The organism is Glycomyces rhizosphaerae (assembly GCF_042647865.1).
GTDB classification, from domain to species: domain Bacteria; phylum Actinomycetota; class Actinomycetes; order Mycobacteriales; family Micromonosporaceae; genus Glycomyces; species Glycomyces rhizosphaerae.
In genome coordinates this window covers 478,783-588,537 of sequence record NZ_JBHRWO010000010.1, presented here as the reverse complement: position 1 = coordinate 588,537, position 109,755 = coordinate 478,783, and the positions used below count along the sequence as shown (strand labels likewise).

Below are 109,755 nucleotides of genomic sequence, written 5' to 3'. Positions count from 1 at the left end.
CACGCCGTCGATCGGGACGAGCGGCTCACCACCCGCCACGATCACGTCGAGAGCCTGAGCTTCCTCAAGGCCGCGAAGATGTTTGAACTTCCGGCGGATGGCGTCGAGCCGGTCGGGTCGTTCCCTGCTCATCACACCACCCTGATGATCACCGGTGTGTCAAGACATCAACTGGTTGAAGACCATGGGCCACCAGGCATCCTCGTCAAACGCGTTGGGGTCAATCGAGCGGAGCGCCTCCCTCAGTTCCGCGCCTTTCTCAGTACGACCAGGCTTGCCTTGGTCCACCTCGACGAACTGAGCGAAGCGATAGAGGAACTCCACGAAGAGCCGGTAATTGGTATTCACGCCCTGGATGTCGTAGTCCACCATGTCGAAGAGAATGACGTCGCCGGTGTTCGGATCCATCGCGTACATCAAGTCAGGGTCTGTGGCGACCACCCCGAGCGCGATGAGCCGTGCATCGAGCTTGCCGTTCTCTGTGGAGAGTTGAATCGTGTCGAACAAGCGGATCTGACCGCTCATGTCCGCGGTGTAGACCACGGCGACATCTGTCGGCACCTCGTCTCCAGGCGGAAGGCTACCGGTCGGCATTCCGTTCGAGATCCACTGGTCGCGAGGGTAGGGCACCATCTCCCCCTCGTCCCAGAATGAGCGGAAGCGCTGATCAGCGGTCATACTGCGCCTTTCTTACCGACGAAACAGGTGCACTCTGCAGGTGGGCCGAGTATTCCAGAGCTGCCGGGGAGACCATGTTTAGGAAATTCTCGAAAGCAGTTCACGCCACCCGTCCCGCTCTTCGGGATCAGGTGAGACAGCGAGGATGTCGTCGATCAGCTCGGGATATCCGGCGCCGAAAATGTAGCGATCGAAGAATCGCGTCGGTCCCTGGACCGTGAAGACAGGTTCCGGCTCGTCGTCTTCATCCCACATCTCCGGCGTTTCGAGATCGGTCGCGTCCCAGATCGAGACCTCCAGCGATTTCACCTCGACAGAAACGATGTAGCTGAAGGCGATGAGGCCGAGACTGACCTCGGTGGGTGGATCCACCTCACGGCGGCCCTTGACGACTTGCCTGTCGTAGGAATAGAACTCGAGAAGGTCGGTCTTGAGTCCGTCGAACAGGCCGCCCAACGACTTGAGTTCGCTGGGATACCAGGGCAAGGTGTCCCCCTCACGCGGGTCACCCACTTCGTGTCCCCAGCTCAGTCGATCCTGCGGGTCCAGATGGTCGCGGCACCATCGGATACGTTCTGCCAGTTCCAAATCAATCCACCACCCTGATGATTACCGGCGTCCCGTAATCAACGCCGGCATCGTCCATGGCTCGCTTCAAATCGAGTCCGATCTTCCGCTGAGTATAGGAGTCTTCCCAGCGGAGGTTCGAACGGTCATCCGCGCCTCCCAGCTGGAGTTCATGGATATGGTCGGGATCCTGCATCTGACCTTTGCGGGTGACCTGGCCGTCGTTCTTGGTATCCCATGTCTCGTAAGGCCGCTTCGCCGCCTTTTGAGCAGCACTATCGCCTTCATGCTGGGACGTCACTTCTTTGATCTTCTTATGCCGTACGTCTCTGGTGATACTTCCATCGCGGTTTCTCACCCACTCGCCCTCGGAATGCTTCTTCGGCACCTTGTGGCGGACCAGCTTGCCTTCTTGGCCGAGCTTCTCGAGCGCCCTGGCCTTCCTGTCGAAGGTCCGCTTTGACATTCCTCGCGTGCGGCGCAGTTCAATGACGACTGGTGCCTGGCCGTTGTTCGGAGCGCCTCCCTTGGCGGTCCGAAACGCCTTGACATCGTCGAGAGTCGCTGCGACGACGCGGGCGCAGCGCTGGTTGTAAGCAGCGCGGTTGCGAGCTCTTCTCCCCCTAGCCATTCAGCACCATGTCAATCGCCATGCCGATCAGTTGATCGACGATGATGCCGGTGATGATCTTGAAAATCGGGATCTGGGCGAGCGAGGCGCCGAAGGTGACCGCCGCCGTCGCGATCGCCTGGGCGATCTGGAAGGCGAGCATCACCAGTTGGACGATCACCTGGACCTTAAGGGCCAGAACCACGCCAGCAGCGATGGTCAGGCCGATGTTGATGAGGTTGGTCGGGTCGGCTGCGTCCGCGATGTTCCGCACTGCGGACTCGGCGTCGTCCCACTCGTCCTTGAAGGCGTCGATCTCCTTGCCGAGGTTGTTCTCGAGGAGCGTAGATGCGGCCGAGTTCAGAGACTCGACCCTTCCGGAGATCTGGTCGGCCATGCCGGTCCATTCTCCCGCAAGGTTGAAGATCGATTCCTCGTCCGATTCAGGAAAGTCGTAGCCGAGCATGCTCAGCAGGCCGGTGAGTTCGGAGGGCAGCTGCAAGCCCATGGGGTGGTATCTCCTCGAGGGTGGGAGTACAGGTCAGGTGCCGAGTTCGCCGAGAAGCTCGTTGAAGATCTGCGCGGTCTCATCGTCCGTGGCCTGGTGGTTGTCGGCCATCTCTCTCAAGCACTGCGCATAGTCAGTCAGCTCCTCGATGTTGGTGGAGAAGCACTCGTTCACGGCATCGGTGCAGGCTTGGTGAGCCATGCCGACCAGCATGCCGATCTCGTCGCCACCGAAGGCGTCGGCGAACTGCTCTAGGGCGCCGGTGAACTGGTCGAGGAGGCCTTGGACTTCATCTTTGGCGGCGTCGAGTTGGTCGGCCGCTTGGCGCATGGAGTCGGGGTCGATGTCGAAGCTCGGCACGGCTACTTGCCTCCGTGGATCTTTGCCATGACCTCGCTGATCGAGGCGCTCATGGCCTGGAACTGGCGGAGGGAGCGGTCTTGGATCTCGGCGACCGACTCGTTGATGGCTTCGAGATCCGGGACGGGTTCGTCGGTGCCCAAGGCCTCGGCGCGTTCGTCCAAGGCGGCGTTGACCATGCGTTTGATCTCGTCAAAGAGGACTTCAGAGCCGATGCGCATGATGCGGGGATCGAACTCGAACTTGTCCACGCGGCCCTCGACGCTGAGTGTGAGGCGGAGGAGGCCCTCGACGCCTTCCACAATCACCGGTTCGACCTGGTTGGCCTCAGGGGACTTGACTGCCGTGCTCAATGTCGCGCGGGCGTCGGCAAGTTGCTGAGCGATCGCGTCCTCTCCGAACATCTGATCTCCAGTCGCTTTGGGCCATCTGAGGATCACTCATCATATACCGGCACGGCAAATGTCAGGGTTCGGCGATACCTTCAGCCCCAAGGGGACTCATCGGCACCGCACGGCACCCTGGACTGCGGATGCATCAGGCGTAGAGGTCGTCGCCTTGGGCGAGGCGGTTCATGTCGGTGGCGACTTGCTGGTCGACGATGCCGCCGTTGTCGATGGCCGCTTGGAGGCCGGACATCATGCCGTGGAGGGTGCCGCGGAGGTATTGGAGGTTGCGCCAGGTGGTGGCGTGGAAATCGGCGTATTCAGCGGCGGCGTTCTCGGCCGCGCCGGGGGCGGTGCCGAAGGCGGGGGCCTTCTTCAGGTCGCCCTCGCTGAGGGACGGGATGATGTCGTTCTCCAGCTCAGCAAGCAGATCGCCGAGGAACTGCTTGTAGCGCTCGAGTGCAGTCGGGTCGAATGCGCGCGTGGCCATGCTGGGGTTCCTTCTCTACGCGTAGGGGTCGTCGTCCTCGTTGACGAAGCCCCACATGTTCTCGTCCTCGACCAGGTCGACATCGGCTTCGCGTTCCTTGTCGTCCATGCCCATGCCTCGCCCGCCGCCGGCTCCGCCGCCGCTCATCATGGACGTCGAGCCGCGGGAGCCTTGTGCGGCAGCCGCACCGGCTGCGGCGGCGCCGGTGGCCGCGGCTCCCATGCCGCTCCCCATGCTCGGTGCCGAGGCCGAAGCGGTGGTCGCCGGGGCGGCGCCGAAGCTGCTGCCGCCGATTCCCGTGTCGCCCATGCCGGATCCGCCGCTGGCGAGGCCGCCGCTGGGCGCGTCCTCGTCGTCCTCTTGGGCGGGGTCGGCGGGCTTGTCGGGTTCGGGATTCTCGCTGACGGGCGGTTCGAGGGAAGGGTCTTCGCTGGCCATCGGCTGCGCAGTCCCGGTGGGCTGCTCCATCGCCGGGGATTCCAGGCTCATGTACGCGGGATCGGCGGAGGCCGGGTACTCCTTGTCGCTGCGCACGGTGCGCACCGAGCGCTCCTCGCCGTCGGTGTCGGCGCTGCGCTGTTCGATGTCCTCATTGGTCTCCGCCTGCCGGGCATCGTAAGCGCCCCAGCTTGAGTCGACGAGGGTCCCGTAGTGCTCCATCGCGTCGGCGACGGCGAGTTCCTTGGCCTCCACGACAGTGAGGCCCTTCGCGGGGTCGAGGCCGTCGCGTTCGATGTTGACGGGGCTGGCGTAGTAGTCGATGTAGTGGAGGATCCGCTCGTCGATGTAGTCGATGATCTCGGTGGCGAGTTCGGGTTCGGCCCCGCTCAGGGCGAGCACGTGTTCGGCGTCCTGGCAGGTGTACTCGATGCAGTCGCCGTGCCACCAGGCGGGCCTGATGTGGACGGACACCCAGCTGTGCCAGTCGCCGTCGATCCAGAACTGCGGTGCGGGGTAAGGGATCTCGCCCGAGGTGCCGCCTTGGATCGAGTAGAGGGCCTCTTCGGTGGCCTGCAGGTTCGCGACGGTGGCGTCGACGTCGTCGATGATGTCGTCGACGAGTTCGCGCGTCTGCGCGCAGGTCGCTTCGAAGGCTTCGAAGTCGGTGCCGGACCAGCCTTCGGCCAGCTCGTTCAGGTTCGACTTGATCTGCTCGGACCAGTCGGCGAGGCGGCCGGACACGTCCTCGGTCCAGGCGTTGCGCAGCCGCTCGATGGAGTGCGCGTCCGCCTGCTCGGGCCGGACGGCCGCGACGGCGGTCCGGAAGTCGGCCTCGGTCGGGAACGCCATGCCGGATGCTTTGGGGCGCAAGCGGAAGAGCTGGCGCTCGACGGGGACGGCGGAGACGAGCTGCTGCCAGCCGGCCTCGGCGGGGTGCTCGGTCGGGTTGGCGCAGTTGGCGTTCGAGCAGGCCGGGCGACCGACCGGGACGAAGACCTCCGCGGGCGGCGGGGGCGCGATAGGCACGTCGCCGGCGGGGGGAGGCGGCGCTGCGGGGGAGCCGAACGCGGGTGCTGAGAGTGCAGGGTCGGCGGGGTCGAGACCCTGGTAATCGCTCATCGATACGCACCTCGGGGACGAGAGGGTGGCCGGTTCCGTTCACGGTAGCAACAGGACGCCATTGACGGAACCCTCGAACTCCCGAAGCGTCGACCTCGCCGCTGGCGTCTACTCGTCGGCGGGGCGGTGGGACGAGGGTCGGATCGTCTGCTTGAGCTTCTGCCACAGGGGCTTCCGGACGAACCAGAAGCCCACCCAGACGGGCACGACGAAGATGACCGTCACGATCACCGGGGCGAGGTGCTCCCCGGTGCCGGTTCCGGCCGTCCAGGCCGTCGGCCGCCCCCACCAGTCGGGATGGAATGCAGCGGGTTCGACGAGGATCGCTTGAAGTCGCAGGCCCTCCTCACAGCGGCCCTTGACCGCGATGTCGACCTCGATGGACGGGCCACCGCCGTCGGGAAGGAATGCGCCCATGCAGGTCTCGTCCCCGCTGCCGGACACGAAGGCGCGCTCGACGACGGCGACGCCGGGAGTCCCGCCCCCGTCCATTGCGGCGCGGAACTCCAGGAACCGCATGAGGTTCACGCCCAATACCAGGAGGGGCAGCAGTGCCAGCGCCGCCAGGACCAAACCGGGCGGTATCCTTCGCCGCGCGGGCGGCCGGGAACCGCCGCGGCTCACTTCCATTGGATCTCTTCGGGGTTGGTGAGTTCCTCGGGCGCGTGGTCCTGCCACAGGTTGGAGAGGCTGTCGGCGATGCCGAGGCCTGCGCCGCCGCCTTGGAAGCCGCTCTTCCATTCGCCGTCGCCCTGGTATGTCGGGAAGATGCCGGACACCGCCTGGATGGTGTTCTCCGGGTTGATGCCCGAGGCGTACTTTCCGGCGGGCATGGTGACCTTGCGGATCCAGTAGGTGGCGAAGCCTTCCAGCATGTTCGCGACGGAGGCCCCGGCGATCTCGAGCGGGTTCGCCTTGTTGCCGGCGCCGGCCTGGAATCCCCAGGTGAAGGCGGTCAGGGTTCCGGTCAGCGCCGTGCACGCGATCATGATCGGTTTCAATGCCGCTTCGAAGGTCTCCGCGGTGGCGAGGAGCCCTGCGGCCGTTGCCAGCGCGGCGGCCCGGGCGGCGGGTTCGCCGACTCCGGTCCAGCAGGTGGCCAGGTAGGAGGCAAGGCAGCAGGCCATGATCACGGTGCAGTAGACAAGGAATCCCCAGTAGACGGTCAAGGCGATGCCCAGAAGGATGAGCTGCGCGCCGATGAGGAACGCGGTCACGGCCAACTCCTTCAGCTGCGCGTTGACACCGCTGGCGGAGGACTTGAACGCCTCGGAGTCGTCGCCCGACCAGTTCTCGTCGGTGATGGTGTCGACCTCGGCGGTCAGGTTCTCGGACGCCTCCCAGTTCTTCTCTCCCAGTCGGATCCAAGCGCCTGCCGCCTTGAACATGTCGCCTGGGTTGCACTGGTTCATGTAGATCTTGACGGCGAGCATCTGCGCCGACAGGCCGAATACCAATGCAGGGGGCGCGATCGCGATCGCGCAGGACTTGATGACGCCGTTGTAATACGGCGACATGGCCGCGCCGGTGCTGTAGACGGATTCCCCCATGGACATGGCGACCTCTTCTTCCTTTAGTTTCCGCCGAACTCGGACGCGCAGGCCTCATCGGCGGCCTGCATGTCCTGGACGCAGCCGTCCAGCGCGGTGCGCATCTCCCGGAAGCATTCGGCGGCACCGGACATGCACTCGGTGACCGTCGCGGTCGCCACGGTGTAGGCGGCGGCCATCGGGAGCATCACGGTGGTGTAGAGGCTGCGGTCGATCGAGCTGAGGTCGGGGAGGACCTCGTTGGTGCTCTCCAGGACGGGGAGCACGTTCGCGTCGATGTTCGCGGCCATCTGCGAGACGAACTCGCAGTCGAAGTTCCGGGTCATGCCCTGCCAGCCTTTCGTTTCATCGCTTCGGTCATCTGCGTCGCCTCGCCGATAACGCTCATGCCGCGCTGTTCAGCCGTCTTCGCCTGCTCGGGCGCGTCGTCCACGGCCCGCGTGATCGCTTCGGGGAGCGCTTCGCGGGTCTTCGCCTGGGCGAGTTTCTCCAGGGCGGCACGGGCTTCTGCCACGAGACTAGTAAGGCGCTGCCCGAGTCCCTCTACTCCGCGATTGCGGGCCTCGGGCCCGATCCAGACGCCGGCGACGATCCGGTCGGAGCTCGCGGTGACGCTGATGTCGCCTTCGTCGGTGTAGATCTCGGCTGTGAGTACTTCTCGCGTGGCCTCGGAGCGCCTGGTACTGGAGTCGCGCATCGACTTGAGGATGCCTTCGAGGCCCACGGCGATGGTCCGGTCGAATTCGGGATCGCGGCTCAGGGTCGGCGCGGCGCCTTGGATGCCGAGCCGTGCCCGCATGCTGGCGGCGAACGCCTCGTAGCCGCCGGAGGCGGCCGCCTGCTGGAGCTGGCCGATCGCGGCGATGCCCCCCGCGAGGGCATCGTCTGCGTCCGCCCCGGGGCGGGGCAGTCTCCCCACGAGTTCGGTGACCAGGTTGCCGATCACGCTCATGGGCTGGCGGAACCCGACCGGCGATACCTCGACGACCACCTGTTCGCCTTCGAGCCGAACCGTCACATAGTCGTCGAGGTCGGAGACGGTCAGGTCGGCGTCGTTCATGGGTGCGGCTCACTTCGACGGGGTCGGTCGGCGATGGCGGGTCGTCGTACAAACAGTAGCGTCACCGGCCTTTTCGGGCCACTGCGCAGCTGGTCAACCCAACCGGGCGTGGTGGACGGCGCTGATCTCGCCTACGACTGCAGAAGCGGCGGCTCGGGCGGCGGTCGCGGCGGCGGTGAGCTGTTCGGCGAGGGTGTGCCGGTCGGTGAGGTTGGGGACGTTGTTCTGCAGGAACACGACCTCGGTGAGCCTGCCGCGCAGGTTGACGGCGAGGTCGTGGTTGCCGAGGCGGACGGTGTCGACGCTGAACGTCGGCCGGCGAGTGCTGTTTCGGGGAAGTCGCGGGAGCGGTTCCTGCTTGGGAGTGGTCATCACCGGTGGCGGCCTCCGTTCCGGAAACGTTGCGGGCCGAGGCTGCTGGGAACGCATCGTAAGGACTGATCAGCCCTGTCGGATGGCGGACACGCCGAGAAGGCACGGTCCTACGGTCGCTTGCTCGCTGACGCATTCAGGCGAGAAGCTGCGGGATCGTCTCCTTCGGCACAAGGCTGATGCCGTCGGTGACTTTGCGACCGGTCTCGTCGTCCCGGGTGGCGCCGAATCGGATGCCGAGGTCAGGTATCGAGTAGACACCGACATAGGGGCCGACGACCTGGTGCCCGCGCTCGGTCATCAGGGCGATGATCTCCTCGATCGGGCGCTTCACGAACTGGACGTCCTCGACGTACACGACCGCTTCATCGTTGATGATCTCGATGAATTCCAGGCGGTCTTCCTCGTCATAGTCGAGGCTCATGTACGGGTCGAGATACAGGTCGGTCATGCTGGGCGAGTCGGGGTTGCGCTGGAACGACTGGAACTCGCCGAGGCTTTCGCGATGCTGCGAGCGCGGCTCGCCGAATCGGGCGAACTCGAACCCGACCAGAGGCTGGACTGTGTACGGGTAGTCGACCATGGTCTCACTCTCGCATTTCGCCCGCCGCTGAATCACATGGTAACGACAACATGCAATATCGCAGCCCGGCTTCGACCCGATGCCCGGCGCGCTCGGCAGCGTGTTCGAGCGCCTGAATCGGGGGAGGGCGCTCGCGGCGCGCTAGGAGTCCGCTTCGGCTCCGGTCTCTGCTTTCCCGTTGTCGCCGTTCTCGAGCGGCCAGACCGTGGCTTCCACGGAGCCGACGAGTTCGAGGGGGCCGACGAGCGAGGCAGTGCGGGCGACAGTGAAGTCGTCGAGGGCGAGGAGGCTGATGCCGCCGCGGCTCTGGGCGACGGCGGCGTAGTAGGCGCCGGTGCCGCGGTCCTGGAAGACCCAGCCGGGGCGGGTGTCCGTGGGGATGGTCGGGACCTTGGAGCGGGCCGCGGGGAGGCTGCCTGTGGCGGCGGTGTCGGGCGCGAACGGCGACCCCGATGTGGGGTAGGCCTGCGGGTGCCGCGGCTCGGGTGCGGCGGGCGGCGGGTAGTCCTGCGACTCGGGTTCCATGGGGGTCTCCGTGTAGTCCGGCATCTGGTAGCGGGTCGGGTCGCCCGACACCGGGATCGGCGGCGGGTTCACCGGGTGGTCGGGCACGCTGATGAGCGTGCGCATTTCGACCTTCCCCGCAACGTAGCTCACCAACCACAGTCCGACGGCGAGGGCGACCAGGTCGATGCCGACGGCGAGGAGCACGCGGAGGTTCGCGTTGAGTCCGGTTCCGAACTGCGCCAAGGAGAACAGGCCGGCGGCGAGGGCGAAGATGACGAGGCCGATGAGGGCCCCGGTCATGACGGCGGGGCGGCCGAGGCGCGGGAGGGGGGCCGAGGGCCACTTCTCGGAGGCACGGACGCCGCCGAGGGCGGCGGCCGCGAGCGCGGCGACGGCGAGACCGGCGACGGCGAAGGCGATCGCGGCGGCGGTGAGCCGCCCCGCGATGTCGTCGATGTAGTCCATGTTGGTCTCCGCGAGGTCGGTGCTCGGCCTGTTGGCCGGCGGTGTGGGCTGGATTCGGTTGTGCCGTATGGCGCTCTGCCGTGCGGCTCTATTGTGCGGTGCCGGGGCGCCTCCGAGCGTAGGACACCGACCTCCCCGAGTTTAGTGTCGGATTGCCGACACGGAGTGATCGCGTGCATCGGATTGCCTTTCGCCCGCGAATCGGTTTCACTGTCTCGTGGCGGTCCTAACGGTCGCTCTTCGGCCCGACGAAGGTGCGTTCTGTCAGGGCTGCGGCATATGATGAGGGCAGACCCCGTGAAGGGTTGGGAGACAAGAAACATGAGTGAAGATTGCGTTACGTGAGACAGGAGTTACTCCTGTGACGGAAGGATGGGACTGACGATGATGAGAGAGACACTCTGGACGGTGGCCGCGCACGCCCAGGCCGGCGCCGAGATCAACACGCAGGGGATCATCGGGTTCTTCCTCTCGAAGATCGCCCCGATCCTCCTGGCAATCCTCGGACTCATCTTCATCGCCCGAGCCAACAAGGGCGAGGTCAGCCGCGTGCTCACCTCGTCCACCATCGCCATCCTCGGCATCGCCTTCATCGCCGGCGCCGTGGTCCTGGTGGCCGTCGGCAACGGCCTTGTCGACGTCCTCTTCAGCTCCGAGGACTAACCCCCCACATCGCCCCTGAAGTAAGGCCGGACGGAGGACGCCATGCGCTTGCGCACCGACGACGACATCTACCGTGCGCGCCTGCTGTACCTCGGCCCTCCCGGGTACACCCTCCCCGTCCACCTTCCGTACGGGCAGTATGGGGCCTTCGCCGCGATGCTGGCCCTGTTCATGCTGCTGCACTGGGCCTTCACCGGCGACGTCGACCTCTTCCCCGCCATCGAGATCTCCCTCGCTCTCGTCTCCACATCGCTGATCTTCCGCTACGTCGACGCCGACCGCCCTGCGACCACGGTCGTCCGCACACTGCTCACCGACTGGAAGCACACGCGCGACGCCGGCCACGAGAAGCGGATCCCGGCGTTCACGACCCGTTCGATCCGCCTGCGGCCCACGCTCGTGGAGCCCGTCCGAACTGAGGAGCGCCTATGAGCGGCGAGGATCGCCGACAGCCCGTCGCCAAGTTCTCCGCCCCCCGACCGCCCGCGCCCGTGCGCGATCGGGAGCGGCAGTCCGGCGATCTCGGCGACGACGCCACCGCGCTGGCCGACGCGGTCTTCCGCGGCGAGCCCGCCCGGAAACCAGGCAACACCGAGCCGGCCAGGCCCCACCAGTCGGCGAGCCCACCGGCGCCCACCCCGACGCAGCCCAGCCCCGCCGCCACGCCCTCTCCTGTAGACCCCCTACGACACGCGTCGCCACCTGCGTCGATGACACCGCCGTCAGCGAGTCGTCCACAGGCTTATCCCCAGGGTTATCCACAGAATCCGCAGAGTTATCCACAGGGATATCAACAGCGGTATTCACAGGCGCCTACCAGCGGAAATCCACAGGGTTATCCACAACGCAACGGTAGTTATCCACAGGCCAAGCAGAGTTATCCACAGGCTGTTGACCAGCGACGCGGGAATGTTTCCACAGGTCGAACAACGTCTGAACAAAAGGGTGCACAAAGGGTGCCCGGCCAGGATCTCGTCCCGCTCAAGCAGGCCCGCGCCGAGGCCGCGCAGCTGGAGACGACGAGCCCGAAGCCGACCCGCGTCAAGCCGCTGCCCAGGGACAAGGAGAAGCAGCCGCTCCGCGAGCTGAGCCTCACCGAGATCGCCGGGCACGCCACGTTCACGCCCGCCTCGGTCACCGCCTGGTACAAGCTGCCCGGCGTGCGCTGGTCCTTCCGGCCCGACCTCGAGCGCGAGGCGCTCATCGTCGCGATCGCCGAGCAGTTCGCCGGCCTCGCGGGCATGCGCGTCCACCTGCGCCGCACCACCCGGCCGTTCCCGGCCGACCAGTGGGCCCGCACCGTGGACAAGCACACCGCACGCCCGCTGCGCACCGTCCCCGGCGGCACCAGCTGGGCCGACCACCTCGTGGCTGCCCAGCGCCACCTGCAATCGCTGTCGCACGCCGAGGGCGAGACGTTCCTCGGCATCACCTTCAGCCGCCGCGGCGCGTTCGACCAGCTCGGCGAGAAGGTCGGCCGCATGTTCGGCCGCGGCACCAAGCTCTCCGAGCGCGAGAAGATCGAGAAGCGCAGCCTCCAGTTCGACGAGGTCCTCGGCTCCTTCGGCGTGCGCGCCCGCCGCGCCACCACCGCCGAGCTCGAATGGCTCGTCTACCGGTCCGTCGCCCTCGGCATGGAACCGCCACGCCTGCTCTCGGGCTCGAACAGCGAGTGGGAGGCCGGCGACGTCCTCGGCCTCACCGAGTCGATCGAGCGCTACCGGAGTCCTTACGGCTCAACGGTGAAGCTCGTCAACCGCCTCACCGGCGAGGAGAAGCACACCGCGGTCCTCACCGTCGGCCGCATGGAGGAGCTCGAGATCCCCCAGCGCCACGAGCCGTGGCTGCACTTCCACGAGCGCTGCCCGTGGCCCGTCGAGATCTCCAGCCGCATCGACATCCTCGGCCCCGGCGAGGCCTTCCGCGACCTCGACCACCGCCTGCGCCTCATCAGAAGCCAGCAGCGCGACTACGACGAGCACGCGATGGACGCCCCGCCGGAGCTCCAGCGCCTCGCCGAACGCGCCCTGGGCGTCGGCGACGAGATGACCACCGGCCTGCCGATCGACGCCGCTCGCGCCCACGGCTGGCACCGCATCGCCGTCACCGCGGATACCAAGGAAGAGTGCCTGGAGCGCGCCCGCACGCTGATGCAGATGTACCAGCGGGACATGCGCATCAGCCTCCAGCACCCGAAGAATCAGGACTGGCTGGCCCGCGAGTTCATCCCGGGCGAGCCGGTCGCGCAGACCGGGTACGTGCGCCGCATGCCGGTCAAGCTCTTCGCCGCGGCCCTGCCGCAGGCGGCCTCCACTGTGGGCGACCAACGGGGCGACCTCATCGGCCGCACCGCCGGCACCTGCCGCCGCCCGGTCTTCCTCGACATGCACTTCGCCACGGAGGTCCGCGAAAAGTCGGGCCTCTCGGTCTTCGTCGCCGAACCCGGCGGCGGCAAGTCCACGCTCATGGGCGCGATCGGCTACCTCGCCGCCAAGCGCGGCGTCCAGGTCACGCTGCTCGACCCTTCGGGCCCGCTCGCGCGGCTGTGCGAGATGCCCGAGCTCAAGCCGTTCTCGCGCGTCCTCAACCTCACCGGCTCCGAGCACGGGACGCTGGCGCCGTACGCGCTCATCCCGTCCCCGAGGCGCGAGCACTACGACGACAGCCCCGACGGCCAGCGCGACTACGACATCGCGGTCTCCAACGCCCGCAGCGAAAGGCGCATGCTCGTGCAGGACATCTGCGCGATGCTCCTGCCGCCGCAGATCCAGCGCGAGGCGAGCACCGCGAGGCTCCTGCGCCACGCCGCCCGGCACGTCCCGGCCGAGGAGGGCTCGACCCTCGAGGACATCGTCGAGTCCCTTCAAGACGCCGAGGACCACTCCACCGGCGACGGTGCCGAACTCGCCGCGCTCCTGCTCGACACCGCCGAAATGCCGCTCGCGAAGCTGTTCTTCGGCACCCCGGACAAGGGCGTACTGGAGGACGACACCGCGCTGACCGTGATCACCATGTCCGGCTTGCGCCTGCCCGACCTCGGCATCGAACGCGAGTATTGGAGCGCGGAAGAGGCCCTGGCCCTGCCGATGCTCCACACCGCGCACCGCCTCGCCGTCCGCCGCGCCTACGGCGGAGACATGCACCGCCGCAAGCTGGTCGGCCTCGACGAGGCGCACTTCATGGAGGGCTGGAAGTCCGGCCGCTCGTTCCTGGTGCGCCTGGCCCGCGACTCCCGTAAATGGAATCTCGCGGCGCTGGTGGCGAGCCAGAACCCCAAGGACATCCTCGGGCTCGACGTGCAGAACCTCGTCTCCACGGTCTTCGTCGGCCGCATCGCCGAGGACCGCGAGGTCGCCGAGGAGGCGCTCAAGCTGCTCCGGGTGCCCACCGGAGTCGGCTACGAGAGCGTCCTCGCCTCGTTGTCCGAACAGGACGCTTCCGAGACGACCAAACTCCCCTACCGCGAGTTCGTCATGCGCGACGTCGACGGCCGCGTGCAGCGCATCCGCGCCGACTTCAGCTGGGTCCGCGGCCTGCTCGACTACCTGAACACCACGCCCGGGGAGGAAAAGTGACCGACCCCTCCGCCGATCATGACCTTGCCCCTCCCGCAACGGAACACCGACGACCCGGCCTCGCAAAACGCGCGGCCGGACGGCTCGGGCGCGTGCTGCTGGCTTTGGCTGCAGCGGCCGGCGCTTTGGTCTTCACGCCGGGAATGGCTGGGGCACAGGACGACGCGGAGGGCTGCTCGGACTACGAGTGGCACACCGAGTGGCAGGGATGCCTCGACGAGTTGCCCGAAGGCCAAGAGAGCCAGTGCGAGGCCGCACCCCAACCGGCCTCGCCCGACTCCGGCATGGCGGGCTGGTTCGCCGAGCCGAGCAAGCTCGACAAGAGCGAAGGCATCGGCACTTACAGCGCCTATGGCTACGCCGGTTATCAGCTTCCGATGTACGGCTCGCAGGAGATGTCGATCGGCGGCGGCTGCGCCGACTCGGTCTCGATCCCCAACGGGGCGGACACCGCGAACGCCTTGGCGAACATGGAGTTCAACCTTTCACTCGCCACGGTCGGCGCCTCGAACTCGATGCGCCAGGCTGCGTGGGAGCCCGACAACATGTGGGGCTGGTCGAACGACTTCATGGAGCAGGGCACTGAAGTCCTGTACCGCCAGATCTTCACCGTCTTCGGCGCGGTCACCGTTGGCCTCATCGGCCTCTATCTGCTTTGGCGCTCAAAGCAAGCCGACATGAACAACGCGGTCACTACCGTGGCATGGGCAGTGCTCATCCTCGTGCTCGTGACCGCTGTGGTCCGATGGCCGGTGAAGGCCGCCGAGTACACCGACCAAGCACTGACCATCGGCATGAACCTCAGCACGGTGCTCATCAACGACGACCAGGTCGAGGGCTGCCTCCGCGAAGACGGCATGGACCAGGAGCGTTACGACGAGCTCAAGGAGAACAACGGCGAAGACTTCTGCATCGACACCCGTACCGCCGCCGTGGTCGCCTCCGACACCGTCTCCGGCCAAGTCCTCTACCAGAACTGGCTGCGGACCATGCTCGGCCAGAGCGAAGAGGTCGCATTCCAGGAGCGCGATGGCGAACCGGTAGAGGACGCCGAAGGCAACCCGGTCGTCACCGAGTCCAATTCTGCGTACAAGTACGGTCCTGCTCTCTTTGCAGCGCAAGCATTTTCGTGGGAAGAAGACGCCGAAGCCGAAGACCCGGGCACCCGGGCCGACCTCATCGAGGAGAAGCAGCAGAACTGGCGGAACCTGGTCGCCCAGATCCAGACCGAGGACCCTGAGGCCTACGCCAACCTCAGCGGCCAGCGGGCCTGGGAGCGAACCGGTACCGGATTCCTCGCCCTGCTGACCGCAATCTTCTTCTCTCTCTTCGACCTCACTGCCTCGATCATGATCATCCTGGGCTTTATGATCGTGCGATTCGCGATCGTGGCTCTGCCCATCATCGGCACCATCGCGCTGCTCCGCCCCGCAGGCGGACCGTTTAAACGCCTGGTCAACACGGTGCTCGGAGCGATCATCAACGTCGCGATCTTCTCGCTCGCAGCGGTGATCTACATCTGGGCCTCTGGTCGCATTCTCGGCACCACGATGCCCGTCTGGCTTCAGGTTGTCCTAATCGGACTCCTTGGCGTAGCAGCTTGGCTTTTGCTACGGCCAGGAAGACGCATCGCCGGGCTCGCCGCTGGTGGCGGCGTCGCGGATTCCTTCCTCGGGAGACGCACCAGCGAGACCGAACGGAGCGCCGAACGGGAACGGGAACGCGAACGGTCCATGCAGCGCCGCGACGATGCGCGCCCTGAAGAGGTCGCCGACAACGTCCGCACTCCGCGCGGCGTCAACGAATCGCTGCCGGAACAGAAGACGGGTGCCGACCAGCCGGCCGGCACCGGAAGTCAGAGCGGGACAGGATCGTCCGGCGCTGGCGGAACCGCCGATGGTGGAGAGGTCTACAGGCCTCCAAGAAAAGAGTGACCGATGAACCGCGCCCTCCGGATCATCTTCTCCCGTTACGGGATCATCGTCATCATCCTTCTACTCGTGCTCGGGGCCATCGCCCTGGCCACGCAACGCGAGCAGACTCCGCTCGGCGGCAACAACTCCGGTGCAGACAACCCGACGGGCGACACCAGCTCAGAAGGCTTCACCGAAGACGACGGTCTCGCGACCGAGAACTGCGAAGGCGACGACTGCTACCCGGAAGAGGAACTGCCGCAAGAGGCGGTCGACCGGTCGGTCGAGTTCGCCGAGGCCTGGCTGAACCCGAACGGCCACGCCGCCAGCGGCTGGTACGACTCGATCGCGCCGTTCCTCACCACCGAGGCAGCCGAGCAGATGCAAGGCGTCGACCCTATATCGGTGCCCGCCAAGGAGATCACGGGTGAATCCGTCCCCGAGGGTCTCAAGGTCGGCATCCCGATGGACACGGGCACGCTGACGCTCACCATGACCGAGGGCTCCAACAACTGGACCGAGAGCGGCTGGCTCGTCTCGGCGATCGACTGGGAGCAGTCATGACTGGCATCGGCGACGACGAAATCACCGCGAAAGAACGCTACGAAGACCCCAAGCCCTCGCGAATCCCGAAGAAGCTCAAGCCCTTCATGTGGATCTTCGCCGTTCTAGCCGTGTGCTGCCTCGGTGCGACGGTATCGATCGTGCAGTTGCTTTCGGACCAGTCGAACGACGAAGACGGCAACGCAAACCTGGCTGGGTGCGGCACCAACGTCCAGATCGACCCGAACGCCGACGTGCCCTCGATCGGAGACTATAGCTCCGAGCAGATCGGGAACGCCGCCATCATCATCTATGTCGGGCAGGACCTCGATGTCCCGGCCCGCGGATGGATCATCGCGGTGGCGACCGCGATGCAGGAATCGCGGCTGACGAACCTCGGGCACCTGGGCGACCAGAACGACCACGACTCCCAAGGCCTGTTCCAGCAGCGACCCTCGTCCGGTTGGGGCACACCCGAACAGATCACCGATCCCGTCTACGCCTCGACCAAGTTCTACGAGAAGCTCCTGACCGTGGACAACTGGGAGACGCTTCCGCTCACGGTTGCAGCCCAACGGGTCCAGATCTCGGCCTTCCCGGACGCGTATGCGAAGCACGAGCCGGTCGCGACGCAAATCGTGAACACGCTGACCGGCGGCGGCGGGCGCGTTTCAGCGGTCGACTCTCAAATGGGGACTTGCACGCCATCAGGCGAGCTCTCCGCCTCGGGATGGATGATTCCCACCGCGGGCCCGGTCTGGTCGGGCTTCCAGACTCCGGAGCGCCCGACCCACAACGGAGTCGACATCGGCGCGGACCGCGGCGCTCCCGTGGTGGCGGCTTCGGCGGGCACCGTGATCACCTCGGAGTGCAACGCGAGCCTGTACGGCGCTCCGTACTCCTGCAACCAGGACGGCTCGCCTGAGGTGGCCGGCTGCGGGTGGTACGTCAACATCGTCCACGCCGGGGATTACTTGACGCGTTACTGCCACTTCGGATCTGCCCCGCTGGTGAAGGAGGGCGACGTGGTCCAGGCCGGTCAGCTCCTCGGGTATGTGGGCTCCTCGGGCCGGTCGAGCGGCCCGCACCTGCACTTCGAGACGCACTTGAACGCCGACCGCAGCCCGGCCGGCGCGGTCGACCCGGTCGCCTTCATGAACCAGATGGGCGCCCCGCTCGGCTGAACGACTATCCGAAACCGACCCCGGGACCTCTAGCTGGGCTGGCGGAACGGCTGGTACACCGCCCTGCCCGTTCGCCGTGCCTCCAACGCCAAGGCAAGCCGTTCCCGGTTGAACTCGCTTGACCGCAACAGGGCCCGTTCGGGCGGGAAGAACCCGAATTCCTCGATCTCCCCGGCCCGCAGCCGGATCTGGTCGCGATCCTCGATGACGCCGCCGTCGAAGAGATAGAACGTCAACGGCTCGTCCACATACCCGGTCTCGGTCAGCCAGTCGAGCACCAGCAGGTCACCGACCTGCAAGGCCAGCCCGATCTCCTCTGCGATCTCGCGAGCGCAGCCCTGGTGAGGCGACTCGCCTCGGTCGACCCAACCGCCTACGAAGCCCCACTCATCCCGGGATGCCGGCTTGACCAGCAGCACCTGACCGGCGCTATCGGTAATGAATGCTGCCGCGACGGTCCCCGAGACCGCGATCCGATCAATGAGCGCTTGGCTGGAGGGATCAGTTCGTGCCATGCAGCAGACCCTATCGGGCACAGCCGACGTCGCTCGTCGAACCACCGATGGCGCGCTGACATCCTGCAACCGCGCGCGGCAGTCCAGCGTCTCACTGGAGTGGAGGAGATGCGATGACGGAGAGCGAGCCTGAACCCAACGGGGGCCGGCATTACCGAGCACACGGCACGACCGAAGACGGAACCGCCTCGGGCACAAACAAACGGCCGTCTGGCAGCCAGGTCGCCGGATGGGGACTTGCTGCTGTGGTGACGATCAGCGTAATCGCTCTCATCACGGGCACCTTCATCGGGAGTGACACGGTAAAGCACCCCTTCGTTCAGAGCCTGTTCACTGCTGAGGCCATTGCGTGCTCCAAGTTCATGGCAGCAGGACAAGTCGTCTCGGTGGCGCCTTCCGATGTCACCGACCGGATCATCGTGACCTTCGCGGTGGATGACCCGATCAAGCCCGCAACGGACCAGGGAACCGTGGAACTCGACATGCTCGACCCTGCCCTGACCGATCCGCAGAACGCCCTGCAAGTCGGTGAAGATGTACTGCTGGAAGTACCGCGGCGCGAAGATTTTGAGACGGAGATCTTTCGGGAATCGGACCTCGAGTCTCGGGTAGCGGGAATCGACCGGTATCTCGACGAGGCAGCCCAAACCGAATGCCCGCCATACTTCCAGGAAGGCGGCGAGACCGTCCAGATGGAAGATCCTCCTGGCGATGCCGGCCTCGGAGCCTGATCTTAATAGCCGCTATTCCATCGGAGCACGACAACGCCGTTCCGGCGTACGGTCGACAACTTCCACCCATTAGAGCCATGTGTCCCAACACAACACGAGCGTCGGTGACCCGGATAATGAAGAGGTCGGCGCACTGCCCCACCGCGGTGCGCCGACCTGACTTGCACTGTCCGATCAACCTTCGCAGCCGCGGGAGAGAAACTTCCAGACCGACACGGCTTCGGCGATGATTTTCTCTGCGTGCTGATTGGCCCATTCGACTTCCGTTGGGGCGCAGACGCGCAGACCTGGCGCGATGGTGTCGAGCCGGATCACCGAGCCGAGTGCTTCGGTCCTCTGCTCCCAGGCACGGGCCATCGTGATGCGAAAGCGCGCTTGGGAAGGGAACGCCTCGTAATAGAGGCGTCGGCCGCCGATCACGGCCGCGAACCGGTAGCCGTTCGGGTCGTCCTTGGAACCCCGCCTACGTCGGTCGGCGTTTTCGGCAAGTTCGAAGCTCACAGTGCCACCGCCTCTCGGAATGCCTGGCGCTCATCGAAATGTCGCTCCCACTGGTTGAGGTAGGGGCTGATGGGGTTGGTCCGGTGCGGCCCTTGGAAGGGTGTTCCGGCCAGCAGCGGGCGCGTCCTGGCTGGGGCCGGAGCGGCCATCGTGTTGAGCTGAACGGTCGGGCTTTCGACTTCAACTGCGCTCTCTGATGAATCGACGCCGAGCACGCGGAACAGGAAGGCGCGCAAGGTCGCCCAGAACAGCATCCAGCGGTCGTCGAAAGTGGTCGTTGCGATCAGGTGGGCTTGGTGCAGCTCTTGGGATCCGTCCAGGAACCGGTTCCAGGCGTCTTCACGGAGTTTGCCGAAGTCGTAGCGGTCTTCGTGGTCGTCCTCCCAGAACCGCCGCCAGGGTCGCGTCGGCGGCTCGGGCGGTTCGTTGTCGTTTCGAACGGGCGATGGTCGACGCCTCTCGGCCCCCACGGAGGTGGGGCCGGGCGACGGTCGATGGGCGTGGTCGGATCGGGGTTGAGGCGATATGTCTTCGCAAGGCGTATCGGGCAGTTCGCCTCGGCGGTGCCTGCCGGTCCGGGTATCGGGGTACCAGTCGGGTGAACCGTATGGGCCGGGATCGAGCGGATCGATCGGGCGGGCGCGGTCGGGCAGGCCGGGATCGACGGCTGCGGCGTAAACCACCTGCTCAAGGTAGTCAGGAACGCCCGGTCGGCAGTTCTGATTCGCCCCGGAATGGCTGTTTGCGGGCAGCCCGAAATCGAGTATGGTCGTAGTTGCCAAGGGAGCTTGCTCCTCTGGTGTTAAGGGCCGCCCGGTGGTACTTGTTTGGTAGACGGAACCACCGGGCGGCAGGTGTACTTATGCCTTATTCAGTTGGCCGCGAGCCTTCGCACAATCGGTGTTACCGACGGTGCGGCAGAGACGCGCTGTCCAAATGGTGAGCGAACATCGCCGAGTTGTCAACCGCCGCTTACGGCGTGTCGCGAAGTCTCAAGTGGAGCTTATCCTTGAGATATTTAGATCAATCCATCTCCACCCGCGAGCGAGACGATGCAATCCTCTTGCACCCCAATGGTGAAGGTGAAGTTTTCCTGGTTTAGGCCGGCCTTCAGCGAGATTTCGACCGCAAAGTTCGTGATTGACGTCTCTGTGGATTCGGCGGGGTCGATGCCGTCGATGAAGGCGGTGACATCACCCTTGTCTGCAGCCCACTCAGTGATCGCCGCATCGAATTCCTCAGGCGTTGCGCCTGTGTAAGAAGCACATTGGGAAGCGGTCGCCGCTGCGGGCTCACGGTCGACGACAATCGCGCGCAGGAATTCGGTGGCAACAGCCTGTGGATCCGCCTCGTCCCCAGTGCCATCGCCAGCGCTCGGCTCATCGTCTTCTACCTGCACAGCGTTGGAGACGCAGAAGGCTCCGTCTTCTTCCTGGACGGTGACAACGAAGTCTTCAAAGCGCTGAGTGGCCTCGTGGATATAGGAAACCGTCCCTGCAACCGTGGTTCCATCGGTCCCCGCCACAGGATCACCGGTCTCCAGGTCCACCCGCGTAATGCCGCCTAGCTCATCGTCATAGGACTGGCGAATGGCGTCAAGATCCGAAGGGGTCAGCTCGGGAGAAGCATCCTCGCAGAGCGTGGCTTCGGCTCGGTCCAAGTCTTGGTTCGATCCGTACCGGAGGTATCGCCAGGCAGCGTTGTTCGCACTGGAAGCGGGCTGGTCGCGTGAGTCCTCGTTCTCGGGGTTGCCGCTAGCGGCGATCGCCGGGGCTACCCAGCCGCCCAGGGCCAGGAGGAGGCCCCATACGCCGACCATGGCGCCGACGCGTCCCCATTTGCGTGGGGGGTCGGCGAACTCGTTGTCCTTGGCCTCGTTGACCTCGACGACTCGATACTGCTTCCCGTCCGCGCTGCGGACGGTGGACGCGCGGCTAGCACGGCGTGGAGCACGAGCACTGCGAACGACACGCCGGAGAAACCTACCCATGGCCTCACCCTATTGGACCGGACCCACAGGCCTCAAGCAGAAGCCGGGCCCGGGGCACCGGTTTCTCCGCGAACCTCGCGTCGCGGCCTCCACCAGCGAGCCGACTGGATCAGGATCGAGAGGGCGACGGTCGCCGTCGAGGGGATCGCCCAGAGGACGATTTCCGTTGTCACGGGGATCGTCCCGAGGGCGCCGAGGATGCCGAGCCAGACGAATGGAACCGCCGCGATCACGACCGGAATCAGCCGGAGGTACCACCGCCGCCTGCGTCCGCAGATCGCCAGCGGGATGCCCACGACAAGGCCGTAGGCAGTCGCGGACGCGATCCATGCGAGGGGCCAGAAGAGCGGGCCACCATGGTCGTTGTAGACGATCACGATGCCCACGAAGGTGGCGATGACGACCGTGGCATACACCGCGGGCCACACCACCAGGCACGCGGCAAGGTGGAGCCACAGGGCCAGTCTCGCGCTGCAGCGCCGGGCCAGGGGTCGTGGAGGCGGGTATGGGGTGGGGTGGAACTGCACTGGAGGTTCGCCGGGGTGGCGATCTGTTGCTGTCATAGTGATGTCAAGCTTAGCAACTTATTGAACATGTTCAAGTACTCAGCTGCAGCAGGTGGCTCGGTCGGGATCGGTCGAGCTCGGGCAGGCGTCGACGCCCTCTCTCGTACTGATCGAAACGGCCGAAAGTGTTACCGTAACCAGGAGTGCACCCCTTGACTTCGAGGAGCCGCCGTGTCCGATGGCCATCGGCCCGAAGAGGATTCGCCGAACCCGATCACGGGCCGCGTCGAGCCGTATGAGGCCGACGAGGACTATGAGGAGCGACTCGCGCAGGGGCTCGAAGCGCTGGACTCCCTCCCCCGCGACGACGACTGGGAACACACCAAGCGGGTCATCGAGAACGCACCGTCCCGGGCCGAGATCGATGCGGCGGCGCAGGCGCTCGCCCAGGCTCAGGAACTGCTGTCGGCGCTCACGGAAGCCCGTTACACCGGAGTCGATCCCGATGGGCTCGTGAAGGTCGTCATCGACACGGGCGGGCGCATCCAGGACGTCGAGTTCGACGTGGCCGCCGTGCGAGTCGGCGCCCGCACCGCCGCTGAGTCGATCCAGGCCGCCTGGATAGCTGCCGAGCAGGAGCGGGACGCCGACAGTGCGCGGTTCGAGGCCATGTCGCGTGGGCTCGGAGGGCAGGACCGATGAGCGATGCGATCGAACGCGCTGCGCTGCTGGCCGGTCTCCAGGAGGCGACGGGGCGAATCGAGGCGGCCGTCCAAGCCCGCGCCTACGAGCGCTTCGAACAGACCTCCGAGTCGAAGCTCTGCACCGCGACGGTGAATCTCCGGCAGCAACTGGTCGATTTCCAGTTCCTGCAGGCGAACGCAATGCGGGAGCTCGATCGAGAGGCGCTGGCCGAGGAGGTGCGGTCGACCATTGCCGCGGCCCAGGCGAAGGCCCGCGAGGCGACCGACCGGATCGCCGCCGAGATCTACGCCGAGCTCGGCCTGTCCTAGTTAGGGGCCGAGCCGGTGGCGCCGATCAGTTCGGCCTGCCGCGGCACCCAGCCCTTCGCACCGCTCTTCTCCCGGCCGACGCGTTCCCACTGCGCGACGATCGCGGCGGAGAACCGTTCTAGGGATTCTGGGTCGCACGCTTGGATCGCGATGGCGAGCCCCGCGTAGGGAATGTCCGAGGCCGAGAGCAGGAGCATGGTCAGCAGGTGCTCGACGGCCCGCGCCGGCAGCACTGCCTTCCCGGTTCGCTCCCAGATCGGCGGGAGCAGTGACGGGTCGGCCCAGTCGGGAATCCGGGGCATGGTTCGCGGGAGGGCGTAGAGCGCTTCGGGTCCGAGGATGGATTCCAGCGCCGACAGTGCCGCTTCACCGTGTTCGGAGAGTTCGGCTGCCACGGCTTCATCGCCGTGATGGAAAGCGAGGTGGCGCAGTGCTTGAGCGGCGGCGTCGCGAAGCGGGCCGGGCGCTCCCAGTGCGTCGAAGGCCAGCCACGGCACCGATTCCAGGCCGTGGCGGGCGAACCAGGCGCGGCTCGCGTTGCGCGCCTGCGGTTTCTTGTCTAGCCAGGAAGCCGCGAGGCGGGCCGGTCGCAGGCCGGCCATCGGCAGCAGGCGCTCCCCGAGGTCGGGCCGGTTGACGAGTTCCTCCAACATAGCGGCCGGGTCGGTGTAGGTCGGATTCGGCTCTTCTCTTGCCCGCCAGCGCAATTCGAGGTCGGCTGGAGCGTCCGTTGTCACCGGCGCCGGTGATTCGGGGGCCTGGTCGCGGTGCAGCCATGGCGGATCGGTGAGCAGCGGCGGCAGGTCGGCGGGGTCGGCGACCGGTGTGTCCGGTCCGACCTCGCGCATGGTATCCGTTGCAGCCATGTCAGAGGCGGAGAGTTCGGTCGCGATGGCCCTCCAGACGAGCGGGTCGGAAGGCAGCAGAGCCGCCAGTTCCGGGCTGGGACCGGATTCGGCGGTGTGGGCGGCGATGGTCCGAACCGCCATCGCCGGGTAGCGTCGCACGACGGCTCCCGCAAGGGGGATTGTGCCTCGGACTTCCAGGTGTGACAGCAAGCGTCGCAACGCTTCCGGAGATTCGGCCGCCGTCAGGGCCGTCGCCACGTCCGGGCGCGCCGCGGGCTCCCAGCCCCAGCCCGGCGCGCTGGCGGCGAGCACCGGCAGGCCGGCGACTCCGCAGGCGTCCAGGAATGTGGCCAGCATTCCGGTGTCTCCCCGGATCGGCCAGTCACTGCGCCGCTCCAAGGCTGCGAGATGATCCGTGGTCGAGACGGCGTGCCACCACATCCAGTCGACGGTGAACCAGTCGGGGAAATCGGCTTCCAGTGCCTCGCTCACCCAGTTCGTCTCTGTGGGGACGAGGAAGGATGCGACCGTGCTCCGCCAAGGGCTCGATCGACGTTCGGCCAGGGCTTCGATCACGGCGTCGTAGTCGTTCGTGCTTGCGATGGCGGTGCGGATTCGGCGCAGGTCCTCGCGGTGGATGCGGGCGGCCCACTTCAGTCCGCCGGGTTCATCGACCGTGACTCGCCTGTTGTCCCCGATCATCGTGTAGCCGCTGGTCATCATGCAGCGCTCCAGTACGGCGGCGGCGGCGAACGCCGGTCCGTGCTTCGTGATCCAGGCGTCCAGAAAGGGCCCGAACCGATGTTCTTCCGTCACAAGGTGGCCGAGGATCAGGTGCAGCACCGCCGCGCCGGTCGGATCGGGGCCGGTGCTGAGATGCCCTGCTGTCGCGTTGCGCAGGGTCAAATCGGTGAAGAACGGCGGGAAGAACGATTCGACGAACGCGAAGTGCTCCCTGACCAGCCGGTCGATCCGGTCGGCCGCTTCGGTGTCGAAGTTGATGGGTTCTGGCTGTGTACGACCGCCTCTGCGGGGCATGACGAGTCGCGCCCATCCCGGCGGCAGGTCGAGTTCGGGGTGCTGCATGGTCGTCACCGCTGCATTAGATCACTGATTCGCGGTCCATGTCGGCGGCGTCGATCCGCTCCTCCTCGAAGCGTTCGATCAGGGCGTCCGTGCCGACGGCGACCGCGAAGTCGAGCTCGCGCTGGGTGATCGGGACCGGCTGGAGCCACACCACCGTGGTGTCGCCGAGTTCCACCAGGGTGAAGGCGTCGTCCCAGAGGTACGGCTCGGTGAACAGCACATGCTTGAGTTCGAAGCCTGGGAAGTAGGGTTCCACCGCGCCCTCGTAGATCTGGCCGGGCATGACGGGCGCGCCGTCCATGACGCTGAAAGCACAGGTGGCGAGCACGTTGTCGTAGGTCCTGAAGCGGGCGTATGTGGCGCCGACGAGTTCGACGCGGAGGTCGGGGCCTGTGTCGGCCGTCTGGCCGCCGATCGAGAACGTCGAGAGTCCCAGTGTGCCGAAGGTGACGCCGCCCCGGAACGGGACGTTGTTGTAGCGCACCAGGTCGATGTGCTTCGCGCCGGTGCCGTCGCTGTGCCGGACCATGCCGTCGGGGGTTCGCCCGCCGACCGCGTCAGCGATGGCGAACGCGAGGCGGTCGTCGACGTCGTGTCGGTCTGCCATGTCTCTTCGCCTCTTCCGGGCCGTTAGATGACTGGGTCGAGCGGGTCGCCGTAAGCCGCACGGTACTTCTGCACCCAGTAGTTGATCTCGTCGGGCGCCTCGCCAACGTGGGTGCGGTTGGTGTTGGTGGTCTCGATCCGGTAGGGGACGTCGTTGTGCTGCCTGAGCACTTCGGTGCGCGGGTTGAGGCCCTGCTGCCTGATCTTGCTCTCCCACAGGCGGGCCACTTCCTCGTGCTTCCGCGACTCGTAGCCGTACGGGTGGCCCATGTCCCAGGTCCTGCGTTGCGTCATGTCGATCCGCTGCTGCGAATGCCAGTCCTCGACTTCGCCTTGGGGGTTCGTCGAGCGCTTCTCCGCGTCCTTGACCGTGGTCGCGCGGAACTTGTTCGGGCGCTGCCCCGGGTCCTGCCTCACGGTCCTGGAAACGGTGCCGATGCTGATGCCCTGGCCGATGACGCCGGAGACATCGCGCAGGCTCAGGCCGAGCGTGTGGAGCGCGGCGGCCGCGGTGGCGTCCTGGACGCAGACCGCGGTGTACTGGGCGATGAGCGCCGTCGAGATCGCGGTGGAAGTGGCGATCAGCGCCGCGTAGGCGGCTGGGGCGCCCGGTCCGAGCGAGGAGGCCTGCTGCAGCTGCTGCTGGCTCGGAATGCAGAAGGGCGCCGGCAGGACTTTGAACTGCGCGGTCTCGGCGCCTTTCTTGGTCTGCTCCAGCGTCTCGGACAGGACCTTCATGATCGGGCCGTTGAGTTGGAGGGCTTTGCCGGCGGCCTCGACCTTCAACTTGGTGGCGTTGATGTTGATGACGAGCGTGTCCTTGTCGCGTCCGAGCGCGTCGTAGTCGTCGCCGTTCCAGCTGTTGCCGAGGGTCTTGACCTGGCGTCCGTACTCGCTTCGGAGGTCGCCGATGTCGGACCCCGCTGAGTCGAGGTCGCCGCCGGCGTCGCTGAACTTCGCGGGGTTGGAGTCGATGACCTGCTGGAAGGTGGGCATGCTGCTCCTAGGCCTCGATTTCTCCGGCGATCTTGTCCAGGTCCTTGGCGGCCTGCTCGTCCGCGTCCTCCCACGCCTTGGCGCTGTCCTTGATCGACTCCGCCTGCTGCTCGATCCGCTGTTCGATGGATTCGAGCACCGGTTTGAGCTGCGTCGCGAAGTTGTCCGCCGCCGAGCTGGTGAGGTAGCCGCGGTTCGCCTTTGACGCTGCGTCGGTGCCGTTGTCCACGGGAGGGTGCTGCTGCGGGAACTTCGCGGCGGTCGACTCGATCTGCGACGCCGTCGAACGCAGCTTGCCGGGTTCCACCAGGATCGGGTCGCCTGCCATTGAGCATCCCCTCCACACATGAGGCTTTTTCGCTCACTCAGCGTACAAGATCCGCGCTTGTCGAGCGGGTCACGCCATAGTGGTCATCGTTTCGCACGACGGCGAGATTCCGCCTGGTGGGCGCGGTCGTCTTAAGCTGGGTTCATGAGCACGCCCTCGGAGCCCGCGACCGCTGGTGTGGCGGTCCCTCTGGCCCGCAATGGGATGGATGAGCCGCTCAGCGAGGCGATGGAGGCCAGGAGCGCGGAGGCGCATCGGCGCATTGAGGCGCGGTTGCGGGCGTGCGGGGTGGACACGCGGGCGGTGCGGGACTGCTTCGTGTGGAACGGGCTGCAGTCCGAGATCGGGGCCGAGGCCGGCCGGGAGTTCGAGGAGGTCTTCCTCGAGCTGGCCGGCGCGGAGTTCGAGGCGCAGGCGGGGCGGACGCGGAGCAGTCTGGACCGGGCGATGCTGTGCCTTTGGGTGCACCACAGTTCGGTGCGGGCGTGGAACCACACGTACCGGGTGGATCTGCTGACGAAGTGCATGATCCGGTTCGCGGCCACGATACGGAAGGTGTGGGGGCTCGACGAGGCGCCTGACGGGTCGGTCGAGTTGGCGCTGCGGCTGTGCGACCTGGTGCGCGGCGAGATCCTGCTCGAGGACCGGTTGAAGACCGGCTCGCGGCTGCGCTACGAGCAGGCGCTGGATGCGGCCCTCGCCGCGTGCGCCGAGGTCCTCGACGACACCGAGGGGCTCACGGACCCGATCGCCGGATACGTGCGGGAGGAAGTGGCGGTCCGGCAGGAGTACCACCTGGTGCTGCGGCGCGCGTTCCGGGCGCTCGTCGTCGCGTCCAGGGCGCAGCCGACCCGGTACGAGATGCGCAAAGAGCTGCGGCGCTTGGCGAACGAGTGGCGGTTCTCCTCGGTCGAGATGAGCAAGCTCAACGCGCACCGGCAGGCCCTGGAGCGGTTGAAGGGGGCGAAGAAGCAGACGTGGATGCGAGTGGACGAGGGCCGCATCGTCTACCTGTTCCCGTTCGGGGTCACCGGGTTGGACTACGAGACGATCGCGTCCCGGTTGCGGCAGACCGGCGAGCGGCAGCCCGCGTCGTCAGAGCTGGTGCGCCCCACCGCGATCCTCGACCACTTCACGTACCACGCCGACATCTGGGAACCGCGCCTCGAGACCGACAAGCGGTTCGACGGGCTGGAGATGTCGCTGCCGAAGGTGCGCCTGCGCGTCGACGAGGAGACGACCGAGGAGCTTTCCGCGTCGATTCGCTTCTCCCCCATCGGCGTTCACTGCCTGCGGTTCGAACGGACCCTGCACGACATCTATCCGAGCGAACTGCACGCCGCGATGTTCCGGGCCGCGCGCGAGCACGGGACGATCGAGGTCGAGTGCGACGGTGTCGATCGGACCTGGGAGCGTTTGGCGCGCTTCGCCCGCGACCTGCTCATCAAGCAGCTGCCCGCGCAGCTCGCCCCCGAGCCGGGAACGGATGGCGACGCCGTCCCGATTGAAATCCACAGGGGACGAACGCACGCGCTCATCCGGGTGCTGCGCGCGAGCGAGCGGGCCCACGAGTACGGGCCGCACGTGGGCGACAGCAGCGAGATGGTGAAGGACGGCCGCCACCTGCTGACCCTCATCGGGTCCTCCGTGCTGCTGCACGCCGCGCCCGACGCGAAGGAGTCGCTGTGGGACTGGGTGCGGCTCGCCGACGACCACAGCAAGCAGATCTGGAACCAGCGCAACGAAGGCGACCTGCTGATCTCCACAGAGAACACCACGGTGATCGCGGCCCTGGACGCCCCGAACTTCATCTCCGGCGACCTGGAGGCCATCGCGGAGTTCACGGCCTGCTTGAGCGGGACGCTCGCGGCGTGGAACCACCAGCTGGACAGCTACCGGTCCAACGTCACCGCGTTCATCGCCGCCTACAACACGCCGGGCTCGGACCGATCGGCCCAGCTGGAGGCGATGAAGGCATCCCGGACACGGATGCTCGGCTTCGAAAGCGAGACAAAGCAGGTGATCTCGCTGCTGTACTCGCCGACGCTGCTGCGCTCCCCGTCGAACTCGGCGTCGCTGCGGCGCCTGCTGGACGTGAGCGGCGTGGACGAGCAGATCGCCTCGTTCGAGGAGCGGCTGGGCGAAGTCATGGCCGACCAGTCCGAGGCGACCCTGCAGCGGTGGGAGAGCGACCGGCAGCAGCGCATCCGCGACTCCCTGACGGCGGCGGTCTCGGCGTTGAGCGTGTGCGCCGCGATCAGCATCTGGCAGGCGTCGGGGCTGTGGACGCCGCTGGGGTGGAGCGCGGTGACGGCGGTCGTGTCGATCTGGGCGGTCGTCTACGTGATGCGCCGCTGGGTGTCCTACTACGGCGTCTGGTCGACCGTGCTGCGGCTGGTCAAGGCCCCGCTGACCTTCGTCCGGTGGGCGCGGGACAGGCGGGGGCGGTCTTCGCGAGTGGCCTCCTGAGCTGCCGTTCCTTGGAATACTGGACCTCATAGCGCCGGCCGGATCGGCGCGAGGGGGCGACGGTGAAGTATCGGATCGTGGAGCAGACGCGGCCGGGCGGGTTGCTCGAGCGCGTGTACCGGGAGGTGCTGGTGCCCGCGTTCCCCGCCAATGAGCTCGAGAGCGAGGCCAGCGTCGCCGAGACCCTCGAGATCGGGACGGGGAGCCTGTTCGTGGCGGTCGACGAGGCCGGGAGGCCGACCGGGGCGGCGTTCGGGCGCTGGTCGGAAGCCTCACGGGTGCAGATGCTGACCTACCTGGCCGTCAAACCGGGCATGCGCGGGTACGGGCTGGGCGGGCGGCTGCTGCGGGAGGCGATCGAAGCCTGGAGCGGACGGCACCGGCCGTGCGCGGTGGTCGCCGAGATCGAATCGCCCGAGGCGCGGGCCGTGCACGAGGCCTACGGCGATCCGCGCCGACGCCTCCAGTTCTATGAGCAGGCGGGCGCTCGCGTCCTCGACCTTCCTTATTTCCAGCCGGGCATCGGCGGCCCCGAACACCGTGTCCAGGGGATGCTGCTGCTCGTGCTCCACGCCGATCCCGCCTTCACCCCCGAGAGCCCGGACCGCCTCTACGGCAGGCCTTTGCACGCGTTCATGGACGCGTACCTGGTGTCTTCGGAGGGCGCGCGGGCGAACGACTGGGACGCCAAGGCCCTGTTCAGGGCGATCGACCGCCCCGGCGGGATCCCCATGGGCCCCTGGGAATCCAAGCGACGGTGACCTCGCACCGGGCGCGTTCCGGCGAGCCCAAGGACGGGTGCTCGCGGGCGCGGTAGGGGTATCGCGGTCGGCATCGGTGCACTACAGTCGCTCCCAGTGCGCCGAACCGCAACCCCTCGATCGAAGGACCGGCCATGATCGCCGCTTGCCTCACGGCCGCCCTCACCGCGCTGGTGTCGGCGTTTTTCCCGGTGACACCGGTCGAGCCTTACCTGATCGGGTTGGCGGCGGCGACCGGCTACAGCCCGATCGCGCTCGGCCTCGCGGCCGCGCTGGGGCAGACGGTGGGCAAGACGACGCTCTTCCTCGGCGTGCGCGGCGCGCTCCGGTCCGACCGGCTACGCGGGTGGGTCGACGCCGCCGAGCGGCGGCGCGAACGGCGACGGGCCGCCCGTTGCGGGTCCCTCGATTCCGATGCGGCACCGGGTTCGCCCGTGGGCACCACGACCGCCACGAAAATGCGCGAGCGGCTCCGCGCCCCACTGGCGCCGATCGTCGCCGTGGCCCGCAAGTTGTTGACGCTCTTGGACAAACCGGCACTCGCGGCCCCGATTCTGCTGCTCAGTGCCGTGACGGGGATGCCGCCGCTGATGGCGACCAGTATCTGCGCGGCGGGCACGCGGATCAACCTGCCCGTGTTCGTGGCCGCGTGCTTCGTGGGGCGGTCCATCCGCTTCATCGCGATCGCATGCGCCCCGCAGCTCGTGCTCAGCTGGACCCTTTGAGGTTCACTGCCATGCCATTCGGGTTCCCTTTGCCTTCGCGCGCAGTCAATGTCGTGGACGGGCTCGGCGTCGTCGACTTCCGCGTCGATGCCGGCACGCACGGGGTGACGCTGGAACTCGCGGGCGACCCGATCGCGAGCGACCGGCATGACGGCGGCGGATCGATCATGTGGCTCGCGAGTCGCATTGCGCCGCAGCCGGATCCGGAAGCGCTGCATCGGCCCGAGGCGTGGGCGGAGCCGGAGGACTGGGAGGCGCTGCGCGAGTGGGTGCGGCATGTCGAACCCGAGGACGATCCGACCGCGCCGCTGCGTCCGTTGCTCGGGCTGTTCGCGTCCGGCGGTTATGCGATCGGGCTCGGCACGCTGCCGAACGCGCATGTGCGGGCGGTGAAGACCGGCATCCAGGCCAAGTGGTACGCCGATTCCGACATTCCGTTCTTCGGGCACACGGTGATCCCCACGCACCATTGGCCGCCGCCGGACAAGGCGGCGGTGAAGGCGTACCAGGAACGGATAGTCGACGCGCGGGCACGGCCCGCGCTCATCCTGGTCACCCATGCGGAGTCTGAGGCGTACTACCTGCTGGACGGGCATCACAAGCTCGCCGCCTACCTTGCGCTGGAACGGGACCCGGTGTGCGTCGTGATCGCGATGCAGACCGAGGAGAGCCGTGACTACCTGTCCTATCTGGATGAACCTGCCGAAGAGTACCGGCCCGAGGAGAACACGAACGGGACGGGCGTGCTCCGCGTCATCGGGCGCGACGGCGCGAGCGCGTTGCGGATCAGCGGAAAGCCGCTGATGGTCGAGGGCTACACGAGTTCAGGGACTGTCGACCGGCTCGCGGTGCTCTCGGGCGATCCGTGGGTGCGCAAGCGAGCGCGGCGGCTGCGGGACTGGCTGCGGGAGCCCGATGCCCGGTCGGCGCCGGAGATGACGCGGACCGTGTGGAAGCTGCTCGCGCCCGGCCGGTACGGGATCAGGCGCTGGGTGCCGGACACGTACTACGTGGAAGCCGTGCGGGCCGACCGGTCCACGAGCTGGTACGTGGGGATCACGACCCCGGATCTCGGGGCGGTGCTGGTGCCGACCGACCAGTGGCCGCCGCCCGACCGCACCGCCATATACGAGTACTGCCAGATGATCAAGCGTGGCGACCGGCCGCTCGTGCTCACCCTGCGGGCGTCACCGCCGGAGGATGAGGACGACGCGGTCGCCTTCGTCGTGGACGGCCACCACAAACTCGAGGCCTACCGGCGGACCGGGGTGGCCCCGCACTGCCTGGACATCGCCGCGCTCGACGGCGACCGGGTCTGCGACGCGCGCGACTTGGAGACGGTGGTGGGCGGCGACGGGACGCTGCAGGAGCTCACCGGGAACCTGCTGCGGTATCTGGCCGACCCGCGCTGAACGCCGCGTCAGTGGCGGCGGTCCTCCAAGTAGCGCATCAGGTTCGCCGCGGACTGCTTGAGCTTCTCGTCGCCCGCGATGACTTCGCGGAGGTCGTCGGGCTTGCACGGGCGGCGGTCGGCGAGGCGGGCGATGTCGAGGAAGTGGGGCGCGATCCCGGTGCGGCGGTACGCGGCCAGCTTGTGGTGGCCGTCGATGAGGAACGCGACGCAGTCCTGCTCGTCGCCGGGCGGCTCCGAACGCAGGATGACCGCGAGCGGCCGGTCGCCGTCCTCGATGGCGTCGACGTACCTGGAGATCATCTCCTCGTCGCGCGGCGGCCACGAGTCGGTGGGGATGACCGCGGTGCCCTCGGTGCCGATGGGCTCGTAGGGATACCACCAGGCCGTGCCGTTCTCGCCGAACGGCTCGATGTGGACGTTCGCGTCCTTCCACGTCCGCACCCCGTAGTGGCCGGGTTGGAGGAGCCCGAGAATCGGGCGCGCGAGGCCGACCGGGTCGAAGTTCTTTGTGACGTATTGCAGGCGGCCTCGCAGTTCGCGGAGCGAGGCGCGGAACTCGGCGTCCCTGGTGCGGATCGCGAAGCGGTCGATCGAACCGGAGCCGGTGTAGCCCTCGACGATGAGCGGTCGCCAGTCGATGCGGAGCGCGCTGGCCCCGTCGTGGCCGCCGATGGACAGGGTGCCGTCCCCATCGCGCACATCGAGCACCCGGTATCCGAGCGACTCGGCCAGCTTCGTGATCATCTGCTCCTCCGTCCTGCCGTCGGACGCCCGCGAGGTGGTCGCCCCTCGACTGCCGAAGGTCCGACTGGTTCCCATGCGATGTTCATCCCTATCCGCACTTCGGTGACGAACCCGTCATTTCGGGCTCGGCGGCGCGTCCGTTCAGCGTAGTACCCCCTCGCGAGGCACACGAACATCACGCGGTGACCAGGGTGTTCGCTCCCGCGCATCGGATTGCCGCTCGTTCCGGGTACCCCGTTTCCGCTGCTTCGCACTTACACTGAGCAACAAGACCCCTCGTTGTCCTGGAGGGCAGACCGTTGGCAGTCCCCCCGCCGCAGTACCCCGAATACCCCTACCCTCCTCCGCTCTTCCCGTACGGACCTTCCTCGCCGCCGCGCATGCCGGGGCTGACGACGACCGCTGTGGTGCTGCTGTGGGTGATGGTCGCGCTGAACGCGCTCGGCGCGCTGCTCACGATCCCGATGTTCGCGTTCGGGCCTGGCACGTTCACCTCGTTGTTCGGACCGGAAGCGGTCCAGCTGGCGATCGTCGCTGCGGCGCAGGGGCTCGCGTGGGCGATCGTCCGCGCGGTCCTGGCGGTGAAGATCGCGCGGCGCAGTGCCTGGGCCCGCAAGGCGGCGTTCGTGGTCGAGGGGACCGGGATGGCGTTCCAGTTGACGTTCGCCGTCCTCATCTTCAACGCCACCATGGCCGACCTCCCCGAGAACGGGAGCTACAGCCTCAACTTCGACTGCACCGGGATCGTGCTGCCGGTCCTCGTCATCTACTTCCTCTCGTCCACGCGGTCGCTCCAGTGGTGCGACCGCTGAACCCCTGTAATCACCGCTCACAGTAAGGAGCACGCCCATGAGCTACCCCCCTCCGCCCCCCGGCCCGCCGCTCGGGTCCATGCCCGAGAAGATTCCCGGTTCCACCAAGGGCGCCGTGGTGCTGCTGTGGATCCTGTTCGGACTCGGGATCTGCGCCGGCGGCGCCTCGGCTTTCGGCTACGTGGGCCTGTCGGCCATGGAAGCGAACGGCGACATCGAGATTCCGGCGGCGTTCATGCCGTTCCTGATCGCCTCGATCGTTCAGATCCTGATCTGGACGGTGCTGCGCGGCGTCCTCGCCGTGAAGATCGCCAAGCGCAGCGCCGGTGCCCGCAAGGGCGCGATCATCCTCGAGCTCGTCGGTGTGGGTTTGGGCGTGCTGTCGTGGATCTTCACCCCGCAGATCGAGTACGCCGGCGCGGAGCCGGCCGGTGGCGCGGCCAGCGGCATCATCGGCTCGGTGATCGGTATCACGTTGGCCGCCATCGTCATCGGCCTGCTGTCCACTGCGGACTCGAAGCGCTGGTGCGTGGAGTAGGACCATCGGTGCGGCCGTCGGACAGGGTTCCCGTCCGGCGGTCGCGCCGTGTTTAACGCTTTGCCTCGAGTGGCGGCCGGGTCCTAAGGTGAACCCCGAAAGTGAGGGCTTCCCCGTGACCAAGTTGAACCAGATCATCGCGATCGAGAAGAGCGTCAAGGCGAAGGCCGCGCGTGCGCTCGGCGACGCCGGGCGCGAGCTCGCCAAGGCGCCGTTGCTGTCCGGCATCTCCCGGACGTACCAGCCGAAGGACGAAGAGGGCGAGCAGTTGCCGCCCGAGTCGACGAAGGTGCAGCGGCGGGTCGAAGAGCAGCTGCGCGAGGTCTCGGCGGCGATGACCCGCCTGTTCGACGTGACGGCCACCAAGGACCGCACCAATGCCCTTGCGACCGCGGACATCGCGGTCGACGGCGAGGTGCTCGTCGCCGACGTCCCCGTCACCTACCTCTTGTTCCTGGAGAAGCAGCTCGCTGAGCTGCAGTCGTTCGTGAAGGCGCTCCCGGTGCTGGACGCGGGCGAGTCCTGGACGTTCAACGACGCGTCCGACGCCTTCGCGACGGACCCGGTGAAGACGGTGCGCACCAAGAAGATCCCGCGCAACCACGTCAAGGCCGAGGCGACCGAGGAGCACCCGGCGCAGGTCGAGGTCTACTACGAGGACATCCCGGTGGGCTACTGGACCACCGTGAAGTTCTCGGGCGCGGCCCCGGCCAAGCGAGTCGTGCAGCTCTCCGATCGGCTCGAGAAGCTCCAGCTCGCCGTCAAGTTCGCCCGGGAGGAGGCCAACGGGACCGAGGTCGTCGACGAGAAGATCGGCGACAAGGTCTTCGGCTACCTGCTCGGCGAATAGGCACCCACAGACCCCCCTGTTTTGAGCGACAGGGGTGGCGCGCAAAGCGCCGAAACACGCTGAAATTGAAGTTCAGTCCGAGTAATACGCGGGAACTCTTGAGGGTACGAGCCCTCCTTTGGCTTTAGCCGCCAAAGGCCCATCGGCACGCGTTCTCCGCCGAAACTGAGACTCTCGCTCCAGCTTCAGCATTCGCCACGCCGCGCGTATCCGCGAGTAGTCCCTCTGGGACATCGATGTTGGAGGTTCGAATCCTTCCCGCCGCACCACATGCGGCGGTAGCTCAATGGCAGAGCGCGATGCTAGTAGCAGACTCAACGGCTACCGCGAACGATCGCAGCGGCGACTATGTGGCACATGGCGGCCCGGGATGGAGGTCAACCACCCGGGCCGCACCTATTTCTGTGGCGCTCGCGCGGCATGATGGTCGCCATGAGCGACAACAGAAAGGGCGATGCCGCGTAGGCCGCCCGCGCGAGTACGCGCTCAGCAGCGCCGCCATCCGCGGCGCATGACCACATGGCGTCTTCCCCGAATCCCCCACGCCTCGAGCACACTCCATGCGGCGATCAGTCTGCTCGAGCTGCACAGCACCAAGCTTTCCCACGGCGACGTAGCGAGTGCGTTCGACCGCTGGCGTCGCATCGCGAACCGGCCCACCCCGAGCCCCGTCGGCTACGGATTCAACAGCGAGTGCGGCGTCTGGGGCTGCTGCCCGCCGTCGCGGGACGCGCTCGAACTCGCGATACGCGGGCTTCCCGCACGCCCCGCTCGGGAGCTGCACCGTCTCGTGGCGCCGCTCGACGAGCGTTTCCTTAATCGGACCTTCGCCGACCCCAGCGCTCCGCCCGGCCCGTGGTGGACCCGTCGATGCTGAACGCGGACAAAGTAAAGCGGCGCCGGCCAGATGGCACTGCCGGCGCCGCCTTCGCCGGGGAGGAGAAGGGCAAGGCCTCAGGCGTCAGGGCTCTCTTCGACCACCGACTCCTCGGTGGCGTTTTCCTGTTCCGGCGGCGTGCCTCCGGGCATGCCGCCGCCTTGCGGGAGCTGGTCGGCGCAGGCCTCGGTGGCCGCGGTCCAGTCGGCTTCGTCCACGCCTTCGGGGGCGGCGATCGCGCCTCCGCCGGGCGGCCCGGCAGGCATGTCGCCCGTGGGCATCTCGCCGTCCGTGGGCATTTCCCCGGTCGGCATCTCGCCGTCCGCTGGCATTTCTCCCGTCGGCATCTCGCCGCCGGGCATGCCGCCCTCGCCGAACGGCGTCCAATCCTCCGGCAGCTCGATGCCCTGCTCCGTGAGGCACGCCGTGTACGGCGCCAGCGGGTCGTCGGCGGCGGACGCCGTGTCTTCGGTCGTAGCCGTGTCCTCGCCGCAAGCGGCCAGCGCCAGAGCGGCCAGGCCCGCGACGCAGCCGACCCGGGCCGCCTGGAAAACCATCGATCTCATAGCGAGCGAGCGTCCCCGGCGAACCTCGGAAACGCCTCAAAACGGGCTCAGCGCTCGCTCCGCCGCTGGTGCGGCCGGGCAGGCCCGAAGACCCGGGTAGGGCTGTCCCTACCCGTGAAATGCCTGCTCGCAGGCTCGTACCGCGTCCTTCTTCGGACGAAGATCATGTACATGAACAAGATCTTCAAGCAGCTCGGCGCCGACAGTGCGTACCTGCTCTCCTCGTTTCCGATCGCCCTTCCCGCGTTCGTCATCACCGTCACCGGTTTCGCCGCCGGGATCGGCACCGCCGTCGTCTGGCTCGGCGTGCCGATCCTCGCCGCGACGCTCTTCGCCATGCGGGGCCTGGCCGCCGCCGGGCGCTTCCAGCTCGGGGCCGTCCTCGGGCAGCCGATCAACCCGCCGCGGTACAAACGGGCCGGTGAGGACGCCTCGGCGCTGCGCCGGTTCCTGACGCCGCTGACGGACGGTCAGTCCTGGCTGAACCTGCTGTGGGGCCTGGTGAACTTCCCGCTGGCCGTGGCCGGGTTCTGCGTGGCCCTGACCTGGTGGGTAGCCACCGTCGCCACGCTCGCTTATCCCTTGTACGCCTGGATCATCCACCGTTCGGTGGGCGAGGGCGACGGCCTGGAGCACGCGACCCGCTGGCTCGGCTGGGGCGACTCGTACCTGGCCCTGTCGGCGCTCTCGGTGCTCGGCGGCCTGATCATGGCCCTGCTCCTGCCGCTGGTCCTGCGCGGTTTCGCGCTGACCCAGGCCGGGCTCAGCCGCGGCCTGCTGGCTTCGCTCACCGACCACGACGCCCCGCGCGGCCCGGTCCGCGCGGCCGCGCTCGACGCCGAGGTCACCCGCGTCCAGGAGCGCCTCACCGCTGCATGATCTCGCTGTCGACCGGGCGGCCGCGCATCGCGGCCGCCCGGTCCTTTCGTGCCTGGAACGGTATCGGGCGGTGATAGTTTGGGCCGCATGGCAGCGCATCACGGGCACGGGCACCAGGACCACTCCGCCGCGTTCGACTTCGCCGAAGCCGCACCGCGGTTCAAGGAACGCGCCGAAGCCGAGGCCGGCAAGTACCTGCGCCTCGCCGCGAAACTGTCCACACCAGACGACAAGGTCGCGGCCGACATCGGCTGCGGCGCGGCGTCAATGGCGTTCGCCCTCGCGACCACCCTGCCCGAGGCCCGGGTGGTGGCCGTGGACGCCGAACCGGCGATGCTCGACCTAGTGCGAGAACGAGCCGCCGAGAACGGCGTGGCCGTGGAGGCGGCGCTGGCGTCGGTGGACGACGCGGACGCGCTCGCCGCGGCCGTCGGCGAACCCGCCGACCTCCTGTGGGCCGGGCACGTCATCCACCACGCCACCGATCCCCAAGCGGCCCTGAACAACCTGGCCGGACTCCTCGCGCCGGGCGGGCGACTCGCCATCGGCGAGGGCGGCACGGCCCCGCAATTCCTGCCTTGGCATGTGGGCGTGGGTAACCCGGGCCTGGAGCTGCGGCTCATCGAAGCCGGTTCGCGCCGGCTCGAAGGCGAGACCCACGAGCACGGTTCGACACCGCTCACGTACGGCTGGAACCTCGCACTCGAACGCGCGGGACTGACCGGGGTGCGCGAAGTGAACGAGCTCGACGCGATCCCCGCCCCGCTCGAAGGCGCGGCCCTGCGGCACGCGCTGGCGTCGCTGGAGACCAGGTCCGAATGGTTCGCGCACTACCTCAGCGACGAGGACAAGGCCGCGTGGGCGCGGCTGCTCGACGAGGACGGCCCCGACTGGCTCGGCCGCCGCCGCGACCTCCACCACCTGTCGATCGACACGTACTTCATCGGCGTCAAACCCTGAGGCCCACCCGCGCCGCTCAATCGTCGGGGTCGAGGCTTCCGGAGTCGACCTCCAACTGGAAGAGCCGCTCGAGCGCGGCCCGCCCGTAGACGTCCTCCAGGTCCTCGGCCCGCGCGAAGTCGCTGAGCAGGTCGAAGCCGTCGCGCACGCCGAGCCGCCCCAGCCGGTAGGCCGCCTCGATCCGCCCGAACCAGTGGAAGCAGGCGTCGGCGGCCAGCACCGAGTAGGCCTCGATCCCGACGTCGGGGCTGATCCCGTGCATCGCCTCCGCCGCGTCGATCCCCAAGTGATAGTCCATGACGGACTCCACACCCTTGATCAACCGCCACAGGGCGTCCTCGGCGTCGATGACGCTCTCGTCGGCGAGCTGCTCGGCGCAGATGATCCGCAGCCGCGCCGACACCAGCGGGGCGTTCGCCAAGTGGCGCAATGCCATCGCCGCGGCGGAACTGTGGACGTTGCGCAGGGCGTGAGCGGCGCTGTGGCGCACGTACTCGTTCACCGAGTCGTCGGTGACCAGCTGCATGAGCGCGATCCCGGCCGGACCGGCGGCGCAGTCGACGAGGGCGCTGGCGGCGTCGAGCCGGTACTTGGCGTCCACGGTGGTGTCGACGGCGATGGTTTCGAGCGCTCTGGCGGCGTCCTCGATGCTGAAGCGGCTCATGTGCTCGGCCACTTCCAGCCGCACCTCGACATCCACATCGGAGGCTTTGGTGAGGGGCGAGAGGCGCATGGCCATGTCCCGGCCGCCGAGGTCGACGAGGTCTTGGATGAGCTGGATGCGGAGCTCGGCGTCGATCGCCTCGTTCCGTATGGAGCACACGAGGTTGGTCATGGCGCGGTCGCGGCGCTGATGCGGGACCGTGGCCACCCCGCTTGCAGGCGGCTCGTAAGGGCTCCCGAAATCGCGGATCGGCGACGCGTAGGCGTCCTCGATCGAAAGGTCGCGCTCATCGTCGTTGTCCCAGAATCGGTTCCGGGCAGCCGTCGGTTCAGGTTCAGACTCGTCGCGCATGCGGGCGAGCTGGCGGCGCCGCTGCCAGCAGCCCGTCGCCCAGGTCGCGGCCATCGCAGGGTAGAGGAGTCCGTAGCCCCACATGCGACTCACACCGAAGAGCTCGACCACCGGCATCGGGGCGAGCGCGGCAGAGAAGCGGAGTGTCCAAAGCCGCATTGCATTGGCATTCGCCATACGTCGAACCTCGGGTAGAAGCGTGTCTCTTTGCTGCCAGAACTTCTCGGTACGGCTCCGCCGACCCGCGGCAGAGGGCTGCCGGGCGTCGCGTGCGGCCTCAATGTGGGATCGACTGTGCCTTGAGTCCAGTGCCGCATGCGGGTGCCGGGGCATAAAGCGTAGTCCCACAGGGCGATACACCGTCGCACAGGGTGTGCGACGGTCCAGGGCGTCCCGGTGGCGTGAACGGTTCGCACCCGTATGGCCGCTTCGCCGTCCATTGCAGCCACTACCTGGGGTTTTCGGGGTGCCATGATGTCGCCCCTTGCCTGTACGATCGAATTCACCCCGGTGAAGCCCAATCACCGCGACCGATGTCCCCGACCAGACGAGGCGTGTAGAAGCGATGACGTATCCGCCCCCCGGTGGCGAGAACCCGCAGTACCAGCTGCAACCCGAGCCGCAGCAGCCCAGCGACCCGTACATGCAGGGGTACAACAGTACGCCTCCGCCTCCCGCCAATTACTACCCGCAGCAGCAGCCGCCGCAGTACACGCAACCGCAGTACACGCAGCCGCCGACTCAGCCGATGGGGCCGCAGATCGGCGTCCAGCCCGGCTATCCGTCGGCGCCGGGCTCGGTACTGCCCCCGCCGATGCCGCCCGCCCAGCAGGGCGGCAACCTCACCGTCATCCTCGCGGTGGTCGTGGGCCTGGTCGTGGTGCTCGGTATCGCGGCGGTCCTGATCATCCCCGGGATGCTCAAGGACGACGGCGACGACCAGGCGGGCGGCGACACCTCCACGAGCGCCGAGCCCTCGAAGGAGGAGGAGACCTCCGAGGAGGCCGAGCCGTCACAGGAGACCGAAGAGGCCACGCCTGAAGCGAGCGGCAGCCTCGACGGTTGGGGCGCTCCGGTCAGCGAGGACGACTTCGACCCCAACACGCCTGAGGGCGCGGCGATCACGTACCAGATCGCACAGGACACCGGTGACGACGAGACGCTGGCGAGCGTCGTGAGCGCCTCGCCGACCGACGAGATGGCGCTCGACCTCGAGTACGAGACCGGAGACACCAGCGGCTCGAACGGATGGCCGTTCTTCGCGATGTCGAAGGAGGTCGACGGTCAGATCTACGCGTGGGCGGGCTACACGTACTCCGACACCAAGCCGACCACGTTCGACGACATCGTCGGCGGCGCAACGTATATCGCGGTCGAAGAAGACGGCACCTGGAAGCTCTACGACTGGCTGGACTACGGCATCGTCGGATAGCGGCGATGCTCCGAACTGAGGGCCCGACGCCGGTTGGCGTCGGGCCCTTCGCCGTCCCGCCGGTACTCGGCGAATCGCGTGAACCCCGGCGGTAGATGCCCTGCCATAAACTGCGGGAGAGATTCGCATTCCTCCCACCGAACAGGATGCTCATGTCGGCAGGCAAACGAAAGCTGGCGCTCGCGTTCAGCGCGATTCTGGCCGGCACGGCGATCGCTCTGGCCGCACCCGCTCCGGCACAAGCGGATACGGGCGACTGCGTGACGTATCTCCGGAGCAAGGGCTATTCCGTGGACTCCTATATCAAGGACGCCTGCAAGACCGGGGACGCACTGGGCGGCGCGAGGGGCATCAAGTACTGCAAGGACAAGCTGAGGCAGCGCGGTGGCATCTCGAGTGCGCACGCCAGCTCGGCCTGTACTCGCGCCGTCTCATAGCCGACGGAACGGCAGGGGCGCGGAACCGGTGTCCCCGAACCGAACCCACACGCCGATATTCGTTTGCGCGTAGGCCCTGAGCTGCGATTTCCGCTCGACGCCTTGAAGTTATCCACAGGCCGAAAAGTAGTTGTTGACGCTCCGGAGCGGTTCGGCGACAGTTGGTATATGACGCAGATACCGATGTACCGCACCGCGACAGCCACGCTGACCGCACCGCCCGCCGAAGAGGCGGCCGAGGATCTCCTGCTCCGCTTCGAGGCCGTATTCGAGGCCGACTTCAGCCAGGTGGCGACGGGTCGCACCGCGGCCTGGATCCACGGTTTCGACGTCCTGCCACCGGGAGCCGATCAACGCGAGTGGCCGGTCGAGAGTTCACCCGATCCGCCGCTGGCGGACATCACGGTGATCGACGGCCTGCCGGTGACCCGGTTGGCCCGCACCCTCATCGACTGCGCGGCGGATCTGCCGCGCCTGGAGGCGGTGGCCGCCGCCGATCAGATCCTGCGCGCCGGCATCGACGCGGGGAGTCTGGCGGCCGCTCTTGAAGCGGTGCACGGCGAACGGCTGCGGCGGGCGAACGCGACGCTGCTCGCGGCCGATCCGCGGTCGGAGTCGCCGATGGAGTCCTGGACGCGCTGCCTGATCAGCGACGCCGGGTTGCCCACGGCGGTCCCGCAACTGCGGGTGCGCACGCCGAACGGGCGCTCGAAGCTCCTCGACCTCGGTTGGGAGCAGTGGCGGGTCGGGGTCGAATACGACGGCATGGGCACGCAGCTCGGCCTCGCCGCCGGGCCCGGCGACCGGCGCCGCCATCAGGTGATGCGCAACCTCGGTTGGGAGGTCCTGGTCCTGACCGCCTCCGATGTGATGGAGCATCCGCGCCCCTGGCTGGTCCGGCTCCGCGAGACGCTCCTGGAACGCGGCTGGGACCCCGATACGAACGAGCTGCGCGACATCAACGAGCGCATCGAGGCGGTGAACATAGCGGTGGGCCGGCGCTGACGGCAGACCCGGTGGCGCGGGAAGGCGCCTCCCGCACCACCGGGACACGGATCCGAAGCCCGCTCGACTGAGGGAGTCGCGCGCGTCGACAACGGGCAGGGCCGGCACCGCAGCAGCAGGCAAGTGGTGAGGGCGGGCGGAGCGGTGCCGGGCGGGTGGCGGGGCAAGGGGTGGGGGGGGAGGGGGGTCCCCCCGGGAGAGCGCAACGATCTGGCCCCTTTGCCCGAGAACGCGTAAAGCCCTCCCGAATCCGCCCCGCGGGCCCACCAAGGGTTGCGATCGTGGACCGGGATCGGGGCGAGGTCGGGCTAGGATCGGTGCGAGCATCGTTCGAGTCGGCGGGAGCGGCAGTGGCGGAAGGGTCTTTCACCGGTTTCGCGCGCCCCGCCGTCCCCACCCCTCAGGAGATCCGGGAGTGGGCGCTCGACCCGTACTCGACCGCCCCCGAAGGCCGCCAGTGGGATCTCACCCTCGCCACCGACGAGCTCGTCGACTCCTGGCTGGAACTCGCCGCCGACGCCACGTGTCCGAAGCGCTCGTTCGCCCTCCACGTCCTCTACATCTACGCGGGCGACGCCGTGCGCACCAACTTCCGGGTCCACTCGCGCAAACGCGTCGACAGGCTCCTCGAGAAGGCGGCCGAATCCCGCGACCAGTACGTTGAACTCTGGGCCGCGAACACCAAAGCGCTCACCCGCCAGCCGGACCTGTTCGACTACGACGAGTGGTGCAACGGCGGGCTGGTGCGCAGGCCCCGGCGACTCAACCCAGGTCCGACGAGAAGGTAAGCACACCGATGACGCCCACGACGAAGCCTGCGAGCCCCCGATGACGCAAGCGCCCGACCCGAACATGCGCGTCTCCAACGCCGAGCGCGAGGCGATCATCGCCAAACTGCACGCCGCCACCGAGGAAGGCCGCCTCGACCTCGACGAGTTCGCCGACCGCTCCCGCCAGGCCTACGAGGCCCGCACTTACGGCGAGGTCGAGCGCCTCCTCTCCGACCTGCCCGACAACGACACCGGCGCGCTGGCCGTCCCGAACACCGCGACCCGCATGCCCGCCAACGCCCCCACGGAACTGCGCATCAACCCGAAGGCCTCGTCCCTGCAGCGCACAGGCGACTGGGTCGTGCCGCCCAAGGTCATCGTCGACGCCAAGGCCAGCTCCGTGAAGCTCGACTGCCGCCACGCGGTCATCCGCTCCGGCACCGTCGACATCACGCTGGACGTCTACGCCTCCTCGCTGGAGCTCGTACTCCCCGAAGGCGCCTACGCGGTCGACGACAACACCGAAGTGTGGGCCAGCTCGATGCACAATAGGGCCTCCTACAAGGGAGGCACAGGTATTCGGTTCACCATCAGCGGCCGCGCGAAGGCGAGTTCCGTGAACATCCGCCACGAGCGCCGATTCCTCTGGTGGCGATGGTGATCGGTCCTGTCGCAAACTGGGAAATTCAGTGAATTGCCACCCATTGGAACGTCCTTTGTAACGGGCATATAACAGTCATGCCGGATTCCGGCATTCTCCTCATATGAGGGTTTACAGCGAACGGGCCTCGCAATAGGCTCGTTTCCGTGCGCCGCGACACGGCGAAGCCCGCCGTGTTCGAGTACTCACCCGCGCCGGCGCACGTCCCCCTTGAGAGGAGCTCATCGCATGGGATCTCCGTCCCCCCATCTGCAGCGAAGGCGCGCATTCACGCGCGCCAGAGCGAGAACCAGAGCCGTGATGGCGGCCGCGTCCGTGCCCCTAGTGGTCGTCGCGCTCACCACCGTCGGAGGATCGGCCTCGGCCCAGCCCGCCGCGCTCCCTGAGGTCACACCCGAATACCTCAAGGAAGCGGCGACGCTCCCGATCGACTACACGGACGGCCACTACATCGTCCAACTGGCGTCCGACCCCATCGCCACCAACGAGGCCACCGCGCCCGCCGAGGGCGAGACCATCGACTTCGGCGCGAACGAGGTCCAGGACTACCGCGAGACCCTCGCCGAAGAGCGCGAAACGGTCATCGACGCATACGACGTCGACGCGACCGCCACCTTCGACACCGTCCTCAACGGCTTCGCCGCGAACCTCACCGCCGCCGAAGCCGAGGAACTGGCCGCCAGCGACGAGGTCGCCGCCGTCATCCCCGAGACGATGTACCAGACCACCGGCGCCATCGACACCACCGACTACCTCGACCTCTCCGGCTGGGGCGGCGCGTGGATGGAGAACTTCGGCAGCCCGAGGTACGCCGGCGAAGGCGTCATCGTCGGTGTCCTCGACACCGGCATCTGGCCCGAGAACCCCTCCCTCGCACCGCTCTCCGAGCCGCGCCCCGACCAGGACGTCATCGACGCCAAGTGGAACGGCGAATGCGTCACCGGCGAGGACGAGGACCCGGCCAACAACATCGAGTGCAACAACAAGCTCATCGGCGCCCGCTACTTCGACACCTGGGGCTACGCCGAGGACGGCTTCGCCTCCCCGCGTGACCAGGACGGCCACGGCACCCACACCGCCACCACGGCCGCGGGCAACTACAGGACCAGCGTCAAGATCGACGGCGAGAAGGTCGGCACCATGTCGGGCATGGCCCCGGCCGCCCGCGTCGCCGCCTACAAGGTCTGCTGGGGCGGCTGCCCCGGCGCCGACCTCGTCGCCGGCATCGAAGCGGCCGTGAACGACGGCGTCGACGTCATCAACTTCTCCATCGGCTCGACCGGCACCCCCGAGTTCGTCGACGCCGTGTCGCTCGCGTTCTTCAACGCGGCCGCCGCGGGCGTCTTCGTCGCCGCCAGCGCCGGCAACGACGGCCCCACCTCCACGGTGGACCACCAGGAGCCGTGGGTGACCACGGTCGGCGCTTCGTCGCACGACCAGACCTTCCGCTCCGAGCTCGACTACGGCGATGAGGAGATCACCGTCGCCGGCCTGTTCGGCGAAGCCGAGTGGCCGGTGAAGAACGCGGTCGACGCGGCGTTCGACGGGACCGATGCGACCGCCGCCGCGCGCTGCGACGCGGGCACGCTGGACCCGGCCAAGACCGAGGGCTTCGCGATCATCTGCGTGCGCGGGAACACGTTCACCGCCAATGCGGGACAGATCGCCGCCGCGGGCGGCCTGGCGCTGATCGTGCGCGACCAGTCCGAGCGGGGCGCCGCGAACGTCGTGACCTCGCAGGCCGTTCCGGTCGTCCATGTCGGCTACGAAGACGGCTTGGCGCTGGCCGAGTGGGTCGGCTCCGAGGAGTCGCCTGAGGTCGAGGTCGAGACGGCGGAGCAGGTCGAGCAGAACGCGCCGAGCATGGCGGCGTTCTCCTCGAACGGTCCGGGTCTCGCGGCCGAGCAGAACCTGCTGAAGCCGGACATCACGGCGCCGGGCATGGAGGTCGTGGCGGGTATCACGCCGGACAACCACGGCGGCAATGACTATGCGGCCCTGCAGGGCACGTCGATGTCGAGCCCGCACATCGCGGGTCTGGCGGCGCTGCTGAAGTCGGCGAACCCGGACTGGTCGCCGATGGCGGTCAAGTCGGCGATCATGACGACGGCGTACCAGACGGACCAGAACGGCGACCCGATCCAGCGCGGTGGCGCGGACGCGACGCCGTTCGACTTCGGTGCCGGGCATGTGGACGGCGAGGAGATGTTCGAGCCGGGCCTGGTCTACGAGTCGAGCCCGACCGAGTGGATCCAGTACATCTGCGGGACGCCGGAGGCGTCGAAGGTGCAGTCGTACTGCGACGAGCTGGGTTCGATCGACCCGTCGCAGTTGAACTACGCGTCGATCACGGTCGCGGAGCTCACGGGCTCCTACGAGGTGACTCGTACGGTCACGAACGTGGCTGACAAGAAGGGCACGTACAAGGCCGAGATCACGGCTCCGGCGGGCTTCGAGGTGTCTTCGGACGTCACGAGCTTCACGCTGAAGCCGGGCGAGTCGGCGACGTACACGCTCACGATCACGCGCACTGACGCGGCGTTCGACGAGTGGTCGTTCGGCGATGTCACGTGGGTGGAGAAGAAGGGCATCCGCACCGTGCACGAGGTGCGTTCGCCGATCGTGGTGAAGCCGGTGCAGTTGGCGGCTTCGGACGAGGTGTCCTACACGGGCGCTTCGGGTTCGGCGACGCTGTCGGGCGCGTCGGGCTTCGACGGCACGCTGGGCGCTTCGGTGTCCGGGCTGGTCCCGTCCGAGGTGAAGACGGCGACGCTGACGGACCCGGATTCGTCGACGTTCCCCTCGGATGCGCCGGTGGAGAACTCGCACGCGGTGTCGTACGAGTTCACGACGCCTGAGGATGCGGCGCTGGTGCGTTTCGCGACGTTCGACGCGGATCACGCGTCGGGCACGGACCTCGACCTGTTCGTGTACACGAAGGACGCTGACGGCACTTTGACGCTGGTGGGCAACTCGGCTTCGGGCGGTTCGAACGAGACCGTGACGCTGCCGGGCGGCTACACGTTCGTGGTGTTCGTGGACGAGTGGGCCGGGCCTTCGCCGCTCGAGGCGAAGCTGCACGCGTGGGTCGTGCCGGGCGCCGACGAGGGCAACCTCGCGGTGGATCCGGCCGAGCAGGCGGTCGCGATGGGCGATGACTACTCGGTGGGTCTGACGTGGTCGGGTCTGGCCGAGGGGCAGCGGTTCCTCGGGACGGTCGACTACGCCGCGGACGGCGAGGCGATCGATTCGACGGTCGTGGGTATCGCCACCTGATCCGTTGAGCCGCAAGGCTTGACTTGAACAGTGCGCCCGCTGGGGCGGACCTTGGCCGAGAGGCCCGGTCCGTTCCGGCGGGCGTTTCCCGTTCCCCGGCGATTGACCTCCGGGCCATGTGCACGTTAACATCGATCCGTCTCAATCAATCGATTCATGGACAAGGCGGTCTTCTATGCAACGGAAGCGCACCACCCTCATCGCGGCGACCGGCGCGGTCGGCCTCGCCGCCGCGGCGCTCGCGATCATCGGACCGAACGCGCTCGCGGGCCCCGGCAACGGGAACGCGAACGGACACGACCGGCAGAACTGCGCCGTCGAGGCGCCCGCCACGCTCGGCGGCGACCTCGGCGCCCACGACCCGGGGCTGTTCGCACCCTGCACCGAGGGCGACCCCTGGTACGTCTTCGCCACCGGCTACGGCCCGCTCGGCGAAGGCAACGTCACCATCCGCTCCTCCACCGACGACGGCGCCACCTGGAACTATGTGGACACCGTGTGGGACACGAAGCCGCAGTGGCTGACCGACGCCGTCCCCGGCGTCGACAACCTCTGGGCGCCCGAGATCTACTTCGACGAGGCCCAGGACCGGTACTACCTGTACTACTCCGCCTCGACCTTCGGCAACCAGCGCTCGGTCATCGGCCTCGCCACCAACGCCACCCTCGACCCGGCCGACGACGACTACGAGTGGGTCGACGAAGGTCAGGTCTGGGAGTCGAACGCCGGCGACCCGTACAACGCCATCGACCCGACCATCCTCGAAGCCGACGGCAAGCACTACATGGCCTACGGCTCCTGGTGGCAGGGCATCTACATGCTCGAACTCGACTGGCCCTCAGGCAAGGTCGCGAGCGGCGCGACCCCGGCCCACATCGCCGGCCGCGGCGGCTCCGGCATCGAGGCACCGGTCCTGACCGAGCACGACGGGTACTACTACCTGTTCACCTCATGGGACGTCTGCTGCGCGGGCGCCGACTCGACCTACAACATCCGGGTCGGCCGCTCGACCTCGCCGACGGGACCGTTCGTCGACGCGAACGGCACCGCCCTCACCGACGGCGGCGGCACCCTCGTGCTCGGCGCCCACGGCGACTACGTGGCGACCGGCGGGCAGTCGATCTCCAACGGCCTCATGGCCTACCACTCCTACCACGAGGACGGCCACTTCGATCTCGGCATCGAGGCGATCGAGTGGAACGCCGAGGGCTGGCCCGTGCTCGACGGCCAGTAGGCAGCACCCGCAGCTTCGCGCCGTCCGGATCGGTTCGAAGCGGAGAGACGACAGGTCGGCGCGCCCCGCGGGGGCGCGCCGACCGCGTCACCGGCGCTGGGCGTCGCGCTTGAACCTGTAGGCCTTGCCGAACGTGGCGGCGCCTGCGATGAGCAGGGCCGAGAGCACGGGGGCGGTGAGCTTCGGGTCGATCTGCGCGTCGACGGCGGAGAGGAGGACCGCGATGAGGATCGGCACGGCCGTCAGTGCGAGACCGCCCAGGATCATGTTCCGGTGCTCGACCCGCTCCTCCTCGGTCATCCCGGCGGGACGGCCCTGGTAGGGGCCGTTCGCCTGCGGCGCTTGCGGATAGGGCCGGGGGGCCTGCGGGGTCTGGTGCTGCGGAGCGAACTGCGGGCCCTGGGGCCACCGGCCGGGCTGGGCACCGTTCTGGTTCGACATTGCGTGAGCTCCAATCGCTTCGGGGGTTCGGTCCCCGCACTCTCGCGCCGCCGGTCACGACACCGTCATGAGCCCGTCCCCGGAACGGAACGGGCCGCGACCCCGAAGGATCGCGGCCTCGCGTTCACCTGCGGCGCTTACGCGTAAGGGTCGTCGTCGATGGCGCGGATGCCCCAGATCTCCTCGTCCTCCTCGAGCCAGTCGCGGTGTTCGCCTTCGGCCTGCTGATCGCCGCCCATGCCGCGACCGCCGCCGCCGGCGCCGCCCATCATCCCGCCCATGCCGCGGCCGCCGGCCGAAGCCGAACCCGCTGCACCCGAAGAGGAGCCGCCCTCCAACGTGGAGGACGCGGCGCCGACCGGGAACGAGCCGCCGCTCCCGAGCGTCGCACCACCGCTGGCGAGACCACCGCTGACGCCGCCGGGCGGCTCCAGTCCGCCGCCACCGCCGCCGCCACCGCCGTCCGGGGTCGGCGGTTCGCTGCCGGGCTCGAAACCGCCCGAGCCCGCGTCCAGACCCCCGTAGGAGTCCGCCATCATGTCGGAACCCTCCCGGAACGTCGACGGGTTCGACGGCTTGGCCTCGGGCGTGAAGGTCCCCGCCGACTCCTCGGCGTTCTCCCAGCGGTTGACGACGTCCTCGTTCGCGATCCGCGACCGCGACTCGTAGTCCTCGACCCCTGGTTCCATGTCGGCGCTGATCTCATTGTTCGCGTCGGCCCGCGCCCACGCCTCAGCCTGCTCCCGCGTGGCCGGCGGCTTGTCGTTCTTGAACTTGTCGAGGTAGTACTGCGTCTGCGACTCCACGTAATTCGCGACTTGGTCCACATAGTCCTTCTTGAAGCCGCCGAGCTCCAGCAGCGAACCGAGCAGGCCCCCTTCATGACCGCATCCGTCCGTGACATCGCAGGGCCCGCTCCTGAACGGGGGCCGCACGTGCACGAACGGGTCGGTGAACATGACCTCCATGTCCGAGATCCAGTACAGCGGCGCGGGATACGGCAGCTCCCCCGACGAACCTCCTTGGAGCCCATAGAACTCGTCGGCCTTCTGCTCCAGCAGGCCCACCGCGCCGGAGGAGAGGTCGCCGATGTCGTCGCACACCGACACGCAGTTGCCCGTGACGACCTCCACCTGCTCGGCGAACGCGTCGAAGTCGTCGCCCTTCCAGTGCTCGGCGAGGGCCCTCAAGCCCGCCTTGAGGATCGGGGCGATACCGGTCGTCGGATCGGTGTCGAAGCCGTCCTTGAACTCCTGCCAGCGGGCGCTGATCTCCCTGAGCGCGTATTTGTCCGGGTCCTGGGGGCGCACCTGGGTCACCAGGGACTGGATGGCGTCCTGTCCCGGCGCCGCCGTGCCGGTGGTGACCACGGTGAGGTTGGTGACCTGCCCGGCCACCGGGATCGCCGAGACCAGCTTGATCCACGCGTCCTCGGCGGGGTTCTCCAGGTTCTGGCAGGTCGGGTGGGTGCAGGGCGTGCCGGAGAGGAAGAGCGCGTCGGCATCGCGCCGCTGGTACTCCACGACCGTGGAGTCGTCCGGCGCCGCGCCGTCCTCCCACCTTTCGGGCTGGTACCCGTGGCCGCCGTGACGGTCGTCCTCGTCCCGTTCCTCCTCGCGGTCCTCTTCCTCTTCTTCCTCCTCGTCGTCTTCGTCGTCCTCCCGGTCGTCGTCCTCGTCCGGTGCCTCGTCGTTCTCTTCGTCCAGGCGCTCGTCGTGGTTCCCGTCCGGGTCGAGCTCGTCGTCGTAGTCCGGGGCCTCGCCGAGGTCCGGGTCCTGGATCTGGGTCTGCGGTTGCTGCTGCGAGTCGGACATGGCGGTCAGTCCCCGCTTCGCGACAGGTGGACGGCGGCGGCCTCGTCGTTCGCGACCGCGCGCTCGGCGACGCCGTCGAGGGTGGCGATGATGCCGGTCAGGTCCGCCCGCAGGTCCTGCAGGTTGGTCCAGGTCTGGCGATGGAACTCGCGGTAGGCCTCGCGTGCGGTCACCGCGCTGTCGAGGAGCCCGAAGCCGGGTTCGACGCCCAGTTCGTTGCCGTGGCGCAGCTGATCGATGAGGGATTCGAGGTAGTCCAAGCGGCCCTGCGCGATCTCGCGGAACTCCGCGAGGGCTTCGGGGTCGACGGAGCGATCGGACACGGGGTCACACTCCAAGGGGAAGGTTAGGTCCAAAGCGAACTCAATTCTAACCACCGAGAGCAAGTGTTTGGGTACTCAGAGTTGCGGCTTTTGTCCCAATAGGACCATTCTGGAACCCAGCTGTGAATGGTAAGTTTTCCTTATCCAGAAACAATCTTCGACCGAAGATTCACTTTCGGATTTCACTGTCCTACCAGCGAGCACTCCTTTCACTCGCTCAACTTTGGACACAATGAAATGAGCGGGCCCGCATCGCGGACCCGCTCATCACGTCACTCGAAAGGTGGAACTCGGTACTAGGCGTCGACCCGCTCGGGAGCGGGTTCCGACTCGCGCAGGTTCTCCGGCGGCGGCGCCACGAACTTGTAGCCGACCTGGCGCACCGTGCCGATCATCGACTCGTACTCGCTGCCGAGCTTCGCGCGGAGGCGCCGCACGTGGACGTCGACGGTGCGGGTGCCACCGAAGTAGTCGTAGCCCCACACCTCCCGCAGCAACTGCTCGCGGGTGAAGACCCGGCCGGGGTGCTGGGCGAGGAAGCGCAGCAGCTCGAACTCCTTGTAGGTGAGGTCGAGCGGCGTGCCCTTGAGCTTGGCGGCGTACGTGTCCGGGTCGACCGTGAGGTCCCCGGCGCGGATCACGGCCGGGCCCGCGGCCGTGGCCGCGTTCGGCTTGCCCGTGGCCAGGCGCAGGCGCGCCTCGACCTCGGCCGGACCGGAGGATGCGAGCAGGAGGTCGTCCACGCCCCAGTCGGCCTGGAGCGCGGCCAGACCCGCTTCGGTGACGATCGCGAACAACGGCACGGTCAGGCCCGTGGCCTGGAGGACGCGACAAGTGGCGCGGGCATCGGCGAGGTCCGACCTGGCATCGACCATCACTGCATCGGGGCTCGGACCGCTCAGCAGCGCCCTGACGTCCCGACCGGCGTAGCGCGCACGGTGGGGCAGGAGTTCCAGGGAGGGCAGGATCGACTCAGGGGACTCCGGAACGGGGTTGGAAGTGAGGATAAGGATTTCCACAGCAGTCCTCCGCTGGTTGATGAGCACACGCGACTATCGCTCTTCCCGGCTTCGGCGGCGGGCGGGCATACATGCGGTAGGTGGAGTCCTGGACAAGTGTAAACGGTCACCACTCAAAAGACCAGCGTCACTACCGCGAAACCTCACCATGCGAGACGGACCGGCGGTAGGACTCCGACCAATTGCGTTCACTGCGCCGACACGGTTCGGTCATGCCAAGGTCCCAGTATGTTGGCCCCCATCCCGATTCGCGACCCCTCCTGGAGAGCGCCGCTGAGGGCGTCCGCGCCCGAATCTCGACGCTTCCCGCATATTGGGAATCCGTTGGGGGTCGCAACGATCCGGCATCACTCCCGCCGAACCGGACCCGCCGACACACGATGCACCTCCGGACCGTCCGCAAGGGTGACTCCCACCAAGACCGCGAGCCCGAAATTCAAGCTGCCGTAGGCTGTGGACGTGTCGTACAGCCGACCCGACGAGACCTGGGGCTACGAGCCCCCCGAGGCGACCGGTGCCAATGAGGACCCCGCCCGGGGCGACGCCTACGCAGGAGCCGCCGCCGGAGCCCCCGACGCGGCACCGGACCGCTCCGAACGCCGCCGCGCCGCCCCCTCCGGCGCCACCGGCGCGCACCCCCAGAACACCGGCGCCTACCGGACCGCCCGCACCGACGGCAAGGAGGACCACACCCTCCCTCCGCCCAGCCCCGCGCTCCTGCACCGCCTCCCTGCGCTCGCCGTCACCATCGTCATCAGCGCCGGGCTCGTCCTCGGCGCGCAGATGGAACGGCCGGTCTACGCCGCCGGCATCGCCGTCCTCCAACTCGCCACCGTCGGCCTCGTCACCTGGGTGCGCAAGATCAAGGGCGCGTGGGTGCCCCTCGTGGTCGCCTCGGTCCTGGCGATCGCCGCCGACGCCGCCGCAGTCGCCTGGACGCCCGTGTCGCTCGTCCCGATCACCGTGCTGCTCGCGGGGGCCTTCGGCGTCGCGGTCGCCGCGCAGCTCATCCGCCGCGACCACGCCGGGGTCACCGAGCACCTCGGGTTCACGATGCTGCTGTGCGTCGCGGTGGCCGGCTACGCCTGCTACATCGCGCTCTCGCGCCTCGGCTCGGCCCCGCCCGCGATGTACTCGGCGGTGGTCGCCGCCGGGACCGCGATCCTCGCCGCCCGGGCCGTGGACCTCGTCATGCCCGACCCGCGCATCAACCGCCAGGTCACGCGCGGTGCGTTCGGGATCGTCATCGGCACCATGTGCGGCACCGCCTCCGCCGCGTACGCCGGATTCGTCATCGAGGGCCCCGAGCCCTCCCACGCCGCGATCGGCGGGCTCCTCATCGCCCTCACGGCGGTCCTCGCGGACCTCGCCTGCGGGTACCTGTCGGCCTCACGGCGCATCGACGGCCTCGGCACCGCCCCGAACCCGGTGGTGAACGCCGCCGGACCGCTGCTCGCGTTCGCCATCACCGGCCCCGTCGTGTACCTCTTGAGCGCCTATTACATGATCGACTGACACATTCAGTCCGTCGACATGCTCTGGAGCTCCCCTGGTGAAGATCCTCCGCCGCCTCCTCATCACCCTCGTCATCGTCGTCGCCGTGGTCGCCCTCGGCGACCGGGTCGCGAACGCGCTGGTCGAACGGCGCATCGCGACCGAGGTCGCGAACACCGCCGCTGACAACGGCGCCTACTCCGACCAGGAACCGGACGTGAAGATCCACGGCTGGCCGTTCCTCACCCAGGCCTGGACGGGCGATTTCGAGCAGATCGACATCACGCTCAAGGACGTCGGCTCGAACGGGCTCGCCTTCCCGACGCTGGACCTGGTGGCACACGACGTGGACGCCGACTGGCGGGAGCTCACGAACGGCGGCGACGCGGTCGCCAGCACCCTCGACGTCAGCGGCAGCATCTCCGTGGACTCGATCGAGACGCTGATGGCCGAGCAGACCGGTTACGACCTCCAGATCAACGAGGACGGCACCGCCTCGCTGATCGGCTCGCAAGAGCTCATGGGCGTCGAGGTCGAAGTGGAGGCCACCGGTCAGTTCGCGTTCGGCGACGGCGCGCTCACGTTCACCCCCGACACGGTCGAATCCCTCACCGAAGGCCTGCCCCCGCAGGTGCAGCCACTGGTCGAGCAGACCATCGGCGAGTTCTCGTCGACCGTGGCGCTGCCGGAGCTGCCGTACGGGATCCAGCTGGCCGAGATCGCGTTCGAAGGCGATGTCGTCACGGTCTCCGGCTCGGCCGAGGACGTCGTCCTCACCTGATCCGCAAGGCTTTCCGGGGCCCGTCCGCCGCACGCGCGGGCGGGCACCCGGCGGCGTCGCTCCGTAGCTCTGGGTCTTGATCACAGTCCGCATCGCGAGAACGGGTATGGATTCGGCCCGGGAAGTCTGCTAGCGTTCCAGCCATGCGCAAGCCGATGCTCACCAAGCGGCGCGCGATCGACTACTGCACGATCGCGGCCACGCTCTGTCGAATGCCTTAGGCGACTCGCCCGGCCCTATGAGGCCCGACGGCGGTCGCCGCATTGCGGCCCAGCGTGCGCGAACTTCAGAGCAAGGCTTGTGACTCACCAAAACCCATGTACCGCTTGAGAAAAGCGGATCTGCACGGTGGTGGCGTCGAATCGGCTTGAATCCCGGACCGTCTGTCCAGGACGAACCCTGCTCAGCTGCGATTCGCAGCGTTCCGCCCCGCTTCACTTCACGCCCTGGGCACGCTCTCGAACTCGGAACTTCGAAAAACAAGTCTCATTTACGTTCAGGAGAGAACAAGCCATGGCTCGTGAAGACGTGCTGGTCACCGCCGATTGGGCGGAAGAGAACCTCGACACCCCCGGAGTCGTGTTCGTCGAGGTCGACGAAGACGCCTCCGCCTACGACTACGGCCACATCAAGGGCGCGGTGAAGATCGACTGGAAGGACGACCTCCAGGACCCGATCCGCCGCGACTTCGTCAACCAGGAGCAGTTCTCGCAGCTGCTCTCTGAGCGCGGCATCAGCAACGACGACACCGTCGTCCTTTACGGCGGCAACAACAACTGGTTCGCGGCCTACGCGTACTGGTACTTCAAGCTGTACGGCCACGAGAGCGTCAAGCTCCTCGACGGCGGCCGCAAGAAGTGGGAGCTCGACGCCCGCGACGTGACCGCCGACGTCGTCAAGCGCGAGGCCACCAACTACGTCGCCAAGCCCCTCGACTGGGACCTGCGCGCCAAGCGCGACGAGGTCGAGGCCGCGATCGGCGTCAAGAACCTCATCGACGTGCGCTCCCCCGACGAGTACGCCGGCCGCCTCCTGGCCCCGGCCCACCTCCCGCAGGAGCAGTCCCAGCGCGCCGGCCACATCCCCACCGCGCTCAGCGTGCCGTGGAGCAAGGCCGCCAACGAGGACGGGACCTTCAAGTCCGAGGCCGAGCTCCGCGAGCTCTACGTCGGCGAAGCCGGCCTGGACGAGGACAAGGCGACGATCGCTTACTGCCGCATCGGCGAGCGCTCCAGCCACACCTGGTTCGCGCTCCGCGAGCTCCTCGGCTACACCGATGTGAAGAACTACGACGGCTCCTGGACCGAGTACGGCTCGCTTGTCGGCGTGCCGATCGCGCTCGGCGACGAGCCCGGCACCAAGTAACACCGACGACGGTACGGAAAGGAAGACCCTAATGTCAGACAGCTGCGCTGCACCCGACCAGGACACGGCCTTGCCGGCGTCGGTCGACATCGAGAAGGAGACCGTGCTCACGGGCACGGTCGTGAACGACGAGGGCGAACTCGTGCAGGGCGCCTACGTGCGCCTGCTCGACGGCTCCGGCGAGTTCACCGCGGAGGTCGTGACCGGTGAGGGCGGGCAGTTCCGCTTCTTCGCCGCTCCCGGCAAGTGGACGCTGCGCGCGCTCTCGCGCTACGGCGACGCCACCGGCGAGGTCGAGGCCGACCGCGGTCTCAACGAGACCAAGCTGGCCGTGAGCCGCTAGTTCACTGAGTTTCACCGAGACCGACCGGGGCGATTCAGCTCGTTACCCAGTCTGAAAGGCGGGGCCGCATCCGCGGCCCCGCCTTTTGCGTGCTCGCGGTCTAGCTGACCTGGTAGGAGCTGGCCCGGTTCGACCAGCCGCCGGCGGCGGTGTTGAGGTTCGCGAGGTTGTCGATCCAGGTGGACGACGTCCCGGTGGCGGACTCGTTGTCGAAGAGCTTCACGTCGCACGAGTGGTAGGTGTGCACGGAGCTGGCCTTGTTGACGAAGCTCCCCATCCTGGTGATGGTGAACTCGACCGGCGAGTACGCGGCCGAACAGGTGTAGGAGCCCGGCGCGGACAGTGTGTGGGTGCCGTTGGCGGTCCCGTAGTTGGTGTCGTTGTACATCCGCACCAGGACGCTGTCGGCCTGGATGCCGACTGAGTTCGCGGCGAGGGCCGCCTCCGGGGTGTCGGCGCAGGTGAGCTCTTCGGTGACGATGTCGTAGACGCAGTGGTCGCCGGTGGTCTCGGCCTGTGCGGAGGCGGGTGCGAGCGTCAGCGCGCCCGCGACGGCGAGCGAGAGCGCCGCGACGACCTTCAAGCGCCTGCGGAGCGGGGAGTCTTTCCGTTTGCTTTCAGCCATGCCGGGACCGTAAGGGCCCCAAGGGATACGGAAGCAAGTTCAGGTCGAATACGTTGCGTATGTGCGACGGGTCACGGTCGCATCCGCGGCCGTGACCCGTCGGCGTCGGTCTAGCTGACCTGGAAGGATCCGGCCCGGTTCGCCCAGCCGCCGGCGGCGGTGTTGAGGTTCGCGAGGTTGTCGATCCACGTCGACGAGGTGCCGGTGGTGGTTGACGCGTCGAAGAGCTTCACGTCGCAGGAGTGGTAGGTGTGCGCGGAGCTGGCCCGGTTGCTCCAGCCGGCGGCACTGAGGTTGACCACGTTGAACTCGATCGGCGAGTACGCGGCGGTGCAGGTGTAGCTGCCGTCCACAGTGAGGGTGAAGGTGCCGTTGGCGGTCCCGTAGTTGGCGTCGTCGTACAGCCGCACCAGGGTGCTGGTGGCCTGGATGCCGACCGAGTCGGCCGCGAGGGCCGCTTCCGGGGTGTCGGAGCAGGTGAGTTCGTCGCGGGTGACGTTGTAGACGCAGTGGTCGCCGGTGGTCTCGGCCTGCGCGGAGGCGGGTGCGAGCGTCAGCGCGCCGGCGGCGGCCGCGAACGATGCCGCCACGGCGAACATGGCGCGCTTGCGGTCGGAGGTGACGAGGTGTTTCCAGTTGCGTTTGCCCATGTCTGAACCGTATGCGGCACAGTGGATATGAAGGCAACTTCAGATCGCATACGCGGCGTATAAGATGGAGCGACGGTTCGTCGCAAACGTTTACAGCGCGCTTGTCGGCCGAAGGAGTCTCATGGAGTTCCGGATGCTCGGACCAATCGAAGTGCTCATCGACGGAGTTCCCGTACACCTAGGCGGTCGCCGCCAGCAGACCGTGCTCGCCGCACTGCTCGCCAACGCCGGCCGGCCGCTGCCGCGTCAGCGGCTCGGCAGCATGGTCTGGAACGATCCCCCGCCTTCGGCGGGGCCCAACCTTCGTACTTATCTGCGCCGCTTGCGTTCGGCGCTCACCGATCCGCTGTCGCTGGAGTCGCGGGTGGTCGCCGACCGCCGCCAGGTCACGCTCCGGACCGAGCCGGGAGAGGTCGATCTCGAGGTCTTCGACGACTTGTGCCGCAACGCCGCTAGAGCGCGAGAGGCGGGCGACGCGGCGCAGGCGATCGGGCTGTACGACCAGGCGCTGCGGCTGTGGCGCGGCAGTCCCCTGGACGGCATCGACACCGACAATCCGCTGTACGCGACCGCCGTCGAGCTGACCGAACGCCGTTACGCGGTCGAGTCGCGGCGGTGGGGGATGCTCGTCGATATCGGCGATTTCGGTGCGGCCATTGGCGAGTTGCGGGCCGCGGTGCTCGCGAACCCGTTCCACGAACGGCTCGCGGAGCTGCTGATGCTCGCGCTGTACAAGGACCATCGGCGCTGGGAGGCGCTGCAGGTCTATGCGGAGACCCGCGACCTGATGATCGGCTCGCTCGGCCTCGAACCGGGACCGGAGCTCCAGCGAACGCACCGGCGCATCCTCGAAGACGACCTGACGCGGTAGCGGGCGGGAGCCTCGGCCTGACGTGGCGGTGGGCGGGAGCCTCGGCGCGATCTCGCGCTTTGCGTTGCGGCCGAATGGATCCTGTTCTCCCGGGGCCCCTCCCCCTCCCCACCCCATCCCCCACCCCAGTGCATTCCGCTAACGCGGCGAGCTTCGCGGATATCGCGAACGTTCGCGCCGTGCGCCTTGACCGACCCGACCGACCCGACCGACCCGACCGACCCGACCGACCCGACCGACCCGACCGACCCGACCGACCCGACCGACCCGACCGACCCGACCGTTCATTCCGCGACGATTGCGCGCATCGCCGCGTCGTGCTCCACCGCCTCCAGTCTCGCTCGGGCCCGGTCGAGTTCGGCCTTGGTCAGGCCCGGGTCGGCTTCGCGGAACCGCATGCCTGCTCTGTGGACCGCTGCCGATAGGCCTGCGCCGATTCGGTCGAGCATCAGATCGAGGCCAATGGCGAACGCCGGTCCGATTGCGGCCGAGTCGACTTCGGCGAAGATCGTCCAACTCACCGAGCGATCGATATCCGGGTCGCCTGCGGCGGCGTTGGTCCAGTCGATGACCTTCGGTCCGTCTTCGGCCACCAGCACGTTCTCGGGATGAAAGTCCAGGTGCAGGACGGCGCGTTCGCCGCCTCCCGTCAAGTCGATGCCCCGCGCTGTGGCGGCGAGCCATTCGGGAGCTTCGATGCAGTGCAGATCAGCCAGCAGTCCGAGCATCGTCTCGGCGCAATCCTCGGGACCGAGGCGTCCGGCGACGAGTGCCGAAAAGAGCGTCTCGCCATGGAGGCGCTCCATGACCATGTCGCCGCCTTCGGCCTCGTACACCTCCGGCACCGGATAGCCGCGGACGTGGAGATATCGCATCAGCCTTACCTCGCCTTCAGTGTCGAAGCTGCTGCGGCGCAGCACGGTCCGTGCGTCGAGCGCGTACACCGCCGATGCCCTGCCGGAGGCGAGAAGTTCCATCTCCGCACCGTATCGCGGCCGGGCGGCGGAGCCGCTGCCGCGACTCCGCCGGGGTGCGCCTACTCGCTCTGCTCCTTGTAGCGGGCGGTCTTGGTGACCGGGTCGTAGAAGCCGGCCGGGGTGCGGAGGGTGACGTTGATGCGGTTCCAGGCGTTGATCTGGGCGCACATGGCCACCAGGGCGGCGATCTGCTCGTCGTCGTAGTGCTTGCGCACCAGGTCCCAGGTCTCGTCGCTGACCCCGTGCGGGTTGTCCGCGATGCGGGCCGACTCCTCGGCCAGCGCGAGCGCGGCGCGCTCGGGCTCGGTGAAGGCCGGGGCCTCGCGCCAGACGGTGACGAGGTTGAGGCGCTCAGGGTCCTCGCCAGCGTGCACAGCGTCCTTGTAGTGCATGTCGACGCAGTAGCCGCAGCCGTTGATCTGGCTGGCGCGCAGCTTGACGAGTTCCATGGTGAGGTGCGGGACCGGCCCGGTGTGGAAGAGCTTCTCGTTGGCGAGCATGTTCTTGTAGTACTGCTTGGCGAACTCGGTTTCGGTGAAGGCGAGTCGGGGTTCCATGGTGGTTCCTTTCTACTGTTCGGCCCGGGTGTTCCGGAGGCCGTGGAGTTTCTCCGGGTTGCGGATCAGGTCGACGGTGGTGATGCGGCCGTTCTCGATGCCGAGGGCGAACACGCCGTCGACCACGCCGCCGCCGACGGTGACCAGCGCCGGGCTGCCATTGATGACGATGGGGCGGTGGTGGCGGTCGGTGTACTTCGCGTGGGTGCCGACGAGGAAGCGTGCGACCTTCTCGGCGCCGTAGATGGGGTTGCGGGCGGCTCGGACGAGGCCGCCGCCGTCTGAGGTGAGGACCGCTTCGGGGTCGAGGAGTTCGAGGAGGCCGTCGAGGTCGCCGGAGCGGGTGGCTTTGGAGAAGGCCTCGACCACGGCCCGGTGGGCTTCGGGGTCGACGTCGAAGCGGGGCTTGCGCTCCTCGACGTGTTCGCGGGCGCGGCTGGCGAGTTTGCGGCAGGCGGCGGGGGTGCGGCCGAGGGCGGCGGCGACTTCGTCGAAGGTGAGGCCGAAGACGTCGTGGAGGACGAACGCGGCGCGTTCGGCCGGGCTGAGCGTTTCGAGGACTACGAGCATCGCCCAGGACATGGAGTCGGCGAGGCTCACGGAGTCGGCCGGGTCGGGGGCGGTCTCGACCGGTTCGGGGAGCCAGGGGCCGACGTAGGCCTCGCGGCGGGTGCGTGCCGAGCGGAGGACGTCGAGGGCGAGGCGGGAGGTGGTGGTGACGAGCCAGCCGGTGAGGTCTTCGATCTCGTCGATGCCGTTGACGTCGCCGTCCGTTTGCCGGGGTTCGCGGGGCATGAGGGTGCGCTGCAGGCGGACCCAGGCGTCTTGGACGACGTCTTCGGCTTCGGCGACGGAGCCGAGGAGGCCGTAGGCGACGCCGAAGAGCCGGGGGCGGAGCTGTTCGAACTCGGCGAGCGCGCGGCTCGCGGGAGGCGCCTCGGCGGGGGCCTCGGTGGTGTTCGCTTCCGTTCGGTTCATGCGAGGAGGACGAGACATGGTTCAAGAGTGTGACATCCGATCGCAGATTGTGACCGTCATCTCGCGGAAGGCGTAGGGCAGACTGTGTGTCGTGTTCTCGAACGTCTCGGCGCGGTGGCGCCGTCGCCTGCGCATCGCGGTCGTCGTGTGGGCGGTGCTGCTGGTCGCGGTCGCTTTCGCGGGGTCGCGCGCGACCGTACGCGAGCAGGTGGACGCGGCCGGGGCCCGGACGGTGATGGACGCCGTGGTCGGGGAGGCCGCGGCCGATTTCTCCGGCGCGGCGGTGCTCGCGGTGGGGCCGTTGACACGGGAGGCGTGCGATGTCACGCCGGTGCGGGCGGGCCTGTCGCTGGAGCGGACCCTGCAGGTCTCGGGTGCGACGGTGGAGCAGGTCGAGGCGTTGGCGGAGCGGTTCGCGTTGAGCGTCTTGACGTCCGGGTCGGACGGCGCGTCGTGGTCGGGGACGACCGCGGACTTCATCGGGGTGCGGATCAACGCGCCGGTCGCGGACCCGCCGGGTGGCCGCTGGTCGGAACCCGTTGCGGTGCAGATGATCACCGGGTGCCGCCCGCTTGAAGCCCCGGTGGGATCGTTCGCGCCGGATCCGCCGGCCGAGGCGACCGCCGAGTGGGCGTACGGGTCGGTGGCCTGCCCCGACGGCGAGACGCTGTCGAGCTGGACCGAGCCGGTCGAGGCCCAGCCGTTCCGGGTCCACGAGACCACCGGCGGCTGCGCCTGACCACCGCATGGACCTGTGGCGGCGGATCGGGCGTTCACGGGCCTGCACTTCGCGCTCGCCGGGCGGCGCTCGCCGGGCGGCGCTCGCCGGTGCGACCGGCGGCGGCCTCGCTGCGTTAGAGTGAGCGGGCCTTCACGCCACCCCCGAAGGAGTCCTTCCCCGTGACTTACCAACCGCCGCAATGGCAGCCCGGTCAACAGCCGCAGGCCCCGCATCAGCACCAGCCGCAGCAGGCCCCGCCTTCATTTGCGCCGCAGCCGTATCAGCAGGCCCCGCACCCGCAGCAGCACCCGGGCGCGCCGTACCAGCAGCCCGGGCCGCAGCACCCGCACCAGCCGCAGGTCTACAGTGGCCCTTTGCCCGGCGGCGACCCGAAGGCGCAGGCCTGGAAGAACTACGGCATGCAGTGGCTGCTCGGCCTGGGGTTCCTCGCGGTCATCGTCCTGTTCGTGACGATCTACAACCTCGCCACCGGCGAGTGGTGACGCCCGCTCACTTGTCGATGTCGCCGACCACGAAGAACATCGAACCGAGGATCGCGATCATGTCCGGGATGAGACAGCCCGTCATGAGCGTCGACAGCGCCTGCACGTTCGCATAGGACGCGGTGCGGAGCTTGAGCCGCCACGGCGTCTTCTCCCCCCGGCTCACCAGGTAGTACCCGTTGGCGCCCAAAGGGTTCTCGGTCCACACGTACGTCTCGCCGACCGGCGGCTTGAAGATCTTCGGCAGCTTGACGTTCACCGGCCCGCCGACCGCGACGGCCCGGTCCAGGCACTCACGCGCCAGGTCGATGGCCACCTGGACCTGGTCGAACATGCACAAGAAGCGCGCGTAGCAGTCGCCTTCGTCGCGCAGGACGACCGGCACGTCGAGCTCGCCGTACGCCAAGTACGGCTCGTCGCGGCGCAGGTCGAAGTCGAGCCCGCTGGCCCGCGCGACCGGCCCGGTCACGCCGTACGCCGCGGCCGTCGCGGCGTCGAGCACGCCGACGCCCTTCGTGCGGGCCGCGAAGATCTCGTTGTGCCGCAAGAGCTTGTCGAGCCGGACCATGCCGTGCTCGACCTCGTCCAGCGCCTGCCGCGCCCGGTCCTCCCAGCCAGAGGGGACATCCGTCTTGAGGCCGCCGACGCAGTTGTACATGTAGTGGATGCGGCCGCCGCTCGCCTCCTCCATGACCGCCTGGATCCGCTCGCGTTCGGTGAACGCGTAGAACATCGGGGTGATCGCCCCGATCTCCAGCGGATACGAGCCGAGGAACATGAGGTGGTTGAGCACCCGGTTCATCTCGGCCAGCGCCATGCGCAGCCACACCGCCCGCTCCGGTGCCTCGATCTCGGCGAGGCGCTCGGCCGCGAGGGCCACGCCCAGTTCGGAGGAGAACGCCGACAGCCAGTCGTGCCGGTTCGCCAGCAGCATGATCTGGCGGAAGTCCCGCACCTCGTACAGCTTCTCGGCGCCCCGGTGCATATAGCCGACGATCGGCTCGCATTCGGTGACGCGCTCCCCGTCGACGCGCAGCCGCAGGCGCAGCACCCCGTGCGTGGACGGGTGCTGCGGGCCGATGTTGAGCACCATGTCGGTGGCCTCGGTGCCGGCTCCGACGCCGACGATCACTTGCTCCCGCTCGCTCACGGTCCCATCGTCGCAGCTTCGCGCCCTCCGGGGAAGGGTCCGCGCCACGGCGATCCCCGCGAGTCGCGACCGAGCACCGTGCCGCGACCGTGACATGGGTCTGCGACACTGTCGGCGAAGGTTGCGGGCCGTGGTTTCTCTGGCGTGTGTTGCGGTGTGCTGGCATCCTTGACGAAGCATCCGACTATGGAGGTGGCGCCGAATGGACCGCGATCAGATGCGCGCGTCAGAGTCTGACCGGCAGGTCGTCATGGAGCGGCTGCGGCAGGCCGTCGAGGAGGGCCGCCTCGACGTCACCGAATACCAGGAACGCGTCGACGCCGCCATGCAGGCCAAGGTCTACTCCGAGCTCGACATCCTCCTCTCCGACCTCCAGCAGCTCCCCCCTCCGGGCTTCCCTGATGCCTCGATGGAACCGACCACGGTCATGCCGGCCTCGCTGTCGAAGGCCAACCAGCAGCTGCGCGACAACGCCGACCAGGGTTCCCGGAAATGGAAGATCGCGGGCGTCGCGGTCGCGATCGCCGCGGTGCTCTCGCTGATCCTCTTCGCGATCGCCCCGCAACTGTTCCTGTACATCGCGATCGCGGTCCTGGTGATCCTGGTCCTGTTCGTGGTCGCGGCCGTCGCCGGACTCTTCTAGCCCCGACTCCCCCGAAGGAAGCACCGTGACCGACAGCGACGCCTACTTGAAGGCCTGGGAGCCCGACAACGTCGTCCCGTACCCGCGGGCCGAATGGCTCGACGAGTTCGCCGCCCCCGCCGCCGCCTACCCCGAGGTCGACTTCCTCCCCCTCGACATGTCCGCGGTCTACACCGCCGACCTCGACGACGCCCGCCTCGAGCTGTACAGCAGGATCGAACTCCAGATGGGCGAAGAGGGCTCCCTCGCGCTCGCCGTCGTCGGCGCCGTCCCCGCCGACAAGGACGACATGCTGTTCTGCCTCGACGCCGACAGCGGCCAGATCCTGCTCCTCGGCATCGACGACGGCACGCTCGAACTGGTCAACTCGACCTTCAAGGCCCTCACCGAGTTCCTGTACCACTTCGCCCTGTTCATCGACGCCGACACCGGCAGCGCGGGCCGCGCTCAACGCGCCCGGGCCCTGCGCGCCACGCTCACCGGGATCGACCGGGAGGCGCTGGCCGACGGCGAATCGTGGTGGTCGGTCGCCCTCCTGCAGCTCGAACGCGCGAAGGGCTGACGGTGGACTACCCGCGCGAGAGACTCATCGACCGCGGCCTCGATCCCGACGCGCTCCCCGAGGACCTCGAGGGGCTTCCCGATTCGATCCCGCGGCTCTACACTTCGCTGCTGCCCGAGGGCCTGTCGCCGTTCGACGTGATCCGGTTGACCGCCGAGGGCACCGACCTGGACGTGCGCCTCATCGTCGTCGGCGCGGTCGAGGGCTCGCCGAACCTGCTGTACACGATCGACCCGAACACGGGCGAGGTCGTGCAGTTCGACACCGTGAACAACCGCGTCCGCGGCGTCAACACCTCCTACCGGTTCTTCGTGGAGTTCTTGCGCCGCATCGGGTTCGCCCTGGACATGACCGGCGCCGACGACCTCGCCTCGATCATGAACCGCAGCATGCGCTTCACCTTGCGCGCCCTGGACGAGCGCGCTTTCGACGAGGCCGAATGGTGGCCTTTGGTCTTCGCGAACCTCGGCCGGGACTGACCGGGCGCCGTCAGCCTGCTGCTGCGATGAAGGCCTTGGCCTGCTTCAAGATCCAGGGCCACCAGGGGTGGTTGCCTTCCGGCGGAACTCGGCGAGGTCGGCGCGGAGAGCGTCGGTCATCAGGGCGGAAGGACCGAAGACGCGGATGGCGTCCGCGACGATGAGTTCCATCGCCGCGACGGCACCGCCGTAGTCGCCCAGGATGTCTCCCTGGTGGTGGGCGAGGTTGCTGCGGGCGTTGAAGGTCTGCAAGTCGTAAGGGCCGACCCTGCGAAGGCAGTCCTCCAGGGCCTCCTCGAGGAGCGCTGTGGCGGCCCGCGACGAGGAGTCCTTGAGGCGGATGAGCTCGATTATCTTGCGGGCGTCGGCGATGAGCTTGCGGGTGTTGGCGGTGATCTCGTCGTCGGGGCCGAGGACTCGGGTGTACCCGGTGAGCGCGGCTTCGAGGTTGGCGAGTCCTGCGGTGGTGTCGCCGGCGTTGATCTGCGAGATGCCGAGGTCGCTGAGTTCCATGAGGTCGGTGAGGTCATCGGGGTGGACTGCCTGGGCGGGCGGCGGCGGCGCGGTCTTCGCGATCGCCTGAACGCGCTTGGCGTTGGCCTGGAACACCGCGAGCGTTGCGGGGTCGGCGCCCGAGCCCGGCTTGATCTCCCGCAGCGCCGCGATCGCGACGTTGGTCCAGGCCGTGCGGCCCTTGGCACCGGGGAATTCGGCGCCCGCGCGCTGGACCAGCGGGTGGATGCGGACCACTTCGCCGTCGAGGTCGATCAGGGACAGCCGGTGCAGGCTCGCCAGCGCTTCCTGGACGGCCCGGACGAGGACGGGTGAGTCGGCCGGAATGCCGTTGATCCCCTTGAATGCGTTGCGGGTGGCCGCGGACCTGAAGAGCGTCGCCGGGACGCCCGCGGGGTCGAGGTCGCTTGCCAGGCAGAGGATCGGTTTGGCGAACCGCTCGGGCTCGCGCCGGTCGGCGTGCTCGATCGCCTCGCGCATGGCGTCGAGGGCGGGGAGGCGGTTGGCTGGGGCGCTTCCGTCGGGTTTGCGGATGAAGAGCTGCGAGTATGCGGTGCAGTCGAGGCCGGGCCGGTCGAGGAGGTGCGCGGCGACGTGGGCGAGTGCGAGCGGCAGGTGGCCGAGTTCGGCAGCGAGCGCCTTGGCGCCCTTCAGGGCCGAGCTTCCGGAACCGAGGCGCCGTTCCAGGTAGGCCGCGGACTCCTCGGGCGTGAACGGGCCTATGTGAATGCGGTGGCCGTCGAGCGCGGCGCTGCGGATCCGGGTGGTCAGGATCGTCTGACCGCGGGAGTTCTCCGGTGGCCAGAGGTCCGTGAGGTGGTCGGGATCGGACACGCCGTCGAGGACGATGAGCCAGCGCGGCGTGTTCGGGCGGTCGAGCCAGCTCAGGAACTGGTCCGGGTTCGCGCTGCCGCGGACTGCGGTCCCCGCTTCGGCGAATGCGGTCGCGATGCCGTCGCGGGTTGAGGCGTTCACCCAGAGCAGGAGATCGATTTCGCCTGCGTCCCAGCGCGTACGCGCGTTCCCGGCTGCCAGCTGGGTCTTGCCGGAGCCGACCATCCCGGTGATCACGGTCCGGCTGTCGGCGGCGATCCCGCGGTCCGCGGCGCGCGCTGTCCGGGCCGCCGCGGGCCTGGGGATGCGGCCGATCAGCAAGGGCCCCTCTGCGAACGAGTGCACTCGCACCTGGACCGGCTGGTTCATGTGGAGCTGCACCTGCTGCCCCTGGATGAGGTTGTGCACACGCGGGTCGTTGACGGTGAAGCCCGGTTGCGGGGCGGTGTTCTCGGGCATCGCGCCTCCTCGTCGGCTGCAAGCAGGTTATCCCGCGGAACACATCGCAGGGGAGTCGCGCGGCCCGCGTCGGTTACGGCGGCCGTCAGGCGGTGAGCTGGTCGAAGACCAGTGGCCACCAGGCTCCTCGGGCGAAGGCGTTGGGGTCGATGCGGATCAGGATTTCGCGGAGGGAGGTCGCGCGGGCGGCGCGGCCCTGCTTGCCTTCGTCGGCGTTGACGAACTGCTGGAAGTGGTAGAGGAACTCGACGAAGCAGCGGTAGTTGGAGTTCACCGCCTGGACGTCGCGGGGGTTGGCCTGGTCGAGCTGGAGGATGTCGCCGCTGTCGGGGTCGAGCGCGTACAGGAGGTTCTTGTCGTCCTCGACCGCGCCGATCACGATGAGGCGCAGGTCGACCGCGCCGTCCTCGGTGCCGAGGCCGATCGTGTCGTAGAGCCCGACGCCGCCGGTGAGGTACGCGGTGTAGACGACCTCGACGTCGAGGGGCACTTCGTCGCCCTCGGGGAGGGCCGCGGCCGGGAAGCCGTCCGCGAGCCAGTCTTCACGCGGGTAGGGGATCAGTTCGTCTTCAGTCCACAGTGCTTGGTATCTGGCCGCCGCGGGCATACGGGCCTCCTCAGGTCAGGGGTGCGGTCGGGTTGCGGGAGCAGGGATCAGGCGAAGCCGAGGTCTTCGATGAGGAGGCGCCATTCGTCCTCCTCCTCATCCTCGGGGGTCTGGTAGCCGCCGGCGAGGTCGATGAGCTCCCGGTATCGCGGGCCGAACAGGAACGCGTCGGCGAAGGCGATCGGGCTGGGCGCGAGCGGTTCGCTCGGCAGCGACTCGCCCTGCTTGACCGCCTCGATGACGGCGTCCGTGTCGAGCAGGTGCACCGCGCCGGAATCCGTGTCGGCGCACAGCGCGAAGCTGTAGCAGACACTGCCGAACTGCACGAGGTTCGGGACGGGGTCGTGCGGGTCCCCCGAGCCCTTCTTGGCGAGTTCGGCCAGGACGTCTTCGGCTACAAGGACATCGATGAGACCCATGCGGGTGGCCAGGCCGTCGAAGATCCGGTACAGGTCCGCGAGCGCGGGCGGCAGGCCCGCGGTGTCGGCCGGTTCGCCGAGTTCGTGGGCCCAGCCGTTGCGTTCGAGCTCTCCCATGCGGGGGCGGACGAGCGCGACCTTCTCGGAGAGTTCCATCGTGGAGGGTCCTTTCAGTATCCGAGGACTCTGATGATGACGGGTGTGCCGTCGGGGACGCCTCTGAGCTGCGAGGCTATCTGGGAGCCGATGGTGCGGTTGGTGTAGGCGTCCATCCAGCGGAGGTTATCAGCGTGGTCGCGCCCGCCCAGCTGCAATTCGTGGATGTGGTCGGGGTCGAGTCCGTCCCCGGCCCGATTGGCGGAGGTACGGCCGCTGAACTTCTGGGCGATGCGCCGCTGCTCGGCCCGATTGCCGCGGTGGCGCCCGGTGAGCTTGCGGATGGTCTCGCCGCGGTAGTTGCGGGTGATCTGCGGGTCGCGTTTGACCGGGGTCTTGCGGAGCCTGCCCTCGCGGCTGAGGCGCCGGAGCGAATCGGCCTTGGTGCGGAAGTCCTTCCTGCTCATCTTGGAGTCGAAGCGGATGGTGACCACTTTGGGTTTGACGCTGCCGCCCTTGCCCGCGCGGAAGAAGCGCGGGTTGTCGATCAGGCCCGAGAGGATCTTGGCGCCCCTGGCGACCGACTTGCGGGCGGCCCGCGTGCGCGTCCTAGCCATTGAGGACCTCCTCGATCGCCATGTTGAGGAGCTGATCGATGAGCATGGAGGTGATCATCTTGAAGATGGGGATCTCCAGCAGCGAGGCCCCGAAGGTCACCACGGCCGTGGCGATGGCCTGCGCGATCTGGATGGCGAGGGTGACGAGCTGGACGATCATCTGGAGCTTCAGCGCCAGGACGACGCCGGCGGCGATCATGAGGCCGATGCTGATGATGTTGGAGGGCTCGCCGATGTCGGCGATGTTGCGCACGGCCGATTCGCCGTCCTCCCATTCGGACCGGAAGGCGTCGATGTCCTTGCTGATATTGGAGTCGATGACGGTGTGCGCGGCGTCTTCGAGCTGGTCGATCGCGCCGGTGATCCGATCGGCGAGGTCGGTCCAGGTGTTGCCGAGGTCGAAGAGCTTCGTCTCGTCCGGTTCGGGCCAGTCGTAGCCGAGCATGCTGAGCAGGCTCGTCAGTTCCGAGGGCAGTTGCATACCCACTGGGGGCTCCTTCGTAAGGGGAGGGACACAAAGGGTTATGGAGGAGGGCGCGCGCCGGTGCCGGCGGCCGTGCGGAGGGTCGAGGAGCGGGGTCTAGAGGCCGAGCTCGGCGAGGAGTTCGCGGAAGATCCGGGCGGCCTCGCTGTCGGCCGCCTCGTGGTCGTCGGCCATCTCGCGGAGGTTGACGGCGTAGTCGAGGAGGTCTTCGATGTTCGTCTCGATGCACTCCATCAGGGCCTCCATGCAGACCTGGTGGGCGAGATCGAGGAGCGAACCGATCATGTCGCCGCCGAAGGAGTCGGCGAGGCCTTCCACGGCGGATCTGAACTCGTCGAAGAGGCCTTGGACGGTCTCGGTGGCGGCGTCGAGCTTGTCGGCGCCTTCGCGGATGGAGTCGAGGTCGAGCTGCACCACCATGTCAGGCCCCTCCCTGGAGTTTCTTCATGACGGCGCTGATCTGGGCGCTCATGGCGCGCATCTGGGCGATGCCCTGGTCCTGGATTTTGGCGACGGCCTCGCCGATGGCCTCCAGATCCGGTGCGGCGGTGTCCGTCGCGAGGGACTCGGCGCGGGCGTCGAGGGCCGCGTTGACGGCGTTCCGGAGTTCCTCTTCGAGGTATTCGGTGCCCTCCTTGAGGACTCGCACTTCCGTGAACTCGAAGCGTTCGACGCGGCCGTTCGCGCCTAGGGTGATCCTGATGCGCCCGTCGGCCGCCTCAGCGGTGACGGGCGGGACCTGATGGTCCTGCTGCGTTTGTCTGACGACGTCCAGTTGCGTGCGGGCTTCCGCCAGTTGCTGGGCGATGGCATCCTCACCGAACATGCCGCCTCCGGGGGCTCAGTGGACTCAATGTGAGTCTCAGCATAGACCCGGAGCGCAAGTTTCGGGTCCCCCGAAAGTGCCTGTCTACCAGGGATTTCGGCAAGCCCGTTTACAGAGAGTCATCATGTCGGCTCTGTCCATATTGGTGGGGATTCGACATTGCACTCGGGCCTCACTGACGTGCTCCAGACTCAAGCTCCGCCGCCGCCGCGGAAGGCCGGGGCCTTCGCCGGGTCGGGCCGGTAGTCGAAGGGCTCGTCGCGCTCGCAGCGCAGCCAGCCGTCGCGGACGTGCAGGCGAGCGACCTGGACGGTGGAGCGGCGCCCGCCGCCGGGGTGGGTGAAGTAGTAGAGGAAGCCCTCATCGAGACCCTGTGTGAGGGCCATGGCGTGGTGGCCGAGGGCCTCGTCGAAGGCGCGCTTGCCGGGCCCGGCGAGGAGCGGCACGGGCTGGCGGTGCCAGTGCTCGAGGTCGGTGGAGCGGTGGACGAGGAGGCCGGACCAGCCGTCGGTGACCATCCAGTAGACGCCGCCGAGCGGGAAGACCGTGGGGCCCTCCTGGGCCTGGTCGGTGACGGCGGGGCCGGTCGGGGTCCAGGCGAAGAGGTCCTCGGACTCGGCGGTGTGGATGCGGCTCTCGCGGGTCTCGTCCTTGAACCACATGCGCCACTTGCCGTCCGGGAGGCGGTGGACGGTGGCGTCGATGGCGCGCACCGAGTCGAGGTCGAGCGTGGAGCGGTAGGTCCAGTCCTGGAGGTCCGCGGAGGTGTAGTGGCGGATCTCGGCGGGGCCGGTCCAGTCCTCGCGGATGCCTTCGAGGTAGGTGGCGTACATGTGCCATCGGCCGTCGTGGCGCAGGAGTTCGGGGGCCCACCAGGTGTCGCCGGGCGCGGCGCCGGGGAGGTCCACCGTGCCCGTGTAGGTCCATTTGCGACCGTCGGGACTCGTGGCGCGGCCGATCCCGGTGCCGTGCACCCAGGCCACGCCCGCGTCGGCGGTGTTGGCGCGGCGCTGGGTGTAGAGGAGGTGCCACAGGCCGCCGTCGGGGTCGAAGACGACGGTGGGGTCGGTGGGGCCGTCGAAGGCCGGGTCGGTGAACAGCGGGGCGGGGGCGCGGTGGTCGGATGCCGGCGGCGAAGTCGGAACGGTCGTCATGCTTCCTCCAAGAAGTCGGCGGCCGGAAGGCGGCCCCGGCGGGGTGCTTGAAACGTAGCGAAAGAAAACGCTTGCCGCAAGTCGCTCGCCGGCCTCGGTGAAGCTTGCGAGCCGTAAATGAGTGAGGCGCCGTGCGCCATCCACATCCCCCACCCACCACGAGAGGGGAAGATACCGCCCAGCGTTGCGCGGCGGTACGACAAGAACGAGGCAGATCGGCATTCGTGTCACCCGAACGGGTGGCGCGGGGGTGGGGTTTCTCCCCCTGTTCCCGAAGCGCCCGAATACCTCGCACTCCGGTACCGTTTACCCATGGACCTCAACGCGGACCTTGGGGAGGGTTTCGGTCGCTGGGTGCTCACGGACGATGTCGCACTGCTGAGCATCGTCACGAGCGCGAATGTCGCGTGCGGTTTCCACGCCGGGGACCCGGCCACGCTGCGCCGCGTCACCGCCCTGGCCGCCGCTGACGGCGTGCGGATCGGCGCCCAGGTGTCCTATCGCGATCTCGCCGGATTCGGCCGGCGCGAGATCGAAGTCCCACCAGAGGAACTGGCCGCCGAAGTGGCCTACCAGATCGGCGCGCTCCGGGTCTTCGCCCAGGCCGCCGGCAGCGACGTGGCCTACGTGAAACCGCATGGGGCGCTTTACCATCGGGCCGGGCGCGATCCGGTCCAGGCCGCGGCCGTGATCGAAGGCGTGCAACTCGCCGGCGTGGACACGCTGCTCACCCAGCGCGGAAGCACGCTCGACCTCCTCGCGACCGAGGCCGGGCTGCGGGTCGTGGGCGAGGCCTTCGCCGACCGGGCGTACCTCCCTGACGGGCACCTCGTGCCGCGCGATCTCCCCGGTGCGCTGCTCGGCCTCTCCGAAGCCGTCGCGCAGGCCGTGTCACTCGCCGCGGACGGGGTCGTGACTGCGATCGACGGTACGCTCACTACTGTTGCGGCCGAAACGATCTGCGTGCACGGAGATGGTCCTGACGCGGTCGCGGTCGCCGCGTTGATCCGGGCCGCATTGTTCGAGCGAGACATCAACGTGGAGGCTTTCTCGTGAGCACCAGAACCACCGCACAGCGACTGCGGCCGCTTCCGGCCGGACCGCGCGGCATCCTGATCGACTGCGGCACCACCGCGGTCGCGCGCGCCTGCTACCGCTCGCTCCAGTCCCGGCGCATGTCCGGGCTCCTGGAGGCCGCCGACCTGGTACCGGGCGCGACCACCGTGCTCGTCGACGGCATCGACGAACCCGAGCTGCTGGCCGCCGAACTTCCCGGCTGGCCGCTCACGGAGGAACCCGAGACCGCGGGCGAGGCCGTCGAGATCCCGGTCTGCTACGACGGACCCGACCTGGAGTCGGTCGCGAGACTGTGGGGCGTGAGCCCGGACGAGGTGGCCGATATTCATTCCAGTGTGGAGTACGAGGCGGCGTTCTGCGGGTTCTCGCCCGGCTTCGCGTACCTCGAGGGCCTGCCCGAGGAGTACCAGGTGCCGCGTCGCGAGACCCCGCGGACTTCGGTCCCGGCCGGATCGGTGGCGATCGCCGGGCCCTACACGGGCGTGTATCCGCGCACGAGTCCCGGCGGGTGGCAGCTCATCGCGACGATGACGAACCCGGGTCGACTGTGGAACGAGCACCGCGAGCCCGCGGCGCTCCTGGTGCCCGGCACGAAGGTCCGATTCGCGGCGGTGCGGGTATGAGCCACATCGAGATCCTGCGCGCGGGCGCGCTGACGACCTGCCAGGACGCCGGCCGTCCCGGCTGGGGACACCTCGCGGTGCCGCCTTCGGGGGCGGCCGACCGGCCGTCGTGGCGGCTCGCGAACCAGTTGGCGGGCAACCCGACCGGGGCTTGCGCGCTCGAGACGACGCTGACCGGGTGCACCGTGAAGGCGCACCGGAACGTCACCGTCGTGGTGGGCGGCGCCCCGTGCCCGGTCACCGTGGACGGACGCCCGGAGGCCTGGGGCCAGCCGGTGAAGCTCAAGGCCGGGTCGGTGCTCGACGCCGGTCCCGCCGAGGTCGGCGTGCGCTCGTACCTGGCGTTCTCCGGTGGGCTGCACCCGAAGTCGAGCCTCGGCTCGCACTCGACATGCCTGCTCTCCGGGCTCGGCCCGGCGCCGCTGGCCGACGGCGACACGATCCCGCTCGGCCCCAGCCCGGCGCACCCGCCGCTGCCCACGCAGTGGCCCGCACCGTGGGCCGGGGTGAGCGAGGAACTCGTCATGAAGCTCCACCTGGGGCCGCGGCTGGAGTGGTTCCGGCCCGAGGCGGTCGCCGAGCTGGCACGCGGCGTGTGGACGGTCTCGGAGCACTCCAACCGGATCGGCCTGCGGCTCGACGGACCGACGTTGCGGCGCATCGACACCGCGGAACTCCCGAGCGAGGGCATCGTCGCGGGGGGCCTGCAGGTGCCGCCGAGCGGGCAGCCGATCCTCTTCGGCGCCGACCACCCGACCACGGGCGGCTACCCCGTGATCGGCGTCGTCGGCCCCGAAGCGCAGGCCGCCGCGGCGCAGGCCAGGCCGGGCACGAAGATCAGGTTCGCCCCGGTCCCCATGCCCCACTGGAGCAAACGGGCCTGACCCCGGCGTCAGTCGCTGAGCGCCCGACCGAAGTCGTCGACGAGGTCCTCGGTGGCCTCGATGCCCGTGGAGAACCGGATGAGGTCGTCGCCGATGCCGGCCGCCGCCCGCTCCTCGGCGGTCATCTTGGCGTGGCTGCTGATCGCCGGACGCGTCACCAGCGACTCCACCCCGCCGAGGCTCGCCGCCGAATAAGGGATGGTCAACGCCTTCAGCAACCGCTCGGCCGCCTCCAGGCCCCCGGCGGGCCGAAACGCCAGCATCGAACCGAACCCGGCGAAGAGCTCCACGGCCCTCGCGTGGTCGGGGTGCGACTCCAGACCCGGATAGTGCACCTCGGCGATCGCGTTGTGCCCCTCTAGGAACCGCGCCAGCGCGAGCGCGTTCTCGTTCTGCGCCTTCACCCTGACGGCGAGGGTCTTGAGGCCGCGCGCGAGCAGGAACGCCGTGTGCGGGTCGAGGCTGCCGCCGAAGAGCATCAGGTGGTGCCGCACCCGCTCGATCCGCTCGGCCGAACCCGTGACGACCCCGGCGACGAGGTCGGAGTGCCCGTTGAGGGCCTTGGTCGCCGAGTGGCACACCAGGTCGTAGCCGACCGTGTGGGGCCGGAACAGCATCGGCGTGGGGAAGGTGTTGTCGATGAGCGAGGTCAGGCCGTGTTCGCGGGCGAAGGCGGCGAGCCCGACGAGGTCGCCGACCCTGATGAGCGGGTTGGTGATCGACTCGACGTAGACCGCCTTGGTCTCCGGGCGCAGCGCGGCCTCCCAGGTGGCGGGGTCGTAGGCGTCCACGAAGTCGACGCCCCAGCCGATCCGCCGGGCCTCCTCGGCGAGCAGGGCGTGCGTGCCGCCGTAGATGTTCCCGGCGACGATGATCCGGTCGCCGGTGGCGAGGACGCTGTGGAGCGCGGTGCTGATGGCGGCCATGCCGGAGGCGGTGGCGACGGCGGCTTCGGCGCCTTCGAGGGCGGCGAGCTTGTCCTGCACGTAGGTCTGTGTGGGCGTGTTGGAGTAGCGCAGGTAGTCGACGCCGCCGCCGGGTTCGATCTCGTAGACCGTGCCCTGGTAGATGGGGAAGACGACGGAGCGGTCACGGGCGGGTCGGGGCTCGGCGGCGTGGACGGCGAGTGTCTCGAAGCGAACGTTGTCTGCGGTCATGCGCCAACCCTACGGTCGGGGCGGGGCGGCCGCATCTGTCGAACGACCGGATTGCGCCCTGACGAAAGTCGGGTTGCTCAGCGGCGTTCCTGGTCGAGGCCGGCGAGGTAGGCGTTGTACACCTCGTGCGGGTCGTCCTCGGGATGGCCGCTGGCAGTGGCGCGCTCGGCCATCCGGTCGAGGCGCCGGCCCTCGCGCTCGTCCGCGCGCGTCCACTGGGCGATGAGGACGCCGATGATGATGAGGCTCGGGATCTCGCCGAACGCCCACGCGATGCCGCCGCCGGCCCGCTGGTCGGCGAGCAGGTCGCCCATCCAGGGGAGGGCGATCTGGGTGTACCAGCCTTCGGCGATCAGGTTGGTGCCCATCATGAGTGTGAGGCCGAAGATCGCGTGAAAGACGATCGACACGAAGTAGAGCAGGACCTTCGCGGGGTAGGAGAGCGGGCGCGGTTTCGGGTCGGGGCCGATCACGACCCAGAAGAAGAGGCTCCCGGCGGCGAGGAAGTGCGCCGTCATGAACAGGTGCCCGAAGTGCGAGCGCATCGCCCACTCGAACATGCCTGTGAAGTACATGAGGTACAGGCTCGTCAGGTAGATGAAGAGGGCGACGAGCGGGCGCGAGACGAGACGCGACCAGCGGCTGTGGACGGCCGCGAGGAGCCATTCGCGCGGGCCGCCCGAGCGGTCGGGTTTGAGGGCGCGGAGCGCAAGCGTGACGGGCGCCGCGAGGACGAGGAGGATCGGCGCGAGCATGTTCAACGCCATGTGCTGCACCATGTGCGCGCTGAACATCACCATCCCGTACTTGCTCAGCCCGGAGGACGTGGTGATGACGATGGCAGCCCACCCGGCGATCCACAGGGCCGTGCGGTACCAGGGCCAGGTGTCGCCGCGGCGGCGCAGCCGCACCACGCCCGCGATGTAGGCGCCCACCAGTGCCAGTGCGGCCGTGCAGAACAGCACGGACGGGTACCAGTCGAGGGCGACGGACGCGACGCTGATCGGGCCGGGCGTGGGGAAGCCGAGTAGGGCCGTGTTCGGGTCGGGGAGCTCTTCGGCGGGCGGCGGCGTGACCGACAGGGACGAGGCGAGGCCGAACGCGATCGCCATGAGCCCCAGTTCGACCGCGGCGAGGCGCGTGAAGGCGCGCCGGTCCCCCGCGGCGACCGCGGGGAGGGTGGAGCGGCGGTGGGCCCAGCCGAAGACGCCGCCGATCGCGAGCACCGCGAGTTTCGCGAGCGCGATGCGCCCGTACGAGGACGTCCACAGGTCGGTGAGGTTCACGTTGGCGCAGAACACGATGAGGCCCGAGAAGCCGATGGCGGCGTAGGCGAACACGGCGGCCCGCGAGTACCGGCGGGCCGCGATGAACGGGTCGCGGCGGGCGATGAACAGCGCGAACAGGCCGCCCGCCCAGAACGCGGCGGCGACGACGTGGATGAGGAGGCCGTCGACGGCGATCTGGTGGTTGCCGTTCGACGCCGAGTGGCCGGTGAAGACCGGCGGCAGCGCGGCGGCCACGGCGAGGGCGGCGGCGCACACCGCGCCGGGAATCGTGAACGCCCGCGCCGCTACGATCGCTGCCGCCGTTGCCAGGAGCGCGGTCAGCCCGAGCGCCTGGCCCTGCTCGTATTGGCCCACGTACGACCACAGGCCCATGGCGGTGACGCCGCCGAGCGGGCGGGCGAACGTGTTCGCGAAGTCGATCGGGAGGCTCGCGAGCGCCAGGACCGCCCACAGCCCCGAGGCGGCGGCGCCGACGCGCAGCCACCGCCAGGACTGGCCGGTGAGCCGGGCGCGGTCGCCCTGGCGTCCCGGCAGGAAGCACGCGGCCGCGATCGTGCAGCCGACGGCGGCGAGCATCGCGAGGTCGTAACCGTATTTGAGGAGCCCCGCGGCCCACGTGACCGCGGGGTCGGCGGTCGACAGTCCCGGCAGCGCCGCGACGTCCACGGCCCCGCCGAGATCGAGCGCGATCACGGCGACGGCGAGCCCTGCGAGGGCCGCGGCGGCCACCGCCAGCGCGCGCTTGCCGCGCCGGGGACCACGCGTGCCGCCGTGCGGCCCGCCTCGGGACCCCGCGCCGCCGCCAGGTATGGTGGCGGCGGTGTTTTGGCTGGTCTCGGTCGATGCGGTCACGCATCCCAGCATGGCTGATTGTTCCAGCTCACGCCCCACCGGGTGGGGTCCAGTTATCTCCGACAACTCCGCGGCCCGCCCTCCGGGCGCCTTTCGGCCATGTCGGGGTTGTAGGGCACAGTCATAAGGCACGGTCACGGAGCGCGGCATGCGCGAGGCCGTGCCTTGGCAGTCACGGCGGCGGAGGCGTCGCCGTAGTTTTCTATGGTGGATCGCGATGGGAATCATCGAAAGACGCGGTGAGATCATGAACCTGCTTCAGGGGAGCGGCGGCGTGCTCGGCAACATGCAGTTCACGCTCGACGGCTCGGACGATCCGTCGAACGTGCTGAACCTCATGGCCCTGGACGCGTACGTCTCCGGGTCGCAGCCCCACGCGGTGGTGCGGGCGCTCGACATGGTCGCCGACGACGTGGACCTCATCCCCGAGGGCGGTTCACTCGTCCGGTCGATTTCCGGGGCTTCTTTTCTGCAACTGGTGACCGGCGACGGCTGGACGCTGCGGACGCAGCGGTGGCGCGACGGCTCGGGCCAGGCGGTGGTGACCGCCGCGACGCGCGAGCGGGCCGAGGAGATCGCCGCGTACCTCACCGACCGGACCGGTTCGGTTGAGGAGGTCGGCGAGGACAAGGTCGACATGGGCTTCTGGTACCGGTCGGCGCGCGGGCCCTTCCGTTCCACGCGGTCGATCACCGCGCCGCGCTGGCCGGAGATCGAGCGGAACTACTCCTCGAACGCCGGGTCGGCGCTGGGGAAGCTCATGGCGACGCAGGCTTCGGACGTGGCCGGGCGGCTCGTGCTGCTCCACGGCCCGCCCGGGACGGGCAAGACGACGGCGCTGCGGGCGCTCGCCCGGGAGTGGGCGCCGTGGTGCCAGGTGGACACGGTGCTCGACCCTGAGGCGTTCTTCGCCGACCCGTCCTACCTGATGGAGGTCATCATCGGGTCGGAGATGGACCTCATGCTGGACGCCGACCTGGACCCGGACGCGCCGCGGCGCGGGCACTGGCGGCTCATGGTCTTGGAGGACTGCGACGAGCTCATCCGCGGCGAGGCCAAGGAGGCGTCGGGCCAGTCGCTCGCGCGATTGCTGAACCTGACGGACGGGCTGCTCGGGCAGGGCCGCGAGATCATGGTCGCGATCACCACGAACGAACGGCTGGACCGGCTGCACCCGGCAGTCGTGCGCCCGGGCCGGTGCCTGGCGCAGATCGAGGTCGGGGCGCTGTCGGCCCCCGAGTCGAGCGACTGGCTCGGCGGCGAGACGGTGCGCGAACCGATGACCCTCGCCGAGCTGTACGCGCGGCGCAGCGGCACGGACCCGACCACGACGGAACCGGCGATCCCGCAGCAGCACGTCGGCCAGTACCTGTAGGCCGGGACGACTTTCAGACCGCCGAGGGCGGACGCCGCGATCGGCGTCCGCCCTCGGCGGTGTTCGGGTCGTCAGCGCTCGGCATCTCTGGCTGCGAAGACCTCCCTGGCGGCCTCGACCGCGTTGATGGCGGCAGGGAAGCCCGCGTAGACGGCGATCTGGATGAGCGCCTCGATCACCTCGGTCCTGGTGCAGCCCGCGTTGAGCGCGCCGTTGATGTGGAAGCGCAGCTGCGGGGCGGCGTTGCCCAGCGCGGCCAGCGCTCCGATGGTCACGAGCTCGCGGTCGCGCAGGTCGAGTTCGGGACGGGTGAGGACGTCCCCGTAGGCGAATTCGGCGATGAACCGGCCCAGGTCGGGGGCGATGTCGGCCAATGAGGTGACGACCGTGGGTTCGGCCTCGCCCGAGAGGTGCTGCAGGGTCTTAAGCCCGCGCTCGTGGCGCTCGTTCGGTTGCTCCATGTGGGATTCTCCTTTGTCGTGTGCGAGGGACGGTCGCGTGGGGAATGGACGCAAGAGATGGGTTCGCTTGTCCCGCAACGCCAATCCTCCAGGAACGAAACCGGGGCCGCAAGGCTCCGGATCACCGTGGAGGAGGGCTCGCCGCAACCCGCCCAGGGTCGGACCATCCGTCCATTCCGGGTGTTCTACGCCAATGCATCGATGCCCGCGCTGTTACGCTCGGCCCCGACTCCCCCACCGCAGTCGACCACCGTCCACTTCAGGGCGAACCGTCGTGCCCGATCTGATCCCGAACCGCGCCCGCCTGCGCGCGGGCCGCCTGGCGACCACCGGTGAGCATCTGCGGACTGTCGTGATCGCGGCAACCGTACTGGTGGCGAGCGGTTCAGTGGCACTGATCGCCGGGTGCCGAAGGCGAGTGCAATCGGAATAGCGGCTCGACCGACCCGGAGCGATCGTCGGCTCGACCGAGCAGGGCAGGAGCAGCGGACCGGGGCGTGTGGGGTCCGCCAGGTCGAAGCGTCCGGCGGGTCGGCGGGGGAAGCATGGACATCGGCGTTAGCCTGGGCCGCATGTGGCACCTCCTCGGCCCGTCCGCACCCGCAGGGCCGCACCGAGACACCGGCGTCCAATGAAGTCCGCCGCCCCCACCTACGCGCACGCGTGGACCGCCCTCGTGCTCACCGCGATCGCCGGGGCGGTCGACGGCGCCGGGTTCCTCAGCCTGAGCCAGCAGTTCGTCGCGAACCAGACCGGCAACGCGGTCCTGCTCGCGGTCGCCCTGTCCGGCGAGATGACCGGGCGCGAAGACGGCCTGTCCCCCATCGGTCCGCTATGGTCGCTACTCGGGTTCTCGCTGGGCGCTGTGCTCGCCTCGTTCGCGACGCGCCGCCACGTGCTCACAAGCTTCGGTGTCCCGCTGCTTCTCCTGGTCGAGGTGGTGGTGCTCGCGCTGGCGGGCCTGTCGCGGGGGTTCGAGCATTCGATCACCTTGGCGGCCTTCGCGATGGGCGTCCAGAGCATTCATGCGGCCCGCATCGGGCTCTCGGGTGTGTCGACCACGGTCCTGACTGGGACGCTCATTGCGTTGTTCGTCAACCTCTCGGGCGGACGAAAAGGGTTTCGCTCGGCGCGGCTGCAGGCGGGGGTGTGGGCGGTGTACCTGGTCGCGGCCGGGATCGGATCGGTTCTGGCGCATGCGATGTCGTTCAGCGCAGTGTGCTGGGCCGCCGCCGCGGTCGCGGCCGCGATGGCGGTGGCAGCGTTCGCCGAGGCCCACCGGGGCGCGTCCACCATTTGAGGGAGCGACCCGACCGCAAGTCCGTGGGCTCACGTCAATCGCCGCATACACCGATACCGCCGAACCTCTGCGCCGCTTGACCGAGTCCGGCCGCAGCAGCCATCGCCGCGGAGCGCCACGCGGTCCTAGAGCAGCACTTCAGCTGCCGGTCAGGGCCCGGACGGCCTTGAGTCCGGGGCGGCGCAGCAGCGGCCACTTCCGAGCGGCGGCAGTGCGCCGCGCGAGGTCGTCGGCCGCGGCTTCCCATGCGGGATGTTCGAAGTCGAACCCGGCGTCGGTGAGGCGCCCGGGGATCACACGGCGGCTCTTCAACAGCAGCTCGGTGTCGCTGCGGAGAGCGAACGCGCCGATCTCTGCCATCCATTTCGTCGCCGGCAACCCGAGGTACCCGCCCCAGGCGCGGCGGAGGGTCCGCATGAAGTCCTTTTGCCGCAACGGATGCGGCGCTGCGAGATTGACCGGCCCCGCGATTTCGCCGTGCTCGATCAGGAACTGCACCGCCCGCGTGAAGTCTTCTTCGTGGATCCACGACATGAACTGGCGTCCGCCGCCGATGGGACCGCCGAGGCCCAGCAGGGTCATGCGCGAGAGCAGGTCGAAGACCGCGCCGCGGTCGGTGCTCATCACCATCGCCGTGCGCAGCGCGACCTTGCGGGTGTGCGGCGTGTCGGCTTCGTCGAGGGCGTGTTCCCAGGCCTGCGCGATGTCGATGCTCTTGGCCCAGTATGCGGGTGCGTCGGACTCGCCGCCGCCGATGACGCCGGTGGCCTCGTCGTTGGCGCGGCCGAAGGTGTGCGCGTAGATCGTGGCGGTGCTCATCTGAAGCCACACGGCCGGAGGTTCGGCCGCGGCGGCGATGGCCTCGCCGACGACACGGGTGGAGTCGACGCGCGAGTCCATCATCTCGGCGAGGTTCTCGGGTGTGTAGCGGCAGTTGACGCTGCGTCCGGCGAGGTTGATTACGGCGTCGGCGCCGTCGATGGCCTCGGCCCAGGGGCCGAGGGCGCGGCCGTCCCAGGGGAGGTGGTGGGGGCGTGAGGGATTGCGGGTGAGGACGGTGAGGCGGTGACCGGCGGCCAGGAGGCCGCGTTCGAGGACGGCGCCGACATTGCCGGTCCCACCGGGGATGACGATCTTCATGAGGCTCTCCTCCTTTGCGGCCAACCCTACTCTGGTACTTGAACACGTTCAAATACTTAATCGTCGCCGTCCGCGAGATGCGTCGCACATGGAAGACGCCGCCGCTGCGCGTTCAGCGGGTTTCCGGCACACCACTCTGGACGCGAAATCGGTACGCTGCAGGCAGTAGGCGTGACGTTCAGTGAAGGACTCCCTCCATGACCGATGAGCTTCCTGAGTCCGACCGTGCCACCGGCACCTGGATCGTGGTCTTCGTGCTGCTGTCCGCCGCGGTCGCGATCGGTGTGTTCCTCCTTCTCCCTTCTGGCGGCGAGGGCGGCACCTCGGCGGCCGCCACGACCGAACCCGACCCGGCGACGACGAGCAGCACTCCGAGCCCCGAGCTGACCGACGAGCCCGCCCCGACCACTGCGGATCCGACCAGCGCCGCGGAGACCAGCACGGAGGCCACGAGCCCGGCGCTGCCGACCGTGCCGCCATCGGAGCACCCGCCGTGCACCACGTACCTCGACGGTGGCGCGGCCTCGGCTTCGAAGGCCGAAGCGGCCCTTGAGGAAGCTGCGGGCACGCAGTTCTGGACGAACTCGAGCGTCGAGGTCCCGGACGACCTGGTCAAGGCCATCGCCTGGATGGAGAGCGGATGGCAGTCGGACATCGTGGCCTGCGACGGCGGGACCGGCCTCATGCAGATCCAGCCGGAGACCGAGGAGTTCATCAACACCCGGTTCGAGCTCGACCTGGACCGCACGGGCGTGGAGCAGAACGCGATGCTCGGCAGCGCCCAGCTGCAGTGGCTGGCGAAGTACTTCTCGGTGAACTACTTCGGCGGCGACGACCCGGGCAGCTACTCGCTCGAGGACGACTGCGGCAACGATGGCGAGGTGCCCGACCATCTCGAACGCTGCCTGCTCAACGCCGTGATCTCGGCGTACCAGGCCGGCTTCGGCACGGTCGAGGCCGTCCTGGACGCCGGCGGCGACCCCGACTACACCAACCCGCAGTACATCGAGACGGTCAGAGCGCTGCTCGACCAGCGCCCCTGGGCCTGAGGCAACCCTGCGCCCTGCGCCCTGCGGATTGTCGTGCCCCCGAGCCAGCCTTGCATCGGGGGTCTCGGACCGGACACACGCGACCCCGGGGCCGGGGCGGCAGAGCGGCTAAGAAATTGTCGTACCCGCCGGTCACCCTTGTGTTCGGGGGCCCACATTTTCGGCACACCCGAGCCCAGGGTCCGGTCAGGACCGTGGAATTGTCGGTGGCGCCGCGTAACCTGCCGAGGTTCGCGACCACCAAGGAGGCCCGTTGAAGTTCCGGAAGATCGACGACAAGCGTTCGATGCGCAAGCCGCTGTGGGAATCCGACCGGCTGCGGCCTTTCGATGAGGAGCCCGAACCGGACTTCGAGCTGAGCGAGCGCCTCGCCGACGGCCTCCAATGGATCAGCGGGCACGGCGACGGCAGTCTCGAGCAATCGCTTCTGCGCAGCGTCGACTTTTCGGGGACGGTGTTGTCGCCCTTCGAGATCGTGGACGTGACCGTCGAACGCTCGGTACTGGCGAACGGCCGCTGGGAGCGAGCCACCGCGCGACGGCTGGAGATCACCGAGAGCAACCTGGTGGGCTGGCAGGCGCAGTTCTCGCTCGCCCAGGACGTCTACATCGCCGACTGCCGGGCCGATTTCGCCGGGATCTCGATCGGGACCGCCAAAGGCCCGGTGGTCTTCGAACGGTGCAGATTCATGAACGCGACCTTCCTGGGCGACCTGTCGAAGACCGTGTTCATCGACTGCACGTTCCCCGGCTCGGACTTCTCGCGGGTCGCCAACGCCAAGGGCTGCGACTTGCGGCGCTCTCAGCTGTCGGGCATCACCGGGCTCATGAGCCTGCGCGGCGCGCTCATCACCGCGGATCAGGCGGTGGACATCGCCGGAGAACTGGCGACCGCGGCCGGCTTCAAACTGTCCTAAGCGGCGTTGCGGCGTTGCGGCGTTGCGGCGTTGCGGCGTTGCGGCGACCGATCTTGACCATCTGGTCACCACCCTCATCACTGATGGCGTCGGTCCACCTCATCGCCGCGACCGAAATCGATCTCGTCTTCGCCTACGCCACCTGCGCGAAAGTTCCGGAATGCACCTCGCCGGTCCGGCCGCCGCCGGTGTCGAACGACCAGAACGCCGTGATCCTCTTGTTCTTGAAATCCATCAAATGGGTCACGACCGTCCCCGAGACCTCGTTCCAACCCACCAAGTAGGTCCGGGACGCGACCTCGGCGACATACAGATCCACCTCCTCTGAAGCGCCCTCGGTGGCGCCGTCGATCTCCGCGTACTGGAGCTTGTTCCCCTCCGCCGCATAGGTGTTGTGAAAGACCACACCGTTGTCCAACCGGACCTCGAAGGTCTTCCCCGCGAATGCGAAATCAGTCATGACCGGCACTCTCCTCGGTTGCGCCCATGGTCCGCATCGACACGGACCACTCAGGCCGCCTTCCAACCTAAGAGATCAGCGGTCCAGGCATCGTCGAATCATCAAGCTGACTCGATCGCCACTCGTGCCGCGTCGAGCCGCGCGCGGAACTCGTCGTCGTCGGTCCCGGCGAGCGCTTCGAGCGTGGTCTGTCGCCGCTGTAGCGACCGTTCCAGCCAGGCCTGCCACTCCGGATCGGCCTCGGCCGCCGCCACGGTCGCGGGCCGCCAGACCGGCATGGGCGATCCGGTGGCCGCGAAGCGCGGGTTCGGTTTCAGCCCTTCGGGTTCTGGCAGGAAGTCGCGAACCGCCGTATCGGTCCAGCCGCGTGAGCGCAGGATCGGTTTGGTCACCCAGACCGTGCCGTCGCGCTGCCGCACGAACTGAGGTCTGGGAGGAGCGGGCGGACCCTGCCACTCAAGAGGCAACGGATCGGCCCTGAGCGGATCGTCCGATTGCTCCGCTTCGGGTGCGACCTCGGGCGGTGAGCCGGATCCCGGCGGGCGGGTGTCGGCTCCGACCGTGGGCGATGTTGCGTGCGTTTCGGATGCCGATGTGCGAACTGGTGGGTCGGCGTCGGATTCGGGTGCCGGGATCGGCCCGGGTCGGGCCGTGTTGCTGAGAGATTCGATCAACCACCGGGCGAAATGTGCTCGCAGCGGCTCGTCGGGGATGGTCTCGAACGGCAAAGCCCGGGTGATCACCTCAAGGCCGGCCTGGTTCCGTGAACCGTCTGATGGTTTCGCTGCCATCGCATCGTCCGATCGGTCTTCGCGCCCCGCCCGCCGGGCGTTGCGCGCGCTATTCAATTGCCTCCGCAACCGTAGAAGCGGGGTACGACAATTTCGCCCGTTCAGGCACTGACCTGTGGGGACGCTCACGGCGGTCTCGTTTCGGAGGCGTCGTCAGCCGCGCGTCAGTGCCGTGTCAGCGCTCGCGGCGATCGTTCTCCTCGACACCGCTTCCGGGAACCCCGGGGCACCGCATCCGCGAAGGGAACCGCCATGACCGCCAACGAACTTCACCAGATCGTCGCCAAGTCCGCCGCCGAGTACGCGGTTCCCGGCATCGCGGTCGGCATCTTTCACCAGGGCCGCGAGATCTACGCCTCCCACGGCGTCACCAGCGTCGCGAATCCGCTCCCGGTCGATGAGGACACCATCTTCACCCTCGGCTCGACCACCAAGAGCTTCACGGCGACCGCGCTCGTGATCCTCGCCGAGCAGGGCAGGGTCGACTTCGACGCCCCGGTGCGCCGCTACCTTCCCGAGCTGCGCCTCGCCGACGAGCGCGCCGCCGCCACCATCACGGTCGGCAACCTGCTCAACCACACTGCGGGCCTGGACACCTGGATGCTCCGCGACACCGGCGACGGCGACGACGCCCTCAAGAACTATGTGGACAACCTCGATGAGCTCACGCTCATCGGCGCACCCGGCGAGCGGGCCTCGTACAGCCAGGCCGGATACAACCTCCTCGGCCGCGTCATCGAGGTCGTCACTGGCAGGACCTACGAGCAGGCGATCGCCGATCTCCTCTTCGAACCGCTCGGGCTCGAGAACACCACGTTCTTCGCCGCCGAGGCCATGACCCGCAAGTTCTCCCTCGGCCACAGCGTCACCGACGACGGCACCGCCGTCTCCTCCACCTGGAAGGTCCACCGCGCCCAGAACCCCGGTGGCGGCGGCGCGTCCACCGCCCGCGACCTCGTCCGCTGGGCCCGCTTCCATCTCGGTGACGGCCGCGCCGAGTCGGGCGAGCGCATCGTCTCCGCGGAAGCGCTGCAGGCGATGCGGCGGCAAACGGTCGAGCTGCGCGGCAGTTCCCTCGGCGACGGGTTCGGCATCTGCTGGTTCCTGCGCGAGATCGACGGCGCGGCCACCTTCGCGCACGGCGGGTCGTCCATCGGCCAGTTCGCGGACTTCATCGCCCTGCCCGAGCACGACTTCGCGATCGCCGTCACCACCAACGCCGAACCCGGCGGCACGCCTTGCAACCTGGCGGTCATCCGCTGGGCGCTGGAGCACTACCTGGGCCTGGTCGACCGCGACCCCGAGCCGGTGGCCTTCGACGTGGACCGCGCCGCCGAGGTCGTCGGCGACTACGAGGTGGACATGATGATCGTGAGCGTCGTCGACGAAGGCGGGCGCCTGAGCCTCGCGGCCCGGATCAGGCCCGAGCTGCGCGCGGCCTCTCAGGCGGAGATGCCCGCCGACTGCGAACCCGCGCATATGGGTTTCCTCACTGACGACGGCGACGACTACATCGTCACCGAGGGCCCGCTCCAGGGCCAGCGCGGCTACTTCGCCCGAGACGAGCACGGCGCGGTCACCGGCGTCGACCTCGCCGGACGCCAGTTCCGCAGGGTTCGCGGGCGCGCCTGAGCGGCGAAGTCGGTCCCGCCTCGGGCCGGTTGCGGCGGAGGTCTGGTCCGGCCGCGACCCGGCCGTACGGGTGGCCCCGGGTACCCGCCCGATACCACCTTCACCACTACCAGTGAAAAGGACACCGTCCCACAGGGGTACGACAAGATACGGCCCGATGCCGCCGCGCCCAAGTGTGTGGCGGCATTGGGCGCGGGGCGCGGGGCGCGGGGCGCGGGGCGCGGGGCGCGGGGCGCGGCAGCCATGCTGCGCCGACCTCCATTTCCGCGACCACTCCCCTCCCAGGCACACTTGGTCCCATGCGCGTACTCCTCCTCGGTCCCTTCGAGATCCGCGACGCCGACAACCAGCCCGTCGAACTCTCCGGTGCGCGGCTGCGCGCGCTCGTCGCCCGCCTCGCCCTCGAACCGGGCCGCGAAGTCACGGCCGACTCGCTCCTCGACGCGATCTGGGAAGACGACGCGCCCTCTGCGAACGCACTGCAGGCCTTGGTGTCCCGGGTCCGACGCGCGATCGGCGCGGAACGGCTCACGCGCGGCGCCGCCGGATACCGCCTCGCGATGGAGCCCGGGGACGTGGACGTGGTGCGGTTCGAGCGGCTCGCCGAGACCGGCCGCCGGAACGGCGACCTCGCCGCGCTTCGCGAGTCCGAATCCCTTTGGCGGGGAACGGCAATGGCCGACCTGCTGCACCTGCGGTTCGCCGAGAACGAAGCGGTCCGGCTGGAGCGCTTGCGGAATGAGACCACACGCGAGCGGCTCGCGCTCGAGATCACGACAGGGACCGACGTGCTCGCCGAGCTCGAACCGCTGGCCGGCGCGCATCCGCTCGACGAGCGGTGGCAGGCGCTGCTCATGCGTGCGCTGTATGCGACTGGCCGGCCAGCCGAGGCGCTCGACGTGTACGAGCGGGCCCGTGAGCGCCTCGCCGAAGAGCTCGGCGCCGATCCCTCGACCGAACTCGCCGAGCTGCACCTCCAGATCCTGCGTCAGAGCGCGGCCCCGGCCGAGCGTGCCGAGCGCCGCCGCACCAACCTGAAAGCACAGCTGACGAGCTTCATCGGGCGCGAAACCGACCTCGCCGCGCTCGTCGAGGCGGTGGCCGCCGCCCGCCTGGTCACCGTCACCGGGCCCGGTGGCGCGGGCAAGACCCGACTCGCCGTCGAGGCGGCCGCCGAGATGTCGGGCCTTGCGCCACATGGAGTGTGGCTGGTCGAGCTCGCGGCGGTGGGCGACGACGCCGACCTCGCGCCCGCGGTCCTGCGGGCCATCGGCGCCCGCGAAGCCGGGCTGCTGGAGCCGTCCGCGCACGACGCCGCCTCGCGCCTGGAGGAGTACTTCGCCGACCAGGACGCCCTCATCGTCCTCGACAACTGCGAGCACCGCATCGACGCCGCCGCCGAGCTCGCCGCCCGGCTGCTCGGCTCCTGCCCGGGCCTGCGCGTCCTCGCCACCAGCCGCGAGGCCCTCGCGATCGGCGGGGAACGTCTCTTCCCGATCCCGCCGCTGCCGATCTCGGCCGACCGTCCAGAAGCGAGTGCGGCGGTGAGGCTGTTCTGCGAGCGGGCCGCGGCCGTGCGCCCCGATTTCAAGCTCGACGCGTCCAATACCGAAGCGGTGGTGGAGATCTGTCGCCGCCTCGACGGACTGCCGCTCGCGGTCGAACTCGCCGCCGCGCGCATGCGGGCCCTCGACGCGGCTCAGATCGCCACCCGCCTTGACGACCGGTTCGCCCTCCTCGCCGGGTCCGACCGCACCGCGCCCGCCCGGCACCGCACCCTCGAGGCCGTCATCGCCTGGAGCTGGGAGCTGCTCTCGGATGCCGAACGGGCCCTTGCCATGCGCATGTCGATTTACCCCGGGGGCATCGGCCTGGACCGGGTCGGCGACCTGGACGCGCTCACCGGACTCGTCGACAAGTCCCTAGTGGAACGCGACGGCGAGCGGTACCGGATGCTGGAGACCATCCGCTCCTACGCGGAGGCGCGACTGGACCAGAGCGACAGCGCCGCAGCCGAACGGGACGCCATGGTCCGCTATTGCATCGACCTGGTCGAACGCTCCGACGACGAGATCCGGTCGGCCGAGCAGATCGAGGCGATGGCGCGACTGGACGCCGAACACGACAACCTGCTCGCGCTCCTCGGCCGATCAGTCGCGGTCGGGGACAAAGAGACCGGCCTGCGAATGATCGCGGCTCTGTTCTGGTTCTGGCACCTCCGCGGCTTCCGCACCCAACTCCAGCACTGGTTCCCGGCGATCCTGCGGCTGCCCGGCGAGATCCCCGAACCGCTCCTCCCCGCGGTCCTGCTGACGACGGGCATGGCGGAGACCGAACTCGGCAACCTCGATGCCGGCGCCCGTTCGATCGCCGAGGGCATTGCACTGGGACGCAAGGCGAACGGCCCGATAGCCGGACGCTCGCTCCTGGCCATCGCCCCCGCGTTCCTCTCCGACCCGACCATCGCCGGCGACCTCGAATCGGCCGAAGGCTGGGAACTGGGCGTCATCCTGCTCACCGCGGCCGCCGTCGGCGAGGGCGCGACCGGCGTCGAAGGCCTCAGGCAGGTCGAGCGGGCCGAAGCCGAGTTCGCGAAGCTCGGCGAACGCTTCGGTCTGGCATCGGCCCTGCGGATGCGCGCCGAATACTGGGCGCGCCAAGGAGAACAGGACGAGGCCAAGGACGCGCTCGCGCAGGCCGCGCGGCTGTTCGACGAGCTCGGCACCGCCGCCGACACCGCCGAGACCTACGCCGAGCTCGCCCTCGTCATCGCGCGGGGCGGCACCCGTGACGACGGCACGGTCGCCGCCGGTGCGATCGACCAGGCATGGGAGGCGATCCGTCTCGGCGAGGAGCGGGCCGACACCGAACGCCATCCGCACACCACCGCGTACGTGCGTTGGTCCCGCGCCCAGGTCCTGTTCTGCGCCGGCGATCGGGAAGCGGCGCTGAGCGAGCTCACCGCCGCGGAACAAGCCTTCGCCGGCAGCGCGGTGGATTCGCGGGTGCAGGTGTGGGGCGCGGCGCTGCGCGCCATTGCCGCCCTCGCCGACGGCAACGCGGCGCTGGCGCATCGCCGGCTCGATGCGCTGACGGCCACCAACATCGAGGGCGCGGCGGACCCGAACCTGGCCGTGGCCGCCCGGGTCCGCGCGGCGACCGCCCTCGCGGACGGGGACGCGACGCGCGCCGCGTTGCTGCTGGGCGCGGCCGTCTCGCTGCTCGGCACCGAGGACCGCCGGGGCTACGACACCGCGCTGCGCACGCCCGAGCGGACACGGGAGGCACTGGGCGACAAGGCGTTCCAGGAGGCGTACGAGCGCGGCGCGGCGCTCGACCGCTCCGCCGCCATCGACCTGGTTCTCGCGAAGCCGTCGCAGCCCTGAGGGACCGGAACGAGAGCGGGCCGGATCAGCCTGCGCGCCAGGGGCGTACCTCGATGACCGCGCTCGTCGGCAGGGGACCGTACAGGTGCGGGTACTCGGGTGCGCCGGGCGCGGGCGCTTCGTATCGGATCGGCACGTCGACCAGGTCGGCGTCGATGACCAGTACCACGAGCGGCCCGGGGTGGTCGCCGTAGACGAGGGCGGCCACCGCGTCGAGCTGCTCGGGCAGCGAGCAGTGGATGAAGCCCTCCTCGGCGAGGGTCCTCCCCCGCGTCGAGCCCTCGTACGCGCCCGCGGCGAGCGCGGCCTCCCATAGGCCCGGCTCGGTCAGGTGCAGGAGTTCGGTCATGCCCGCACGCTACCGCCGCGCCGGTCACGGCAATGCGTTCGGCCCCGCGCGTCGCGCGGGGCCGAACGCATTGCAGCGGTTACGGCTTGTGGAAGTGGGCGCGGGCCGGGCGCAGGGCCAGGAGGATGACGCCGAGGACGCAGCCGGCCGCGACCACCGCGAAGCGGATCCCTTCGAGGACCGGCAGCCAGTCCGGGTAGGCCGCGAACGCGGCGTCCAAGATGGCGGCGGCATCGAGGGAGCGCACTGCCGCGTCACCGGAGGCGTCGAAGAGCGCCTGCACCTTCTCGGTGGCGGTCGCGTTGCTGGCCATGATGAGCGCGTTGCCGGCGAGCACCAGCGGCAGGGCGATGAACGAGAGGACGCGGGCGATGCGCTTGCCCGCCAGCAGGAGCGCGCCGAGAGCCGCGATGGCGGCGGCGATGGCGAACGGCGCCCAGATCGCGACGCCGTGCTCGTCGAAGGCGAGTCCGTTGGCGGCCAGGAGGTTCGGGTCCTGTCCTTGGCGTGCGACCTCGGCCTCGGCGGCGGCCTGGACATCGGTGCCGTAGACCAGGCCGACGAGCGGGATCGAGGCGAACGCGAGACTGACGGCGAAGTGGAGGACGGCGGCGATGGTGACGGCGGTGGGGCGGTTGCGCTTGGCGGACATGGGAGTCTCCTTCGTTCGAGGGCTTTGCGGCTGTGCCGGACGTTCGGTGTCCGGTTGCATGCCAGTACTGTCGCCGCCTGCGCTGACGGGGCGCTGACGAGCGGCTGACAGACCGCCACCTGTTGAGCTGCAATGGCTTCGGAGACGCCGCCGTCCGCGACCGGAGGCCGGTCGCGGACGGCGGGAAGAGGATCGGGCTCAGTCGGCGTAGCGGACGCTGAGGTCCCCGACGCTGGTGGTAACGGTGATGACGTAGTCGGCGCGGGTCTGGGAGTCGGTGGCGATGTCGATGGTCTGGCCGCCGACACCGGAGTCGAACTGAACGGCGTAGGTGGTGCCGTCGTCGGGCACGATGATCTCGACATCGCCGGTGCCGGCGATGACGTTGATGTCGCCGCGCACCTCCGCGTAGTCCAGCCGGATCGAGCCGACGCTGGATTCGACGTCGGTCTCGTTGGCGCGCAGGTCATCGCCTTCGATGACCCCGACGCTGGTCTCGATGTCGATCGGGCCGTCGAGGCCGTTCATGCGGACGTCGCCGACCGCGTTGGTCGCCTCGGCGGCTGCGCCACTGGGCAGCGCGAGCGTGTAGTCCACTTCGCACTCCTCGCCGTCCCACCAGAAGACCAGGTCGTCGTCGCAGCTGCCGACGGCGGTGAAGGTGTCGCCCTGCCACGACTCGTCCGGCTCGGGTTCGTTGCCGCGCCAACGGGTTTTGCGTTCGAGGACGAGGGCGGCGCTGTCGGAGGCGTTCAGTTCGATGTCACCGATCTCCACGGCGACGTCGACGCCCGCGACCGTCCTGTCGAATTCCTCGGTGTGGGTCTCGGTCTCCTCGGGCGAGGAGACCGTCCAGATCCAGACGCCGGCGGCGGCAGCGGCGAGCAGGAGCACGACGCCGCAGGTGATGCCGCCGACGATCCACCAGACATTGCGGCTGGTGCGGTCCTCGTTCGGTCGGGGGGCTTCGGCCTGCTTCTCGGGGGTGTCGATCATGACCGGTCCTTTGCGTTGCCTTGCAGGAACTTCAGAATGGCGAGCACGCGGCGGTTGCCGCTGTCGGTGGGCGGGAGCCCGAGCTTGGTGAAGATCGAGTTGATGTGCTTGCTGACGGCGCCCTCGCTGAGGACGAGGACCGCGGCGATGCCGGCGTTCGAGCGGCCTTCCGCCATGTGCGACAGGACCTCCCGCTCCCTCGGGGTGAGGCGGTCGAGTTCGTCGCCGTGGCGGCGCACGAGCAGCTGGGAGACCACCTCGGGGTCGAGGGCGGTGCCGCCGCCGGCGACCCGGCGCAGCGAGTCGAGGAACTCGGCGACGTCGGCGACCCGGTCCTTGAGCAGGTACCCGATGCCCCGCATCTGGCCGGTGAGCAGCTCGATCGCGTACCGCTCCTCGACGTATTGGGAGAGCATCAGGACCGCCAGGTCCGGGTACCGGCGGCGCAGCACCAGTGCGGCGCGCACGCCTTCGTCGCTCTGGTCGGGAGGCATCCGGACGTCGGCGACCACGAGGTCGGGGCAGTCGCGCTCGACCGAGCGCAGCAGCGCCTCGGCGTCGCCCACGGTGTCGATGACTTCGATGCCGCCGACCTCCATGAGGCGGGCGATGCCCTCCCGCAGCAGGACCGAGTCTTCGGCGATCACGACGCGCATGGCAGCTCCGCTTCGATGACGGTGGGGCCCCCGAGGGGGCTGGTGATTCGGAAGGCGCCGTCGACCGAGCGGACTCGGTCGGCCAGACCCTGGAGTCCGGTGCCGCCCTGGGGATCGGCGCCGCCGCGGCCGTCGTCGGCGATGCGGAGGCGCAGCTCGTCGCCGTGCAGGTCCACCTCGACGGCGGCGTTCGCGGCGGCCGCGTGACGGGCCACATTGGTCAGTGCTTCGGAGACGACGAAGTAGGCCACGGCCTCCACGTCGCGGGCGACACGCCTGTCCATGTCGACCCGCAGGCGCACCGGGACGGGCGAGCGGGCCGCGACCGCGGAGAGCGCGGCGTCCAGGCCGCGGTCCTCGAGCACGGCCGGGTGGAGCCCGCGGACGAGGTCGCGCAGTTCGGTGAGGACCTGTTTCGCCTCGTCGTGGGCCTGCGCGATGGCGCGTGCGCCGTCGTCGGGCAGGTCGGTGAGGGTGGCGCGGGCGATCCCGAGGTTCATGGCGAGGGAGGTGAGCCGCTGCTGGGCGCCGTCGTGGAGGTCGCGCTCGATGCGGCGGCGCTCGGCGTCAGCGGCATCCACAGTAGAGTCGCGGCTGGCGGCGAGATCGGTGACGCGCAGCTCGAGGGCCTCGGTGCGGCTGGTGCCCAACAGCAACCGGCCCAGGAGCGCGTCGGTCTCGGCCAGTCCCCTGGTGATCCACGGCGCCGCGAGCGTCACGAAGATGCCTGCACCGCAGAGCATCCAATGCCTGGCCCCCAAGCCGGACCCGGCGCCGAGGAGCGGCGCGAGGATCATCGCGGGGCCCACGGTCCAAGCGGTGACGGCGAGCGCCGCTGCGAGGAACGCGCCGCACCCGGCGATGACGTGGTAGGAGAACTGCCGCCACGTCCTTGGGCTCCGCACGAGGGCGAGGAGCGCGCGAGGCGCGAACGTCACCGGCTGCGCGTAGGGCCCGTCGGGCCATTCGGCGCCGAGGAACGCGGTGTGGCGGCTGCGCTGGGCAACCGTGAGCGCCCCGCTCACGACGAGCAGCGCGCAGGCCGCGATGACCGGGAGCACGATCGTGGGGATGCCGGCGACGCCGATGATCAAGAGGGCGACGATGACGGTCCCACCCGCGGCGCCGAGCACGGCACCGGTCACCAGATGCATGAGGGAGCGCCAGGTCGACCCCGCCCAGAAGGCCCGCACCGCGGCGCGGGGGGCTCTGCGCCAGGGGATCGGCGGCATCGCTGAAATGTCCATGCATCAAACAGTAGGTTCGCTCGCGCCCGCCCACATTGCCGCTGACGCCCGACTTCACGGTGAAGTTTTCTCCACCCCCGGGCATGCAAGGCGGCCGAGACGTCAATGCCAAACAGCAGATCAAGAAGCAGTCCCGCCGCCAGCGAGTGGTGCCGCGGCACGACTCGCTGGCGGCGAGCGGTACACCGGCACCGAGGCCGGGAGCATCGCTCCCGGCCTCGGTGCCGGTGTCGTGTTGTCAGGAGTCGGTCCTGCTACCCCTCATCGTGCGATCAAGCTACGGTCCAGCGCTGGTTAGCGCCTCCGTTGCAGGTCCAGAGGACGACTTTGGTGCCGTTGGCCGTTCTGTTGTCCGAGGCGTCGAGGCACAGTCCTGATTGAGCGTTGGTGATGGTGCCGTTGGAGTTGACGGTCCACTTCTGATTCGATCCCCCGTGGCAGTCCCAGATGATCGCTCTGGTGCCGGGAGCGGTCGCGGCGCCTTCGGCGTCGAGGCACTTGCCGCCGTAGACGCGCAATTCGCTTGCGGCAGTGCGGGTCCACTGCTGGTTGGACGCGCCGTTGCAGTCCCACAGCTGCACATCGGCGCCGTTGGACCGGGACTGGCCGGTGACGTCCAGGCACCGGGACGACTGGGCGCCGACGATCGTGCCGTCATCGCCGCCGCCAGGGTCGCCGGACCCGAACTGGGAGAAGAAGTTCCAGGTCACGCCCGAGGTCCAGGTCTGCCAGCCGTCTTCGTAGGTCCCGTCGATCGGGCCGGGTGTGTGGCCGCCGTCGAACGCCGCCCACTGGACCGGATAGCCGTCTCTGCAACCCGAGTAGCTGGTGACGATGTGCGTCCGGCTGCCCGCGGCCGGCTCGGGCGCGTTCTGCGGGGTGCAGCCGTTGTTGGCGACGAACTTGTCGCGCAGCGAACGCCCTGCGGAGATGTTGAGGACGTTGTCGGAGATGCCGTGGATGCCGAGGTAGGCGACGGGCTGCGTGCCGCCGCTGCATCCGCTGAGCTGGCCTCCGGAGTAGACCGCGACCGCCCGGAAGACCGTCGGCCGCGAGCAGGCGAGGGAGTAGCTCATGCCGCCGCCGTAACTGAAGCCGAGTGCGAAGCGCTGCGCGGTGTCGACGCAGAGACCGGATTCCAGCCGCGCGATCATGGCGTCGACGAAGGCGACGTCCTGGCCGCCGGAGTTGGCCCAGCCATTGTTGATGCCCTGCGGCGCAACGAAGATCGCGCCGTTGTTCGACAGGCGCTGCAGCCCGTAGTAGGACCAGTTCGCGCCGTCGGTGCCGCCGCCGGAGACGTCGCCGGCTGTGCCGCCGTTCCAGTGGAACCCGAAGATCAGCGGGTAGGCGCGGCTGCTGTCGTAGTTGTCGGGGACCCGCAGGATGAACGAGCGGTTCGTCCCGCCGACTTGGATCGTATGCGTGCCACTCGAGATGGTCGGAGCGCTCCCACATCCGGCGCTCGAAGCAAGAGTGGTGATGTCAGTGGTCGGATCGCCTGCGGGCGGCGCAGAGTGGGCCGCCGTCGCGCCGAGCGATCCGACGACGACCGTCGCCACGGCGGCGATCAACGCCAGCAGCCGATGATGGGCGCGCCTGTGCGCTCGCCCGGATCGACCCCGGCCCCAGAACTGTCTCACAGCTGGTTCTCCTTGCGTGCCATGAAGGCCAATGCCTTCAATCGAAGTTCATCAATGCAAGATCGACCTCATCGTACTTACATATGACGTATTACGTCAAGAGACCAGAGCAATCACGGCTAAAGTACGCATCATGGTTGCATCTGGCGCTGATATCGAAATGATCATCTGATCTTTCGCCTCGTATCCTTCGGGCGCCGATGCCTTCGAGACGTTGACGCACCGACGGGCTCAAGTGGCGCACAGTAGGCCGGGGCCGCGGCCGCGGCCCCGGCCTCCGGTTCGGTTAGGCAGCACGGAGCTTCCCGCGCAGCCACCAGGCGATCTGGAGGAGCACACCCAGAGCGATCGCCCCCATGAGGACGTACATCAGCACCTCGTCCGCGATTGCGATCGCCGATTCCAGGTGCGCGCCGGTCCTCCATTGCGGTACCTGAACGCTGATCGCGAAGACCGCGCAGCCCAGGGCGGGCAGGCCGTAGGCGAGGCGGCGGCCCGGCAGCGGCCAGGCGGCCGCGATGAGCACTGCCGCGGCGGCGGCGAAAGCCGCGGTGAAGCCTGGTGACACCGTCTCGTTCGGATTGCCGGCGGGCAGGAAGTACACGGCGGTGACGAAGAGCGAGAGCAGCATCGCAGCCAGGGCGCCTCCTTCGGCGAGGTACGTCTTCACGCGTGGGCGCGGCATCCGCCATGAGGCCCAGAGCAACCAGGGTGCAGGCAGAGACAGGACCGCGATGCCGAGTGCGGTCTGGACCGGGCCTGACAGGTCCCCGTCCAGGTCGAGCCAGCCCAGGAGAAGGAAGAGCCATGCGAACGGGGCGAGCCCCCAGATGATGGCGGGCACGATGCCCTTTGAAGCGGTGGTCTGCGGTGTCGTGTTCATGAGGCCAGTGTCGCGACCATGCGCAAGCACTTCACTACCGAATTCGCGCCTCAGTTGTAGCGTTCCTACAACAGATCCCTGCGATCGATCCGTGATGCCCTCGTTTTTTCTCAGGTTCCCACAAACGTTCTGCCGTGGCCGCACCCACGAAGGCACCCGCGTCCTCCACACCGTCACCGGCGCGCTCCTCTGCGAACTCACCCGCGACTACCAACCCACCGGCAAACCCAAAGGCCCAACCAGACCTGCATAGCAAAACAGGCCGAACCTTTGCAGGTTCGACCTGTTTCCGATGTCCTGAGACATCACACTGTCGGGTTGACAGGATTTGAACCTGCGACCCCCTCGTCCCGAACGAGGTGCGCTACCAAGCTGCGCCACAACCCGATGTTCTGTTTTTTCGCGCGCACGCTGGGCGTTCGCATCGGTTTGAAATGCTACCCGAGTCCTCCGACTCGCGTCGAACGGGGTCGGGGCCGCTTCGGGCCCGGTCACATCCGGGCCCGAAGCGGTCTCGCTAGAACGCCTTCGGCACGAACGTCAGGAGGCTGGCCTCCGGGGCGCACGCGAACCGGACCGGCGCGTACGGGCTCGTGCCCAGGCCGGCCGAGACGTGCAGCCACATGTCCTCCCACGGGTGGAGGCCCTTGACGCGCTCGCGGTCGATCCCGCAGTTGGTGACCAGCGCCCCGTACCCGGGGACGCAGAGCTGGCCGCCGTGGGTGTGCCCGGCGGCCACGAAGTCGTAGCCGTCGCGGGCGAACTCGTCGAGCACGCGCGGCTCCGGCGAGTGCGTCAGCCCGATCGACAGGTCCGCACTCTTGGGGACCGGCCCGGCGACCAGTTCGTAATCGTCGAGGTCGAAGTGCGGGTCGTCGACGCCCGCGAAGTGCACGTTGAGCCCGGCCACGACCTTGTCGGCGGCGGCGTTGTTGAGGTCGAGCCAGCCGCCGTCGGTGAGGACCTTGCGCAGTTCCTCGGTGGGCAGCGGGTCGCCGTACTTGTGCTCGTGGTTCGGGTTGAAGTACTGCAGCGGGTTCTTGAACACCGGCGCGTAGTAGTCGTTCGAGCCGAATACGAACGCGCCGGGCGCGCGCAGCAGCGGCCGGAGCGTCTTGGCGACGAGGTCGACCGCGTCAGGGTGGGCGAGGTTGTCCCCGGTGAGCAGCACCAGGTCCGGGTCGAGCGCGGACAGGGACGCGACCCAGTGGGCCTTGCGCACCTGGCCGGGCGTCATGTGCAGGTCGGAGATGTGCAGCACCCGGATCGGCTCTGCGCCTTCGGGGAGCGCTGGCACCGCGAAGTGGCGGAGCGTGTACTGGACGCGCTCGTAGAGAGAGGCGTAGGCGAGCGCCAGCGCCCCGGCGCCGACCCCGATCCCGGCTGCTGCGGCTAGTCCACGGCTGATCTTCATACCCCAACGGTAGATTGTCGAGATATGAGCGAGCTAAAGACCCAGTTGGAAACCGATATGCGAGTTGCCCTCAAGGCGAAGGACAAGGTGACGCTGGGCACCTTGCGCATGGTGCTGACGGCGGTGCGGAACGAGGAGCTCGCCGGGAAGACCCCGCGGGAACTCGAGGACGCCGACGTGGTGAAGGTGCTGGTCAAGCAGGCCAAGCAGCGGCGCGAGGCGGCCGAGGGGTTCCGTGCGGGCGGGCGCGAGGAGTCGGCGGAGGCCGAGCTCGCGGAGGAGGCCGTGATCAAGCGGTACCTGCCGACCGAGCTCACTGAGGCCGAAGTCACGCAACTGGTGCGCGAGGTGATCGCGGAGGGCGGTTTCGCCGGGCCGCGGGACATGGGCAAGGTCATGAAGGCGGTCGGGCCGAAGACGGCCGGGCGCGCCGACGGGAAACTCGTGTCCGGGATCGTGAAGGCGGAGCTCGGCGGGTAGGCGCCGCGACCGGTCCACTCGCCGCGCGGGCGCACGGGTCGTGTCGCCGTTCACGGCTATCGTTGAGGGTCGGGCCCGCTTCGCTTTACCAACCTTGAGGAATCCATGTCCAGCCACATCGCGGCCGAGGCCGCGCGCCGCCGCACCTTCGCGGTGATCTCCCACCCCGACGCCGGCAAGTCGACGATCACCGAGGCCCTGGCGCTGTACGGCCGCGCCATCTCCTCGGCCGGCGCCGTGCACGGCAAGGGCGACCGCAAGGGCGTGGTCTCCGACTGGATGTCCATGGAGCAGGACCGCGGCATCTCCATCACCTCCGCGGCCCTGCAGTTCGAGTACCGCGACTGCGTCGTCAACCTGCTCGACACGCCCGGCCACGCCGACTTCTCCGAGGACACCTACCGGGTCCTCACCGCCGTCGACGCCGCCGTGATGCTCCTGGACGCCGCGAAGGGCCTCGAGCCGCAGACCCTGAAGCTGTTCGAGGTGTGCCGGGCCCGGCGCATCCCCGTGATCACCTTCATCAACAAGTGGGACCGGCCCGCCAAGGACGCGCTCGAGCTCATCGAGGAGATCGAGACCCGCATCGGCATCAAGCCGACGCCGGTCACGTGGCCCGTGGGCGTCGGCGGCGAGTTCCGCGGCGTGATCGAGCGCGTCGGGTTCGGGGAAGAGTCTGACGGCCGCCGCGCGGCCGGACCGCAGGTCCCGGGCATGGTCCGCTACGAGCGCTCGCCCGGCGGGCAGCAGCTCGCGGTCGCCGAGTTCCTCGACGAGGCCGCCGCGATGGCCGAGTTCGGCCCCGATTACGAACGCGCCCAGGAGGAATCCGAACTCCTCAGCGAAGTCGAGGCGGACTTCGACCCGAAGACCTTCGAGGCCGGGCACACCACGCCGACCCTGTTCGGCGCGGCCCTCGTCCACTTCGGCGTCGGCCAGCTCCTCGACCTCCTCGTCGACATCGCCCCGTCGCCGTTCTCGCGCGAGGACGCCAAGGGTGAGCCGCGCGACCTGGAAGACGGCTTCTCCGGGTTCGTCTTCAAGTCGCAGGCGAACATGAACGCCTCCCACCGCGACCAGCTCGCGTTCATCCGCGTCTGCTCCGGCCACTTCGAGCGCGGCATGCAGGTCACGCAGGCCCAGGGCAAGCGCACCATGTCCACCAAGTACGCCCAGACGCTGTTCGGCTCCGCCCGCGACACCGTCGACGAGGCCTGGCCGGGCGACATCGTCGGCCTGGTCAACGCCACCGGCCTGTCGGTGGGCGACACGATCTACTCGGGCAAGTCTGTCGAGTACCCGCCGCTCCCGGCGTTCGCGCCCGAGCACTTCGGGGCCCTGCAGATGCACGACACCTCCAAGGCCAAGCGGTTCCGCCGCGGCATCGCCCAGCTCGACGCCGAGGGCGTCGTCCAGGTGCTGTACTCCGAGCGCCGCGGCGAGGCCACGCCCGTCCTGGCGGCCGTGGGTCCCCTCCAGTTCGAGGTCACGGTCGCGCGCCTCCAGGCCGAGTTCGACGTCCCCGCGACGATCGACAACCTGCCGTACCAGCTCGCGCGCCTCACCGACGCCGAGGGCGCCGCGCGCCTGCGCACCGCGCCGGGCGTCGAGATCTTCTCCCGCCCGAGGGACGGCGCGTACCTGGTGGCGCTGCCGAACAAGTACCGCATCCAGACCATCGTCAACGACTACCCCGGTCTCGTCCTGGAACCGCTCCTCGCCGGGGGCCAGGGCTGATGGCGCGCCTGCTGAACTCGGGCGACATCCGGTCCCTCTCGCGCGGCCTGCAGATCTCGCCGACGAAGAAGTGGGGCCAGAACTTCGTCGTCGACGCCAACACGGTGCGCCGCATCGCGAACGTCGCCAAGCTCGACGCCGACGACGTCGTCATGGAGGTCGGGCCCGGCCTCGGCTCGCTCACCTTGGCGCTCATCGAGATCGCGCGGCGCGTGATCGCCGTCGAGATCGACCCGAAGCTCGCGCTCGCCCTGCCGACCACCGTCGCGCACCGCGCCCCCGAGGAACACGAGAAGCTCACCGTCATCGAGACCGACGCCGCCCGCATCAAGCCCGAGCAGATGCCCGAGCCGCCCACCGCGCTCGTGGCGAACCTGCCGTACAACGTGGCCGTGCCCGTCGTCCTCCACGCCCTGGAGACCTTCCCGAGCCTCCGGAAGGGACTCGTGATGGTCCAGGCGGAGGTCGGCGACCGGCTCACGGCCGGGCCGGGCTCCAAGATCTACGGTGTCCCCAGCATCAAGATGGCCTGGTACGCCAAGGCGAAGCGCGCCGGGTCGGTGTCCCCCAAGGTGTTCTGGCCCGAACCGAACGTGTCCAGCGGCCTGGTCGCGTTCGAGCGCATCGAGAGCCCTGACGCGAACCGCGTCGAGGTCTTCGGCGCCGTGGACGCCGCGTTCGGGCAGCGTCGCAAGATGCTGCGCCAGTCGCTCAAGGCCTGGGCGGGCGCCGACGTGGAAGCCGTGCTCGATCGGGCGGGAATCGAACCCACCAGGCGGGGTGAGTCGTTGGACATTACGGAGTTCATCGCCCTCGCCGACGCCAAGGAGGCTCTGGGCGAGACCGCACCGTCTCAGGAGGCCTGAATGACCGGACAGACCGCGCCAGCCCAGCCCGGAGCGCAGATCAGCGTCGACGTGCCCGCGAAGATCAATCCGCACCTCGGCGTGGGCGACGCCCGCGCCGACGGCTTTCACGCACTGTCCACGGTGTACCAGGCGATCAGCCTGCACGACACCGTGACCGCCGAGCGGCGCGGTGAACCGGGCATCGAGATCACCATCTCGGGAGAGGGCGCCGGGACGCTGCCCACCGACGAGGCCAACCTCGCGCACAAGGCCGCCAAGCTCATCGCCCTCTATGCCGGGATCGAACCGGACGTCAAGCTGCACTTGAACAAGCGCATCCCCGTCGCCGGGGGCCTCGCGGGAGGCTCGGCCGACGCGGCCGGGGCGCTCATCGCCTGCGCGCGGCTGTGGGAGGTCGAGATCGGCGACGCCGAGCTGCACCGCCTCGCCGGCGGGCTCGGCTCGGACGTCCCGTTCTGCCTCAAGGGCGGCACCGCGATCGGCAGGGGACGCGGCGAGGAGCTGACCCCTGTGGCCGCCAAGGGGACCTGGCACTGGGTCGTCGCGACGACGGACACGCAGATCTCGACCCCCGAGTGCTACAAAGAGGTCGACCGGCTCCGCGAGGACGGCATCGGCCGCTACTCCTCCGATGTGGACCCGATCGTGAAGGCGTTCGAGGGCGGCGCGAGCGCCGACGACCTCGCCCGCATCCTCATCAACGACATGGAGGCCGCGGCCGTGAGCCTGCGCCCGCAACTGGCCTCGCTCATGCACGGCGGCCTGGAGGAAGGCGCTCTAGCCGCGCACGTCTCCGGTTCGGGTCCGACAGTCCTGTTCCTGGCCCACGACGTCAAGCACGCGGTCGCGTTGGCGAGGCGCATCCGGATGCGCGGCGGCGCGAAGAGCGTCCACCTCGCCCACGGTCCGGTGAACGGCCCGGCAGCCTGAACACCGCCGGAACGGGTCGCTCACCAGCGGTTTGCATCGCTGGCCGACCAACGGCCGACCGTCTTGGACTCGCCGAGGACGGCGACCGTCCGATCCTCCAGGTATGGTGAAGGCCACTCTGGTCACTCGCCCTGGAGGCAGTCTCCCGTGTCCGATTTCAAGCATGCCCCCGCCACGCTCGGAAGCATCGAATTCGACTCCGCCCGAATCGCGATTCGGGAGTGGGTCGGCAACCGCAACGCCGGATACCGCTTCCCGGTCCGGCAAGGTTTCGATCGCCGCGCCGACCGACCGGCGACCAATCGGCAGACCGAACTGACCTCGATCGTCAAAGACGCCGCCGAGGCCACCGCTGCGGCCCTGTTCGGGGGCGACAAGGCCCAGCAACGGCAGTTCCTCGATTCCCTGCTCAGCGGCAAGCGGCGGGGTCGGACGGTCGACGACGCGGCCGGCCCGAGGCAGCTGGTCAACGAGGTCCGCCATTGGATGGCGGAGAGGGGGTCTCCGCTCAAATCCACTACCGGAATGTCGGACGCCGATCTGCATCGATGCCTCCAAGAACTCTGCGAGCAGGTCATCATCGGCTTCGGTGTCCGCGCCGAACACGACCGCGAGAAGGACCCCGACCTCTACCGTCGGTGGGTCCGATTCTGGAACACCGAGGTCGCCACGGCCCCACAAGAACACTCCGCCGGCACCCGAGGCGGGCAGTTCGACAACGAATTCCTCGGCCAGGTGCGCGACGTCTATCAGGCTCAGATCATCAACATCAGCATTCCCGTGCCGAAGCTGCCCGAGGTGCCCGACGTACAAGAGACACCAGAGCGGCCGAGCGGCCGACGGCGCTTCGTGCGGCCGGTGCTGCTGATCGCCGCGCTGGCAGTGGTCGCGGTCGCCCCAGTGACGTTGGTGGACCTGATCTCGCGTCCGGGACGAGGCAGCGACGACAGCCCCTCGAACGAGGGGTCGTCTGGAGAGAACAGCGGCCGCGAATCCGCCACCCCGACCGAGCAGGTCGCCCAGATCCGCCTCGAGGCGGTCCGGTCGACTTGCGCTCCATCTGCGGAGTCGGTCCGCGTCGAGGACGACGGGAAGACCATGATCATCGAACGCGCTCTGGCAGAGGAAGATCCGGGTATCGGATGGGACGAGCTCGGATGTCTCTTCGAGGAACTCGAGATGCCCGATTCCGTGCTGTCACGGGTGCAGAGCACCAACTCCTTCAGCGGAATCGTGGACGACGAATGGCCCGGCTTCACCGCCTTCTGGACTTATCACCGGGACAGCGGCTTGCACATGACCATCGAGCAAGTTCAGACTCGATAGACGGTCCGGTGAGCGGCCCCGCCGCGTAGCAGGAGCGCCCCGCCTTCCTCGGCAACCTGTGGGCGAGTGATGACCGATCCGTGACGGCCGCCCGTAGTTTCGCGGCCATGACAGACCGTCCGAAGCCGCGTCGCTCCCCGATGCCGCTTCCCGCGAATCGCTTCCGCACGTTTCGCGGCACTCCCCGAGGAGGCCGACATGAGCCGACGCGACCCTGACGAGCGGCCCACCGCGCGCGGTGACATCAAGGGCTACCTCGCCGACTTCGAGACCCGCATGTCCCGACTCCAGGAGCAGGCCGACGATTCGCGCGATCGCCTCGAGGCGATCAGCGCCAGCGCCGCCAGCGACCACGAGGAGGTCACCGTCACCGTCGGCGCGGGCGGGGCGCTGCTGGCCGTCGAGTACGGCCCCAACGCCCGCCGCACCAGCCCGCAGTCCCTCGGTGAGATGACGATGGCCATGTACGCCAAGGCCGTCGCCGACGCCGCGTCCCAGGCCACGGCGGTCATGACCGGGCTCCTCGGTGCCGACACGCCCGCGATGTCGAACTTCGCGGCGTCCCTGCGACGCGGCGAGCACAGCGCGGGCGGCGAGTACTGATGGGCAACGGTTGGAGCGTCGTCAACGACGCCATACGGCAGGTCGCCGCCGCCACGCGCGGTGATGTCAGCGAACCGCTCAAGGACATCGCGACCCGCGCGAAGGACGCCGAGCTGTCCGACGACAACGCGTTCAGCGAGTACTTGGCCGACCTGGTGCCCCCGGCGCTCAAGCAGTTCGACCAGGCCGCCGAGCGCGCGCTCAGCGCCGCCGCCGATTTCGCGGACGCGCTCGCCGACGGGCTCGAGGCCGCCCAGAAGTCCTATGAGGATGCTGATGACGCCGTCTCCGGTGATCTGGTCAAACTCACGGAGGGGCTGTAGCCATGGGATGGGGACCGTTCCCGAGCCCCGGCGAGGTCGTCGAGGCCGTCTCCGACACCGTGGACGTCGTCGCCGACGTCCACGAGGGCATCGTCTCGTTCGGCGCCGACGCGCTCGAGGCCGCCGGCGACGCCGCCCTCGGCATGGCCGAGACGGCGTTCAACGGCCTCCGGGCCGCCACCGAATGGGTCGGCGACAACATCGACCTGCTCACGCTCGTCATCAACCCGTTCGCTTACCTCACTGGCGAAGTGGCCGGGTACATCATCAGCAGCATCGGCTGGCTCAAGGACCCGATCGACCTCATGCAGGGCGACGGCGACGCCGTCGCCGAGCTCGCCGAGGAGTGGAAGTCGATCAGCGAGGCGCTGTCGCGGACCAGCCAGTTGGCGACGCAGGGCGCGGAGAGCTCCAGCGACGTCTGGAAGGGCGACGCCGGGGAGACCTACCGCAAGATCGCGAAGGCCTTCGGCAAGACGATCGCGACCGCCGCGGGCCTCGCTTCGACTGCGGGCGACCGGATCAACAACATCGGCAGCCTCGTGGCCGAGGCCCGCGGCGACGTCGTCGAGCTCGTCTTCGACTGCCTTGAGCTGTGCGTCAAGATCATGCTCGGGGCCCTGGCCGCGGGCGCCGCCGGCATCCCGGAAGGCATCACGGCGATCGTCAAGGAGGCGACCGGCACCCACGACGAGGTGAAGCGGCGACTTGAGAAGCTGAAGACCGATGTGCAAGCGGCGCTTGAAGGACTGACGCAGGTCGTCCAAGGCTTCTCCACAATCGAGTCTGAGTTGAAGACGGGCGCGGCGAACATCCGCAACCCCGGTTCGAAGCAGCCCAAGCAGAAGGAGGAGCAGCCGAAGAAGGACGACCCCGCCGAGAAGAAGGGCGACGACACCGGCAGCGGCTCGGGCAGTGGCTCCGGGAGCGGATCGGGCGAGGAGACCGGCGAAGAGACCAGCGAGAACACCGGCAGTGGCTCAAGCAGCGGCGCCGGCGGAGGCGGCGGGGCAGAAGAGCCCGCGACCGAAGAGGAGAAGGATACCGACGACTCCGAGCTCGCCGTCACCGAACTCCCCGACGGCTCCAAAGTGCTCAACCCCTATCTCGTGGCGACCATTTCCGACGAGGAGTGGCAGAAGATGGCCGAGACCATCCCGCGCGAGAAGTGGGAGGAGATGGCGAAGCACCCCGAGAACGTCCCGCCCGAGCTCGCCGAACACGCGCCCGAGGACCTGAAGAGCAAGTTCCCCTCGAACGCCCCCGACTGGAAGCCGCCCCTCGACGAGAACGGCCGCCCGAAACCGACCGGCGCCGAGATCCCCGCCGACCTGGTGCAGTACATGACCCCCGGGATGGACCAGGCCATCGAGGACTTCGACATGGAGACCGGCGAGGAGGCCTGGGAGCAGGAGCACCTCACCGAGGAGCAGCGCCTGAGCGACGATGCCGAATCGAGTGACGCCGCAGGCGATTATGAGGAAGCACTCGGCTAGGTCCACACCGACGCCCGCGCACGGCCTTCCGCAGCGGCCGTTGCAACCGGCCGGACTACCGTGGTCGCATGTCGCCGAGCGTCCCCACCCCTGCAGAGATCGCCGCGTTGCCGAAGGCCGAGTTCGCGTTCCCGGGCCCGCTGCGCGACCAGCTGGTGGCGGCGATCCTGGACGGCGCCAAGACCTCCACGACCGGGCTGGTGGTGGACTACGAACACGAGGGTGAAGCCCTGCCCGAGGTCGGCGAGCGGGCGGTCGTCATCGACTCGAATGCGCGGCCGGTCGCGGTCATCGAGACCACCGAGGTTCGGGTCGTGCCGTTGTCGGAGATCGACCTCCGGCACGTGATCGACGAGGGCGAAGGCGACCGCAGCATCGCCGAGTGGCGGGCGAACCACGAATCGTTCTGGCACAGCGAGGAGATGCGGGAGGCGCTGGACGATCCGGAGTTCACCGTCGACGACGCGACACTGGCAGTGCTGCAACGCTTCCACCTGGTGGCCGACCTGCGCTGAGGCAGAGGGCATGTCGCTCAGGCGTTTCCGCGTATCGCGCCCGCATGGTTCAACCGGCCGCCTTCGGATTCGCCACGACCGCCGCGACCACCGGGACCGTCACGCTGGACGCGTAGTCTTCGACGTCATGAGCGAACCTCCCAACCCCTCGGGCCACGAAGACCGGCCTGCCACGCGGCAAACGATGCGACTCCAAGCCATGGTCAAGACACTCTGGATCAGCCTCGCGCAAGTTGCGACTGCCGTCGTGGTCGCCAATGTCTGTCTCACCGCCTCCTCAGCACTACGCACGGGTCCGCCCCCCGACTTTTCCGACGGTGAGGTGCTTTTCTTCCTCGCCGCGCTAGTGCTCACCCCACTCAGCTCGATGATCATCGGCCCCCTGGTCGCCGGGAAGCTTGATCTTGCCAAACCGGGCGTTTACAGCCTTTCTGCCCTCGCGGCCTTCGTGCTCACCGCAATTGGAGCGCGGACTCCAGGCGTGATGGAAAACGTTGACGTTCTCTCCTTGATCCTTACCACCCTGAACCTCGCCCTCGGCTATGGCACCGGCATATGGCGGGAAAGGCCGCGCCGGATCTGACTACGCGGCCCGGTACGAGAGCGCGAAGGCCCACTGCCGCAGGGCTTGTTAGTGAGGCACGCGCGTCCGCGCGCGAGCAGTGCGATGGGTGGGACGACAGCCGTGCCCTGCACGGTTGGCGTTTCCGTTGGCGCTGGCGCGTGTCGTGCGGGGTTGTCCCGGTTCGGGTAACGTCAGCCGCGACAACGGTTCGCAGCGTCGGCGGCGGTATTCGAGCTGCAACGCGATCCTCTGCGCCCCAGTCTGAACGAGTGAGAACGGATATCCCCATGGCTTCCATTGATGAAGTGATCGCCTCGATCAGCGCGAACGCGAACGCGGCCACGGAGTTTCAGGGTCAGATCGAGGGCACCAAGGCGATGACCGAGGAAACCCTCGGTCAGTTGCAGGCCTTGAACGTCGAAGGTGCGGCGGCTGCGATCGGAGCTTGCAAGGATCAGTTGGAGGAGTGCTCGGCGCTCGCGGCGGCGTTGCAGAACAAGCTGAACGAGGCGATGTCTGCGGCGGCTGCCGCGAAACAACAGTAGGTTTCGGTTGTGGCTGGTTTGTACGAGCTGTCCGCCAAGATCGAGGCCGATCGGGCAGCGGTTGAGGCGGTAGCCGGGCCGATCAATTCGTCAAAGGGCCAGGCCGAACACGCCACTGTTGAGATCGGCGGCCTCGGCGCCGAGGCCGCTTCGGTGCGAATGCGCGCTGTGGTCGACAAGATTGAAGAGGCGGAGTCCATAAGGGCGACGCTTCAGGGTTCGCTGGTCAAGGCGCATTTTATTGTCCTGTCGGCCATCCATGGCACAATGGGACCGAGAGCGCGAGCTTCGGGAGCGACCGGCGGCGATTCCTCAGGCGAATCGGCCATCTCGCCTCAACCGGTCACGGAATTCGACTTCGTTGCCGGGCTCGACCACGAGCCGGGCCCGGATCAGCTCCGATACATCGCTGACGAGCCTGCGAAACTTCCCGAGGAGATCGACCCGTTCGATGACTCACGGCTTACGAGCCGGCCGGTGCGCGCGGTGAGGGTCGCTGCGAGAGGTGTCGAGGACCTTCAGGGCGGGACGAAGCAGGTCACCACCGACGCTGTGAACTTCCAGCACTTCTTCGATCCTCCCGCCGACAACGAATACACCGAATCGCTGCCGAAGGACACCGGCCCGCAATTCACGAACGATCCCCCGAGCGCCACGCCGCTCGACCCGATCCAAGCCGTCGCAAACTTCACGGCGATGGGGGTCGCGGTCGCTAAGGTAGCAGTGGGCGAGATGAGGAAGAGGAACCGATGACTGCAAGTACCGCTCCGCGAAAGCTGCTCCGGGCTTTCGCCCTGCGAGACACCGAAACCACGCATGCGCTTAACGAGGAGCTCCCGGAGTCGCAGCGCGATGAATACTTCGACCTAGTCGCCGCCCTGTTCGCGATTCTCCTCGAACGCAGGTTCGCGAACGGCGTCAGCCGCGATGCGATCGCCAGCTTTGTCAAGGAGATGCGCTACGACTATCGAAATGCGCAGCCCCCTTTCAACTCGCTAGCTGCCGAGGGAGTGATCCGCGCGGCTTTCGGCGATGACCACATGCTGGCAGACATCCCGAATGCCGAGGTACTGAGTGTTCAGCACCAGGTGATCACGAAGGTAGTCGCTCAGGATACCGACGTCTCGGCCTCACTTGATCGCTTTCTCGATGAGGCAGAGTCGACTGCCGCGAGCTGGCGAGCGGAAGACGCCTAGCTTCAGCGTTCATCCAAATGCGCAAGGGGGGACAAGGTCAAAGCCCTTGTCCCCCTTTTGGTTTCAAAAAAGTTCTAGACGGCTCAGTCTCGTAAGTTGACACGTAAGTTTTGGCGCGTCATCATCGAAAGAGGTTCTCGCGCAATCGTAAGCGAGCCGAATTCTTACGTCTCGAACGGAGCTTGTTACGACGCAACCCGCTCACATCAGCCTTTATCTATAGGCCAGAATGTAAACGCCGCCCGGTGGTTCCAAAGTTTGGTAGCCAAGGCCCACCGGGCGGCCAACAACAGAAAGCGAGCCTTCTGTGTCGTCTACGACGATACGCTATTCCGGCGTACCTGAAAACAGCCATTCCCGGCGGTTCGATTCCGGCCACAACTCCGGCCAGAGCCCCGAACCCGCTTCCGACATCACCGCCGACTCGACCTCCTACACCCACCGAGCCCCAACCGACGACTTCGACCGCGGCCCGGACTCGGACCTGACCCTCAAGTGGCGCAGGCGCCTCCGCGCAATGTCCGACCCGGATCCCGCCGCTTCCGGGGCCGACCGCCCAGAAGTCCCCGGCACCCGTGGGTTCAACCGCGCAGAGGGCCTCTCCATCCCCGGGCTCGACCGCACGGAGGGCCCAGCCACCTCTGAGATCGACCAAACGAGGGACCCCGCAACCGGCGGGCTCGACCTATCCGAGGGCCACGCAAGCCACGGCTTCGACCACGCGGAAGACCCCGCGACCCACGGGTTCGACCACACGGCGGAACCCGCCACCATTTCATTCGTTCCCGGGTTCACGCGCGGCAAAGCCGCGCCGGTCTCCGACGATCCGCGCCACAACCACGCCTTCCCCCACCCGCAGAACCCCGGTCTGTTCACCGAACCGGACGGCTTCTACGACTGGGCGAACCGTCGCCTCTTCCTCCCCGACGGCTCACCCGATCCGATGACCCCCGGGGCCTACCGATACCAAACCCGCCCCGACCTGTGCGACCTCAACGCACCCGACTCCAACCCGTCCAACCCGCGCTACGAACCAATGCACCTGCGCCACAAGCCAGGCGACACGTACCTGATCGACCGCGCCCGTCCCTTCGACGTGCTCGACCCAGGTCCCTTCGGCTCCCCCGGATGGTTCCCCGACCGCCGCACCGGTCGTCACCGCCGCGACGAACTCCCCGACCCGATCCCGTGGTGGGAAGTCGAAGAGGAACCCGACAAAGCCGAGTGGGCCGAACACGCCGAAGCCCTCTGGGAGCGTCGCACCCGCATCACCCGCGAACGCGAAGCCCTCGAAGCCGCCGAGCGCGCGTCCTTCGAACCGAAGTCCCCCGACCGGCATGCCACTGAGCAGGTGTCGACCGGGCAGGTATCCACCGGGCAGACGTCGACCGAGCATCGGACCTACGAACCCGAGGCTGCCGAGTCCGCTTACATCGCAGCCCAACAGCCCGGGTCTCGCAGGCCCGAGGGCTCCCCAGACGACAACGATCCTCCCGAACCGCCGTCCCGGCAGTCGGGCCAGGAAGACCGTCCGAATCGTCAACCCGAGCCCCGGCCCCAGGCCCGGCCCCAGCCCTGGTCCAGGCCCGAACCTGAAGCGCGCCAACCGTCTCCCGGCCGCTCTCGCGGCCCATCGCAACCGCCGCACCCGGAGCAGCCGATGCACCTGCCACGTCAGATGGACCGCCGCTCGACCGATGTACCCGAGGAACCGCCGCACCGGTTCAACAAGCTCCGCGAAGACGCCTGGGACCGGTTCATCGAGAAATCCGCCGACCTCGCCGCAGCGCACCGCTCGCAAACCGCGATCGAACGCGAATGCGGTCCGACCATCGGCCGGATCGCACGTGGCATCCGCTTGATCGCCGGGCTCCTCCGCCATCGTCCTCGACCACGTGAGGCCGCACCGGTGCCGCCCGACCGGCACACCGCGCTCGCGGATCGGACCGCCCGGTTCGCGCAGGCCATGCGAGGCGTGCAGCGCGCCCGCAACGAAACGTCCCCGCCGAATGTGCGCCCCGACTACCTCCCGAGGGGTGCGGCATGGGCGTAGGTCGACTCGCACCGCACCGCATCCGCGCTCGATATGCGCAGGCGCTCAGGGAGATCCCGCTTCCGGTCAGGTCGTTCGGCGGGATCGACCCCGGCGGACTCACGACCGTCGCCGAGACCGAGGTCGGCGGTCGGCCAGTGCGGTTCGGGGTGCTGTACGGGATCCCGAGGCTATGGATCACGTTCCCCGAACACCTGCCGCCGATCCTCGGCTTCGTCACCGGATTCGACGGCACCGCAGCCATTGCCGCAAAGCCGGAACTCCACATCACCGAACTCGATCACCTCGGCTGGGTCCGCCAGCCCGGCCGGACCACGGCGCTCAAGCGTGCAGCGGTCGCCGCATGGCAAGCGGCCCGACGCGAATGCGAAGGATGACTCAACCATGACCATGGACCACACCGAGAACACGGCGCTGTTCCGCGCCCACGCAACCGTCCGGCTCACCGGCGACACCACCGA

Annotated in this window: 121 protein-coding genes and 1 tRNA gene (2 of these 122 cut by a window edge); 61 read left to right on the top strand and 61 right to left on the bottom strand. The window is 68.5% G+C overall.

All coding sequences use genetic code 11. From position 1 onward, the window contains the following. The 16 genes from ACFO8M_RS12505 to ACFO8M_RS12430 all read right to left on the bottom strand — a co-directional run. Positions 1-132 carry the beginning of a hypothetical protein gene (locus tag ACFO8M_RS12505; RefSeq protein WP_387975446.1) on the bottom strand. The gene continues 468 nt to the left of window position 1, outside the view, so 132 of the gene's 600 nt are visible here — the first part of the coding sequence; its start codon is at positions 130-132; its stop codon lies off the left edge, out of view. Between the two features lie 27 nt (positions 133-159). Beyond that, entirely contained in the window at positions 160-678 is a 519-nt protein-coding gene (locus ACFO8M_RS12500; protein WP_387975443.1) for an SUKH-4 family immunity protein, read from the bottom strand. A 78-nt stretch (positions 679-756) separates the two neighbouring features. Continuing rightward, positions 757-1,266: a hypothetical protein gene (locus tag ACFO8M_RS12495; RefSeq protein ID WP_387975440.1), complete on the bottom strand. Its 510-nt coding sequence runs from the start codon at positions 1,264-1,266 to the stop codon at positions 757-759. Position 1,267: 1 nt separating this feature from the next. Continuing rightward, positions 1,268-1,876, bottom strand: a complete 609-nt coding sequence (locus tag ACFO8M_RS12490; protein ID WP_387975438.1) for a hypothetical protein — start codon at positions 1,874-1,876, stop codon at positions 1,268-1,270. Then, positions 1,869-2,363, bottom strand: a complete 495-nt coding sequence (locus tag ACFO8M_RS12485) for a WXG100-like domain-containing protein (RefSeq protein ID WP_387975435.1) — start codon at positions 2,361-2,363, stop codon at positions 1,869-1,871. Before ACFO8M_RS12485 ends, ACFO8M_RS12490 begins: the two co-directional genes overlap by 8 nt. A gap of 33 nt (positions 2,364-2,396) precedes the next feature. Beyond that, positions 2,397-2,723 carry a WXG100 family type VII secretion target gene (locus ACFO8M_RS12480; RefSeq protein WP_387975432.1) on the bottom strand — a complete coding sequence of 109 codons (327 nt, stop codon included), beginning with the start codon at positions 2,721-2,723 and terminating at the stop codon, positions 2,397-2,399. A gap of 2 nt (positions 2,724-2,725) precedes the next feature. Further along, positions 2,726-3,127 (bottom strand): hypothetical protein, encoded by a 402-nt coding sequence (locus ACFO8M_RS12475; RefSeq protein WP_387975429.1) that lies wholly within the window; start codon positions 3,125-3,127, stop codon positions 2,726-2,728. Between the two features lie 133 nt (positions 3,128-3,260). Beyond that, positions 3,261-3,599, bottom strand: coding sequence for a hypothetical protein (locus ACFO8M_RS12470; protein ID WP_387975426.1), 339 nt, complete (start codon positions 3,597-3,599; stop codon positions 3,261-3,263). Between the two features lie 15 nt (positions 3,600-3,614). After that, complete coding sequence (locus tag ACFO8M_RS12465) at positions 3,615-5,159, bottom strand: WXG100 family type VII secretion target (protein WP_387975423.1); 1,545 nt, start codon at positions 5,157-5,159, stop codon at positions 3,615-3,617. Between the two features lie 108 nt (positions 5,160-5,267). Continuing rightward, entirely contained in the window at positions 5,268-5,732 is a 465-nt protein-coding gene (locus tag ACFO8M_RS12460; RefSeq protein ID WP_387975420.1) for a hypothetical protein, read from the bottom strand. Positions 5,733-5,779: 47 nt separating this feature from the next. Then, a complete protein-coding gene (locus ACFO8M_RS12455; RefSeq protein WP_387975417.1) occupies positions 5,780-6,715 on the bottom strand; it encodes a PPE domain-containing protein in 936 nt (311 codons plus the stop codon). A 17-nt stretch (positions 6,716-6,732) separates the two neighbouring features. Continuing rightward, a complete protein-coding gene (locus tag ACFO8M_RS12450) occupies positions 6,733-7,035 on the bottom strand; it encodes a hypothetical protein (RefSeq protein ID WP_387975415.1) in 303 nt (100 codons plus the stop codon). Further along, entirely contained in the window at positions 7,032-7,769 is a 738-nt protein-coding gene (locus ACFO8M_RS12445) for a hypothetical protein (protein WP_387975412.1), read from the bottom strand. Before ACFO8M_RS12445 ends, ACFO8M_RS12450 begins: the two co-directional genes overlap by 4 nt. 93 nt (positions 7,770-7,862) lie before the next feature. Further along, on the bottom strand, positions 7,863-8,141 hold the full coding sequence (locus ACFO8M_RS12440) for a hypothetical protein (protein ID WP_387975409.1): 279 nt from the start codon (positions 8,139-8,141) through the stop codon (positions 7,863-7,865). Positions 8,142-8,277: 136 nt separating this feature from the next. Next, a complete protein-coding gene (locus ACFO8M_RS12435; protein WP_387975406.1) occupies positions 8,278-8,724 on the bottom strand; it encodes a hypothetical protein in 447 nt (148 codons plus the stop codon). A 141-nt stretch (positions 8,725-8,865) separates the two neighbouring features. Next, on the bottom strand, positions 8,866-9,696 hold the full coding sequence (locus ACFO8M_RS12430; RefSeq protein ID WP_387975403.1) for a hypothetical protein: 831 nt from the start codon (positions 9,694-9,696) through the stop codon (positions 8,866-8,868). A gap of 384 nt (positions 9,697-10,080) precedes the next feature. Between ACFO8M_RS12430 and ACFO8M_RS12425 the strand changes: the two genes are divergently transcribed. From ACFO8M_RS12425 to ACFO8M_RS12400, 6 genes are all read left to right on the top strand, one after another. Beyond that, positions 10,081-10,359 (top strand): hypothetical protein, encoded by a 279-nt coding sequence (locus ACFO8M_RS12425; protein ID WP_387975400.1) that lies wholly within the window; start codon positions 10,081-10,083, stop codon positions 10,357-10,359. 42 nt (positions 10,360-10,401) lie between these two features. After that, positions 10,402-10,791 carry a hypothetical protein gene (locus ACFO8M_RS12420; protein WP_387975397.1) on the top strand — a complete coding sequence of 130 codons (390 nt, stop codon included), beginning with the start codon at positions 10,402-10,404 and terminating at the stop codon, positions 10,789-10,791. A gap of 278 nt (positions 10,792-11,069) precedes the next feature. After that, entirely contained in the window at positions 11,070-13,934 is a 2,865-nt protein-coding gene (locus tag ACFO8M_RS12415) for an ATP-binding protein (protein ID WP_449267473.1), read from the top strand. Between the two features lie 143 nt (positions 13,935-14,077). Further along, positions 14,078-15,868, top strand: a complete 1,791-nt coding sequence (locus ACFO8M_RS12410; protein WP_387975391.1) for an MFS transporter — start codon at positions 14,078-14,080, stop codon at positions 15,866-15,868. A gap of 3 nt (positions 15,869-15,871) precedes the next feature. After that, on the top strand, positions 15,872-16,411 hold the full coding sequence (locus ACFO8M_RS12405) for a hypothetical protein (RefSeq protein ID WP_387975388.1): 540 nt from the start codon (positions 15,872-15,874) through the stop codon (positions 16,409-16,411). An 86-nt stretch (positions 16,412-16,497) separates the two neighbouring features. After that, the gene (locus tag ACFO8M_RS12400; protein ID WP_449267472.1) at positions 16,498-17,574 is read left to right on the top strand and encodes a M23 family metallopeptidase; all 1,077 of its coding nucleotides are present in this window, start codon (positions 16,498-16,500) and stop codon (positions 17,572-17,574) included. Positions 17,575-17,603: 29 nt separating this feature from the next. On the opposite strand, the gene ACFO8M_RS12395 is transcribed toward ACFO8M_RS12400, so the two are convergent. Further along, entirely contained in the window at positions 17,604-18,089 is a 486-nt protein-coding gene (locus ACFO8M_RS12395; protein WP_387975382.1) for an NUDIX domain-containing protein, read from the bottom strand. A gap of 113 nt (positions 18,090-18,202) precedes the next feature. Between ACFO8M_RS12395 and ACFO8M_RS12390 the strand changes: the two genes are divergently transcribed. Beyond that, positions 18,203-18,820 (top strand): hypothetical protein, encoded by a 618-nt coding sequence (locus ACFO8M_RS12390; protein ID WP_387975379.1) that lies wholly within the window; start codon positions 18,203-18,205, stop codon positions 18,818-18,820. Between the two features lie 174 nt (positions 18,821-18,994). Here the strand turns inward: ACFO8M_RS12390 and ACFO8M_RS12385 are convergent, their stop codons facing one another. The 4 genes from ACFO8M_RS12385 to ACFO8M_RS12370 form a co-directional block, all read right to left on the bottom strand. Continuing rightward, on the bottom strand, positions 18,995-19,321 hold the full coding sequence (locus ACFO8M_RS12385; RefSeq protein WP_387975376.1) for a hypothetical protein: 327 nt from the start codon (positions 19,319-19,321) through the stop codon (positions 18,995-18,997). Then, complete coding sequence (locus ACFO8M_RS12380) at positions 19,318-20,103, bottom strand: hypothetical protein (RefSeq protein ID WP_387975373.1); 786 nt, start codon at positions 20,101-20,103, stop codon at positions 19,318-19,320. The genes ACFO8M_RS12385 and ACFO8M_RS12380 overlap by 4 nt, the downstream gene beginning before the upstream one ends. Before the next feature lie 236 nt (positions 20,104-20,339). Further along, positions 20,340-21,311 (bottom strand): hypothetical protein, encoded by a 972-nt coding sequence (locus ACFO8M_RS12375; protein ID WP_387975370.1) that lies wholly within the window; start codon positions 21,309-21,311, stop codon positions 20,340-20,342. Positions 21,312-21,343: 32 nt separating this feature from the next. Beyond that, complete coding sequence (locus ACFO8M_RS12370) at positions 21,344-21,874, bottom strand: hypothetical protein (RefSeq protein WP_387975368.1); 531 nt, start codon at positions 21,872-21,874, stop codon at positions 21,344-21,346. Between the two features lie 174 nt (positions 21,875-22,048). Between ACFO8M_RS12370 and ACFO8M_RS12365 the strand changes: the two genes are divergently transcribed. Further along, positions 22,049-22,519: a YbaB/EbfC family nucleoid-associated protein gene (locus tag ACFO8M_RS12365; RefSeq protein WP_387975365.1), complete on the top strand. Its 471-nt coding sequence runs from the start codon at positions 22,049-22,051 to the stop codon at positions 22,517-22,519. Continuing rightward, entirely contained in the window at positions 22,516-22,830 is a 315-nt protein-coding gene (locus ACFO8M_RS12360; RefSeq protein ID WP_387975362.1) for a YbaB/EbfC family nucleoid-associated protein, read from the top strand. The genes ACFO8M_RS12365 and ACFO8M_RS12360 overlap by 4 nt, the downstream gene beginning before the upstream one ends. Here ACFO8M_RS12360 and ACFO8M_RS12355 read toward each other — a convergent pair. Genes ACFO8M_RS12355 through ACFO8M_RS12340 form a run of 4 tightly spaced genes read right to left on the bottom strand, consistent with a single transcriptional unit; the run spans position 22,827 to position 26,694 of the window. Beyond that, entirely contained in the window at positions 22,827-24,773 is a 1,947-nt protein-coding gene (locus ACFO8M_RS12355; RefSeq protein WP_387975359.1) for a hypothetical protein, read from the bottom strand. The genes ACFO8M_RS12360 and ACFO8M_RS12355 overlap by 4 nt on opposite strands. A 7-nt stretch (positions 24,774-24,780) precedes the next feature. Next, complete coding sequence (locus ACFO8M_RS12350) at positions 24,781-25,371, bottom strand: suppressor of fused domain protein (RefSeq protein WP_387975356.1); 591 nt, start codon at positions 25,369-25,371, stop codon at positions 24,781-24,783. 23 nt (positions 25,372-25,394) lie between these two features. Beyond that, on the bottom strand, positions 25,395-26,366 hold the full coding sequence (locus ACFO8M_RS12345; protein ID WP_387975352.1) for a hypothetical protein: 972 nt from the start codon (positions 26,364-26,366) through the stop codon (positions 25,395-25,397). A gap of 7 nt (positions 26,367-26,373) precedes the next feature. Continuing rightward, on the bottom strand, positions 26,374-26,694 hold the full coding sequence (locus ACFO8M_RS12340) for a type VII secretion target (RefSeq protein WP_387975349.1): 321 nt from the start codon (positions 26,692-26,694) through the stop codon (positions 26,374-26,376). Between the two features lie 144 nt (positions 26,695-26,838). On the opposite strand from ACFO8M_RS12340, the gene ACFO8M_RS12335 reads away from it, so the two are divergent. From ACFO8M_RS12335 to ACFO8M_RS12320, 4 genes are all read left to right on the top strand, one after another. After that, positions 26,839-29,163: a hypothetical protein gene (locus ACFO8M_RS12335; protein WP_387975346.1), complete on the top strand. Its 2,325-nt coding sequence runs from the start codon at positions 26,839-26,841 to the stop codon at positions 29,161-29,163. Between the two features lie 62 nt (positions 29,164-29,225). Continuing rightward, the gene (locus ACFO8M_RS12330) at positions 29,226-29,924 is read left to right on the top strand and encodes a GNAT family N-acetyltransferase (RefSeq protein ID WP_387975343.1); all 699 of its coding nucleotides are present in this window, start codon (positions 29,226-29,228) and stop codon (positions 29,922-29,924) included. A 134-nt stretch (positions 29,925-30,058) separates the two neighbouring features. After that, complete coding sequence (locus ACFO8M_RS12325; protein WP_387975340.1) at positions 30,059-30,649, top strand: hypothetical protein; 591 nt, start codon at positions 30,059-30,061, stop codon at positions 30,647-30,649. 11 nt (positions 30,650-30,660) lie between these two features. Next, a complete protein-coding gene (locus ACFO8M_RS12320; protein WP_387975337.1) occupies positions 30,661-32,061 on the top strand; it encodes a hypothetical protein in 1,401 nt (466 codons plus the stop codon). Between the two features lie 8 nt (positions 32,062-32,069). On the opposite strand, the gene ACFO8M_RS12315 is transcribed toward ACFO8M_RS12320, so the two are convergent. Then, a complete protein-coding gene (locus tag ACFO8M_RS12315; protein ID WP_387975334.1) occupies positions 32,070-32,807 on the bottom strand; it encodes a hypothetical protein in 738 nt (245 codons plus the stop codon). Positions 32,808-33,106: 299 nt separating this feature from the next. Here ACFO8M_RS12315 and ACFO8M_RS12310 point away from each other — a divergent pair, with 299 nt between their 5' ends. From ACFO8M_RS12310 to ACFO8M_RS12295, 4 genes are all read left to right on the top strand, one after another. After that, a complete protein-coding gene (locus ACFO8M_RS12310) occupies positions 33,107-33,619 on the top strand; it encodes a hypothetical protein (protein WP_387975331.1) in 513 nt (170 codons plus the stop codon). A gap of 37 nt (positions 33,620-33,656) precedes the next feature. Then, positions 33,657-34,157 (top strand): hypothetical protein, encoded by a 501-nt coding sequence (locus ACFO8M_RS12305; protein WP_387975328.1) that lies wholly within the window; start codon positions 33,657-33,659, stop codon positions 34,155-34,157. A 115-nt stretch (positions 34,158-34,272) separates the two neighbouring features. Beyond that, positions 34,273-35,007: a DUF7873 family protein gene (locus ACFO8M_RS12300; RefSeq protein ID WP_387975325.1), complete on the top strand. Its 735-nt coding sequence runs from the start codon at positions 34,273-34,275 to the stop codon at positions 35,005-35,007. A 511-nt stretch (positions 35,008-35,518) separates the two neighbouring features. Continuing rightward, positions 35,519-35,884, top strand: coding sequence for a hypothetical protein (locus ACFO8M_RS12295; RefSeq protein ID WP_387975321.1), 366 nt, complete (start codon positions 35,519-35,521; stop codon positions 35,882-35,884). Positions 35,885-35,961: 77 nt separating this feature from the next. Here ACFO8M_RS12295 and ACFO8M_RS12290 read toward each other — a convergent pair whose 3' ends face one another. Continuing rightward, positions 35,962-36,450, bottom strand: coding sequence for a hypothetical protein (locus tag ACFO8M_RS12290; protein WP_387975318.1), 489 nt, complete (start codon positions 36,448-36,450; stop codon positions 35,962-35,964). Positions 36,451-36,621: 171 nt separating this feature from the next. On the opposite strand from ACFO8M_RS12290, the gene ACFO8M_RS12285 reads away from it, so the two are divergent. Both ACFO8M_RS12285 and ACFO8M_RS12280 read left to right on the top strand, forming a co-directional pair. Then, positions 36,622-37,329, top strand: a complete 708-nt coding sequence (locus ACFO8M_RS12285) for a sensor domain-containing protein (protein WP_387975315.1) — start codon at positions 36,622-36,624, stop codon at positions 37,327-37,329. 87 nt (positions 37,330-37,416) lie between these two features. Next, positions 37,417-38,289, top strand: coding sequence for a class I SAM-dependent methyltransferase (locus ACFO8M_RS12280; protein ID WP_387975312.1), 873 nt, complete (start codon positions 37,417-37,419; stop codon positions 38,287-38,289). 16 nt (positions 38,290-38,305) lie between these two features. Here ACFO8M_RS12280 and ACFO8M_RS12275 read toward each other — a convergent pair whose 3' ends face one another. Continuing rightward, complete coding sequence (locus tag ACFO8M_RS12275) at positions 38,306-39,481, bottom strand: HEAT repeat domain-containing protein (RefSeq protein WP_387975309.1); 1,176 nt, start codon at positions 39,479-39,481, stop codon at positions 38,306-38,308. Positions 39,482-39,869: 388 nt separating this feature from the next. On the opposite strand from ACFO8M_RS12275, the gene ACFO8M_RS12270 reads away from it, so the two are divergent. The 7 genes from ACFO8M_RS12270 (at position 39,870) to ACFO8M_RS12240 (ending at position 48,119) form a co-directional block, all read left to right on the top strand. Beyond that, positions 39,870-40,736: a hypothetical protein gene (locus ACFO8M_RS12270; RefSeq protein WP_387975306.1), complete on the top strand. Its 867-nt coding sequence runs from the start codon at positions 39,870-39,872 to the stop codon at positions 40,734-40,736. A gap of 152 nt (positions 40,737-40,888) precedes the next feature. After that, positions 40,889-41,173, top strand: coding sequence for a hypothetical protein (locus ACFO8M_RS12265; RefSeq protein ID WP_387975303.1), 285 nt, complete (start codon positions 40,889-40,891; stop codon positions 41,171-41,173). A 168-nt stretch (positions 41,174-41,341) separates the two neighbouring features. Beyond that, positions 41,342-42,178: a hypothetical protein gene (locus ACFO8M_RS12260; RefSeq protein ID WP_387975301.1), complete on the top strand. Its 837-nt coding sequence runs from the start codon at positions 41,342-41,344 to the stop codon at positions 42,176-42,178. A 350-nt stretch (positions 42,179-42,528) separates the two neighbouring features. Beyond that, entirely contained in the window at positions 42,529-42,966 is a 438-nt protein-coding gene (locus tag ACFO8M_RS12255) for a hypothetical protein (RefSeq protein ID WP_387975298.1), read from the top strand. Between the two features lie 40 nt (positions 42,967-43,006). Further along, the gene (locus tag ACFO8M_RS12250; RefSeq protein WP_387975295.1) at positions 43,007-43,609 is read left to right on the top strand and encodes a DUF1707 SHOCT-like domain-containing protein; all 603 of its coding nucleotides are present in this window, start codon (positions 43,007-43,009) and stop codon (positions 43,607-43,609) included. 315 nt (positions 43,610-43,924) lie between these two features. Further along, on the top strand, positions 43,925-46,885 hold the full coding sequence (locus ACFO8M_RS12245) for a S8 family serine peptidase (RefSeq protein ID WP_387975292.1): 2,961 nt from the start codon (positions 43,925-43,927) through the stop codon (positions 46,883-46,885). A gap of 175 nt (positions 46,886-47,060) precedes the next feature. After that, positions 47,061-48,119, top strand: coding sequence for an arabinan endo-1,5-alpha-L-arabinosidase (locus tag ACFO8M_RS12240; protein ID WP_387975289.1), 1,059 nt, complete (start codon positions 47,061-47,063; stop codon positions 48,117-48,119). 87 nt (positions 48,120-48,206) lie between these two features. Here the strand turns inward: ACFO8M_RS12240 and ACFO8M_RS12235 are convergent, their stop codons facing one another. The 4 genes from ACFO8M_RS12235 to ACFO8M_RS12220 form a co-directional block, all read right to left on the bottom strand. Next, positions 48,207-48,560 (bottom strand): hypothetical protein, encoded by a 354-nt coding sequence (locus ACFO8M_RS12235; RefSeq protein ID WP_387975286.1) that lies wholly within the window; start codon positions 48,558-48,560, stop codon positions 48,207-48,209. 137 nt (positions 48,561-48,697) lie between these two features. Next, entirely contained in the window at positions 48,698-50,374 is a 1,677-nt protein-coding gene (locus ACFO8M_RS12230; RefSeq protein ID WP_387975283.1) for a hypothetical protein, read from the bottom strand. A 5-nt stretch (positions 50,375-50,379) separates the two neighbouring features. Then, entirely contained in the window at positions 50,380-50,697 is a 318-nt protein-coding gene (locus tag ACFO8M_RS12225) for a hypothetical protein (RefSeq protein WP_387975280.1), read from the bottom strand. A gap of 296 nt (positions 50,698-50,993) precedes the next feature. Next, positions 50,994-51,716 carry a winged helix-turn-helix transcriptional regulator gene (locus ACFO8M_RS12220; RefSeq protein WP_387975277.1) on the bottom strand — a complete coding sequence of 241 codons (723 nt, stop codon included), beginning with the start codon at positions 51,714-51,716 and terminating at the stop codon, positions 50,994-50,996. 459 nt (positions 51,717-52,175) lie between these two features. On the opposite strand from ACFO8M_RS12220, the gene ACFO8M_RS12215 reads away from it, so the two are divergent. The 4 genes from ACFO8M_RS12215 (at position 52,176) to ACFO8M_RS12200 (ending at position 55,699) form a co-directional block, all read left to right on the top strand. Beyond that, positions 52,176-53,231: a hypothetical protein gene (locus ACFO8M_RS12215; protein ID WP_387975274.1), complete on the top strand. Its 1,056-nt coding sequence runs from the start codon at positions 52,176-52,178 to the stop codon at positions 53,229-53,231. A 37-nt stretch (positions 53,232-53,268) separates the two neighbouring features. Next, entirely contained in the window at positions 53,269-53,991 is a 723-nt protein-coding gene (locus tag ACFO8M_RS12210; protein WP_387975271.1) for an LmeA family phospholipid-binding protein, read from the top strand. A 513-nt stretch (positions 53,992-54,504) separates the two neighbouring features. Then, positions 54,505-55,356 carry a sulfurtransferase gene (locus ACFO8M_RS12205; protein ID WP_387975268.1) on the top strand — a complete coding sequence of 284 codons (852 nt, stop codon included), beginning with the start codon at positions 54,505-54,507 and terminating at the stop codon, positions 55,354-55,356. Positions 55,357-55,387: 31 nt separating this feature from the next. After that, the gene (locus tag ACFO8M_RS12200) at positions 55,388-55,699 is read left to right on the top strand and encodes a DUF1416 domain-containing protein (protein ID WP_387975264.1); all 312 of its coding nucleotides are present in this window, start codon (positions 55,388-55,390) and stop codon (positions 55,697-55,699) included. Positions 55,700-55,799: 100 nt separating this feature from the next. On the opposite strand, the gene ACFO8M_RS12195 is transcribed toward ACFO8M_RS12200, so the two are convergent. Together ACFO8M_RS12195 and ACFO8M_RS12190 are read right to left on the bottom strand one after the other, a co-directional pair. Next, positions 55,800-56,324 carry a hypothetical protein gene (locus tag ACFO8M_RS12195; RefSeq protein WP_387975261.1) on the bottom strand — a complete coding sequence of 175 codons (525 nt, stop codon included), beginning with the start codon at positions 56,322-56,324 and terminating at the stop codon, positions 55,800-55,802. A gap of 110 nt (positions 56,325-56,434) precedes the next feature. Next, positions 56,435-56,974 carry a hypothetical protein gene (locus tag ACFO8M_RS12190; RefSeq protein WP_387975259.1) on the bottom strand — a complete coding sequence of 180 codons (540 nt, stop codon included), beginning with the start codon at positions 56,972-56,974 and terminating at the stop codon, positions 56,435-56,437. Positions 56,975-57,095: 121 nt separating this feature from the next. Between ACFO8M_RS12190 and ACFO8M_RS12185 the strand changes: the two genes are divergently transcribed. Next, the gene (locus ACFO8M_RS12185) at positions 57,096-57,845 is read left to right on the top strand and encodes an AfsR/SARP family transcriptional regulator (RefSeq protein ID WP_387975256.1); all 750 of its coding nucleotides are present in this window, start codon (positions 57,096-57,098) and stop codon (positions 57,843-57,845) included. 284 nt (positions 57,846-58,129) lie between these two features. Here the strand turns inward: ACFO8M_RS12185 and ACFO8M_RS12180 are convergent, their stop codons facing one another. The 3 genes from ACFO8M_RS12180 to sigJ form a co-directional block, all read right to left on the bottom strand. Then, complete coding sequence (locus ACFO8M_RS12180; protein WP_387975253.1) at positions 58,130-58,822, bottom strand: phosphotransferase; 693 nt, start codon at positions 58,820-58,822, stop codon at positions 58,130-58,132. Between the two features lie 59 nt (positions 58,823-58,881). Beyond that, positions 58,882-59,322, bottom strand: a complete 441-nt coding sequence (locus ACFO8M_RS12175; protein WP_387976372.1) for a carboxymuconolactone decarboxylase family protein — start codon at positions 59,320-59,322, stop codon at positions 58,882-58,884. A 69-nt stretch (positions 59,323-59,391) separates the two neighbouring features. After that, positions 59,392-60,357, bottom strand: coding sequence for an RNA polymerase sigma factor SigJ (sigJ, locus tag ACFO8M_RS12170; protein ID WP_387975250.1), 966 nt, complete (start codon positions 60,355-60,357; stop codon positions 59,392-59,394). Positions 60,358-60,448: 91 nt separating this feature from the next. Here sigJ and ACFO8M_RS12165 point away from each other — a divergent pair, with 91 nt between their 5' ends. Beyond that, entirely contained in the window at positions 60,449-61,096 is a 648-nt protein-coding gene (locus ACFO8M_RS12165) for a hypothetical protein (protein ID WP_387975247.1), read from the top strand. Positions 61,097-61,257: 161 nt separating this feature from the next. After that, positions 61,258-61,581 carry a hypothetical protein gene (locus ACFO8M_RS12160; RefSeq protein ID WP_387975244.1) on the top strand — a complete coding sequence of 108 codons (324 nt, stop codon included), beginning with the start codon at positions 61,258-61,260 and terminating at the stop codon, positions 61,579-61,581. 7 nt (positions 61,582-61,588) lie between these two features. Here the strand turns inward: ACFO8M_RS12160 and ACFO8M_RS12155 are convergent, their stop codons facing one another. Further along, a complete protein-coding gene (locus ACFO8M_RS12155) occupies positions 61,589-62,674 on the bottom strand; it encodes an NADH-quinone oxidoreductase subunit D (protein ID WP_387976369.1) in 1,086 nt (361 codons plus the stop codon). A 259-nt stretch (positions 62,675-62,933) separates the two neighbouring features. Here ACFO8M_RS12155 and ACFO8M_RS12150 point away from each other — a divergent pair, with 259 nt between their 5' ends. The 3 genes from ACFO8M_RS12150 to ACFO8M_RS12140 are packed head-to-tail and all read left to right on the top strand — an operon-like array spanning position 62,934 to position 64,415. Next, positions 62,934-63,374 carry a DUF1707 SHOCT-like domain-containing protein gene (locus ACFO8M_RS12150; protein ID WP_387975242.1) on the top strand — a complete coding sequence of 147 codons (441 nt, stop codon included), beginning with the start codon at positions 62,934-62,936 and terminating at the stop codon, positions 63,372-63,374. Between the two features lie 25 nt (positions 63,375-63,399). Then, positions 63,400-63,936: an SUKH-4 family immunity protein gene (locus ACFO8M_RS12145; RefSeq protein WP_387975239.1), complete on the top strand. Its 537-nt coding sequence runs from the start codon at positions 63,400-63,402 to the stop codon at positions 63,934-63,936. A 2-nt stretch (positions 63,937-63,938) separates the two neighbouring features. Next, positions 63,939-64,415, top strand: coding sequence for an SUKH-4 family immunity protein (locus ACFO8M_RS12140; RefSeq protein ID WP_387975236.1), 477 nt, complete (start codon positions 63,939-63,941; stop codon positions 64,413-64,415). 45 nt (positions 64,416-64,460) lie between these two features. Here ACFO8M_RS12140 and ACFO8M_RS12135 read toward each other — a convergent pair whose 3' ends face one another. The 8 genes from ACFO8M_RS12135 to ACFO8M_RS12100 form a co-directional block, all read right to left on the bottom strand. Beyond that, positions 64,461-66,221: a hypothetical protein gene (locus ACFO8M_RS12135; RefSeq protein WP_387975233.1), complete on the bottom strand. Its 1,761-nt coding sequence runs from the start codon at positions 66,219-66,221 to the stop codon at positions 64,461-64,463. Positions 66,222-66,306: 85 nt separating this feature from the next. Beyond that, complete coding sequence (locus tag ACFO8M_RS12130) at positions 66,307-66,828, bottom strand: SUKH-4 family immunity protein (protein WP_387975230.1); 522 nt, start codon at positions 66,826-66,828, stop codon at positions 66,307-66,309. Between the two features lie 47 nt (positions 66,829-66,875). Next, entirely contained in the window at positions 66,876-67,403 is a 528-nt protein-coding gene (locus ACFO8M_RS12125) for a hypothetical protein (RefSeq protein WP_387975228.1), read from the bottom strand. A 14-nt stretch (positions 67,404-67,417) separates the two neighbouring features. Next, positions 67,418-67,960, bottom strand: coding sequence for a hypothetical protein (locus ACFO8M_RS12120; RefSeq protein WP_387975225.1), 543 nt, complete (start codon positions 67,958-67,960; stop codon positions 67,418-67,420). Continuing rightward, the gene (locus ACFO8M_RS12115) at positions 67,953-68,447 is read right to left on the bottom strand and encodes a WXG100-like domain-containing protein (protein WP_387975222.1); all 495 of its coding nucleotides are present in this window, start codon (positions 68,445-68,447) and stop codon (positions 67,953-67,955) included. The genes ACFO8M_RS12120 and ACFO8M_RS12115 overlap by 8 nt, the downstream gene beginning before the upstream one ends. A gap of 93 nt (positions 68,448-68,540) precedes the next feature. Beyond that, the gene (locus ACFO8M_RS12110) at positions 68,541-68,864 is read right to left on the bottom strand and encodes a hypothetical protein (RefSeq protein ID WP_387975219.1); all 324 of its coding nucleotides are present in this window, start codon (positions 68,862-68,864) and stop codon (positions 68,541-68,543) included. 1 nt (position 68,865) lies between these two features. Then, positions 68,866-69,270 (bottom strand): YbaB/EbfC family nucleoid-associated protein, encoded by a 405-nt coding sequence (locus tag ACFO8M_RS12105; RefSeq protein WP_387975216.1) that lies wholly within the window; start codon positions 69,268-69,270, stop codon positions 68,866-68,868. 191 nt (positions 69,271-69,461) lie between these two features. Further along, a complete protein-coding gene (locus ACFO8M_RS12100; protein WP_387975214.1) occupies positions 69,462-70,424 on the bottom strand; it encodes a glycosyl hydrolase in 963 nt (320 codons plus the stop codon). Positions 70,425-70,736: 312 nt separating this feature from the next. Here ACFO8M_RS12100 and ACFO8M_RS12095 point away from each other — a divergent pair, with 312 nt between their 5' ends. The 3 genes from ACFO8M_RS12095 to ACFO8M_RS12085 are packed head-to-tail and all read left to right on the top strand — an operon-like array spanning position 70,737 to position 73,008. Next, positions 70,737-71,480 carry a LamB/YcsF family protein gene (locus tag ACFO8M_RS12095; protein WP_387975211.1) on the top strand — a complete coding sequence of 248 codons (744 nt, stop codon included), beginning with the start codon at positions 70,737-70,739 and terminating at the stop codon, positions 71,478-71,480. Further along, positions 71,477-72,124 (top strand): 5-oxoprolinase subunit B family protein, encoded by a 648-nt coding sequence (locus ACFO8M_RS12090; protein ID WP_387975208.1) that lies wholly within the window; start codon positions 71,477-71,479, stop codon positions 72,122-72,124. Before ACFO8M_RS12095 ends, ACFO8M_RS12090 begins: the two co-directional genes overlap by 4 nt. Next, on the top strand, positions 72,121-73,008 hold the full coding sequence (locus tag ACFO8M_RS12085; protein ID WP_387975206.1) for a 5-oxoprolinase subunit C family protein: 888 nt from the start codon (positions 72,121-72,123) through the stop codon (positions 73,006-73,008). The genes ACFO8M_RS12090 and ACFO8M_RS12085 overlap by 4 nt, the downstream gene beginning before the upstream one ends. Positions 73,009-73,016: 8 nt before the next feature. Here the strand turns inward: ACFO8M_RS12085 and ACFO8M_RS12080 are convergent, their stop codons facing one another. Together ACFO8M_RS12080 and ACFO8M_RS12075 are read right to left on the bottom strand one after the other, a co-directional pair. Next, on the bottom strand, positions 73,017-74,165 hold the full coding sequence (locus ACFO8M_RS12080) for a trans-sulfuration enzyme family protein (RefSeq protein ID WP_387975203.1): 1,149 nt from the start codon (positions 74,163-74,165) through the stop codon (positions 73,017-73,019). A gap of 77 nt (positions 74,166-74,242) precedes the next feature. Beyond that, positions 74,243-76,306, bottom strand: a complete 2,064-nt coding sequence (locus ACFO8M_RS12075) for a cytochrome c oxidase assembly protein (protein ID WP_387975201.1) — start codon at positions 76,304-76,306, stop codon at positions 74,243-74,245. 217 nt (positions 76,307-76,523) lie between these two features. Between ACFO8M_RS12075 and ACFO8M_RS12070 the strand changes: the two genes are divergently transcribed. After that, complete coding sequence (locus ACFO8M_RS12070) at positions 76,524-77,681, top strand: DUF5925 domain-containing protein (RefSeq protein WP_387975199.1); 1,158 nt, start codon at positions 76,524-76,526, stop codon at positions 77,679-77,681. Between the two features lie 71 nt (positions 77,682-77,752). On the opposite strand, the gene ACFO8M_RS12065 is transcribed toward ACFO8M_RS12070, so the two are convergent. Beyond that, a complete protein-coding gene (locus tag ACFO8M_RS12065; protein ID WP_387975196.1) occupies positions 77,753-78,142 on the bottom strand; it encodes a carboxymuconolactone decarboxylase family protein in 390 nt (129 codons plus the stop codon). Between the two features lie 676 nt (positions 78,143-78,818). Here ACFO8M_RS12065 and ACFO8M_RS12060 point away from each other — a divergent pair. Next, the gene (locus ACFO8M_RS12060; protein ID WP_387975194.1) at positions 78,819-79,442 is read left to right on the top strand and encodes a DUF1275 family protein; all 624 of its coding nucleotides are present in this window, start codon (positions 78,819-78,821) and stop codon (positions 79,440-79,442) included. 138 nt (positions 79,443-79,580) lie between these two features. On the opposite strand, the gene ACFO8M_RS12055 is transcribed toward ACFO8M_RS12060, so the two are convergent. Further along, positions 79,581-80,582 (bottom strand): TIGR01777 family oxidoreductase, encoded by a 1,002-nt coding sequence (locus tag ACFO8M_RS12055; RefSeq protein WP_387975191.1) that lies wholly within the window; start codon positions 80,580-80,582, stop codon positions 79,581-79,583. Positions 80,583-80,779: 197 nt separating this feature from the next. Between ACFO8M_RS12055 and ACFO8M_RS12050 the strand changes: the two genes are divergently transcribed. Together ACFO8M_RS12050 and ACFO8M_RS12045 are read left to right on the top strand one after the other, a co-directional pair. Beyond that, positions 80,780-81,631 carry a transglycosylase SLT domain-containing protein gene (locus ACFO8M_RS12050; RefSeq protein ID WP_387975188.1) on the top strand — a complete coding sequence of 284 codons (852 nt, stop codon included), beginning with the start codon at positions 80,780-80,782 and terminating at the stop codon, positions 81,629-81,631. Between the two features lie 253 nt (positions 81,632-81,884). Then, entirely contained in the window at positions 81,885-82,547 is a 663-nt protein-coding gene (locus tag ACFO8M_RS12045) for a pentapeptide repeat-containing protein (protein ID WP_387975185.1), read from the top strand. A 133-nt stretch (positions 82,548-82,680) separates the two neighbouring features. Here the strand turns inward: ACFO8M_RS12045 and ACFO8M_RS12040 are convergent, their stop codons facing one another. Both ACFO8M_RS12040 and ACFO8M_RS12035 read right to left on the bottom strand, forming a co-directional pair. After that, positions 82,681-83,007, bottom strand: a complete 327-nt coding sequence (locus tag ACFO8M_RS12040) for a MoaF-related domain-containing protein (RefSeq protein ID WP_387975182.1) — start codon at positions 83,005-83,007, stop codon at positions 82,681-82,683. Positions 83,008-83,108: 101 nt separating this feature from the next. Continuing rightward, positions 83,109-83,798 (bottom strand): hypothetical protein, encoded by a 690-nt coding sequence (locus tag ACFO8M_RS12035; protein ID WP_387975179.1) that lies wholly within the window; start codon positions 83,796-83,798, stop codon positions 83,109-83,111. A gap of 252 nt (positions 83,799-84,050) precedes the next feature. On the opposite strand from ACFO8M_RS12035, the gene ACFO8M_RS12030 reads away from it, so the two are divergent. Both ACFO8M_RS12030 and ACFO8M_RS12025 read left to right on the top strand, forming a co-directional pair. Then, a complete protein-coding gene (locus tag ACFO8M_RS12030) occupies positions 84,051-85,430 on the top strand; it encodes a serine hydrolase domain-containing protein (protein WP_387975176.1) in 1,380 nt (459 codons plus the stop codon). A 299-nt stretch (positions 85,431-85,729) separates the two neighbouring features. Further along, entirely contained in the window at positions 85,730-88,816 is a 3,087-nt protein-coding gene (locus tag ACFO8M_RS12025; protein ID WP_387975173.1) for a BTAD domain-containing putative transcriptional regulator, read from the top strand. Positions 88,817-88,841: 25 nt separating this feature from the next. On the opposite strand, the gene ACFO8M_RS12020 is transcribed toward ACFO8M_RS12025, so the two are convergent. The 9 genes from ACFO8M_RS12020 to ACFO8M_RS11980 all read right to left on the bottom strand — a co-directional run bounded on the left by ACFO8M_RS12020 (position 88,842) and on the right by ACFO8M_RS11980 (position 96,656). Next, complete coding sequence (locus tag ACFO8M_RS12020) at positions 88,842-89,165, bottom strand: DUF952 domain-containing protein (protein WP_387975171.1); 324 nt, start codon at positions 89,163-89,165, stop codon at positions 88,842-88,844. Between the two features lie 79 nt (positions 89,166-89,244). Then, complete coding sequence (locus ACFO8M_RS12015) at positions 89,245-89,817, bottom strand: hypothetical protein (RefSeq protein ID WP_387975168.1); 573 nt, start codon at positions 89,815-89,817, stop codon at positions 89,245-89,247. Between the two features lie 198 nt (positions 89,818-90,015). Further along, complete coding sequence (locus ACFO8M_RS12010; RefSeq protein ID WP_387975166.1) at positions 90,016-90,813, bottom strand: DUF4097 family beta strand repeat-containing protein; 798 nt, start codon at positions 90,811-90,813, stop codon at positions 90,016-90,018. After that, the gene (locus ACFO8M_RS12005) at positions 90,810-91,469 is read right to left on the bottom strand and encodes a response regulator transcription factor (RefSeq protein ID WP_387975163.1); all 660 of its coding nucleotides are present in this window, start codon (positions 91,467-91,469) and stop codon (positions 90,810-90,812) included. The genes ACFO8M_RS12010 and ACFO8M_RS12005 overlap by 4 nt, the downstream gene beginning before the upstream one ends. Continuing rightward, positions 91,457-92,716 (bottom strand): sensor histidine kinase, encoded by a 1,260-nt coding sequence (locus tag ACFO8M_RS12000; RefSeq protein WP_387975160.1) that lies wholly within the window; start codon positions 92,714-92,716, stop codon positions 91,457-91,459. Before ACFO8M_RS12000 ends, ACFO8M_RS12005 begins: the two co-directional genes overlap by 13 nt. A gap of 272 nt (positions 92,717-92,988) precedes the next feature. Then, positions 92,989-94,296 (bottom strand): lectin, encoded by a 1,308-nt coding sequence (locus tag ACFO8M_RS11995; RefSeq protein WP_387976366.1) that lies wholly within the window; start codon positions 94,294-94,296, stop codon positions 92,989-92,991. A gap of 349 nt (positions 94,297-94,645) precedes the next feature. Then, a complete protein-coding gene (locus ACFO8M_RS11990) occupies positions 94,646-95,242 on the bottom strand; it encodes a hypothetical protein (protein WP_387975157.1) in 597 nt (198 codons plus the stop codon). 313 nt (positions 95,243-95,555) lie between these two features. Further along, a tRNA-Pro gene (locus ACFO8M_RS11985) sits at positions 95,556-95,629 on the bottom strand. 130 nt (positions 95,630-95,759) lie between these two features. Continuing rightward, positions 95,760-96,656, bottom strand: coding sequence for a metallophosphoesterase (locus ACFO8M_RS11980; protein ID WP_387975154.1), 897 nt, complete (start codon positions 96,654-96,656; stop codon positions 95,760-95,762). 24 nt (positions 96,657-96,680) lie between these two features. Here ACFO8M_RS11980 and ACFO8M_RS11975 point away from each other — a divergent pair, with 24 nt between their 5' ends. The 16 genes from ACFO8M_RS11975 to ACFO8M_RS11900 all read left to right on the top strand — a co-directional run. Further along, on the top strand, positions 96,681-97,136 hold the full coding sequence (locus ACFO8M_RS11975; RefSeq protein WP_387975151.1) for a GatB/YqeY domain-containing protein: 456 nt from the start codon (positions 96,681-96,683) through the stop codon (positions 97,134-97,136). Between the two features lie 105 nt (positions 97,137-97,241). Beyond that, entirely contained in the window at positions 97,242-98,873 is a 1,632-nt protein-coding gene (locus tag ACFO8M_RS11970) for a peptide chain release factor 3 (RefSeq protein ID WP_387975148.1), read from the top strand. Continuing rightward, positions 98,873-99,739: a 16S rRNA (adenine(1518)-N(6)/adenine(1519)-N(6))-dimethyltransferase RsmA gene (gene rsmA, locus ACFO8M_RS11965; RefSeq protein WP_387975145.1), complete on the top strand. Its 867-nt coding sequence runs from the start codon at positions 98,873-98,875 to the stop codon at positions 99,737-99,739. Before ACFO8M_RS11970 ends, rsmA begins: the two co-directional genes overlap by 1 nt. Beyond that, complete coding sequence (locus ACFO8M_RS11960) at positions 99,740-100,672, top strand: 4-(cytidine 5'-diphospho)-2-C-methyl-D-erythritol kinase (protein WP_387975142.1); 933 nt, start codon at positions 99,740-99,742, stop codon at positions 100,670-100,672. It begins immediately after the preceding gene. A gap of 147 nt (positions 100,673-100,819) precedes the next feature. Next, positions 100,820-101,998, top strand: a complete 1,179-nt coding sequence (locus tag ACFO8M_RS11955; RefSeq protein WP_387975139.1) for a hypothetical protein — start codon at positions 100,820-100,822, stop codon at positions 101,996-101,998. Positions 101,999-102,196: 198 nt separating this feature from the next. Then, complete coding sequence (locus ACFO8M_RS11950) at positions 102,197-102,601, top strand: YbaB/EbfC family nucleoid-associated protein (RefSeq protein WP_387975136.1); 405 nt, start codon at positions 102,197-102,199, stop codon at positions 102,599-102,601. Continuing rightward, on the top strand, positions 102,601-102,924 hold the full coding sequence (locus tag ACFO8M_RS11945) for a hypothetical protein (protein ID WP_387975133.1): 324 nt from the start codon (positions 102,601-102,603) through the stop codon (positions 102,922-102,924). The genes ACFO8M_RS11950 and ACFO8M_RS11945 overlap by 1 nt, the downstream gene beginning before the upstream one ends. Before the next feature lie 2 nt (positions 102,925-102,926). Then, positions 102,927-104,420 carry a WXG100-like domain-containing protein gene (locus ACFO8M_RS11940; RefSeq protein WP_387975130.1) on the top strand — a complete coding sequence of 498 codons (1,494 nt, stop codon included), beginning with the start codon at positions 102,927-102,929 and terminating at the stop codon, positions 104,418-104,420. Positions 104,421-104,488: 68 nt separating this feature from the next. After that, entirely contained in the window at positions 104,489-104,935 is a 447-nt protein-coding gene (locus ACFO8M_RS11935; protein ID WP_387975127.1) for an ASCH domain-containing protein, read from the top strand. Between the two features lie 199 nt (positions 104,936-105,134). Continuing rightward, positions 105,135-105,518 (top strand): hypothetical protein, encoded by a 384-nt coding sequence (locus ACFO8M_RS11930; protein ID WP_387975124.1) that lies wholly within the window; start codon positions 105,135-105,137, stop codon positions 105,516-105,518. A 269-nt stretch (positions 105,519-105,787) separates the two neighbouring features. Next, a complete protein-coding gene (locus ACFO8M_RS11925) occupies positions 105,788-106,045 on the top strand; it encodes a hypothetical protein (RefSeq protein WP_387975121.1) in 258 nt (85 codons plus the stop codon). Between the two features lie 9 nt (positions 106,046-106,054). After that, positions 106,055-106,798, top strand: a complete 744-nt coding sequence (locus ACFO8M_RS11920; RefSeq protein WP_387975119.1) for a hypothetical protein — start codon at positions 106,055-106,057, stop codon at positions 106,796-106,798. After that, on the top strand, positions 106,795-107,241 hold the full coding sequence (locus ACFO8M_RS11915; protein ID WP_387975116.1) for a hypothetical protein: 447 nt from the start codon (positions 106,795-106,797) through the stop codon (positions 107,239-107,241). Before ACFO8M_RS11920 ends, ACFO8M_RS11915 begins: the two co-directional genes overlap by 4 nt. A gap of 307 nt (positions 107,242-107,548) precedes the next feature. Beyond that, positions 107,549-109,294 (top strand): hypothetical protein, encoded by a 1,746-nt coding sequence (locus ACFO8M_RS11910; RefSeq protein ID WP_387975113.1) that lies wholly within the window; start codon positions 107,549-107,551, stop codon positions 109,292-109,294. Beyond that, positions 109,285-109,671 (top strand): hypothetical protein, encoded by a 387-nt coding sequence (locus tag ACFO8M_RS11905; protein WP_387975110.1) that lies wholly within the window; start codon positions 109,285-109,287, stop codon positions 109,669-109,671. Before ACFO8M_RS11910 ends, ACFO8M_RS11905 begins: the two co-directional genes overlap by 10 nt. Positions 109,672-109,678: 7 nt before the next feature. Further along, positions 109,679-109,755, top strand: the 5' portion of a protein-coding gene (locus ACFO8M_RS11900) for a hypothetical protein (RefSeq protein ID WP_387975107.1). 667 nt of this gene lie beyond the right edge of the window; 77 of the gene's 744 nt are visible here — the first part of the coding sequence; the start codon lies at positions 109,679-109,681; its stop codon lies off the right edge, out of view.

Coding starts and splice junctions, on each gene's coding strand:
- ACFO8M_RS12500 (WP_387975443.1), bottom strand. CDS start 678: ATGACCGCTGATCAGCGCTTCCGCTCATTCTGGGACGAGGGGGAGATG.
- ACFO8M_RS12490 (WP_387975438.1), bottom strand. CDS start 1,876: ATGGCTAGGGGGAGAAGAGCTCGCAACCGCGCTGCTTACAACCAGCGC.
- ACFO8M_RS12485 (WP_387975435.1), bottom strand. CDS start 2,363: ATGGGCTTGCAGCTGCCCTCCGAACTCACCGGCCTGCTGAGCATGCTC.
- ACFO8M_RS12475 (WP_387975429.1), bottom strand. CDS start 3,127: ATGTTCGGAGAGGACGCGATCGCTCAGCAACTTGCCGACGCCCGCGCG.
- ACFO8M_RS12470 (WP_387975426.1), bottom strand. CDS start 3,599: ATGGCCACGCGCGCATTCGACCCGACTGCACTCGAGCGCTACAAGCAG.
- ACFO8M_RS12465 (WP_387975423.1), bottom strand. CDS start 5,159: ATGAGCGATTACCAGGGTCTCGACCCCGCCGACCCTGCACTCTCAGCA.
- ACFO8M_RS12455 (WP_387975417.1), bottom strand. CDS start 6,715: ATGTCCATGGGGGAATCCGTCTACAGCACCGGCGCGGCCATGTCGCCG.
- ACFO8M_RS12450 (WP_387975415.1), bottom strand. CDS start 7,035: ATGACCCGGAACTTCGACTGCGAGTTCGTCTCGCAGATGGCCGCGAAC.
- ACFO8M_RS12445 (WP_387975412.1), bottom strand. CDS start 7,769: ATGAACGACGCCGACCTGACCGTCTCCGACCTCGACGACTATGTGACG.
- ACFO8M_RS12440 (WP_387975409.1), bottom strand. CDS start 8,141: ATGACCACTCCCAAGCAGGAACCGCTCCCGCGACTTCCCCGAAACAGC.
- ACFO8M_RS12435 (WP_387975406.1), bottom strand. CDS start 8,724: ATGGTCGACTACCCGTACACAGTCCAGCCTCTGGTCGGGTTCGAGTTC.
- ACFO8M_RS12430 (WP_387975403.1), bottom strand. CDS start 9,696: ATGGACTACATCGACGACATCGCGGGGCGGCTCACCGCCGCCGCGATC.
- ACFO8M_RS12425 (WP_387975400.1), top strand. CDS start 10,081: ATGATGAGAGAGACACTCTGGACGGTGGCCGCGCACGCCCAGGCCGGC.
- ACFO8M_RS12420 (WP_387975397.1), top strand. CDS start 10,402: ATGCGCTTGCGCACCGACGACGACATCTACCGTGCGCGCCTGCTGTAC.
- ACFO8M_RS12415 (WP_449267473.1), top strand. CDS start 11,070: ATGACACCGCCGTCAGCGAGTCGTCCACAGGCTTATCCCCAGGGTTAT.
- ACFO8M_RS12410 (WP_387975391.1), top strand. CDS start 14,078: ATGGCTGGGGCACAGGACGACGCGGAGGGCTGCTCGGACTACGAGTGG.
- ACFO8M_RS12405 (WP_387975388.1), top strand. CDS start 15,872: ATGAACCGCGCCCTCCGGATCATCTTCTCCCGTTACGGGATCATCGTC.
- ACFO8M_RS12400 (WP_449267472.1), top strand. CDS start 16,498: ATGTGGATCTTCGCCGTTCTAGCCGTGTGCTGCCTCGGTGCGACGGTA.
- ACFO8M_RS12395 (WP_387975382.1), bottom strand. CDS start 18,089: ATGGCACGAACTGATCCCTCCAGCCAAGCGCTCATTGATCGGATCGCG.
- ACFO8M_RS12390 (WP_387975379.1), top strand. CDS start 18,203: ATGACGGAGAGCGAGCCTGAACCCAACGGGGGCCGGCATTACCGAGCA.
- ACFO8M_RS12375 (WP_387975370.1), bottom strand. CDS start 21,311: ATGGGTAGGTTTCTCCGGCGTGTCGTTCGCAGTGCTCGTGCTCCACGC.
- ACFO8M_RS12370 (WP_387975368.1), bottom strand. CDS start 21,874: ATGACAGCAACAGATCGCCACCCCGGCGAACCTCCAGTGCAGTTCCAC.
- ACFO8M_RS12360 (WP_387975362.1), top strand. CDS start 22,516: ATGAGCGATGCGATCGAACGCGCTGCGCTGCTGGCCGGTCTCCAGGAG.
- ACFO8M_RS12350 (WP_387975356.1), bottom strand. CDS start 25,371: ATGGCAGACCGACACGACGTCGACGACCGCCTCGCGTTCGCCATCGCT.
- ACFO8M_RS12345 (WP_387975352.1), bottom strand. CDS start 26,366: ATGCCCACCTTCCAGCAGGTCATCGACTCCAACCCCGCGAAGTTCAGC.
- ACFO8M_RS12340 (WP_387975349.1), bottom strand. CDS start 26,694: ATGGCAGGCGACCCGATCCTGGTGGAACCCGGCAAGCTGCGTTCGACG.
- ACFO8M_RS12335 (WP_387975346.1), top strand. CDS start 26,839: ATGAGCACGCCCTCGGAGCCCGCGACCGCTGGTGTGGCGGTCCCTCTG.
- ACFO8M_RS12325 (WP_387975340.1), top strand. CDS start 30,059: ATGATCGCCGCTTGCCTCACGGCCGCCCTCACCGCGCTGGTGTCGGCG.
- ACFO8M_RS12320 (WP_387975337.1), top strand. CDS start 30,661: ATGCCATTCGGGTTCCCTTTGCCTTCGCGCGCAGTCAATGTCGTGGAC.
- ACFO8M_RS12315 (WP_387975334.1), bottom strand. CDS start 32,807: ATGATCACGAAGCTGGCCGAGTCGCTCGGATACCGGGTGCTCGATGTG.
- ACFO8M_RS12305 (WP_387975328.1), top strand. CDS start 33,657: ATGAGCTACCCCCCTCCGCCCCCCGGCCCGCCGCTCGGGTCCATGCCC.
- ACFO8M_RS12295 (WP_387975321.1), top strand. CDS start 35,519: ATGACCACATGGCGTCTTCCCCGAATCCCCCACGCCTCGAGCACACTC.
- ACFO8M_RS12290 (WP_387975318.1), bottom strand. CDS start 36,450: ATGAGATCGATGGTTTTCCAGGCGGCCCGGGTCGGCTGCGTCGCGGGC.
- ACFO8M_RS12285 (WP_387975315.1), top strand. CDS start 36,622: ATGAACAAGATCTTCAAGCAGCTCGGCGCCGACAGTGCGTACCTGCTC.
- ACFO8M_RS12280 (WP_387975312.1), top strand. CDS start 37,417: ATGGCAGCGCATCACGGGCACGGGCACCAGGACCACTCCGCCGCGTTC.
- ACFO8M_RS12275 (WP_387975309.1), bottom strand. CDS start 39,481: ATGGCGAATGCCAATGCAATGCGGCTTTGGACACTCCGCTTCTCTGCC.
- ACFO8M_RS12270 (WP_387975306.1), top strand. CDS start 39,870: ATGACGTATCCGCCCCCCGGTGGCGAGAACCCGCAGTACCAGCTGCAA.
- ACFO8M_RS12265 (WP_387975303.1), top strand. CDS start 40,889: ATGTCGGCAGGCAAACGAAAGCTGGCGCTCGCGTTCAGCGCGATTCTG.
- ACFO8M_RS12260 (WP_387975301.1), top strand. CDS start 41,342: ATGACGCAGATACCGATGTACCGCACCGCGACAGCCACGCTGACCGCA.
- ACFO8M_RS12250 (WP_387975295.1), top strand. CDS start 43,007: ATGACGCAAGCGCCCGACCCGAACATGCGCGTCTCCAACGCCGAGCGC.
- ACFO8M_RS12240 (WP_387975289.1), top strand. CDS start 47,061: ATGCAACGGAAGCGCACCACCCTCATCGCGGCGACCGGCGCGGTCGGC.
- ACFO8M_RS12235 (WP_387975286.1), bottom strand. CDS start 48,560: ATGTCGAACCAGAACGGTGCCCAGCCCGGCCGGTGGCCCCAGGGCCCG.
- ACFO8M_RS12230 (WP_387975283.1), bottom strand. CDS start 50,374: ATGTCCGACTCGCAGCAGCAACCGCAGACCCAGATCCAGGACCCGGAC.
- ACFO8M_RS12205 (WP_387975268.1), top strand. CDS start 54,505: ATGGCTCGTGAAGACGTGCTGGTCACCGCCGATTGGGCGGAAGAGAAC.
- ACFO8M_RS12200 (WP_387975264.1), top strand. CDS start 55,388: ATGTCAGACAGCTGCGCTGCACCCGACCAGGACACGGCCTTGCCGGCG.
- ACFO8M_RS12195 (WP_387975261.1), bottom strand. CDS start 56,324: ATGGCTGAAAGCAAACGGAAAGACTCCCCGCTCCGCAGGCGCTTGAAG.
- ACFO8M_RS12190 (WP_387975259.1), bottom strand. CDS start 56,974: ATGGGCAAACGCAACTGGAAACACCTCGTCACCTCCGACCGCAAGCGC.
- ACFO8M_RS12185 (WP_387975256.1), top strand. CDS start 57,096: ATGGAGTTCCGGATGCTCGGACCAATCGAAGTGCTCATCGACGGAGTT.
- ACFO8M_RS12180 (WP_387975253.1), bottom strand. CDS start 58,822: ATGGAACTTCTCGCCTCCGGCAGGGCATCGGCGGTGTACGCGCTCGAC.
- ACFO8M_RS12175 (WP_387976372.1), bottom strand. CDS start 59,322: ATGCTCGCCAACGAGAAGCTCTTCCACACCGGGCCGGTCCCGCACCTC.
- sigJ (WP_387975250.1), bottom strand. CDS start 60,357: ATGAACCGAACGGAAGCGAACACCACCGAGGCCCCCGCCGAGGCGCCT.
- ACFO8M_RS12155 (WP_387976369.1), bottom strand. CDS start 62,674: ATGGTGCTCAACATCGGCCCGCAGCACCCGTCCACGCACGGGGTGCTG.
- ACFO8M_RS12150 (WP_387975242.1), top strand. CDS start 62,934: ATGGACCGCGATCAGATGCGCGCGTCAGAGTCTGACCGGCAGGTCGTC.
- ACFO8M_RS12135 (WP_387975233.1), bottom strand. CDS start 66,221: ATGCCCGAGAACACCGCCCCGCAACCGGGCTTCACCGTCAACGACCCG.
- ACFO8M_RS12130 (WP_387975230.1), bottom strand. CDS start 66,828: ATGCCCGCGGCGGCCAGATACCAAGCACTGTGGACTGAAGACGAACTG.
- ACFO8M_RS12125 (WP_387975228.1), bottom strand. CDS start 67,403: ATGGAACTCTCCGAGAAGGTCGCGCTCGTCCGCCCCCGCATGGGAGAG.
- ACFO8M_RS12120 (WP_387975225.1), bottom strand. CDS start 67,960: ATGGCTAGGACGCGCACGCGGGCCGCCCGCAAGTCGGTCGCCAGGGGC.
- ACFO8M_RS12110 (WP_387975219.1), bottom strand. CDS start 68,864: ATGGTGGTGCAGCTCGACCTCGACTCCATCCGCGAAGGCGCCGACAAG.
- ACFO8M_RS12105 (WP_387975216.1), bottom strand. CDS start 69,270: ATGTTCGGTGAGGATGCCATCGCCCAGCAACTGGCGGAAGCCCGCACG.
- ACFO8M_RS12100 (WP_387975214.1), bottom strand. CDS start 70,424: ATGACGACCGTTCCGACTTCGCCGCCGGCATCCGACCACCGCGCCCCC.
- ACFO8M_RS12095 (WP_387975211.1), top strand. CDS start 70,737: ATGGACCTCAACGCGGACCTTGGGGAGGGTTTCGGTCGCTGGGTGCTC.
- ACFO8M_RS12085 (WP_387975206.1), top strand. CDS start 72,121: ATGAGCCACATCGAGATCCTGCGCGCGGGCGCGCTGACGACCTGCCAG.
- ACFO8M_RS12080 (WP_387975203.1), bottom strand. CDS start 74,165: ATGACCGCAGACAACGTTCGCTTCGAGACACTCGCCGTCCACGCCGCC.
- ACFO8M_RS12070 (WP_387975199.1), top strand. CDS start 76,524: ATGGGAATCATCGAAAGACGCGGTGAGATCATGAACCTGCTTCAGGGG.
- ACFO8M_RS12065 (WP_387975196.1), bottom strand. CDS start 78,142: ATGGAGCAACCGAACGAGCGCCACGAGCGCGGGCTTAAGACCCTGCAG.
- ACFO8M_RS12055 (WP_387975191.1), bottom strand. CDS start 80,582: ATGAAGATCGTCATCCCCGGTGGGACCGGCAATGTCGGCGCCGTCCTC.
- ACFO8M_RS12050 (WP_387975188.1), top strand. CDS start 80,780: ATGACCGATGAGCTTCCTGAGTCCGACCGTGCCACCGGCACCTGGATC.
- ACFO8M_RS12040 (WP_387975182.1), bottom strand. CDS start 83,007: ATGACTGATTTCGCATTCGCGGGGAAGACCTTCGAGGTCCGGTTGGAC.
- ACFO8M_RS12035 (WP_387975179.1), bottom strand. CDS start 83,798: ATGGCAGCGAAACCATCAGACGGTTCACGGAACCAGGCCGGCCTTGAG.
- ACFO8M_RS12030 (WP_387975176.1), top strand. CDS start 84,051: ATGACCGCCAACGAACTTCACCAGATCGTCGCCAAGTCCGCCGCCGAG.
- ACFO8M_RS12025 (WP_387975173.1), top strand. CDS start 85,730: ATGCGCGTACTCCTCCTCGGTCCCTTCGAGATCCGCGACGCCGACAAC.
- ACFO8M_RS12020 (WP_387975171.1), bottom strand. CDS start 89,165: ATGACCGAACTCCTGCACCTGACCGAGCCGGGCCTATGGGAGGCCGCG.
- ACFO8M_RS12015 (WP_387975168.1), bottom strand. CDS start 89,817: ATGTCCGCCAAGCGCAACCGCCCCACCGCCGTCACCATCGCCGCCGTC.
- ACFO8M_RS12010 (WP_387975166.1), bottom strand. CDS start 90,813: ATGATCGACACCCCCGAGAAGCAGGCCGAAGCCCCCCGACCGAACGAG.
- ACFO8M_RS12005 (WP_387975163.1), bottom strand. CDS start 91,469: ATGCGCGTCGTGATCGCCGAAGACTCGGTCCTGCTGCGGGAGGGCATC.
- ACFO8M_RS12000 (WP_387975160.1), bottom strand. CDS start 92,716: ATGGACATTTCAGCGATGCCGCCGATCCCCTGGCGCAGAGCCCCCCGC.
- ACFO8M_RS11990 (WP_387975157.1), bottom strand. CDS start 95,242: ATGAACACGACACCGCAGACCACCGCTTCAAAGGGCATCGTGCCCGCC.
- ACFO8M_RS11980 (WP_387975154.1), bottom strand. CDS start 96,656: ATGAAGATCAGCCGTGGACTAGCCGCAGCAGCCGGGATCGGGGTCGGC.
- ACFO8M_RS11975 (WP_387975151.1), top strand. CDS start 96,681: ATGAGCGAGCTAAAGACCCAGTTGGAAACCGATATGCGAGTTGCCCTC.
- ACFO8M_RS11970 (WP_387975148.1), top strand. CDS start 97,242: ATGTCCAGCCACATCGCGGCCGAGGCCGCGCGCCGCCGCACCTTCGCG.
- rsmA (WP_387975145.1), top strand. CDS start 98,873: ATGGCGCGCCTGCTGAACTCGGGCGACATCCGGTCCCTCTCGCGCGGC.
- ACFO8M_RS11960 (WP_387975142.1), top strand. CDS start 99,740: ATGACCGGACAGACCGCGCCAGCCCAGCCCGGAGCGCAGATCAGCGTC.
- ACFO8M_RS11950 (WP_387975136.1), top strand. CDS start 102,197: ATGAGCCGACGCGACCCTGACGAGCGGCCCACCGCGCGCGGTGACATC.
- ACFO8M_RS11945 (WP_387975133.1), top strand. CDS start 102,601: ATGGGCAACGGTTGGAGCGTCGTCAACGACGCCATACGGCAGGTCGCC.
- ACFO8M_RS11940 (WP_387975130.1), top strand. CDS start 102,927: ATGGGATGGGGACCGTTCCCGAGCCCCGGCGAGGTCGTCGAGGCCGTC.
- ACFO8M_RS11935 (WP_387975127.1), top strand. CDS start 104,489: ATGTCGCCGAGCGTCCCCACCCCTGCAGAGATCGCCGCGTTGCCGAAG.
- ACFO8M_RS11930 (WP_387975124.1), top strand. CDS start 105,135: ATGGTCAAGACACTCTGGATCAGCCTCGCGCAAGTTGCGACTGCCGTC.
- ACFO8M_RS11925 (WP_387975121.1), top strand. CDS start 105,788: ATGGCTTCCATTGATGAAGTGATCGCCTCGATCAGCGCGAACGCGAAC.
- ACFO8M_RS11915 (WP_387975116.1), top strand. CDS start 106,795: ATGACTGCAAGTACCGCTCCGCGAAAGCTGCTCCGGGCTTTCGCCCTG.
- ACFO8M_RS11905 (WP_387975110.1), top strand. CDS start 109,285: ATGGGCGTAGGTCGACTCGCACCGCACCGCATCCGCGCTCGATATGCG.